The organism is Acinetobacter sp. ANC 4973 (assembly GCF_002135275.1).
Taxonomy (GTDB): Bacteria; Pseudomonadota; Gammaproteobacteria; order Pseudomonadales; family Moraxellaceae; genus Acinetobacter; species Acinetobacter kyonggiensis.
In genome coordinates this window covers 230,687-346,029 of the sequence record NZ_NEGM01000002.1, presented here as the reverse complement: position 1 = coordinate 346,029, position 115,343 = coordinate 230,687, and the positions used below count along the sequence as shown (strand labels likewise).

Annotated in this window: 99 protein-coding genes, 4 tRNA genes and 1 riboswitch (2 of these 104 running past the window's edge); of the genes, 50 read left to right on the top strand and 53 right to left on the bottom strand. The window is 41.2% G+C overall.

Annotated features, from left to right (window positions below; all coding sequences use genetic code 11):
- Together B9T30_RS04585 and B9T30_RS04580 are read right to left on the bottom strand one after the other, a co-directional pair.
- Positions 1 to 277: the 5' portion of a DNA polymerase III subunit chi gene (locus tag B9T30_RS04585; protein WP_086183966.1), read on the bottom strand. The gene continues 131 nt to the left of window position 1, outside the view; 277 of the gene's 408 nt are visible here — the first part of the coding sequence; its start codon is at positions 275 to 277; its stop codon lies off the left edge, out of view.
- Positions 270 to 1,718 carry a leucyl aminopeptidase gene (locus B9T30_RS04580; protein WP_086183965.1) on the bottom strand — a complete coding sequence of 483 codons (1,449 nt, stop codon included), beginning with the start codon at positions 1,716 to 1,718 and terminating at the stop codon, positions 270 to 272. Before B9T30_RS04580 ends, B9T30_RS04585 begins: the two co-directional genes overlap by 8 nt.
- 159 nt (positions 1,719 to 1,877) lie before the next feature.
- Between B9T30_RS04580 and lptF the strand changes: the two genes are divergently transcribed.
- The 4 genes from lptF (at position 1,878) to B9T30_RS04560 (ending at position 6,929) form a co-directional block, all read left to right on the top strand.
- The gene (gene lptF, locus B9T30_RS04575; RefSeq protein ID WP_086183964.1) at positions 1,878 to 2,978 is read left to right on the top strand and encodes an LPS export ABC transporter permease LptF; all 1,101 of its coding nucleotides are present in this window, start codon (positions 1,878 to 1,880) and stop codon (positions 2,976 to 2,978) included.
- A gap of 1 nt (position 2,979) precedes the next feature.
- Positions 2,980 to 4,050, top strand: a complete 1,071-nt coding sequence (gene lptG, locus B9T30_RS04570; protein ID WP_086183963.1) for an LPS export ABC transporter permease LptG — start codon at positions 2,980 to 2,982, stop codon at positions 4,048 to 4,050.
- A gap of 123 nt (positions 4,051 to 4,173) precedes the next feature.
- Positions 4,174 to 5,721 carry a 2,3-bisphosphoglycerate-independent phosphoglycerate mutase gene (gpmI, locus tag B9T30_RS04565; RefSeq protein WP_086183962.1) on the top strand — a complete coding sequence of 516 codons (1,548 nt, stop codon included), beginning with the start codon at positions 4,174 to 4,176 and terminating at the stop codon, positions 5,719 to 5,721.
- A gap of 32 nt (positions 5,722 to 5,753) precedes the next feature.
- Positions 5,754 to 6,929 (top strand): S41 family peptidase, encoded by a 1,176-nt coding sequence (locus B9T30_RS04560; RefSeq protein WP_086183961.1) that lies wholly within the window; start codon positions 5,754 to 5,756, stop codon positions 6,927 to 6,929.
- Positions 6,930 to 6,990: 61 nt separating this feature from the next.
- Here B9T30_RS04560 and B9T30_RS04555 read toward each other — a convergent pair whose 3' ends face one another.
- Genes B9T30_RS04555 through B9T30_RS04545 form a run of 3 tightly spaced genes read right to left on the bottom strand, consistent with a single transcriptional unit; the run spans position 6,991 to position 10,655 of the window.
- Complete coding sequence (locus B9T30_RS04555) at positions 6,991 to 8,403, bottom strand: sigma-54-dependent transcriptional regulator (RefSeq protein ID WP_171264124.1); 1,413 nt, start codon at positions 8,401 to 8,403, stop codon at positions 6,991 to 6,993.
- Positions 8,404 to 8,418: 15 nt separating this feature from the next.
- Positions 8,419 to 9,987 (bottom strand): sensor histidine kinase, encoded by a 1,569-nt coding sequence (locus tag B9T30_RS04550; RefSeq protein ID WP_086183959.1) that lies wholly within the window; start codon positions 9,985 to 9,987, stop codon positions 8,419 to 8,421.
- Between the two features lie 32 nt (positions 9,988 to 10,019).
- Positions 10,020 to 10,655: a response regulator gene (locus B9T30_RS04545; RefSeq protein ID WP_004650062.1), complete on the bottom strand. Its 636-nt coding sequence runs from the start codon at positions 10,653 to 10,655 to the stop codon at positions 10,020 to 10,022.
- A 219-nt stretch (positions 10,656 to 10,874) separates the two neighbouring features.
- Here B9T30_RS04545 and pbpG point away from each other — a divergent pair, with 219 nt between their 5' ends.
- The 3 genes from pbpG (at position 10,875) to B9T30_RS04530 (ending at position 13,821) form a co-directional block, all read left to right on the top strand.
- On the top strand, positions 10,875 to 11,927 hold the full coding sequence (gene pbpG, locus B9T30_RS04540; protein WP_086183958.1) for a D-alanyl-D-alanine endopeptidase PBP7/8: 1,053 nt from the start codon (positions 10,875 to 10,877) through the stop codon (positions 11,925 to 11,927).
- 478 nt (positions 11,928 to 12,405) lie between these two features.
- Positions 12,406 to 13,032: a DUF6915 family protein gene (locus B9T30_RS04535; RefSeq protein ID WP_086183957.1), complete on the top strand. Its 627-nt coding sequence runs from the start codon at positions 12,406 to 12,408 to the stop codon at positions 13,030 to 13,032.
- 30 nt (positions 13,033 to 13,062) lie between these two features.
- The gene (locus B9T30_RS04530; protein ID WP_086183956.1) at positions 13,063 to 13,821 is read left to right on the top strand and encodes a hypothetical protein; all 759 of its coding nucleotides are present in this window, start codon (positions 13,063 to 13,065) and stop codon (positions 13,819 to 13,821) included.
- A gap of 73 nt (positions 13,822 to 13,894) precedes the next feature.
- Here B9T30_RS04530 and thrC read toward each other — a convergent pair whose 3' ends face one another.
- The 4 genes from thrC to xerD form a co-directional block, all read right to left on the bottom strand.
- Positions 13,895 to 15,034: a threonine synthase gene (gene thrC, locus B9T30_RS04525; protein WP_086183955.1), complete on the bottom strand. Its 1,140-nt coding sequence runs from the start codon at positions 15,032 to 15,034 to the stop codon at positions 13,895 to 13,897.
- 57 nt (positions 15,035 to 15,091) lie between these two features.
- Positions 15,092 to 16,396, bottom strand: a complete 1,305-nt coding sequence (locus B9T30_RS04520) for a homoserine dehydrogenase (RefSeq protein WP_086183954.1) — start codon at positions 16,394 to 16,396, stop codon at positions 15,092 to 15,094.
- Between the two features lie 123 nt (positions 16,397 to 16,519).
- A complete protein-coding gene (locus B9T30_RS04515; protein WP_086183953.1) occupies positions 16,520 to 17,335 on the bottom strand; it encodes a DsbC family protein in 816 nt (271 codons plus the stop codon).
- Positions 17,336 to 17,525: 190 nt separating this feature from the next.
- Positions 17,526 to 18,443 (bottom strand): site-specific tyrosine recombinase XerD, encoded by a 918-nt coding sequence (xerD, locus tag B9T30_RS04510; RefSeq protein WP_086183952.1) that lies wholly within the window; start codon positions 18,441 to 18,443, stop codon positions 17,526 to 17,528.
- Positions 18,444 to 18,615: 172 nt separating this feature from the next.
- Between xerD and B9T30_RS04505 the strand changes: the two genes are divergently transcribed.
- The 5 genes from B9T30_RS04505 to ftsW all read left to right on the top strand — a co-directional run bounded on the left by B9T30_RS04505 (position 18,616) and on the right by ftsW (position 23,759).
- Positions 18,616 to 18,879: a FeoA family protein gene (locus B9T30_RS04505; protein WP_092687142.1), complete on the top strand. Its 264-nt coding sequence runs from the start codon at positions 18,616 to 18,618 to the stop codon at positions 18,877 to 18,879.
- The gene (gene feoB / locus B9T30_RS04500; protein ID WP_086183951.1) at positions 18,876 to 20,732 is read left to right on the top strand and encodes a ferrous iron transporter B; all 1,857 of its coding nucleotides are present in this window, start codon (positions 18,876 to 18,878) and stop codon (positions 20,730 to 20,732) included. The genes B9T30_RS04505 and feoB overlap by 4 nt, the downstream gene beginning before the upstream one ends.
- A 47-nt stretch (positions 20,733 to 20,779) precedes the next feature.
- Complete coding sequence (locus B9T30_RS04495; protein WP_086183950.1) at positions 20,780 to 21,031, top strand: DUF6587 family protein; 252 nt, start codon at positions 20,780 to 20,782, stop codon at positions 21,029 to 21,031.
- Positions 21,032 to 21,194: 163 nt separating this feature from the next.
- Complete coding sequence (gene murD / locus B9T30_RS04490) at positions 21,195 to 22,541, top strand: UDP-N-acetylmuramoyl-L-alanine--D-glutamate ligase (RefSeq protein ID WP_086183949.1); 1,347 nt, start codon at positions 21,195 to 21,197, stop codon at positions 22,539 to 22,541.
- Between the two features lie 21 nt (positions 22,542 to 22,562).
- Positions 22,563 to 23,759, top strand: coding sequence for a putative lipid II flippase FtsW (gene ftsW / locus B9T30_RS04485; RefSeq protein ID WP_086183948.1), 1,197 nt, complete (start codon positions 22,563 to 22,565; stop codon positions 23,757 to 23,759).
- A 205-nt stretch (positions 23,760 to 23,964) separates the two neighbouring features.
- Here the strand turns inward: ftsW and gluQRS are convergent, their stop codons facing one another.
- From gluQRS to B9T30_RS04455, 6 genes are all read right to left on the bottom strand, one after another.
- Positions 23,965 to 24,897, bottom strand: coding sequence for a tRNA glutamyl-Q(34) synthetase GluQRS (gene gluQRS / locus B9T30_RS04480; RefSeq protein ID WP_086183947.1), 933 nt, complete (start codon positions 24,895 to 24,897; stop codon positions 23,965 to 23,967).
- A 2-nt stretch (positions 24,898 to 24,899) separates the two neighbouring features.
- Positions 24,900 to 25,427 (bottom strand): RNA polymerase-binding protein DksA, encoded by a 528-nt coding sequence (dksA, locus tag B9T30_RS04475; RefSeq protein WP_067722416.1) that lies wholly within the window; start codon positions 25,425 to 25,427, stop codon positions 24,900 to 24,902.
- Between the two features lie 209 nt (positions 25,428 to 25,636).
- Positions 25,637 to 26,446: a 3',5'-cyclic-AMP phosphodiesterase gene (cpdA, locus tag B9T30_RS04470; protein WP_086183946.1), complete on the bottom strand. Its 810-nt coding sequence runs from the start codon at positions 26,444 to 26,446 to the stop codon at positions 25,637 to 25,639.
- Positions 26,447 to 26,456: 10 nt separating this feature from the next.
- Complete coding sequence (locus B9T30_RS04465; protein ID WP_086183945.1) at positions 26,457 to 27,077, bottom strand: NUDIX domain-containing protein; 621 nt, start codon at positions 27,075 to 27,077, stop codon at positions 26,457 to 26,459.
- A gap of 75 nt (positions 27,078 to 27,152) precedes the next feature.
- Positions 27,153 to 29,048 carry a phosphomethylpyrimidine synthase ThiC gene (gene thiC / locus B9T30_RS04460; RefSeq protein WP_086183944.1) on the bottom strand — a complete coding sequence of 632 codons (1,896 nt, stop codon included), beginning with the start codon at positions 29,046 to 29,048 and terminating at the stop codon, positions 27,153 to 27,155.
- Positions 29,049 to 29,161: 113 nt separating this feature from the next.
- Positions 29,162 to 29,287, bottom strand: a riboswitch (TPP riboswitch).
- Positions 29,288 to 29,377: 90 nt separating this feature from the next.
- Positions 29,378 to 30,445 carry a hypothetical protein gene (locus B9T30_RS04455; RefSeq protein ID WP_171264119.1) on the bottom strand — a complete coding sequence of 356 codons (1,068 nt, stop codon included), beginning with the start codon at positions 30,443 to 30,445 and terminating at the stop codon, positions 29,378 to 29,380.
- A gap of 317 nt (positions 30,446 to 30,762) precedes the next feature.
- On the opposite strand from B9T30_RS04455, the gene phoU reads away from it, so the two are divergent.
- Entirely contained in the window at positions 30,763 to 31,482 is a 720-nt protein-coding gene (gene phoU, locus B9T30_RS04450) for a phosphate signaling complex protein PhoU (protein ID WP_086165174.1), read from the top strand.
- A gap of 441 nt (positions 31,483 to 31,923) precedes the next feature.
- Here the strand turns inward: phoU and B9T30_RS04445 are convergent, their stop codons facing one another.
- Positions 31,924 to 32,697, bottom strand: a complete 774-nt coding sequence (locus B9T30_RS04445) for an IclR family transcriptional regulator (protein ID WP_086183943.1) — start codon at positions 32,695 to 32,697, stop codon at positions 31,924 to 31,926.
- A gap of 482 nt (positions 32,698 to 33,179) precedes the next feature.
- Here B9T30_RS04445 and B9T30_RS04440 point away from each other — a divergent pair, with 482 nt between their 5' ends.
- The 3 genes from B9T30_RS04440 to B9T30_RS04430 are packed head-to-tail and all read left to right on the top strand — an operon-like array spanning position 33,180 to position 36,529.
- Entirely contained in the window at positions 33,180 to 35,264 is a 2,085-nt protein-coding gene (locus B9T30_RS04440; RefSeq protein WP_086183942.1) for an FUSC family protein, read from the top strand.
- Between the two features lie 2 nt (positions 35,265 to 35,266).
- Entirely contained in the window at positions 35,267 to 35,473 is a 207-nt protein-coding gene (locus tag B9T30_RS04435) for a DUF1656 domain-containing protein (protein WP_086183941.1), read from the top strand.
- A gap of 48 nt (positions 35,474 to 35,521) precedes the next feature.
- Positions 35,522 to 36,529 (top strand): HlyD family secretion protein, encoded by a 1,008-nt coding sequence (locus B9T30_RS04430; protein WP_086183940.1) that lies wholly within the window; start codon positions 35,522 to 35,524, stop codon positions 36,527 to 36,529.
- A gap of 97 nt (positions 36,530 to 36,626) precedes the next feature.
- Here the strand turns inward: B9T30_RS04430 and ruvX are convergent, their stop codons facing one another.
- The 3 genes from ruvX to recN form a co-directional block, all read right to left on the bottom strand.
- Complete coding sequence (gene ruvX / locus B9T30_RS04425) at positions 36,627 to 37,070, bottom strand: Holliday junction resolvase RuvX (protein ID WP_086183939.1); 444 nt, start codon at positions 37,068 to 37,070, stop codon at positions 36,627 to 36,629.
- Complete coding sequence (locus B9T30_RS04420) at positions 37,063 to 37,617, bottom strand: YqgE/AlgH family protein (RefSeq protein WP_086165168.1); 555 nt, start codon at positions 37,615 to 37,617, stop codon at positions 37,063 to 37,065. The genes ruvX and B9T30_RS04420 overlap by 8 nt, the downstream gene beginning before the upstream one ends.
- A gap of 114 nt (positions 37,618 to 37,731) precedes the next feature.
- Entirely contained in the window at positions 37,732 to 39,393 is a 1,662-nt protein-coding gene (gene recN / locus B9T30_RS04415; RefSeq protein ID WP_086183938.1) for a DNA repair protein RecN, read from the bottom strand.
- Positions 39,394 to 40,010: 617 nt separating this feature from the next.
- Here recN and B9T30_RS04410 point away from each other — a divergent pair.
- From B9T30_RS04410 to B9T30_RS04400, 3 genes are all read left to right on the top strand, one after another.
- The gene (locus B9T30_RS04410) at positions 40,011 to 40,334 is read left to right on the top strand and encodes a pyrimidine/purine nucleoside phosphorylase (RefSeq protein ID WP_004650032.1); all 324 of its coding nucleotides are present in this window, start codon (positions 40,011 to 40,013) and stop codon (positions 40,332 to 40,334) included.
- Between the two features lie 131 nt (positions 40,335 to 40,465).
- Positions 40,466 to 41,215 carry a 23S rRNA (guanosine(2251)-2'-O)-methyltransferase RlmB gene (gene rlmB / locus B9T30_RS04405; protein ID WP_086183937.1) on the top strand — a complete coding sequence of 250 codons (750 nt, stop codon included), beginning with the start codon at positions 40,466 to 40,468 and terminating at the stop codon, positions 41,213 to 41,215.
- 34 nt (positions 41,216 to 41,249) lie between these two features.
- Positions 41,250 to 42,167, top strand: a complete 918-nt coding sequence (locus B9T30_RS04400; protein ID WP_086183936.1) for a DMT family transporter — start codon at positions 41,250 to 41,252, stop codon at positions 42,165 to 42,167.
- Between the two features lie 15 nt (positions 42,168 to 42,182).
- On the opposite strand, the gene coaE is transcribed toward B9T30_RS04400, so the two are convergent.
- From coaE to pilB, 4 genes are read right to left on the bottom strand one after another with little or no spacing between them, the layout of a single operon-like run.
- Positions 42,183 to 42,773 (bottom strand): dephospho-CoA kinase, encoded by a 591-nt coding sequence (coaE, locus tag B9T30_RS04395; RefSeq protein ID WP_086183935.1) that lies wholly within the window; start codon positions 42,771 to 42,773, stop codon positions 42,183 to 42,185.
- A 14-nt stretch (positions 42,774 to 42,787) separates the two neighbouring features.
- Positions 42,788 to 43,648 carry a prepilin peptidase gene (locus tag B9T30_RS04390; RefSeq protein WP_086183934.1) on the bottom strand — a complete coding sequence of 287 codons (861 nt, stop codon included), beginning with the start codon at positions 43,646 to 43,648 and terminating at the stop codon, positions 42,788 to 42,790.
- Positions 43,648 to 44,874, bottom strand: coding sequence for a type II secretion system F family protein (locus tag B9T30_RS04385; protein WP_086183933.1), 1,227 nt, complete (start codon positions 44,872 to 44,874; stop codon positions 43,648 to 43,650). Before B9T30_RS04385 ends, B9T30_RS04390 begins: the two co-directional genes overlap by 1 nt.
- Before the next feature lie 29 nt (positions 44,875 to 44,903).
- Positions 44,904 to 46,616, bottom strand: coding sequence for a type IV-A pilus assembly ATPase PilB (gene pilB / locus B9T30_RS04380; protein WP_086183932.1), 1,713 nt, complete (start codon positions 46,614 to 46,616; stop codon positions 44,904 to 44,906).
- A 280-nt stretch (positions 46,617 to 46,896) separates the two neighbouring features.
- Here pilB and tpiA point away from each other — a divergent pair, with 280 nt between their 5' ends.
- From tpiA to B9T30_RS04330, 10 genes are all read left to right on the top strand, one after another.
- Positions 46,897 to 47,688, top strand: a complete 792-nt coding sequence (gene tpiA, locus B9T30_RS04375; RefSeq protein WP_086183931.1) for a triose-phosphate isomerase — start codon at positions 46,897 to 46,899, stop codon at positions 47,686 to 47,688.
- Positions 47,689 to 47,701: 13 nt separating this feature from the next.
- Entirely contained in the window at positions 47,702 to 48,031 is a 330-nt protein-coding gene (gene secG / locus B9T30_RS04370; RefSeq protein ID WP_004650022.1) for a preprotein translocase subunit SecG, read from the top strand.
- A 53-nt stretch (positions 48,032 to 48,084) separates the two neighbouring features.
- A tRNA-Leu gene (locus B9T30_RS04365) sits at positions 48,085 to 48,169 on the top strand.
- A gap of 46 nt (positions 48,170 to 48,215) precedes the next feature.
- Positions 48,216 to 48,292: transfer RNA gene (locus B9T30_RS04360), tRNA-Met, on the top strand.
- A 72-nt stretch (positions 48,293 to 48,364) separates the two neighbouring features.
- A tRNA-Met gene (locus B9T30_RS04355) sits at positions 48,365 to 48,441 on the top strand.
- 91 nt (positions 48,442 to 48,532) lie between these two features.
- Positions 48,533 to 48,609: transfer RNA gene (locus B9T30_RS04350), tRNA-Met, on the top strand.
- 211 nt (positions 48,610 to 48,820) lie between these two features.
- A complete protein-coding gene (gene rimP, locus B9T30_RS04345) occupies positions 48,821 to 49,345 on the top strand; it encodes a ribosome maturation factor RimP (RefSeq protein WP_086183930.1) in 525 nt (174 codons plus the stop codon).
- Positions 49,346 to 49,384: 39 nt separating this feature from the next.
- A complete protein-coding gene (gene nusA / locus B9T30_RS04340) occupies positions 49,385 to 50,869 on the top strand; it encodes a transcription termination factor NusA (RefSeq protein WP_004650020.1) in 1,485 nt (494 codons plus the stop codon).
- A gap of 10 nt (positions 50,870 to 50,879) precedes the next feature.
- The gene (infB, locus tag B9T30_RS04335) at positions 50,880 to 53,582 is read left to right on the top strand and encodes a translation initiation factor IF-2 (RefSeq protein WP_086183929.1); all 2,703 of its coding nucleotides are present in this window, start codon (positions 50,880 to 50,882) and stop codon (positions 53,580 to 53,582) included.
- The gene (locus tag B9T30_RS04330) at positions 53,582 to 53,986 is read left to right on the top strand and encodes a ribosome-binding factor A (protein WP_004650018.1); all 405 of its coding nucleotides are present in this window, start codon (positions 53,582 to 53,584) and stop codon (positions 53,984 to 53,986) included. Before infB ends, B9T30_RS04330 begins: the two co-directional genes overlap by 1 nt.
- Before the next feature lie 341 nt (positions 53,987 to 54,327).
- Here the strand turns inward: B9T30_RS04330 and B9T30_RS04325 are convergent, their stop codons facing one another.
- The 14 genes from B9T30_RS04325 to B9T30_RS04260 all read right to left on the bottom strand — a co-directional run bounded on the left by B9T30_RS04325 (position 54,328) and on the right by B9T30_RS04260 (position 70,228).
- A complete protein-coding gene (locus B9T30_RS04325) occupies positions 54,328 to 54,705 on the bottom strand; it encodes a Na+/H+ antiporter subunit G (RefSeq protein WP_086183928.1) in 378 nt (125 codons plus the stop codon).
- Between the two features lie 11 nt (positions 54,706 to 54,716).
- The gene (locus B9T30_RS04320; RefSeq protein WP_074943837.1) at positions 54,717 to 54,992 is read right to left on the bottom strand and encodes a monovalent cation/H+ antiporter subunit F; all 276 of its coding nucleotides are present in this window, start codon (positions 54,990 to 54,992) and stop codon (positions 54,717 to 54,719) included.
- Positions 54,989 to 55,510, bottom strand: coding sequence for a Na+/H+ antiporter subunit E (locus B9T30_RS04315; RefSeq protein ID WP_086183927.1), 522 nt, complete (start codon positions 55,508 to 55,510; stop codon positions 54,989 to 54,991). Before B9T30_RS04315 ends, B9T30_RS04320 begins: the two co-directional genes overlap by 4 nt.
- 2 nt (positions 55,511 to 55,512) lie before the next feature.
- Positions 55,513 to 57,321, bottom strand: coding sequence for a monovalent cation/H+ antiporter subunit D (locus tag B9T30_RS04310; protein ID WP_086183926.1), 1,809 nt, complete (start codon positions 57,319 to 57,321; stop codon positions 55,513 to 55,515).
- Positions 57,321 to 57,686, bottom strand: a complete 366-nt coding sequence (locus B9T30_RS04305) for a Na+/H+ antiporter subunit C (RefSeq protein WP_074943831.1) — start codon at positions 57,684 to 57,686, stop codon at positions 57,321 to 57,323. The genes B9T30_RS04310 and B9T30_RS04305 overlap by 1 nt, the downstream gene beginning before the upstream one ends.
- 1 nt (position 57,687) lies before the next feature.
- A complete protein-coding gene (locus tag B9T30_RS04300) occupies positions 57,688 to 60,531 on the bottom strand; it encodes a monovalent cation/H+ antiporter subunit A (RefSeq protein WP_086183925.1) in 2,844 nt (947 codons plus the stop codon).
- A 364-nt stretch (positions 60,532 to 60,895) separates the two neighbouring features.
- Entirely contained in the window at positions 60,896 to 62,263 is a 1,368-nt protein-coding gene (locus B9T30_RS04295) for an AAA family ATPase (RefSeq protein WP_086183924.1), read from the bottom strand.
- A gap of 30 nt (positions 62,264 to 62,293) precedes the next feature.
- Positions 62,294 to 63,799: a UvrD-helicase domain-containing protein gene (locus B9T30_RS04290; RefSeq protein ID WP_086184000.1), complete on the bottom strand. Its 1,506-nt coding sequence runs from the start codon at positions 63,797 to 63,799 to the stop codon at positions 62,294 to 62,296.
- A 10-nt stretch (positions 63,800 to 63,809) separates the two neighbouring features.
- A complete protein-coding gene (gene hisIE / locus B9T30_RS04285) occupies positions 63,810 to 64,592 on the bottom strand; it encodes a bifunctional phosphoribosyl-AMP cyclohydrolase/phosphoribosyl-ATP diphosphatase HisIE (protein ID WP_086183923.1) in 783 nt (260 codons plus the stop codon).
- Positions 64,593 to 64,846: 254 nt separating this feature from the next.
- Entirely contained in the window at positions 64,847 to 65,926 is a 1,080-nt protein-coding gene (locus tag B9T30_RS04280) for a patatin-like phospholipase family protein (protein ID WP_086183922.1), read from the bottom strand.
- Between the two features lie 160 nt (positions 65,927 to 66,086).
- Positions 66,087 to 67,706, bottom strand: a complete 1,620-nt coding sequence (locus B9T30_RS04275) for an ABC1 kinase family protein (RefSeq protein WP_086183921.1) — start codon at positions 67,704 to 67,706, stop codon at positions 66,087 to 66,089.
- 12 nt (positions 67,707 to 67,718) lie between these two features.
- Positions 67,719 to 68,399 carry an SCP2 domain-containing protein gene (locus B9T30_RS04270; RefSeq protein WP_086183920.1) on the bottom strand — a complete coding sequence of 227 codons (681 nt, stop codon included), beginning with the start codon at positions 68,397 to 68,399 and terminating at the stop codon, positions 67,719 to 67,721.
- A gap of 11 nt (positions 68,400 to 68,410) precedes the next feature.
- A complete protein-coding gene (gene ubiE, locus B9T30_RS04265; RefSeq protein WP_004650003.1) occupies positions 68,411 to 69,355 on the bottom strand; it encodes a bifunctional demethylmenaquinone methyltransferase/2-methoxy-6-polyprenyl-1,4-benzoquinol methylase UbiE in 945 nt (314 codons plus the stop codon).
- 162 nt (positions 69,356 to 69,517) lie between these two features.
- Positions 69,518 to 70,228 (bottom strand): FFLEELY motif protein, encoded by a 711-nt coding sequence (locus B9T30_RS04260; RefSeq protein ID WP_086183919.1) that lies wholly within the window; start codon positions 70,226 to 70,228, stop codon positions 69,518 to 69,520.
- Between the two features lie 205 nt (positions 70,229 to 70,433).
- Here B9T30_RS04260 and B9T30_RS04255 point away from each other — a divergent pair, with 205 nt between their 5' ends.
- Positions 70,434 to 71,852 (top strand): phosphate--AMP phosphotransferase, encoded by a 1,419-nt coding sequence (locus B9T30_RS04255; RefSeq protein WP_086183918.1) that lies wholly within the window; start codon positions 70,434 to 70,436, stop codon positions 71,850 to 71,852.
- A 55-nt stretch (positions 71,853 to 71,907) separates the two neighbouring features.
- Here B9T30_RS04255 and B9T30_RS04250 read toward each other — a convergent pair whose 3' ends face one another.
- The gene (locus B9T30_RS04250; RefSeq protein WP_086183917.1) at positions 71,908 to 72,414 is read right to left on the bottom strand and encodes a hypothetical protein; all 507 of its coding nucleotides are present in this window, start codon (positions 72,412 to 72,414) and stop codon (positions 71,908 to 71,910) included.
- A 207-nt stretch (positions 72,415 to 72,621) separates the two neighbouring features.
- On the opposite strand from B9T30_RS04250, the gene B9T30_RS04245 reads away from it, so the two are divergent.
- The 3 genes from B9T30_RS04245 to recD all read left to right on the top strand — a co-directional run bounded on the left by B9T30_RS04245 (position 72,622) and on the right by recD (position 81,849).
- Positions 72,622 to 76,314: an exodeoxyribonuclease V subunit gamma gene (locus tag B9T30_RS04245; RefSeq protein ID WP_086183916.1), complete on the top strand. Its 3,693-nt coding sequence runs from the start codon at positions 72,622 to 72,624 to the stop codon at positions 76,312 to 76,314.
- A gap of 6 nt (positions 76,315 to 76,320) precedes the next feature.
- A complete protein-coding gene (locus B9T30_RS04240) occupies positions 76,321 to 80,022 on the top strand; it encodes a UvrD-helicase domain-containing protein (RefSeq protein WP_086183915.1) in 3,702 nt (1,233 codons plus the stop codon).
- A gap of 63 nt (positions 80,023 to 80,085) precedes the next feature.
- Complete coding sequence (recD, locus tag B9T30_RS04235) at positions 80,086 to 81,849, top strand: exodeoxyribonuclease V subunit alpha (RefSeq protein WP_086183914.1); 1,764 nt, start codon at positions 80,086 to 80,088, stop codon at positions 81,847 to 81,849.
- Between the two features lie 678 nt (positions 81,850 to 82,527).
- On the opposite strand, the gene B9T30_RS04230 is transcribed toward recD, so the two are convergent.
- Positions 82,528 to 83,826, bottom strand: a complete 1,299-nt coding sequence (locus B9T30_RS04230) for a serine hydrolase domain-containing protein (protein WP_086183913.1) — start codon at positions 83,824 to 83,826, stop codon at positions 82,528 to 82,530.
- 243 nt (positions 83,827 to 84,069) lie between these two features.
- On the opposite strand from B9T30_RS04230, the gene rpsO reads away from it, so the two are divergent.
- From rpsO to B9T30_RS04215, 3 genes are all read left to right on the top strand, one after another.
- Positions 84,070 to 84,339, top strand: a complete 270-nt coding sequence (gene rpsO / locus B9T30_RS04225; RefSeq protein WP_086183912.1) for a 30S ribosomal protein S15 — start codon at positions 84,070 to 84,072, stop codon at positions 84,337 to 84,339.
- A 253-nt stretch (positions 84,340 to 84,592) separates the two neighbouring features.
- A complete protein-coding gene (pnp, locus tag B9T30_RS04220; protein WP_171264123.1) occupies positions 84,593 to 86,680 on the top strand; it encodes a polyribonucleotide nucleotidyltransferase in 2,088 nt (695 codons plus the stop codon).
- A gap of 194 nt (positions 86,681 to 86,874) precedes the next feature.
- Complete coding sequence (locus tag B9T30_RS04215) at positions 86,875 to 88,110, top strand: magnesium transporter CorA family protein (RefSeq protein ID WP_086183910.1); 1,236 nt, start codon at positions 86,875 to 86,877, stop codon at positions 88,108 to 88,110.
- A 96-nt stretch (positions 88,111 to 88,206) separates the two neighbouring features.
- Here B9T30_RS04215 and B9T30_RS04210 read toward each other — a convergent pair whose 3' ends face one another.
- From B9T30_RS04210 to B9T30_RS04180, 7 genes are all read right to left on the bottom strand, one after another.
- Positions 88,207 to 88,473: a YdcH family protein gene (locus B9T30_RS04210; RefSeq protein ID WP_086183909.1), complete on the bottom strand. Its 267-nt coding sequence runs from the start codon at positions 88,471 to 88,473 to the stop codon at positions 88,207 to 88,209.
- Positions 88,474 to 88,569: 96 nt separating this feature from the next.
- Positions 88,570 to 88,908, bottom strand: coding sequence for a chaperone modulator CbpM (locus tag B9T30_RS04205; RefSeq protein WP_086183908.1), 339 nt, complete (start codon positions 88,906 to 88,908; stop codon positions 88,570 to 88,572).
- A gap of 10 nt (positions 88,909 to 88,918) precedes the next feature.
- Positions 88,919 to 89,887, bottom strand: coding sequence for a DnaJ C-terminal domain-containing protein (locus B9T30_RS04200; RefSeq protein ID WP_086183907.1), 969 nt, complete (start codon positions 89,885 to 89,887; stop codon positions 88,919 to 88,921).
- Between the two features lie 145 nt (positions 89,888 to 90,032).
- Entirely contained in the window at positions 90,033 to 90,500 is a 468-nt protein-coding gene (locus tag B9T30_RS04195; RefSeq protein WP_086183906.1) for a DUF2147 domain-containing protein, read from the bottom strand.
- A gap of 337 nt (positions 90,501 to 90,837) precedes the next feature.
- Complete coding sequence (locus tag B9T30_RS04190; protein WP_086183905.1) at positions 90,838 to 91,713, bottom strand: Hsp33 family molecular chaperone HslO; 876 nt, start codon at positions 91,711 to 91,713, stop codon at positions 90,838 to 90,840.
- Positions 91,714 to 91,763: 50 nt separating this feature from the next.
- Positions 91,764 to 93,605, bottom strand: a complete 1,842-nt coding sequence (locus tag B9T30_RS04185; protein WP_086183904.1) for a monovalent cation:proton antiporter-2 (CPA2) family protein — start codon at positions 93,603 to 93,605, stop codon at positions 91,764 to 91,766.
- Between the two features lie 59 nt (positions 93,606 to 93,664).
- Positions 93,665 to 95,887: a primosomal protein N' gene (locus B9T30_RS04180; RefSeq protein ID WP_086183903.1), complete on the bottom strand. Its 2,223-nt coding sequence runs from the start codon at positions 95,885 to 95,887 to the stop codon at positions 93,665 to 93,667.
- Positions 95,888 to 96,039: 152 nt separating this feature from the next.
- Here B9T30_RS04180 and gspF point away from each other — a divergent pair, with 152 nt between their 5' ends.
- The 3 genes from gspF (at position 96,040) to B9T30_RS04165 (ending at position 98,340) form a co-directional block, all read left to right on the top strand.
- Positions 96,040 to 97,245, top strand: a complete 1,206-nt coding sequence (gene gspF, locus B9T30_RS04175) for a type II secretion system inner membrane protein GspF (RefSeq protein ID WP_086183902.1) — start codon at positions 96,040 to 96,042, stop codon at positions 97,243 to 97,245.
- Positions 97,246 to 97,284: 39 nt separating this feature from the next.
- Positions 97,285 to 97,722: a type II secretion system major pseudopilin GspG gene (gspG, locus tag B9T30_RS04170; protein ID WP_004649983.1), complete on the top strand. Its 438-nt coding sequence runs from the start codon at positions 97,285 to 97,287 to the stop codon at positions 97,720 to 97,722.
- Between the two features lie 282 nt (positions 97,723 to 98,004).
- On the top strand, positions 98,005 to 98,340 hold the full coding sequence (locus tag B9T30_RS04165; protein ID WP_086183901.1) for a hypothetical protein: 336 nt from the start codon (positions 98,005 to 98,007) through the stop codon (positions 98,338 to 98,340).
- 261 nt (positions 98,341 to 98,601) lie between these two features.
- On the opposite strand, the gene lnt is transcribed toward B9T30_RS04165, so the two are convergent.
- Positions 98,602 to 100,161, bottom strand: a complete 1,560-nt coding sequence (gene lnt / locus B9T30_RS04160) for an apolipoprotein N-acyltransferase (protein ID WP_086183900.1) — start codon at positions 100,159 to 100,161, stop codon at positions 98,602 to 98,604.
- Positions 100,158 to 100,997 (bottom strand): HlyC/CorC family transporter, encoded by an 840-nt coding sequence (locus tag B9T30_RS04155; RefSeq protein WP_086183899.1) that lies wholly within the window; start codon positions 100,995 to 100,997, stop codon positions 100,158 to 100,160. The genes lnt and B9T30_RS04155 overlap by 4 nt, the downstream gene beginning before the upstream one ends.
- 201 nt (positions 100,998 to 101,198) lie before the next feature.
- On the opposite strand from B9T30_RS04155, the gene tusA reads away from it, so the two are divergent.
- Positions 101,199 to 101,456, top strand: coding sequence for a sulfurtransferase TusA (gene tusA, locus B9T30_RS04150; protein ID WP_086165123.1), 258 nt, complete (start codon positions 101,199 to 101,201; stop codon positions 101,454 to 101,456).
- A gap of 149 nt (positions 101,457 to 101,605) precedes the next feature.
- Here the strand turns inward: tusA and B9T30_RS04145 are convergent, their stop codons facing one another.
- Positions 101,606 to 103,318, bottom strand: coding sequence for an electron transfer flavoprotein-ubiquinone oxidoreductase (locus B9T30_RS04145; RefSeq protein ID WP_086183898.1), 1,713 nt, complete (start codon positions 103,316 to 103,318; stop codon positions 101,606 to 101,608).
- Positions 103,319 to 103,506: 188 nt separating this feature from the next.
- Between B9T30_RS04145 and B9T30_RS04140 the strand changes: the two genes are divergently transcribed.
- The 5 genes from B9T30_RS04140 (at position 103,507) to B9T30_RS04120 (ending at position 107,967) form a co-directional block, all read left to right on the top strand.
- Positions 103,507 to 104,133, top strand: coding sequence for a DUF1285 domain-containing protein (locus tag B9T30_RS04140; RefSeq protein WP_086183897.1), 627 nt, complete (start codon positions 103,507 to 103,509; stop codon positions 104,131 to 104,133).
- A 48-nt stretch (positions 104,134 to 104,181) separates the two neighbouring features.
- Entirely contained in the window at positions 104,182 to 105,054 is an 873-nt protein-coding gene (murI, locus tag B9T30_RS04135; protein WP_086183896.1) for a glutamate racemase, read from the top strand.
- Between the two features lie 137 nt (positions 105,055 to 105,191).
- On the top strand, positions 105,192 to 106,220 hold the full coding sequence (locus tag B9T30_RS04130; protein ID WP_086183895.1) for a DUF4062 domain-containing protein: 1,029 nt from the start codon (positions 105,192 to 105,194) through the stop codon (positions 106,218 to 106,220).
- A gap of 67 nt (positions 106,221 to 106,287) precedes the next feature.
- Positions 106,288 to 107,301, top strand: coding sequence for a ferrochelatase (gene hemH / locus B9T30_RS04125; RefSeq protein WP_086183894.1), 1,014 nt, complete (start codon positions 106,288 to 106,290; stop codon positions 107,299 to 107,301).
- Between the two features lie 21 nt (positions 107,302 to 107,322).
- Positions 107,323 to 107,967, top strand: coding sequence for an MBL fold metallo-hydrolase (locus tag B9T30_RS04120; RefSeq protein ID WP_086183893.1), 645 nt, complete (start codon positions 107,323 to 107,325; stop codon positions 107,965 to 107,967).
- 35 nt (positions 107,968 to 108,002) lie between these two features.
- On the opposite strand, the gene B9T30_RS04115 is transcribed toward B9T30_RS04120, so the two are convergent.
- Complete coding sequence (locus B9T30_RS04115) at positions 108,003 to 108,188, bottom strand: hypothetical protein (RefSeq protein WP_086183892.1); 186 nt, start codon at positions 108,186 to 108,188, stop codon at positions 108,003 to 108,005.
- Positions 108,189 to 108,493: 305 nt separating this feature from the next.
- Positions 108,494 to 108,679: a DNA gyrase inhibitor YacG gene (locus tag B9T30_RS04110; RefSeq protein ID WP_086183891.1), complete on the bottom strand. Its 186-nt coding sequence runs from the start codon at positions 108,677 to 108,679 to the stop codon at positions 108,494 to 108,496.
- An 84-nt stretch (positions 108,680 to 108,763) separates the two neighbouring features.
- Here B9T30_RS04110 and B9T30_RS04105 point away from each other — a divergent pair, with 84 nt between their 5' ends.
- The 3 genes from B9T30_RS04105 to B9T30_RS04095 all read left to right on the top strand — a co-directional run bounded on the left by B9T30_RS04105 (position 108,764) and on the right by B9T30_RS04095 (position 111,132).
- The gene (locus B9T30_RS04105) at positions 108,764 to 109,438 is read left to right on the top strand and encodes an SAM-dependent methyltransferase (RefSeq protein ID WP_171264121.1); all 675 of its coding nucleotides are present in this window, start codon (positions 108,764 to 108,766) and stop codon (positions 109,436 to 109,438) included.
- A 7-nt stretch (positions 109,439 to 109,445) separates the two neighbouring features.
- Entirely contained in the window at positions 109,446 to 110,648 is a 1,203-nt protein-coding gene (locus B9T30_RS04100) for a TIGR03862 family flavoprotein (protein WP_086183889.1), read from the top strand.
- A 73-nt stretch (positions 110,649 to 110,721) separates the two neighbouring features.
- Complete coding sequence (locus B9T30_RS04095; protein ID WP_086183888.1) at positions 110,722 to 111,132, top strand: GFA family protein; 411 nt, start codon at positions 110,722 to 110,724, stop codon at positions 111,130 to 111,132.
- Positions 111,133 to 111,490: 358 nt separating this feature from the next.
- Here B9T30_RS04095 and B9T30_RS04090 read toward each other — a convergent pair whose 3' ends face one another.
- Together B9T30_RS04090 and B9T30_RS04085 are read right to left on the bottom strand one after the other, a co-directional pair.
- The gene (locus B9T30_RS04090; protein ID WP_086183999.1) at positions 111,491 to 112,075 is read right to left on the bottom strand and encodes a hypothetical protein; all 585 of its coding nucleotides are present in this window, start codon (positions 112,073 to 112,075) and stop codon (positions 111,491 to 111,493) included.
- A 10-nt stretch (positions 112,076 to 112,085) separates the two neighbouring features.
- A complete protein-coding gene (locus tag B9T30_RS04085; RefSeq protein ID WP_086183887.1) occupies positions 112,086 to 112,868 on the bottom strand; it encodes a class I SAM-dependent methyltransferase in 783 nt (260 codons plus the stop codon).
- Positions 112,869 to 112,990: 122 nt separating this feature from the next.
- Here B9T30_RS04085 and B9T30_RS04080 point away from each other — a divergent pair, with 122 nt between their 5' ends.
- Both B9T30_RS04080 and B9T30_RS04070 read left to right on the top strand, forming a co-directional pair.
- Entirely contained in the window at positions 112,991 to 114,262 is a 1,272-nt protein-coding gene (locus B9T30_RS04080) for a hypothetical protein (RefSeq protein WP_086183886.1), read from the top strand.
- Positions 114,263 to 114,725: 463 nt separating this feature from the next.
- Positions 114,726 to 115,343, top strand: partial view of a 2-hydroxyacid dehydrogenase gene (locus tag B9T30_RS04070; protein WP_086183885.1) — the 5' portion only. Its footprint extends 336 nt past the window's final position; the window shows 618 of its 954 coding nt (coding positions 1–618); its start codon is at positions 114,726 to 114,728; the stop codon falls past the right edge of the window.

Genomic DNA, 115,343 nt, shown 5'->3' with positions numbered 1-115,343 from the left:
GCGCTTGATTGTTAAAATTAAACACGATCCAGTCCGATTGTTCGGGCAGATGAGATGAAATACAAATTGTAGCCGATTCTTGATCAATGCCATGCGGAATGAAACTGCTGGGATCAAAACTCCACAATCGTTCATCGAGCTGCTGTTGTAATTCTGAGTCTGCACAATATAACCAAATACGTTCAGGCTGTTTCAGAATCTTACGGCACAAACGGCAAGTGCTTTCTACTTGCCGTTCAGGACTTTTTTCAAATAAGTAAAAGCTTACTTTAGCCATTTGACTGTGCACGATTGGCTAAAAATTGGAGCAATAATGGCACAGGACGACCCGTTGCCCCTTTCGCTGAACCCGAATTCCATGCAGTACCAGCAATATCTAAATGCGCCCAACGGTATTCACGCGTGAAGCGTTGTAAGAAGCAAGCTGCGGTGACTGAACCCGCTTTAGGGCCACCAATATTGGCAATATCAGCAAAGGGAGAATCGAGCTGTTCTTGGTAATCGTCAATAACGGGCATGCGCCATACACGGTCAAATGAGGTTTGTCCCGCAGCATGAATTTCAGCAGCCAGTTCATCATCTGGGGTAAATAGACCAGTCAGTACTGAACCTAAGGCAACCACACATGCACCAGTTAAAGTGGCAATATCAATCACCAAAACAGGATTAAAGCGTTTGATGTACGTCAGGGTGTCGCATAAAACCAAACGACCTTCCGCATCGGTATTTAAAATTTCGACTGTTTGACCACTCATGGTTTTTACGATATCTCCCGGACGCGTTGCATGACCTGAAGGCATATTTTCAGCGGCAGCAATTGCACCGACCACATGAATGGGTAATTTTGCTTCACACAGCGCACGCATTGTTCCTAACACAGATGCCGCACCACACATATCGTATTTCATTTCATCCATACCAGCACCAGGTTTGAGTGAAATACCGCCAGTATCAAAAGTGACCCCTTTACCAACTAAGACCACAGGCGCTTGTTCGGTATGAGCTTTATATTCAAGGGTAATCACGCGACCCGGACGATCTGAACCTTTGCTGACTGCAAGGAAGGCATTCATGCCTAAATCGGCCATTTGTTGTTCATTAATCACGGTCACTTTAAGCAAGTCAGGATATTGCGCAGCGAGGGCTTGTGCTTGCTCTGCTAAATATTCAGGGAAGCAAATATTCCCCGGACGATTGCCTAAATCACGTGCCCAGTTTTGACCCGATTGCACAGCATGAATCAGGGTTAATTGTTGTGGGTTCAAAGTACTATTGTGAGAAATAAGATGAATTGTTTCGAGTATGAATTCATTTTTTTTCGATTTATATTCATCAAAAGCATATGCGGCTTGGGTTAAAGCCAAGGTAAATAAATAATGGTGCTCTGCTGCTAATGCAGAAATATCAATACTGATCTGTTTGAATTTTTTTTGTGACGTTTTGATAATGCTTTGCGCAATTTTTGCTAATTTATTGGGTTGTAGATCAGCGGCTTTATCGATGCCGATAAGTACAGTATTACTACATACCGCCACTTTCCCGATGAGTGGTAGGCTTTCAGTTAAGCTGGCTTTAAACTGTGCTGCTTTTGCTAAAGAACTTAAATTATTGATTTCATAAGAAGTAGCTGCCTTTTGTAGCTGCTCAGAATCAACTAATATCAACAAATATGGGCTAGACGCATTCTCTTGGAAGGACGTATTAATTGTTAGTTTCATGTTCTGTATTCATGCCTTTGAATGTTTGCAAACCATTAAACCATTGAAACATTTCTATGAATAGAGTTTCAATGCGCAACGACAGTATAGGTTTTATATTTTCACCATTCGGGTAAACTAAGCCTAGTTTTTATTTGCCTCTTTTTGGGAAGAATTAATTTGATTATTCGGCGTTATTTGGTCAAGCAAGTGGTGTCTACATCCTTGGTTGTAATTGCCTTATTGACTTTAATCATGATGGGTGGTCGACTGATCAAGTACTTTGGTGTTGCGGCACAAGGTCGTTTAGATGTCAGTATTCTATTTAGTATTATTGGTTATCGACTGCCAGAATTTCTAACTTTAATTCTTCCACTGGGCTTTTTTATTGGCTTGGTCTTGGTCTTTGGCCGTTTGTATGTTGACCATGAAATGGCGGTACTCAATGGAAGTGGTGTCAGTCGGCATCGGTTGGGACGCTTACTGATTCCACTGACCGTGGTTTTTCTGGCCGTGCAATTTGTTTTAATGATTTGGATGTCTCCTTGGGGGCTGCGTCAGTTTGAAGAGTTGACGACCAACCAAGCGGTTAGAACGGGCTTCGATTTAGTCCGCCCGAAGGAGTTTATTTCATCTGGCCCCTATACCATTTATGCAGGGGACTTGTCTGAAGATCGTCGTAATTTAAAAGATGTATTTTTCTATCAACGTGCTGCAAAGCCAGATAAACCTGATGTGATGATTTTGGCGAAAGAGGCAACCCGTGTAGAAGTTGCCAATGAAACCGCCAGTATTGTCGATTTGGTCGAAGGTCGTCGTTACGAGTTTTTCCCAGGTAAACCTAAATATACCCAAGCAGAATTTCAATCCTATCGTTTACGTTTAGAAAGTGACACAGAAGCTAAGTTTGAAAGTGCCGAAGTGGAAGCATTACCCATTTCTAAGCTCTGGAGTAATCGTGCTGATCCGGTTGTTGCCAGTGAATTGGGTTGGCGCATCTTCGTTCCATTCTCTATTGTGGTCGCTTTAGCCTTAGCGGTTGCACTTTCAGAAGTCAGCCCACGGCAAGGACGTTATTTAAAACTCTTCCCTGCTTTACTTATTTTTGCCAGTTTGATTGTGGCACTGATGGCGGTGAAGACGCGGGTCAGTAAAGATGAAATGGGGATCGGGGCATATCCGTTGGTCTTGGTGGTATATGGTGTGGCTGCGGCATTATTTTCACGCAAACAAAAACTTGCTCCTAAAATTAAGAAGCGAATTCAGCAGGTGAGGTCTTAAAATGTTAGCACGTCGAATAATTGCCAAACATGTGACCAAAACCACAGCATTAGCGATGCTGGGTGCAACTGTTGTGTTATCGGTTCTACAAGTTTTATTTACCTATTTAGGTGAATTAGGTGAATTAAGTGACACCTATACTGCTTGGAATGCATTAATTTATGTACTTTGGAGTGCACCTCGGTATTTATATGAAATCTTACCGATTGCGGCACTCATTGGTGCTGTGCTGGGTTTGGGTGCTTTAGCATCCAATGCAGAATTGGTGGTGATGCGTTCAGTTGGGATTAGTTTGTGGCGTATCGTCGGTTGGGTGATTCGCTCGGCATTAATTTTGGTGCTGTTGTCCTTTGTGTTAAGTGAATGGGTGATTCCATATACCAATGAGCAAGCCAAAAGCGTCAAAGATCACCGCAGTGTAAATTCATTGGGTGAAGTGAGCGGTTATTGGACACGCGAAGGTCAGCGTTTTATTTATATTGATTATGCCAATGCACAAGGACAGCTCAAACATGTTCAAGTGGTTGACTTTGATGAGCGTTATCACTTGAAAGGGGTGTTAAATGCAGAGCAAGGCCAGTTCATCAAAGATGGCGATTGGAGTCTAAAAACGGCTTCGCAAATTGATATTTTACCGCAGGGCAATGCAACGGTGATTAAGGCAGATCAATTGCCTTTGGCTTTGGCACTACAACCTAAATATGTGCATATGGTGACCATTGATCCTGAGGATTTATCGCCAAGTCAATTGGTCAGCTTTATGAGTTATATGCATGAATATAGCCAAGTACCGAAAACCTATAAACTGGCATTTTGGCAGAAAGTGGCTTCACCCTTTGCTTTAATTGCGTTGGTACTGATTGCCTGTTCCTTTATTTTTGGTCCTTTACGTCAACAGTCGATGGGTTTTCGTTTGGTGATTGCCTTGTTCATTGGCTTAGGATTCTTCTATCTACAAGATTTCTTGGGCTATGCAAGTTTAGTGTATTCACCTTCACCGGCATGGTTTGTCTTTGTGCCGATTATTTTCATGATGCTGGCGGGCGGTTATTTGCTGCGACGTGCTCGTTAATCATTGAATAGCGCCTGATAAAACAATGTGCATGATCCGCTTTAGTCATGATCTGCACATAGAGTCTTGACCGAAAATTCGGTAAGATATAACGATGAAATTGTAAACAAAAGAGTGTTCATTATGACGGGTGCAACTGCTGGCAAAATCCCTCACGTATTGGTAATTATGGATGGTGTAGGGCATCGCGAAGCGGTCGAAGACAATGCTTTCTTAGCAGCCAAACGACCTAATTTAACGGCTATGCAAGAAAAGCATCCACATGGTTTGATTTCCGGTTCAGGCGAAGATGTCGGTCTACCTGATGGTCAAATGGGCAATTCTGAAGTGGGTCACATGAACCTTGGTGCAGGTCGTGTGTTGTATCAAGACTTTACCCGTATTACCAAAGATATTCGTACGGGTGCTTTTTTTGAGCATGACGTTTTGATTGATGCGGTGGAAAAAGCCAAAGCGGCACAAGGTGCTGTACATATTCTGGGCTTGTTGTCGCAAGGAGGTGTACATTCGCATGAAGACCATATTGTGGCGATGTGTGAGTTAGCCTTAAAACGTGGTGCGAAAGTGTATTTACATGCGTTCTTGGATGGTCGTGATACACCACCGAAAAGTGCCCAACCATCACTCGAAAAATTAGATGCACTCTTTGCTCAATATCCGGGGCAGGGGCGTATTGCGACCATGATTGGTCGTTATTTTGCTATGGATCGTGACAATCGTTGGGATCGTGTTGAACAAGCCTATCGTTTGTTAACTGAAGGTGAAGCAGTACGTACCGCGACAACAGCCGTTGCAGGCTTAGAACAGGCTTATGCTGCTGAAGAAAAAGATGAATTTGTCAAAGCAACGCGTATTGGCGATGTGGCTAAAATTCAAGATGGTGACAGTGTCGTCTTTATGAATTTCCGTGCTGACCGTGCCCGTGAAATCACCAAAGCATTTGTCGAAAAAGATTTTGCTGGTTTTGAACGTAAAGTAGTGCCAAATCTGTCTAAATTTGTAATGTTGACGCGTTATCAAGCCACGATTGATGCACCTGTTGCCTATATGCCTCAAGCATTGCATAACTCGATTGGTGAATATTTATCGAATTTAGGTAAAACTCAACTGCGTATTGCTGAAACCGAAAAATATGCTCATGTGACCTTCTTCTTTAGTGGTGGTCGTGAAGATGAATATCCGGGTGAAAAACGTATCCTGATTCCATCACCCAATGTTGCAACCTATGACCTTAAGCCTGAAATGAGTGCTTATGAAGTGACCGATGAGTTGGTGGCTGCAATTAACTCGGGTGAATTTGACTTGTTGGTGGTCAATTTTGCCAATGGTGATATGGTCGGACACACAGGGGTATTTGATGCTGCTGTGCAAGCAGTGGAAGCGGTAGACACCTGTTTAGGTCGTGTCTATGCAGCGGTAATGGCACAAAAAGGCCACATGCTGATCACGGCTGACCATGGTAATGTTGAACAAATGCAAGACTACAAAAGTGGTCAAGTCCATACGCAACATACCACTGAACTTGTGCCCTTCATTTACGTAGGGCCAACTTCTGCAACAATTGCCGAAGGTGGTGTACTTGCCGATGTCGCACCGACATTATTAAGCTTAATGCAAATTCCTGTACCTCAAGAAATGCAAGGTCGTAATTTGATTACTTTGGCATCATAAAATAAATCGTATAAGTATAAACAGGTGAATGAATGGCTTTACAACGCTGGAAGATGGTTGTCACTTTAACCACGTTATTCATGTGTGTGAGCCATTCAGCTCTTGGGGCGGTGAAAACCCCGCCTGTTTTAGATTTTGATGATGAAATTGAACAAAATTATGCTGAAGTTCCCGTGGAATCAATTCAGCAATTTGTGCAAATTTATAGCATTGTCAAAGACAATTATGTCGATGAAAAAAATGATGATGCTTTATTTCAACAAGCAATTAAAGGTTTGGTCGGTGGACTAGACCGTTATTCTCGTTATTTAAGTCCAGAAGATTATAAGCTGTTGTTACAATATACCGAAGGTGATATGGCCTCGGTTGACTTTGAATTGATTTATGATCCACAGCTACATCAGTGGGTGATTCAAGGCTTAAAAAGTAATGCCGATTCGACCAAACAAGGTCTGCGTAATGGTGTTGCTGTATTTAAGATTGATGATCAAGAGCTGAAAAAACTCAATCATGATCAAGTACATAGTTTACTTAATGGTGCTATTGGTTCGACTTTAAGTTTACAACTGGCTCAAAATAGTGCGCCACTGACTTTAGTTCGCAATAAGAAAATAGAAACCGATATACAAGCCAATGTCTTACATAATCAAGTTTTAGTGATAAAAATAAAAGTTTTTCAGCAAGATACAGCCAATGAAATTAAGCGCTTAATTGAAGAGCACTCTTCTTCACGCTTAAAAGCAGTTTTGCTTGATTTAAGAAATAATCCTGGTGGGCTGTTATCTGCTGCGGTGGAATCCGCGGATTTGTTTTTGAATCAAGGGTTGATTGTCTCGACCAAAAGTCGTTCTGAAGGTGATCAACAATTTCAAGCTTTACCCAGTTTCGAATTTCAAAATTTAAAGCTCGGTATTTTAATGAATAGCCGTTCTGCTTCAGCTGCTGAAGTCTTTACCGCAGCACTTAAAGAGCATGGTCGTGCATGGGTTGTAGGTGAAAAAAGTTATGGAAAAGGGGTGGTGCAAAAACTATTCCCTTTGTCCAATGGTGCGGCTTTGCAGATGACGGTATCGCATTATTACACCCCTAAAGGCAACATGATTGAAGGGGTTGGAATTCAACCCAATCAACAATATCTGCTGCAACATGACATGAAAGAGGAAAACTATCTTGAACATGTTGCAGACATTATTCTCAACCATAAATAAATGCTTGAGGACCTGTTGATATTTTAGCCATGCGTTGCATTATTCGCTAAAACAACAGACCTTATTCATCATCGGTATCTAAGCCAAATTTCTTTAAACGATAGCGTAAAGAGCGAAACGACATGCCGAGTTTTTTTGCTGCCAGCGTTCTGTTCCAATGGGTCAGATTCAGTGCATTGAGTAAAATATCTTTTTCAATATTTTCCAAATAAAGCTCTAGACCTTCATCGGGTAACTTTTTCGAAGAAAGTAGAATTTCAGTACGAGGAGCAATCGTTGAGTCCTGATCTACTAGGGTGCTGACGACTGGATAACGTAATGGCGCACTTTGTAAATTCGGCAAGTCAATTTTTTCGTCATCACTTAAAGTCATTGCGCGTTCAATAATATTACGCAGTTCTCGGACATTACCAGGATAATATTGACTCAGCAAAAAGTTTCTCGAACGCTCGGTCAATTGCTTGCTTGGAATACCCCATTCTTGACTGATTTTTTGAATAAAATGATGCGCTAATAAAATAATGTCATCGCCTCGTTCACGTAGTGGCGGAAGCACGAGATCCATCACATGAATACGGAAAAACAAGTCTTGGCGAAATTTACCTTGTTGTACCAAGGCTTCCAAGTCTTGATGACTGGCGCTAATGACCCGAAAATCGACATCAATTTCAGCATCCGAACCGACAGGGCGAATACGTTTTTCTTGCACCGCACGAAGCAGCTTGACCTGCATACTTAAAGGCAGTTCAGCCACTTCATCTAAAAATAAACTCCCGCCATGTGCAGACTGAATCAGACCTTGTTTATCTTGTGTTGCACCGGTAAAGCTGCCTTTTTTGTGTCCAAATAGCTCACTTTCCATCAGTTCAGTTGGAATCGCACCGCAGTTAATCGCGATAAAAGGGCCTTCATTACGATTACTTAAACGATGGACCAGATTGGCAATGACTTCTTTACCTGTGCCTGATTCACCTGTAATAAAGACCGGTGCTTGAGAGCGAGCGATTTTATTTAAGGTAATGCGTAATTGTTGAATTGGCAGCGATTGTCCAATCAATAATTTTTGTTCCAGACTGTCTTCTTTGCTGTTGAAATGCTCGATAGGTTTGTTTAAGGCTTTTTGTAAAAGCTGTTGCAAGTGTTTTTGATTAATCGGTTTACTGACAAAATCAAAAGCACCTGCTTTTAATGCCGCAATTGCAATTTCCATATTGCCATAGGCAGTCAATACAGCCACGGGTAAGGATGGAAAGCGTTGAGTCAACCATTCTACCAACTGTAGTCCATTACCATCAGGTAAATTTAAATCTGTTAAACAAGCATCATAACTATTTTCAGATAAGAGTTTTTTGGCTTGTTCTAGACGATGTGCAATATGAGTTTTTATGCCTATACGCGATAAAGACATTTGCATTAAGGTACATAAATCTTCCTCATCATCCACTAACAAAACAAGTGGTTGTCGTTCCACAATTACACCCCAGTAATATTAATTTAAAGCAACACGTGGGCATTCTATTCGAAAGCATGCCCCTTGTTTTTGTTCTACGTAGCTGAGTTCTGCTTGGTTTGCTTCGCAAAAGCTACGTGATAAGTATAATCCTAAACCAGTTCCTGTAATTTCGGTACTAAAAAAAGGTTGAAATAAATAAGCAAGGTCTTGTGATGCGACACCTGAACCAAAATCACGCACATCAATGCGAACATTGGACTCATGGGAATACACATTTAATTCGATCTTTGCATCTGCTGGAACATTATGCCGAATTGCATTACGCAGCAAGTTAATGAGAATTTGCCGCAGTTGAGCTTCATCAAACGTGATCGCCATTTTATCTTGTATGTTGTATTTAATTTGCTGTGTGACGTCAGCTAAATCTTCTTGTAGGAATTGTGGGATAAACTGATTCAGTTGTAATTGTGTGGGATAGGTTTCTTTATTTCGCACCATATTCAGCGTATCTTGGATGATGCAATCAATCCGTAGCGCTTGTTTAGCAATCATCTGGCTTAAGTGTTGTTGCTGATCTGGATCACTGTCTGCCAAAAGTTCATTGGCTTGGACAATCGCTGCGAGAGGGTTGCGAATTTCATGTGCAATACTGGCGGAAAGTTGTCCTAATGCTGCAAGCTTGAGTTGTTGTACTCTTTGATTGAGCTTACGGGCATCTTGTATGACCAACAAGGTTAGCGTTTGATGGGGCACAATTAATTTTTGCACTTCAATGTGCATATGATACTGACTCAGTTGTGACTCGAATTGAAATTTTTCACCATTTTTGAGCTGATCAAATTTGAGCAATTCAAATAAGTCAGGCTGAACTTTGTATAAAGGGGATTTATCATAAGCATAAAGCGGAGGAATACCCAACAGCATACATGCCGCAGGATTGCTGAGTACAATGTGACAGTTATCATCTAAGACCAAATAACCCAGTTCAATCTGCTCTAAAATATAACGGTTCAAATTTTGCAGTCGATTAAGTTCCAGAGATTGCGAAAAATTTAAATTTTCCAACAATTGGAAGCGTCGAACCGCTAATTGACCACTGCCATATACGACAAAAAACAAAAAAGCCAACAGGGCACTATTGCCGATATTATTGAGTGATGAAAAATCAAATAAGCGACCTAAAAAAAGCTGGTAAACAACACTAATCACCGCAATTAGGGTAATGACCAATGCCTTTTGTGCATCGAGTAATAAAGATGCGGCAAAAATGGTGATCACAAAAAGCAGGCTTAAATGCAGATTAGGGCCATCCATGGCCAAAGTCAGTAGACTTAAAGCAATGACATCGGCTGTAAACAGCAAAATGAATTGTTGTGGGATTTTAGATTTTATTTTTCTAATTAAAATCAATTGGATGAAATTGATGGTGACGTAGCCAATCAATACATAAAGATAGAGTTTTGGATATTGATAATCTGTATTTAAGCGATGATAAGTAAGTACAAAAATCAGTAGAAGACACGTCGCAATAATCAATCTATAGGTAGCATACCACATGCCTAAATGATATTGATTAAACTCAAAAGTATGGTTTTTTTGCGTCATGCATGTCTTCTAGAAAGCGAAATCAAAAAGTATTAAGGTTTAATTAGCCCATAACGAATGGCTAAATGGGTCAGTTTTACATCACTGTCTAAATTCAGTTTTTCGAAGATACGATAACGGTAAGTATTGACGGTTTTCACACTGACAAACAGTTTGTCGGCAATTTCTTGTGCACTAATACAATTCACCACCATCATTGCCACTTGCATTTCACGTTCTGATAATGCATTAAATGGGGACTGTTGGGTATCTGAAAGATATGAACTGGCCAGTTGCTCCGCAATATCGGCACTAAAGTATTTGCCACCTTGCATGACTTTGTTGATGGCACGAACCATCTCTGTGACTGGAGCACCTTTGGTAATATAGCCTTTTGCACCAGCTTTTAATAATAATGAAGGGTAAGGTTCTTCCGCTAAACCACTGACAGCGAGGACTTTGGTCTCGGGTGCAGTTTGCAATAGGCGTCGGGTGGTTTCTACCCCACCAATGCCCGGCATGTTCACATCGAGTAAGACCACATTGGGGTGATGTTGACGGACTAAGGTAATTGCTTCTTCTCCAGATTCAGCTTGACCAATGACTTGAACATCCGCATGGTCTTCGAGCATTCGGCAAATCCCGGTACGTACCAACTCATGGTCATCTACTACTAAAACTGTGATCACCTAGTTCTCCCTCAAATAAAAAAAAGCATGTTTTTTGTTACATAAAGCAAAATAAGCTTGCAATGAAATGACAAAATTAGCAATCCTATTCTTAATCTTTAAATGAAATGTTATGCACAATGTGATGAGCGAGAAACTGTTCACCTTTGTGTCTAAATGTAAGACATATTTGAGGTAATACACAAATGTATCTTACCTCTCAGAGTTGAGTAAACTATCGTGAAAAATTCAAATAAATCTTTAATGCATGTGCTAGGGATGTCTATCTTACTTAGCATGAGTTCAAGCAGCTTTGCAGAACTCATCATGGATGCATCTGGGGGGACAGGTCAAGCCGCTTTAAATTGGTCCTCTGAAGATGCTAAACAACTCCTTAATGGTGATGTTTCATCATTAAACGATGAAGTAACGCCACAAGGTTCAACTAAAATCACCACCTCTGTGCGCAGTTCGAATGCTGTCGTATCGCATGCTGCGCCTAAAACTGTACAAATTTTAAATAATTCGCGTTATAGCAATCAACCAGCGGTCAATGCACGTGCAGCATTGGTCATGGATTCTCAAACAGGTGAAGTGCTATACAGTAAAAATACCAATGCCGCATTGCCAATTGCATCCATCACGAAATTGATGACTGCGGTGGTCATTGCGGATGCCAGACTGAATATGTCTGAAGACATTACTTTGCAAGCAATTGATTTTGCAGGAGCAGGTGGTAAAAACTCAAGCTCGACTTTACGTGCTGGCGACTCAATGAATCGTGCGGAAGTTTTATTATTGGCTTTAATGAAGTCTGAAAACCCGGCTGCCGCTGCTTTAGCTCGTACTTACCCCGGTGGTCGAGCTGCTTTTGTTTCAGCAATGAATAGCAAAGCAAAATCTTTAGGCATGACGTCCGCTCATTATTATGAATCGACTGGGCTTGATCCACGTAATATCGCTTCTGCACGTGATTTAGGTATTTTGGTCAGTGCTGCTTATCAATATGGGTTAATTCGTCAGTTCTCAACCACGGCAAGCTATGATTTTAATTTGGGTCATCGTGTATTGAAATCGAATAATACCAATGCTTTGGTGCGTAATGGGGGCTGGAATATCAATATTTCAAAAACAGGTTATATCAATGAAGCAGGGCGCTGTGTGGTGATGCACACGACTTTGAATAATCGTCCAGCAGTTGTGGTGCTATTGGGTGCGGACAGCTCTCAAGCGCGTACTGAAGATGCTATGCGTTTAATGAATTGGACAAGCCAGTTACCAAAACGTATTTAACACAGTTTTAATTCTTACAAAAACTCTTCTTCGGAATAATGCTCATTAGTTAAGGGGGTTTACAATTAACCCCTTAACTTTTTAGTTATTCACAACGGAGTCTTATATTTATTAAATCCAACGCTTGTAGCTCATCTATTACTTTGGATAAGCCCAAAGTAACCAAAGGCATTTGTCATCCGCAAAACTCGTCAAACACCTTTTATTGATTAATAAATCGCAGAACCCTTACTTTTTCAAAGTAGTCTTGCCTCGAACAATTGCGGATGACGTTTCCGCGTATCAAATAACATTATGAATTTAAAATAAAAAATAATAAATTCTTAACTGATCAGTATTACTTCTTCGGAAGAGTTTTTTATTTCCTTAGCTTTTTATTTACAACGACAGAATGTGTCTCATCTGTCCGTTTTTTCATCGATTTTTATCAAAAAAAGATTAAGATATAAAGCTATAAAAAAATAGATGATTACAGATTATGAATGCCATGCAGCATGCGCGCATTTCGGCTAAGCGTTGGGGCGGGGAAGCTGAAGATTATTATGAAGTTCATCACTTTATTGATAGTACCAAAAGCCTGTGTAGCGATGCTCGCCATCGTATTTTACATACGCTTTGGGGAGTGAATAGCATTGTGGTTCCGATCTATGGACATAGTCTGCTCAACAGTGCGGGAAAGTCGGTTGATCTGAAAGATTTATGTGAACGTGATCATTTATTGGTGGATTATCAGCAACGTTTTATTCCCACTTTGGCTGATTTTGTTCGCGCCATCGATCCAGCACGTTTGCCTGTGGGGTTCGAACAAAAAATTGAAAAAATACATCAATATTATTCAGATCAACCACAACTTTCACAAATATTGCTATCGCCCTTAGCTTTGACGGGAAAATTACACTCGCTGTTGCTGACCCATAACAGTTGGTTTATCTACGAAATATTACCGCGTATGGGCTATCCCATCAGCAGTTTAGTGGATCTGGGTTGTGCCCCAGAGGACTTTTTTAATGCCATGCAATTTGAATTGTGGATGGATAATGGTATGGCAGTGCCTGCCAGTGCTCAGGCACTTAATCAAATAAAACATAATTATCAATACACTTAATCATCAACACAGTTAATAAAGGAAATGAACATGCCGACTTTTGTCATCCGTGAAAAATTCTTCGGTTATAACGATGAGGTTTTTTATGTAGCAGGAAACCGAATTGCCAATATTTTTCAGGATCAAGCCCTAGCGGAACAGCAGTATAAACAATTAGAAATTGCAGCAGCCCGTAACTTTGCCTTATACGAAGTGGCTTCTTTTTTCGATGCGACAGAAGATGAACTGCAAAAGTATGATGATTTTGTGTTTTCACGTTGTGGAGAACATATTGTCGAGGCGGGGGATATTTCTGAAGATGTTTTGCCCGCAAGTTTGAATGATGCAGATACTTTTGAATTTGTGCAGTTGGCTCAGATGCAGAGTTATCAATTGGTCAGTTTTGCCGATGAAGTCAAATTTTATGCACTCTGGTCTTTGAAACAGCAAGACTGGATCAAACAATACGATGAATGTTTTGCAGGTCTCATTTATGCAGCCAGTCCCGAATATTTAAAACCGTATATGGAACATGTGTTTTCTGAATTTGATGAGCCTAATATTGTCCTTCAGGGAACACTCGATAGCTTAACGGAAAACCCAATATTGATGCAGTCGCTGATTACAACCCATGCTGGACTTAGTTACAGTCAAGATCAGCTACGCATTCAGGCTTGGGATGATGACGCTTTATTTGCGATCAACAGCATGTTAAAGCAGCCACTGTTTGAGATACGTGAAATTGCACTGGATGAAATACAGGGCATTGAAAAAGCGTTGGAAAAAGAATATGGCTATGATTATGAATAAGAAAATTGATAGATAATAGCCCAATAAAAAACCAGTTGCATGCAACTGGTTTTTTATTGCCGAAATTCGATGCTTACATATTAGAAAGAATCGAGGTTTTGACATCATTCATAGTGGCATCAATGGTCAGCATCACTGCATCTGAACATTGTTTGATTGCTGTGTCTGGGTCTTTTAAGCCATTTCCAGTCACGGTACACACAATCACTGAACCTTCAGCAATTTTACCTGCTTTGATGTCACGAATTGCACCGCCAATTGAAGCTGCTGATGCAGGCTCAACAAAGACACCTTCGTACATAGAAAGCAGACGTTGTGCTTCTAAAATTTCGCTATCTTGAAGTTCATCAAACCAACCGTTTGAATCACGTACTACAGCTTTCGCATGGTTAAAGCTTTGTGGATTACCAATACGAATCGCTGTTGCAACGGTTTCAGGGTTTTCAACTGGGCCACCACGTAGGAACGGTGCAGCACCAGAAGCTTGATAACCGACCATAATTGGTAAGCCTTCAGGTTTTGGCCCTGTGAATTGATCGGTTTCAGCATCGTAAATTACTGCTTCGAATTGCTCTTTCGGCTGATTGGCAACAGCTTCGGTATAACCCATCCAGTGTGCAGTGATGTTCCCTGCATTACCCACAGGTAAGCAGTGATAATCAGGCGCACGACCTAAAGCTTCAACAATTTCATAAGCAATGGTTTTTTGACCTTGCAGACGGTATGGGTTGATTGAGTTAACAATTGTGACTGGTGCTTGATCAGCCACTTCTTTGACGAGACGCATACCGTCATCGAAGTTACCACGGATTTGCATGGTGATTGCACCGTACATCATCGCTTGTGCCATTTTACCCATGGCAATTTTGCCTTCTGGGATTAAAACGAATGCTTTGATGCCTGCACGAGCTGCATAGGCAGCCGCAGCCGCAGAAGTATTACCCGTAGAGGCACAAATAATGGCTTTAGAGCCTTCTTCAACCGCTTTGGTAACCGCCATGGTCATACCACGGTCTTTAAATGAACCCGTCGGGTTTAAGCCTTCGTACTTCACATAGATTTCAACATCTTTACCAATAATGCGGGGAATGTTCTCAAGCTTAATCAGGGGTGTATTACCTTCACCTAAAGAGATTGCACGAGTGGTTGCAGATACTGGTAAACGGTCACGATAACGGTCAACTAAACCAGTATAACGATTGGCATTAGACATGATGATGTTCCAATTGTGTGTAGAGCTTGGCAAGGGGAAATACTCCCCTTAACCCGATTAATTATCAAGCGATTCTAAACGAATTCGCACAATTTCGCCATGAATGAAGGGGAATGCTTGAATTTGTTGTAAGGCTTCATCCATCTTTGATTCAACCACAGGATCGGTCAAAATCACGATCGGAATCAAATCTTTTAAGCGTGGCTGCTGTAAGATGGCATCAATACTGATTCCAGCACGACTTAAAATTGTGGTTACTTCGGCAAGCACACCCGTTTGATCTTCGGCATTAATGCGGATGTAGTATCCAGTGGTCATTTCTTCGCGTGAAAGAATAGGCAAGTCGCTTAAAGCTTCAAATGCCAATTGCGGGATTGTCCCTGCACCATCTTCGGTATAGGCAATATCACGTACAATATCGACCACATCGGCAACCACAGCAGACGCTGTTGGACCTGCACCTGCACCTGCGCCGTAATACAATGTTGGACCGACTGCATTGGCTTGAACCAAGATGGCATTTTTCACGCCGTTGACATTGGCAAGCAATTCTTCAGCAGGAATTAAGGTGGGATGGACACGAAGCTCAATACCTGTTGCGGCACGGCGTGCAATCCCCAAATGCTTGATACGGAAGCCCAGTTCTTCAGCATATTTGACATCTTGTGCCGTAATTTTGCTGATGCCTTCGGTGAAGACTTTATCGAACTGTAAAGGAATACCAAAGGCAATGGATGCCAACAGCGTTAATTTGTGCGCTGCATCAATACCTTCCACGTCAAAAGTTGGGTCTGCTTCGGCATAGCCCAATTCTTGCGCTTCTGTTAGTACATCGGCAAAGGTACGACCTTTTTCACGCATTTCAGACAAAATGAAGTTGCCTGTACCGTTGATAATGCCAGCTAGCCAATCAATTTTATTCGCAGCTAAACCTTCACGAATGACTTTAATAATTGGAATGCCACCAGCAACAGCCGCTTCATAAGCAATTTGTACTTTATGATCATCAGCCGCTTTAAAGAGCGCAGTGCCGTGTTCAGCCAACAATGCTTTATTGGCAGTGACAATATGTTTGCCATGTTTCATGGCTTCCATAATCACTTCATAAGCAGGATGGATGCCACCCATCACCTCAACCACAACATCGACATCAGGCTGACGTACAATGTCGAGCAAATCAGCACTTTGTTTAATTGATTCTGGAAGATCCAAGTCGAGACGCGGACGACGAGTACCGACATGGGTAATTTCAATTTCTCGACCGGTGCGACGTCTGATCTCAGCAGCATTTTCTTTTAGTAGTTTAAGGGCACCACCACCCACAGTACCAAGACCGAGGATTGCCAGACGAACTGGTTTCACGTCACACTCCAATATCTAATCAATTTTAAGCGAGTTTAGATCATAGCTAAAAAAAGCATCAGACTCTAGGAAAGAAATCACTTTATCTTCAACTATAAAAATTAGTAAATTAACGAATAAAAATTAGTTATTTAAACGCTGTACTAATTCATCTGGAGAGAGGTAGCCACCGAGGTAAATACCTTCTTCATTATAGATCGCTGGTGTGCCATTGACCCCCATATTCAGGCCGAGTTGATATTGTGCACGAACGGGGTTTTTGCAGGTTGCTGGTGGAAGTGGGGCACCTGCAATGGCTTGATTGAAAGCTGCTTGACGATCTGCGCTACACCAAACACTTTCCATGGCTGGCATGAACTGTTCACCACGTGGCCATGCGATATAACGCACTTCAATACCTTTGGCATTAATCTCGCTCATATGTTCATGCAATTTATGACAATACGGGCAGCTGGCATCGGTAAAGACATACACAATATGCTGAGTTTTACCTTGGGCTTTATAGACCAATAGATCTTCAGTTTTTAAATCAGCAAGCAGTTTTTTATTGGCTGCCGATTGCAGGTTTTCACTGACATTGTGGATTTTACTGTCGCCTAAACGTAGTACATCACCTTGGATAATGTATTTACCGTCTGCTGTGGCATAGACCGATGACATCCCTTCAAGGTTGACCCAATACAGATTGGGCACTTCAGTGACTTTAATATCGAGCACTTTGGCATTGATATTGGCTTTTTTGAAGTGCTGTTGCAGGGTGTTAATGAGACGCTGCTGTGTATTACGTTCAGAGAGATTAGATGCTTCTCCCGTTGCTGGCGCACTTGCGGTTAAGGTATTTTGCTTTTTTTCATCGTTATTTGAGTTGGAACAAGCACTGATTGCCAAGCTGCTTGCCAAAGTACATGCAATAAAAATTTTTGAGCGGGTAGATGACATAAATAACCCTTTCTTTTAACTATAGATAAAATAGGTGGCTTAGCATAACAAAAAACCGTCATGCTGGTTAGGGTGTCGTGATATTTGATCAATGGATTGCATTGTTGCTGAACAACCTCGTGCAGTCGCAACCATTTTGCAAGATCAAGGTTCTTTACTGAATTGTTGAATATGTGTTCTAGGCATCTCTTTAAGCGCGAGGGTGATGAGCCGCATGTAGTTGCTGCATGCGAATTTGGGCAACGTGAGTATAAATTTGTGTAGTGGATAAATCACTATGCCCCAATAACATTTGAACCACACGTAAATCAGCACCATGATTGAGTAAATGGGTGGCAAAAGCATGGCGTAAAGTATGTGGTGATAATTCGGCTTGAACCCCAGCTTGTAGTGCATACCGCTTAATGGCATACCAAAAATTTTGCCGACTCATGATGCCGCCATGTTGAGTTAAAAAGACATAATCTGTGGCGGATTTATACAACTGAGAACGCGCTTCATTTAAGTATTTTTCAATCCATTCACAGGCCATTTGTCCTAAAGGCACCAAGCGTTCTTTATTGCCTTTACCGACAATGCGCAAATAGCCTTGTTTTAAATTAATTAATTCAAGGCGTAAATTGAGTAATTCAGTCACGCGTAAGCCACAGGCATAAAGCACTTCGAGCATGGCACGATCGCGTAAACCCAATGCCGTTTCAATATTGGGTGCATGAATAAGGGCTTCAACTTCTTGTTCGGAAATATCTTTGGGCAGTGAGCGGCCAATTTTAGGGGTTTTATGGGTTGCTACGGGGTTATCTGAACGTAATTTCTGTTCACGTAGAAATTTATAAAAAGAACGCAGTGCAGAAAGTGAGCGCGCAATGGAACGAGGACTTTTACCTTGTTTGGTTAATGTTAATAAAACATCCGCAACGTTATCGCTAGACCAATCTGGCATTGCAACAGAGTTACATTCACTACATTGAATTAAATCAGATAGATAGGCGTTTCTAGTGTGCGGACTTACGGTCTGTGCAATTAAATAATCTCGGAAACCTTGTAAAAAACTTAAATGTTCAGGAATGCCCACAGGCGCAGGAATACGAGGTTTTTTATTCAGCATGTCAGTTCTACATTAAATGGAAAATCCAAGTTTTCCTTGGCTTTCATCAATTTAGAATAATTTTTTTACAATGTCGATGTGCAAGTGCAAGATGAGAATTAGAATCAAACCTTATTTGGTAATTATTCTCATTTGTTTGTATACTGGGGAAAATATTTTAGGATTAGATGCGGTGCGTTTATCTGATTTAAAAGTGAAACAAACAGCCATTATTCACAAAGTCAACCGAACTTTAGATGGCAATCTTGCTCAAAACGATGTAGTCGCCAGTCGTTTAGAGACGCTAGGTTTTGTTCCAGGTACAAAAGTACAGGTCATTACCAAAGGTATTTTTGGTGGAGATCCAATTTTAATTCAAGTTGGATTTACCCGATTCGCACTGCGTAAAGTTGAAGCTGAAAAAATTGAAATTAATCTTGAGGGAGCACCTGCATGAGTGATGCGCTGCGTATTGCCCTAGTAGGTAACCCAAACTGCGGTAAAACATCTTTATTTAACCACCTGACTGGTACGCGTCAGAAAGTTGCAAACTATGCAGGTGTCACTGTTGAACGTAAAGTGGGGCAGTTTACCCTGCCATCGGGTAAGCCAGTCCGTGTTTTGGATTTGCCTGGAACCTATAGTTTAGAGGCCACCAGTCCAGACGAAGAAATCACCCGTGATGTGGTCCAAGGCAAAATTGCCGAAGAAGGACAGCAAGATGCGTTCTTGTGTGTGGTGGATGCGACCAATCTAAATCTACATTTAGGTCTGGTACTAGAAATGATCGCGCTGGGTCGCCCGATTCTCCTTGTGCTGAATATGATGGATGAAGCACGTCGCCGTGGTATGCAAATCAACACGCAAAAACTTTCAGAACGTTTAGGGATTCCTGTGGTGGAAACCGTGGCAGTGCGGAATTCAGGGATTGAAAACCTGATGAATGCGCTGGATCAAGGTAAATATTCCATCCCACGTACAGAACTCAGCGGCTTGAATGGCGATAATCATCATAAGATCAGCACCATTTTGCATGATGTTGTCCATTCGGTGGATCAAGAAGACAAGCGCTCTGATTTTCTCGATAAAATATTTTTACATCCCGTGTTGGGCTTAGTTAGCCTTGCCTTAATGATGTTTGTGGTCTTTCAAGCTGTATTTGCTTGGGCTGCACCTTTCATGGATGGCATTGAAAGCCTGTTTGGTTGGTTCGGTGAGTTTGTTGGACAGCATATTTCACATCCATTGCTGAATAGCTTGGTGGTGGATGGGGTTATTGCAGGAGCAGGCGGAGTTTTGGTGTTTTTGCCCCAAATTTTGATTTTGTTCTTCTTTATTTTGGTACTTGAAGAATCGGGTTATTTACCCCGTGCTGCATTTTTACTGGATAAGTTGATGTTTAAAGCTGGCTTAAGTGGTCGAGCTTTTATTCCGCTATTGTCGAGTTTTGCCTGTGCTGTGCCGGGAATTATGGCGACACGAAGTATCAGTGATCCACGAGATCGTTTAACCACGATTTTGGTTGCTCCACTGATGACTTGTTCAGCGCGTTTACCTGTTTATGCGCTCCTCATTGCCGCTTTTATTCCAGAACAATTGGTTTGGGGTGTGTTAAATCTGCAAGGTTTAGTGTTGTTTGGTTTGTATATGGCTGGGATTGTCAGTGCATTATTGGTCTCATTTGTACTGAAATTCTTCCAAACGGATAAATCACAACATATGTTGTTGATGGAGCTGCCAAGTTATCGCTTTCCCGACCCTAAAAGTATTTGGATTGGTTTACTTGACCGCGCCAAGATTTTCTTAAAACGCGTCGGTGGCATTATTTTCGCGCTTTCTATTTTGTTGTGGTTCTTATGTACTTTCCCTCAACCACCTGAAGGTGCGACTTTACCTGCGATTGATTATTCTCTGGCGGGGATGCTTGGTCATGTGATGCAACCGATTTTTGCCCCACTGGGTTTTAACTGGCAGATTTGTATTGCTTTAATTCCAGCAATGGCAGCACGTGAAGTTGTGGTGGCGGCTTTAGGTACAGTGTATGCCTTGTCTGCTGCGGATGATGATGCCGTTGCCCAAGGTTTAGCCTCGATTATTAGCAGTGATGGTAGCTTGGGGTGGTCATTGGCGACCGCTTTATCGCTTTTGGTTTGGTTTGTTTATGCCCCGCATTGCTTAGCAACATTGGCAACCGTAAAACGTGAAACGGGATCGTGGAAAACAGTCAGCTTTATGACCGCTTATTTATTTGGTTTGGCATATTTAATGTCTTTCCTGACCTATCAAATTGCATCGCATTATTTTGGTTAACTGGATTGGTTTTATTTACCTCAAAATAATGTACAGAGGAGATTGAGATGATTGAAGTTCTTATTATTGCAGCATTGGTGATTTGGAGTGCGGTTGTGGTCTTCAAAAAAGTCTTGCCTAAGACGGCAAACTCAGTCTTTATGGCATTGTCCAATGTCTGTCGTCAACAAGGCTGGTCAACACTGGCAAAATGGTTAAAACCTGCGATGGCTTCTGGTTGTGGCGGCAGCTGTGGCTGTGCCGCAACTGAGGACAGTACACAGAAGAAAGCAGAAGTCCAAGCGGTAAAATGGAAATAAATCGCCAGTTCTAAGCTGATTTAAAAAAACCGTCATTTTATGACGGTTTTTTTACGCACTGACACAAAAAAAGACGCATAAAGTCAAAACAGAAAAAGCATTCAAAACAGCAAAGTGCTAACATTTTGTCAGTTTTAAAAACCGACCAGAAAATGGGGCAAAAATGTTAATACAACGTGGTGGATTAAAAGTCGTTGCAGGGCTCGGAATTTCAGGTGTTGCAGCAGTAAATTTCTTACATGAACATGGCTACCGCGTTGCAGTAACAGATTCTCGAAAGACTCCACCAGGACATGATCAGATTCCAAGTGACGTGCAAACCAGCTTTGGTCAACTCGATCAAGAGCTGTTATTACAAGCCGAAGAAATTGTGATTAGTCCGGGGCTGGATCCAAAATTGCCAGAAATTCAAGCCGCCATTGCTCAAGGCATTGCCGTGGTCAGTGAAATTCAAATTTTACGCCGCTTTACTGACAAGCCGATTGTGGCGATTACCGGTTCAAATGCCAAAAGTACTGTAACCACCTTGATTGGTCTTATGGCGAAAGATGCCGGGATTAAGGTCGCTGTAGGAGGCAACTTGGGGCGCCCTGCACTGGATTTAACCAAAGATGATCCAGAACTGTATATTTTGGAGTTGTCTAGTTTTCAATTGGAAACCACTTCGAATTTACATGCTGAAGTGGCTGTTATACTCAATATGAGTGAAGATCATTTAGACCGTCATGGTGACATGATGGGCTATCACACCGCGAAACATCGCATCTTTCAAGGGGTGAAAAAAGTCGTTCATAACCGCGATGATTCCCTGACGCGTCCATTGGTTCCAGATGCAACCCCGATGCAAAGCTTTGGTTTAAATGCCCCAGATATGAACCAATATGGCATCTTAAAAGAAAATGATGGCACCATGTGGTTAGCACGCGGTCGTGAACGTCTATTGAAAAGTTCAGAAATGTACATTCAAGGCACACATAATATTGCCAATGCTTTGGCGTGTTTGGCTTTGGGTGAGGCGATTGGTTTGCCATTGGCATCAATGCTGGACACTTTAAAAACCTTTAAAGGTCTAGAGCACCGCTGTGAATTTGTTAAAGAAGTTCAGGGTGTACGTTATTACAATGATTCTAAAGGCACCAATATTGGGGCGACATTGGCCGCAATTGATGGTCTAGGTGCTGCGATTGAGCCGCAACAGGGCAAAGTCGCCATTATTCTTGGGGGGCAGGGTAAAGGTCAGGATTTCACTGCTTTACGCGATGCCTTAACAAAATATGCCAAGCTAGCGGTGCTGATTGGTGAAGATCGTGCAGTGATTGAAAAAGCGATTGCCAATACCACGACGCTGATGCATGCGGCATCTTTACAAGAAGCGGTAGAATTATGTCAACAGCATACACAAGCCCATGATGTGGTGTTATTGTCTCCTGCATGTGCAAGTTTTGACATGTTTAAAGGTTACAGTGAACGTGGGCACCAGTTTGTTGAATGTGTGAACACACTTGCTTAGAAGAACGATAAGGAAAGCTGTATGGCTGGGTTAGCTCAGACGACCATAAATAAAATTAATCAGGTCTATAATGCGTGGGGAACGAAAATTCCTGCTGAATTTACACCACGTAATGTACTCATTTTTTGTGTGATTGCCTTGCTGTGTATAGGCTCTGTCATGGTGGCATCGGCTTCGATGCCCTATGCAGACCGTTTACATGAAAATGCATTTCACTATGTAATTCGACACGGGATTTCAATTCTGGTTGCAGCAACAGCCGCATTTTTAACCTATAAAGTGTCGCTTAATATTTGGTTTAATAACACATTTCCATTGTGGTTAATGACCATTTTACTGCTTGCGGTGGTGTTAGTCGTCGGTACTGAGGTGAACGGTTCGACGCGATGGATTCGTATTGCAGGATTTACTTTACAAGCCTCTGAAGTGGCGAAAGTCATGATGGCTATTTTTACTGCCGATTATGTGGTGCGAAGGGCAGAAGAGGTTCGCAATAACTTATCAGGACTCTTTCGTTTAGGGGGTGTCATGGTGATTACCGTCGGCTTAATTCTGGCTGAACCAGATTTAGGTGCCACAGCGGTGATTGTCTTGATGATTTTAGGCGTGTTCTTTTTGGCGGGTGCACCACCAATTCAGTTCATTGGTTTCATGCTGGCGATTATTCTAGGCTTAGCAGCCGCGATTATCTTCGAGCCTTATCGTCTACAGCGTGCTTTATCTTTCACAGATCCTTGGGCTGATCCATTGGGTACAGGTTATCAGCTCTCTAACGCGCTGATGGCTTTTGGGCGTGGTGAGTGGGCAGGCGTAGGCTTAGGACACAGTATTCAGAAAATGGCCTATCTTCCTGAAGCACATACTGACTTTATGTTGGCCATTTTAGGTGAAGAGTTTGGTTTCTTTGGTATCACGACTGTTTTAGCATTGTCCTTTACCATGTTGGTCTGCTGTATCAAAATTGGTCATCGTGCCTTGCAACATCAGTATTTACGTGCAGGCTATTTGGCTTATGGCATCAGTATTATTTTCTTGCTGCAAATTTTGGTGAATGCAGGTATGAATATGGGTATGCTGCCGACCAAAGGTTTGACCTTGCCATTCATTAGTTATGGTGGCTCATCTTTAATTATGTGTGCAGTCATGATCAGCCTAATTTTAAAAATTGATGCAACCACACAAAAAGCCAACCCAAGTAAAGAAGAGTCTAGCTTCTAAGTGGATTTAATTTCTTGGACTTAATGCAATCATTCAGACACTTCCCCATTGTTCTTTTGCTTTTGAAAGGAGAAATGGGGGAGACCAATAATAAAAAATATTCCGTTTATTGTTTTCAACAGCATATCTTGCCGTAGAAATCCCAACAAAAAAATATCAAGATATTGCTTTAAAGTGAGTCTTTGAACTGGTGATGGTGGTGACTTTATAAATAAATCCCGTCGAGTTGGAGACTATGCGGAATAGATTGGATATCCCACTGTGCAATCGCTTGTATTAACATGTTTTTCGGGGTGTCTAAATCGACTTCAGGCTGATGTAAAGCACGAATCGCATGTTGTAATAGCTCAGATGCGCGATTTAAATCGAGAGCTTGCGCCAAGTTTTGTTTAGACAGCTTTTGCCCTTGATCATTCATGGCTAAAGGTAGGTGCATATACTCAAGCTGAGGATAGCCGAGTAAGGAACCCAGCCAGATCTGACGTTCAGTGTTATCCAGCAAGTCTGCACCACGAACCACATGCGTCATGCCTTGTAGATAATCATCGATGACCACAGCCAATTGGTAGTTGATAATGCCATCACGACGCTTGAGCACAAAATCACCTAAGTCCCGTTGCAGATTGGAACAGTGTGTTCCTTGCAGACGATCGTCGAAACAAATCTCTTGATCCGAAACTTTCAGACGAATAGCGTGTTGGTCAAAGGGTAAATTTAACTCGCGGCAAGTGCCTGTATAAATATGATTGGAGCCCAACATTTTTCGGGTGCATTGGCAGGCATAAATCAGATGATCTTGCTGGAGCTGATGCAGAACGGATTCGTAGAGATCTAAGCGGTCTTTCTGGAAAATGATGGTGTCATCAGCTTCGAACTGAAAGGCATCGATAGCGCGTAGGATATGCGCTTCGCTGTCAGGATAAATACGCGGGATGTCGGTGTCTTCAATACGAACCAACCATGAGCCCTGATGTGCTTTGGCATCGCAATAACTCGCCAAAGCTGTGATGAGTGAGCCAAAATGCAAAGGGCCGGTTGGCGATGGCGCAAACCGACCTGAGTAGCGAGTTAGCGAAACATCGTTCCGCTGCTGCGCAAGAGCAAAGCTGTGCTTTGCTGAGGAATTCTCAACAGTCACAATTAACCGTTATTTTGCTTCTCTTTGATTTCTGCTAAAGTTTTGCAGTCAATACAAAGGGTTGCAGTTGGACGTGCTTCCAAACGACGCAGACCAATTTCAATACCACACGTTTCACAGAAACCATAGTCATCATTTTTAATCGCTTCAATTGATTGCTCAATTTTACGAATTAACTTACGTTCACGATCACGTGTACGCAGTTCAATGGCAAACTCTTCTTCTTGTGTCGCACGGTCATTGACATCAGGCAATGCAGTATTTTCATCTTGCATTGTGTTTAAAGTACGATCGACTTCAGACATCAGCTCTTCTTTCCATGCCAACAGAATTTGGCGGAAATGTTCGAGCTGTCCTTCGGACATATATTCTTCATTTTTTTTCGGCTGATAAGGTGCAATACCAAATAAGCTGGCAGTAGAACCACTTTCTGACGCTTTTGGCTTGGTTTTTCGCACGCGTTTTGTAGATTTTTCATCTACAACATCAGTTTGTTCATCCAAGACTTGATTTTGGTTGTCATTCGCCATATAGGGCATTCCTCATCATATACGCATTATCTATACGCAAAAAATATGGTGATATGCAAGTGTTTTTATCCAACCCTTAGGAGATTCTCCTTCGAGGGGCATCATCATATAGGCTTTTTCGGCTTTTTGATAGTCTTTGATGCTTGGATTCCATCTATCACGTTTTCTTTTGAAGCCATAAAGTAATAGAAAAAAAGCAAAATGAAAAGTTAATAACCTGAAATTTCATTATTAATTTTTTGTTGTACGTTTTCTGCACGATAAATTTTAGTTTTTAATTCGCCATTTGCTTGCAAATGTAGAACACGAAAACCCGGTGCTTCTTCATCAAGTGCAAAATCATCACTTAAAGGTTTGAACTGAACGCAGGTTGAAGGGGTGGAAAAAAACTGAATATTACGCCATTCATTTAGGGAGTCTTGATGGACATGACCACAGATAACGGCTTTCACATTGTGATATTTGGCTAAAAGGTCAGTTAAGTTTTCAGTATTTTTTAGCTTATGTTGATCGATCCATTTTGATTTCATGTCGAAAGGATGATGATGACATGCAACAATCACAAATTGCTGTTGGAATTTAGATAAAATTTGATCCAGTTGTTGGAGTTGCTCTTGTTCAATCCAGCCATCTACTTTGCCACGCACAGCACTATTGAGCAGTACAATGCTCCATTTGCCAAAATGAATGGCATGAACTTGATTTTGATTCTGATAAAACGGGAAATGATCAATATTGTCATGATTACCCGGAATTTGATAAAACGGGGTGCCAAAGTGTTGCATAAAGGCCAAATAGCGCGCATAGGTTTCTTGCACCGGCACTTGTGCTAAATCACCGGTATGCACAATTGCATCAATATGAGGATATTGCTGCTGAATTTGCTGCATGACGGCATGAAAGCTCTGTTCAGGATTCATATGCACAAATTCTAAATCATCCTGATCCATGAGATGTGTATCTGAAATTTGAACGATGGTCCAGTCGCGCTGGTCGTTATAGTTCGGTGATAAAGTCATGTCTGACTCCTTAGACATTCCTTGTAGTTTTAATATGTTGTTGCAACCATTGCAATGCCATAATGACCGGTGCATTTTTTAAGCGACCATTGGTCAGTAAATTTTTAATGTCATCATAGTCAATCAGATGTAACTGAATATTTTCCCCTTCATCGGGCATGCCAAATATGCCACCTTCTTGAGGAAGTTCGGCTTGTGCGCTATATAAATGGAACAGTTCGGAGCAAGCACCAGCAGAGGGATAAAAGCTAAATAAATGCTGTAATTGATTAATTTCACAACCCGATTCTTCTAAACTTTCACGGCGGATACAGCTTTCAGGTGATTCATCACCATCTAACACACCAGCAATAATTTCCAGTTGCCACGGTGAATCGACATCATCCATGGCACCGACACGGAATTGTTCAATTAAGGCAAATTTCTGTTGGCGATCATTATAAATAAGGACACCCGCAGCTTCAGGTCGATGAACCAGTTCACGTTGAACCACTGAGCTAAATTCAGTTTGAGCAAATAAACGATGTTTGAGATTGACTTTTTCAACCTGAATGAAGCCACGAAAAAGAAACTCGCGTGACTGAATTTTGACTTGGTCGCTGTTATATGTTGCTTGTTGAATAATATTCATATAGCTCAGTCAGGATGAAAAGCGTACATTCATCCTAACTGAGAATCTCATCAAAATAAAAGATTTTTTGTCAAATTACAGTTTGTGGTACAATTTTTGACCATGTTCTTGGTAGGTGGTTTTCATGGCATTGAATCCAGCTTCAATCTCGGCACTTGTTTCGGATGTAGCTTCTGTATTACTTTGATTTTTCGCATAATCTCGCACATTTTGCGTGATTTTCATTGAACAAAATTTAGGCCCACACATGGAACAAAAATGTGCCGATTTATGAGCTTCTTTGGGCATGGTTTCATCATGCATGCTGCGTGCTGTATCAGGATCAAGACTTAAGTTGAATTGGTCTTCCCAACGGAACTCAAAGCGTGCTTTAGAGAGGGCATTGTCACGGACTTGTGAACCCGGATGACCTTTGGCCAAATCTGCTGCATGCGCGGCAATTTTATAGGTGATGATGCCATCTTTCACATCTTTCTTATTCGGTAAGCCCAAATGTTCTTTTGGCGTCACGTAGCACAGCATAGCAGTACCATACCAACCAATCATGGCAGCACCAATCGCTGAGGTAATATGGTCATAACCTGGAGCAATGTCGGTGGTTAACGGGCCAAGGGTATAGAACGGTGCTTCTTGGCAAACTTCAAGCTGTAGATCCATGTTTTCTTTAATCATATGCATTGGCACATGCCCCGGACCTTCAATCATCACTTGCACATCATGTTCCCATGCGCGATGGGTGAGTTCCCCTAAAGTTTTGAGTTCACTGAATTGTGCTTCATCGTTGGCATCTTGGATACACCCCGGACGTAAACCATCGCCTAAACTGAAAGACACGTCATAGGCTTTCATAATTTCGCAGATTTCATCGAAATGGGTATAGAGGAAGTTTTCTTCATGATGCGCGAGGCACCACTGTGCCATGATCGATCCACCACGCGAAACAATGCCCGTTAAACGGTTTGCCGTCAGTGGCACATATCTTAAAAGCACACCTGCATGAATGGTGAAGTAATCTACACCTTGTTCGGCTTGTTCAATCAGTGTGTCTTTAAAAATTTCCCAAGTCAGATCTTCAGCGACACCATCGACTTTTTCCAAAGCTTGATAGATGGGAACCGTACCAATCGGAACAGGCGAGTTACGAATAATCCATTCACGAGTTTCATGGATATTTTTACCTGTTGATAAATCCATGATGGTGTCTGCGCCCCAACGGGTCGCCCACGTCATTTTCGCAACTTCTTCGTCAATGCTAGAACCCAATGCAGAGTTACCAATATTGGCATTGATTTTGACCAAGAAATTACGCCCAATAATCATCGGTTCAATTTCAGGATGATTAATATTGGCTGGAATAATTGCACGACCTTCAGCAATTTCCTGACGCACAAATTCAGGCGTGATTTCGGTGAGGTTTTTCGCACCAAAGTTTTGCCCCGCATGTTGGCGTGCATCGACACCATCCAATTGACGTTGGTTTTCACGAATTGCAATATATTCCATTTCAGGGGTAATGATGCCCTGACGTGCATAGTGCATTTGGCTGACGTTTTTGCCTGCTTTGGCACGACGCGGTTTTTGAATATGCGCAAAGCGAATTTCGGCGGTGCGAATATCTTTTAAACGTTCTTGTCCAAAGGCAGAGGTCAAGGTATTTAAACGTTCAGTATCGTCACGTTCGGCAATCCAGCTTTCACGAACATTGGGCAAACCTTTGTTGAGGTCAATGGCAACTTTAGTGTCGGTATACACGCCTGAAGTGTCATAGACCAGAATATCAGGATTCTGTTCACCGCCTAAACCCGTTGGTGTATCTGTGAGTTCAATGGCACGCATCGGCACTTGAATATCGGCACGAGAACCTTGGATATAGACTTTTTTTGAAGCCGGTAAAATACGGGTGAGATCTTTGGAGTCTTGCTCATGTTGAGCAGAAATATCTGTTGCAGATAGATTCGTTAATTGGTTCATTGCAATGATCCTTATGAATGACATCAACGAATCAAGCACGACCAAAAACGTGGCAGACTTATCTTAGGTTTTCATTCAAGCTGAATTGAAAAATAGATAAATTGAGGGCTTAAGTTTTTAGATGGCTTGATTCCTACGCAGGTCTTAACCTGATCAGGTTCAACGGTACTCAGCATTAAATTGAACGTATCAACTTTGCTGATCTCAGCGAGCAATTACTCGCGCTCCGTCAAGCGATGGACAAATATTAACACGCCTACCCACTAAAAAACATTCACATTAAATATCGCTTTTACTGTGTATTCGAAATATTCAGATGAAAGATTGCTTTAGAGGCAGACTGCATCACTAAAGCAATCACGTATTTTTGAGTAATTGGTATTTTTTAAACCCAAATATTGTGCTAATTGTTTTTCGGTAAGTAAATTTTTAGACTGAGATGATTGTTCTTGTGTATTGAGCTGAACAGGTATTTGCTTTAAACGCTGCTGTTCAGATAATTGTAGAAATTGCAGGAACTTTTTCGCTTGAAGCGCTAAATACGAATTTTTAATCTGCGCTAATTTTTCAATTTCATCCATCGAACTACTTTGGATTGCATATTTATCAATATAAGTGTCAGAGACAGGTGAATTTTTTGTTCCTATAAATAAAAACTGGCTATACATCTGCAAAAGATACTCTGCATCTTTACGATAGCTACTTTTGGGGTATTGATTTAAATATTCTTCCCAAAATAAAGCGCGTGTTGCAATCTCATGCGGCTCAATCATTAAGGTCTTTTCGACAAACACAGGCATCATATTTTGCGTCGCCAAATTTTCGATAAAGACCTGTTCTGCCTGTGGCATATAGGGCGCAAAGATTTTGGCTAAATATTCAGGACTACGACGATAATTCAACATTCCCTTACCTGCATCAAACAGCTCAATATATGCTTGCCCTTTATGCTTGAGTAAGTATTGATCACGTAAAGAGAGTTGTTCAAAATGGTTTTGTTGAACAGTCGGATGTTGGGCTAAATCAAAAGCATATGCTTCGAAAGCAGATTGTTGTGGCGGTGTTCTATTGACCGTTAAAAAGTTTTTATACATTTGATTTGATAGGGTTAAAAAATGCTTTTGTTCATCGGAGGTTGACAGCGGCAAGCATAATTTTAAATCTTGATTAATTTGTTCTAAAGCAAAAGTGGTTCGTTCTGAGTTAATGTTGAGTATTTCATTTTCAATATTTTTACATAATAAAGATAAATCAACAGGTTCGTCTTGTTGCGATTGTTTTTCGGCTTGTTCCGGAATAGGCTGTGGTTCAGGTTTTTGACACCCGAGCAAAAGTATAAAAATGACAAAAGCAAAGTAAGGTTTTACAGAGCAAAATTTATTAAAAGGTACAGTCATTCTATATCAGGATACATGCGAAAATGATTTTGGAAAATAGGAGCTTATTTTATCGCTGAAAAGTATTTTTTCTGTGTAGTCTTGTGAAGGAGTTTGGTTACGCGTTGTGATCAGTAATCGATATTTTGTCAATTAACCCCTATCACAGGGATGGGTTGTAAAAAGCCAGAACAACAAATGAAGAAATGGTTGGTCGAGCATTCGTTCCAATAAGCCCGCTAAATATTCAGGCTATTGTCATAAAAGTTTCATATTAGATATGATTTAATATTAAACAAAATTTCTCATCCTAAAAGTGCTGTTGTGGAGTGCGCCCCTTGCCAAATAATCCGGTGTTGAATCACCATATTTCATCGCAATTTAATGAAGATTTGCAGGATGTAAATACCAAGTTTATGACCATGGGAGGCTTAGTTGAACAGCAAGTTGCCAATGGGATTCATGCTTTATTGGATACCGATGCCAGTTTAGCGATTGATGTACAATTTCAAGACAATATCGTTAATCGCTTAGAGACTGAAATTGATGAAGCCTTAACCCTGATTTTGGCACGTCGTCATCCGGCAGCGATTGATTTACGGATGGTCATTGCCATGTCGAAAGCCAATACCGACTTAGAACGGATTGGCGATGAAGCGGCAAAAATTGCGCGTATTGCACAAAATTTATGTGAAGAGGGCAGTTCACCGCGTGGCTATATGGAAACTCGCCATATTGGTAATCAAGTGCGAGTTATGATTCATGATGCCTTAGATGCCTTTGCCCGTTTAGATGTCGATCAGGCTTTACGTGTGCTTCTTGCAGATGCCGATATTGACCGTGAATATCAATCAGCAACACGCACATTAATGACCTATATGATTGAAGATCCACGTCATATTTCACGAGTGATTAATGTGTTATGGGTGCTACGTTCTTTAGAACGGATTGGTGACCATGCACGGAATATTTCTGAACAAGTGATTTATATGGTGAAAGGTTTAGATGTGCGTCATACCAGTGTGAAAGAAATTGAAGAGAAAGTTCAAGAGCGTTAATGGATATATATTCTTTGCTCAAAAAGCCTCAAGATGAATTGAGGCTTTTTTATGCATTTGGAATGCCAAGAAAATCTAGAGAGAGGGGTGTCTGATCTCTACAAAATGAACATTTCACGTGTTTGTTTTAGTGCTATAAATTTCTGAGGGGAATGAATTTTAAACTATCCTTTTTGCTGTTGAATAGATAACAGGTTCCCAAGTGAAGTTCAGCAAGGAGCAATTTTATTGAAAATAGAACAAAAGATTAAAAATAAAGGCAAAAAAAAGCCCATGCATCGGCACGAGCTTTTCCTCTGAGGATGTCACTCAAATGGTCATGGAATCCAATCGGTGACATAAAGAATGATAATCATATTATGAGAAAGTGATTGGCAATACAATATGCAATTAGGTTTATTTTCGCATTGTTTAATACGGATTTAAATATTTTTGAGTTGCTTAAAAATCTTCGTTTTTAGACAATTCCATAAAATTTTTCTCAATCAATGCGGCATTTTCTTTCAAAATTTCAATTAATTTTTGTAAGTTTACAAATTCAAAGCGATTTTTTGATGCCAATAGGGTTAATGCTAATGGCGGTTCTTTGCTTGAGAATTTAATGGGAATCGATAAGCCTGCAATATTTGGATCTAATTCACCATTTGAAAAATAAAAACCCTGTTTTTTAATTTGCTTCATTTTGAGTAAAAATTCAGCTTCATTCTCAGCAAAGTTAACTTCAGCAAGTTCAACCGAGAAGCGTTGGTAATAGTCCAAAATCCCTTGTTTGGGTAAGTGTGAAATAATTACTTTTGGCGATGAACCGACAAATACAGGACGCGGGCAACCTCGACCATAAGAAAGCAAAGTGACATCTTTAAACAATTCATGATGAAGATCGATACATGAATCATGGTTTAAATGCGTGAGCAGGCAACAAAGTTCAGTACGTTCCACAATTTGCTGCATAAAAGGGATACTAATTTGTACCAAAGGATCTGTGGTTCGAGAGATGTAATCCAACACTGCAATTTTAGAACCCAGTGTATAGTCCCCTGAAGTGCCACTTAAGCGTTGCAGTAATTCTGCTGAAACCAGTTCTTTTAAATATCGGTAGCTGGTGGGTTTAGACAGTCCTAATTCCTCACTAATGATATCGACATTAATGATAGGGCGAGGCACTGAAAACAGATCCAAAACAGTGAGAATCTTACCAAAACTAGAAAGTGCCATAAGTACCTGCTTGGTCAAAGCATAAAAAAGAAAATAACAATTAGGATTACTTTATAACAAAAAAGTAAGCAAAAGAGCGCTTTTGTTGTGACCATACTGTATTTGTCAGCCTTTAATTTACTTTTTATTCAATATGAGAAATTTAATGCTGAGAAATTGAAAAGTTTGATATTATTTTAATTGTATTATCACAATAAGATATTATATTTGACTTATTCTGGTTTTTTTGAAAAAATAACCAGAATAAATATCTAATGTTGAATTTTTAGCCTGATTCTGATTGGCGGTTTGTTCTCGCTTATTTCGTATAAAGAATGCGCTGCAAAAGTTCCTCTATTTATTTTGAATGACGATTATTTCTGATGCTGTGCTCCAGCATGCCCGTTTTTTACACGATTTATCCGCAGGGTAGATCGTGTCTTTTGGTTGTCATTTAAAAATGAGTGGGTGTGAAGTGTTAAACCTGAATTTGAGATAAGCCCATGTTGCTAACCAAACCATTACTCGCATTTCGTCCAAACAAAATGGATTGGATTTTTGCGACTAAAACTTTTGTGGCTGGCATGTTGGCGCTTTATATCGCATTTTCTTTAAATTTGGCTTATCCGATTTGGGCGATTGGTACAGTATTTGTGATCGCTAATCCATATTCGGGTATGACGTCATCTAAAAGTATTTATCGGCTATTCGGGACATTATTAGGTGCAATCGTGTCGATTGCGGTGACACCATTTTTAATCAATACACCTGTGTTATTGACTTTATTCTTGGCAAGTTGGGTCGGTTTCTGTCTGTATATTTCCATGTTAGACAGAACACCGCGCAGCTATGTTTCGATGTTGGCGGGTTATACCACGGTCATTATCTGCTACAACATTGTTTATTATGCTGACACGGTATCTATCTTTGATATGGCACTTGGGCGCTTTTTGGAGATTGCTCTCGGGGTGGTGTGCAGTGCAATTGTCACCACCACCATTTTTCCAATGCATATTGGACCTGCGGTGCAAAGCCGTGTTGTAAAAACATTTCAGGATGTTCATGCATTATTTGATCAGATTTTACTGGATCAGAAACAGTTGGAGAATTACAACCAATTGTTGGGCAATATTACCCGAGATGCTTCAGATATCCATGTGTTGGCCGTGCATTTGTCCTATGAGAAATCGAACCTTCAGGGCATGACTAAACCCCTTCAGGAAATGTTGCACCAATTGACGATGCTGGTGGCAAATTTGGTTGCCATGTCCGAACGAATGAAGCAGTTAGATCAAATTGAGATGACATACCGTGAAAAGCTAAAAACTGTACATGCGCATATTGCAGAATATCTGCAAGATCATCATGAAATTAAAGCACAAGAATTAAATCTTTTACCCAGTCAGTTTGAATCCGACTTTGCTGCTTTAGTGCTATCGGCACCTTCTGAACAACAGCTCATTTTAAATGCCTTAAAGATGGATATTCGGCATTTTATTCAAAATGTGCGTGCGGTGAAATTGATTTGGCAACGCATTCAGCAAGGGGATGATAGCTTGCCAGAAAGTATGACGCCGTTAACCACATCTTATCCGAGTTTGCACCGTGATCATGGGGTGGCCGTGCGCGGTGGAATTTCAGCGTTTATGATCATTCTGATTGCGACTGCATTTTGGATTTTAAGTGGTTGGAAAGCCGGATTTATGTTGGCTGAAATGGCCGCGATCAGTGCCTGCATTTTGACAGCAATGGATAATCCTGTCCCTGCATTGAAACTGTTTATCCGAGCGAATATTTATTCTGCTGTTGTGGTGTTTATTTATGCTTACGGTATTTTTCCGCATGTGACAACTTTTTGGGAGTTGGCCTTAGTGCTGGCACCATTTAGCATATTTTGCCTGATGTTGTTTCCACATCCGCCATTAGCAGGATTGGGTTTGCCTCTATTGATGGGGGTCATTATGGGGCTGAACTTGCAGAACCATTATATGTTGGATCAAATTGCATTTTTTGATGCTTCTATTGGTGCAGTCATTGGTCTGATGATTTCTGCTTATATCATTCACATTGTTCGCGCCATGTCCCCAGATATGGCTGTACAACGTATTTTGGCCTTACATTATAAAGCCGTCAGACAAGTCTTGTATTTATCTTATGGAAGCGATTTTAAAAAGCATTTGCGCAGTATGTTAGATCGGATTGGGGTGTTAAACAGTAAAGTAGTCCAGTCTGAACATCTCAAAAATGACATCAATTGGGCATTAATTGAAACCAGTGCAGTGATTGATTTAACCCGTTTACAAGAGTTAATTCACAAATTGCCAGAGCAAGACTCGATTGTCTCTGATATTGAAGATTTACAGCAGTCGTTAGATGACTATTTTCAAGCCAAAGAAATGCAGCGAGCCCATGCCGATATTTTACAAAACTTGTTGCACCATCTTGCTGTGGTTTGCTCTGCAACGGATGACGTGGAAAATCGGGATGTTGCACAGCGTTTGAAGATTTCACTGAACAATATCCGCAGCAGTTTATGTCATCAAACTGGTTCACAGATGGCTGAACACGAAAAATGGATAGGGATATAAGGATGGGTGAACTTAACCTTTATGGGGTCTATGTCCCGATACTGTTAATTCAAAGCATACTTGCTTATTTCTTGCTGCAAATCGTGATGATGGCAACAGATCGACTGGTTGATCAGGAATGGATTGCATGGCCGAGCATCTTTAATTTATGCCTTTATGTGGTGCTGATTTTTCTGCTGCATGGGTTGTTTATTTTATGCGGCATCTAAGATGAAGATCAATATGATTCAAATTGAAATGAATGAGGTAAAGCAGATATGAGATCTTTTGATTTACGTAAAATAATCCGCCCGATTGTTTTGTTAGTCATGGTTTTAATGGCAGTTTTTGCTGTGATCCATATCTGGAATTATTATAATTCTGAACCGTGGACCCGTGATGGTCGTGTACGTGGAGATGTGATTCAGGTGTCTTCCGATGTTTCGGGGTTGGTGACGGATGTTTTAGTACAAGACAACCAAAGCGTTAAAAAAGGACAGGTGCTGTTTAAAATAGATGTGGCACGTCAAGCATTGGATGTGGAACAAGCGAAATCTGATTTGAGCAAAGCCAAAGCAAGCTTAGCCGCAGCTGAGGCGAGCTTAGTGCAAGCCAAAGCCAATGTGATTGAATCCCAAGCGAGTAGTACACTGGCTGAAAAAAATGCCAATCGTTATGCCAATTTAATGGAGGGGGCAATCTCTAAACAAGAACAAGATCAAATGTTTGCAGCACGAGATCAATCGCATGCTGAACATGAACAAATGCAAGCTGCAACAGAGCAGGCGCAAGCCAATATCAAGCAACAACAAGCCTTGATTGACGTTGCAAGCAGTCAGTTGCATATGGCGCAGTTAAATTTGCACCGTTCTGAAGTGATTGCTCCAGCAGATGGAACCTTATCCAATTTTGAACTTCGGGTTGGCAATTATGTCAAAGTTGGGCAAGCGGTAGCGGCATTATTAGACCGTAAGCAATTGTACGTAGTGGGTTATTTTGAAGAAACTAAACTCGATAAAATTTATGTTGGCGCACCTGCCACCATTCAGATGATGGGCGATGCTGAAAAATTAAAAGGCCATGTGCAAGGTATTGCTTCAGGTATTGAGGATCGGGAGCGGACTACGACTTCAGGACTTTTAGCCAATGTAAATCCAACTTTTAGTTGGGTGCGTTTGGCACAACGTGTACCGGTCAAAATTGTGTTAGATGAAATACCGCACAATCAATTGGCATTTGTGGCAGGACGCACGGCAACCATCCATATTGAAAAACTGATCCAATAATCGACTTGTTTTTAATAGATCTAAATAAAAAGCCATTCAATTTTGAATGGCTTTTTTCGATGCAATATGACTTGAAATGATTTAATTTTTTGAACAGTTAAGGTGTTACACCTTTAGGGGTTCGATACCAACTCTCAATAAAAAGTGCAGCGGCAATACTATCCGCAGCTAACTTTTTACCTCGACCTTGCGCTTGATAATGATCCAACTCATCACGTGCTTCACGTGTGGTTAAACGCTCATCTACCATTAATGTTTCAATATTGGTTTGATGGCGTAAACGACGTGCAAACTTGCGCGAGCGCGCAGAAAGTTCGGATTCCGTATCATCCATATTTAACGGTAAACCCACTAAAAATAAAGTCGGTTGATACTGTTTCACAATCTTCAGTAATTCATCCCAGTTCGGAATGCCATCTTTCATAGGAAACAGGGCAAGCGGATTGGCACTTTCAATCATGGATTGACCCACTGCCATGCCCATTTTTTGTGTACCAAAATCAAAGGCCATAATCATGTAGGGTTGTGATAAATCAGGCATGTCCAATCTCTGATGAAAGCCAAGTTCGGTCTACGCCCATTTTTTTATAGGCAGCATCCAAACGGTCACCATAAGGTAAATTAAAAATTAAATCCATATCGGAATCGCAGATCAGCCAAGCACCACGTGCCATTTCTTGTTCCAGTTGGTTTTTGCTCCAACTGGCATAACCTAAGGCAATTTGGTAACGTCCAACGCCTTCATTGTGTGCAATGGCATCTAAAATATCTTTAGATGTGGTAATACACACATTTTCACCCACAGCAATTGATGAATGCCATGTTGGCTGACCCGTATGCAGGACAAATCCAGCTTCAGGGCGTAAAGGCCCGCCTTGCAATACATCATGAGGATGAACATGATCCGCTTCGATTTCAAGGTCATTCAAGAGTTCTTTGATTGAAAGACCAGATGGGCGGTTAATAATGATACCTTGAGCGCCTTCTTCATCATGTCGTGCCAAATAAATAACGGTATTGGCAAAAAAATCATCGGCTAAATCAGGAGGCGCAATTAGACAGCGATGTGTCAGATATTGTTTAGTCATCTAAGCCATTCCCCCTTAAAATTAAAAAGCTGATTAAAATAATAATATTCTTCTGTTTAACTTACTAAACTAATTGAGTTTCGCCAATCATTTTTTGTGATTTAATCGACAAAATTAGACCTGCTGAAACTTAAGCTGACGTAATTGCTTGGCATGTTGTAGCGTCGTGTCATTAATTTCGACACCGCCCGTCATACGTGCCAGCTCATCAATCCGTTGTTCTTCCGTGAGGTTGATAATGGTACTGCTGGCAGGGTCGGTTTGACGTTTTTTAGCCAATAAATGCTGATCAGATTGAGCAGCAACTTGTGCTTGATGGGTGATACATAAAATTTGCACATGTTGAGCTAAATCTGCCAATAAACGCCCGACCATTTCCGCAGTTCCACCACTGATTCCGACATCAATTTCATCAAAAACTAAAACTTCAGATTCGGTTTTTTCTGCATTCATCACTTGCATGACCAATGCAATACGGGAAAGTTCACCACCTGATGCAACACGTGCCAACGGTTGCGCGGGAATGCCTTTATTTGCGGTGAACAGCAGTTGAATAAAGCTAAACCCTTCGGCTGTTGCTTGTTCTAAGGGTTCAAATTTGAATTCGAAATAGGCTTCAGGCAAGGCCAATTGTTTGACTTGTTCAGTCAGTTTTTTCGCCAAAGGTAGTGCTGCTGCACGGCGAATTTCATCTAAGTGTCGTGCTTTGGCCAAAAAGTCTTGCTGAGATAAGGCAACCTGTTCAGCTAAAGTTTCAGGATCTTCCAGTTGATGCAGTTGTTCAAGCTCCGTTTGCCAAGTTTGATAATCCTGTTTTAGCTGTTCAGGCTGGGTTCGATATTTACGTGCTAAACGATGAAAGATTTCGAGTTGTGCATTTAGCTCTTCGACCCGTTCAGGATTGAAGCTTTGACGATCAATAAATTGGCGTAAATTCGCTGTCGCATCCTCAATTTCACTTTGGGCGTTGAGTAGTGAATTATAAATTTCGGACAGTTGTTCGCTACGACCCGCATGCGATTCTAAACGACGAATAATCGTCGAGATATCTTGAGTGATGTTTTGCTCAGCTTGATCCAAGACATCTAAACTATAGCTACAATCTTGCATGATATGTTCATGATGGCTTAAACGGTCGAACTCTTGTTCAATCTCTTTATAGTCAATTTGGGTAATTTCTTCGAGTTCTTCAAGCTGTAATGCTAAAGTTTCGATTCGTTGTTGTCGTGTCGCTTGTGCATCTAAGGCAGCTTGATGCTGACGAATGTCTTTTTGCCATGTGCTATAGGCCTCTCGGACAGCCTGCGCAGGTTGGTAAAAATTACTGTAACGATCCAGCCAATGTTTCGGATAAGGTGGTTCGAGCAATTGTTGCTGGCTGTGCTGACTATACAGTTGCACCAGTAAACGTCCAATTTCTTTTAGTTCAGAAAGACTACTTGGACGACCATTAATCCATGCTTTGCTACGACCTGTAGCAAAAATGACCCGTCTTAAATGAATTTCACCCGATTCATCATCTAATTCATGGTTTTTTAACCATTCGGCTTCTGGACTTTGTGTTTGATAACTGAAAATGGCGGTGACATCCGCTTTATCATGACCAAAACGGACGTAATGGGTGTCCGTACGTTCGCCTAAACATGCCGAAAGGGCATCTAATAATAAAGATTTACCCGCACCTGTTTCACCCGTCAGTACATTGAAACCTTGTTCAATATCAATGGCTAAATGATCGGCTAAAGCAAAATTGATCAGAGTTAAATGTGTCAGCATAAACGCATCCGAGCTGCGAAAAGTTTTAATCTAAGATAGTGAAAATTTGTTTTGGTCACAAGATAACTTTTATTTTAAGATGACGTAAAACATCATTATTTTACCTGATTTTCATTATAAAAATGAAATTACCTTTGCTTGAAGATACGTTATAACGCTTGCACAAGCATAAAGTTAATTCAATTTTTGTAAAATATTCGATGTTTTATGGTGAATATTCAAGGTAAAGCGCAGAAAAAATGGTGTGGTGATGAATCTTGAATGGGTATTTCTTGTCTCATATTTAAACCATGAAAAATAGGGCAGAACTATTGGTCATGAGCGAGATTGTATTGGGCGAGATTGCTCGGTTTTTCACTCTCCTTTGCGGATTAAAATCGTGACTGGAGGCAGCAGTTAAGCCTTTAGTCGGTGATGCACAAAAACATATTTGTGCTTCTGCTGCGCTTGTTTTAGACTCTCGCTAACAAATGGAAAAGCTTCTAAATATGGATATAGAAAAGTATCTATTTGGAAAATATTAATTTAGCTTTATGAACATCGATTGATTAGTTTAATGCTCAGCTTTAAACTACATCGGTCAAAAATTATAAATGCGCATTATCTGGAGAATACGCATGTCAAATCAGTTTGATCACGTGTCTGTTATCAAAAAATCGAATGTTTATTTCGGTGGGCTATGTATTAGTCATACTGTGCAATTTGAAGATGGTACAAAAAAGACTTTAGGGGTCATTTTACCAACGGAACAAGCACTGACTTTTGAAACCCATGTCCCTGAACGTATGGAAATTATTTCAGGTGAATGTCGTGTACACATCGCAGATCGCACTGAAAGTGAATTATTTCGTGCTGGACAGTCTTTTTATGTACCAGGCAATAGCCGTTTTAAAATTGAGACAGACGAAGTACTCGATTATGTCTGCCATTTAGAAGGCTAAGTACAAGTCGCATTAAGGCAAAGAAATTTTGGCCTGAATCAGTTAAACTAGATTTGAGCATCAATCCTGTAAAGCCAGCTTTGCAGGATTTTTCTTTTTTGTATTGTATACATCTATTTTAGAGGCCGTTCATGGCAAAAACCGAATATTTTTATGGCGTTCACTCAGTGGAGTCATTACTTGAGCTTGAGCCAGAGCGTGTACTGACATTATTTACACTCAAAGGTCGTGACGATCAACGGTTGAAAAACGTTTTGGCTTTGGCAGATCCTTTTGGGATTAGTGTACAACAAGCCAGTCGTGACAAATTGGAGAAATTGGCGGGTCAGCCTTTTCATCAGGGGGTGGTTGCCGCAGTTCGTCCGCATCCCACACTGAATGAACAAGATTTGGATGAGTTACTAAAGCAGAATCCTCAAGCTTTATTGCTTGCTTTAGACCAAGTGACTGATCCACATAACTTAGGTGCATGTATTCGTACAGCAGCGGCTATGGGTGTCGAAGCAGTGATTGTTGCACGGGATCGTTCGGCAAGCTTAACCCCAACAGCACGTAAAATTGCTGCGGGTGGTGCAGAAAAAGTGAAGTTTATTCAAGTGACGAATCTGGCACGTACTTTAGGTAACATTAAAGAAGAATTTAATGTTCGCGTGGTGGGTACGATGCTGGATGAAAAAGCCTTACCTGTACAAGAGTTTGATTTCACTGGAACAGGGATTTGTGTGGTAATGGGCGCTGAAGATACAGGCTTGCGTCCAATTACGCAGTCACAGTGTGACCAAACGGTTTATATCCCAATGGCGGGTAATTTACAGAGTTTGAATGTCAGTGTCGCAACAGGTATGGCTTTGTATGAAGCGTGCCGTCAACGTAATGTGTAATCCTTGTTGATTTAAAATTTAAAAGTTGTTGGCAATGTCTCCCCGTTCTCAAGGTTATGTTTTTGTCCTCATTACCATGTGTATTTGGGGAGGATTCACCATTAGCTCTCGCTTAAGTGCACAGTGGGGGATTAGTGCGTGGGATATTACCGCATTACGTTTTGCTTTGGCCTTTTGTATTTTAATGCCGATTCTAATCTATAAAAAAGACACTGCTTTTCTATGGAAAAAACAACCTTTTCTTTTGGCAATGATTGGTGGTGTGGGGTATTGCCTGACGTCCTATAGTGCCTTTCATTATGTACCCGCAGCACATGCAGCCATTTTTTTAAATGGTTGTATTCCGCTGTGTACAGCAGTGGCTGCATTTTTGTTGTTTAAAGAGCCCTTCGATAAGCATACATGGCTCAGTTTAGTCATTATGCTGAGCGCCATTAGTGCAATGAGCTTTTTAATGTATCAAGAAACAGGTGTAGCCTTTGGTTTTGGCGATCTGCTGTTTTTCTTAAGTGCCATTTGGTGGGGTGTTTTCACCGTTTTATTAAGACAATGGAAACTTTCCGCATGGCATTCTATGGCCGGTGTTGCGATTTGGTCTGCGGTTATTTATGTTCCGATCTATTTGATTTTTCTTCCAAAAAACTTGAGTGAACCAGAGCCTATCCATTTGTTGATGCAAACGATTTTTCACGGTGTGTTTGTGGTGATTGTGGCAACAATAAGCTATGTAGAAGCGATTAAACGACTCGGTGCATTTAAGACGGGAAGTATTGTTACGCTGGCACCGTTTATGGCAGCAATTCTCGCTGTTCCCCTTTTGGGTGAGCCTTTAAGTCGGGCAGTGATGTGCGGTTTGATCGGTATGGCAATAGGTGCTTTACAGCCGTGGCGTTGGATCATGCATAAAGACAGTTTGCAGCAGCAACTGGATCAACAAAAAAAACAGTCTTAATCGACTGTTTTTCTTTTAGCGTTTTAAATAGCGTTGATGCAGTACTTTTAAATGACGGTATAGATGCTCAAGATGACCATCATTGAGCACAATATCATCGGCCAAATGTTGTTTTTGTTGGCGTGGCATTTGTGCCTGAATAATCTTATGAATTTGCTCAATGGATTGACCATCACGTTGACTGGCACGCTGAATTTGTAATTCCTCGGTCGCATCAATCAATAAGGTGTGATGAGTTAATTTATGTTGATTGGTTTCAAAAAGTAGGGGTGAAACCAAAATGACATAGGGTGTTGTCGCACTTTGTAGTTGATGAATAATGGACTGACGGATTGAAGGGTGAGTAATGTGCTCTAGCGTTTGACGTGCATTTGGGTCTTTAAATATATGCTCGCGTAAAGCTCGGCGATTCAGTTCACCATTTTCAAGTAAAACCCAATCACCAAAAGCGGCATGAATTTTTTGCAAAGCGGCTTGGCCTTTTTCAACCACTTCACGTGCCACGATATCTGCATCAACAACGGTGATACCTTGGGTTTCAAACCATGTACTTGCAGCAGATTTTCCACTGCCAATGCCGCCTGTTAAACCCAAGATAAATGTCATAGAGCTACCTAAAATTATTGTCCTAAATATGCTTTCATAATTTGTTCACCCCAAATAAATGCAATCCAACCAGCAATAGCAATATAAGGGCCGAAGGCAAAAGGTTGATTTTCTTTACGTATTTTAAGCAAAATCAGACCAATAATTGCACCGACGAAGGATGAAAGCAGTACGATCAATGGGAGCATTAAAGGTCCCATCCAAGCGCCTAAAGCAGCCAGTAGCTTGAAATCGCCATAGCCCATGCCTTCTTTACCTGTGATGATTTTAAACAGGTAATACACGATCCAAAGGCATAAAAAACCAATAATATAGCCCCAGATTGCAGAAGTAGGCGAGGTGTAAATAGCATAGCTATTAACGCCTAAACCCAATGCGGCTAAAGTTAAGGTATAACGGTCAGGCAGGAGCTGGGTATCAAAATCGATAAAGGTTAGCGCGATCAGTATCCATGTCAAAAGCAGCCCGAAGAGCATTTGTAGCGTTGGCCCAAATACACTGACGATCACCAATGAAGCAAGAGCTGTCAGTAATTCAATCAGTGGGTAACGTATGCTGATTGGGTTTTGACAAGAACCACATTTGCCACGTAATACTAACCAACTGATGACGGGAATATTTTGATACCAGCGAATTTCACTACGGCATTTGGGGCAGGTGGATGCAGGTTTGCTTAAGGTGAGTTTAGATTCATCAATGATTGCTTGTTCAGGATGCAAGAACAATTGGCAATCTGTACGCCATTCTTGTTCCATCATCTTTGGTGTGCGGTAGATGACAACATTGAGAAAACTACCGATGCATAGACTAAAAAGCCCAACTGCACAGTAAAGTGCGGTTGGGTTATTCATAAAATAAGAGATAAATTCTTGCATTACACCACAGAACCCATTTGGAAGATTGGAAGATACATTGCAATCACCAGACCACCGACCAGTACGCCAAGGACAGCCATAATCAGTGGTTCCATCATCGAGGTTAAGCCGTCAACAGCATTATCCACTTCATTTTCAAAATGGGTGGCAACCTTGTCGAGCATTGAGTCGAGTGCACCTGACTCTTCACCAATGGCCACCATTTGTACTGCCATTGATGGAAATTTATTGGTGACGCGCATGGCAAATTGCAGTTGTTGACCCGTTGCCACATCATCCCGAATTTTAAGCACCGCTTCTTCATAAACGCAATTGTTGGTCGCGCCGGCAGTCGATTCTAAGGCATCAATTAGTGGCACACCGGCAGCAAAAGTGGTGGCCAAGGTGCGACTATAACGGGCAATAATCGCCTTATAGACTAAGTCACCAAAAATAGGCGCTTTAAGCGCTGCTTTATCGAGAAAATCACGGAATTTTTTACTACGTTTTTTGGCTTCCATAAAGCCTGCGATAATGGCGCCAATCGCAATAATTAAAATAAACCAGTATTTTTGCATCCATTCCGACATATTCACCACCATTTTGGTAAAGGCAGGTAAATCTGCACCAAATGAACTAAATAAGTCTTGGAACACAGGAACGACTTTGACCATGAGAATAATGGTCACCACCAGTGCAACCACAATAACAGCCATAGGATATTTCATGGCTTTTTTAATTTTTTGCTTTAAAAGTTCACTTTTTTCTTTATAAATCGCGACCCGATCCAGCATGGTTTCTAATGCACCAGACTGTTCGCCCGATTCAACCAGAGAGCAAAATAAATTATCAAAATATTGTGGATATTTGCGCAACGCACCAGCAAAAGTATTACCGCCTTCAACCTCCCCTTTAATACCTAATACCACTTCACGCATAGAGGGGTTTTCAAGACCTTCCGCCACAATTTCAAAACTTTGGACTAAAGGTACACCTGCTTTCATCATTGTTGCGAGCTGACGAGTAAAGATGGTGATGTCGAGTGTGGAGACCTTTTTTTTCATTAAACCTTCGAGAATATTTTTTCGTTTTTCTCGAATGGTTTTAATGGTAATGCCTTGCTTACGTAAAGTCACTTTCGCCAGTGCCATATTACGTGCCGGTAATTCGCCCTTAAGTTTAGCCCCTTTACGGTCAATTCCTTCATAACTGAAGGTTGGCATCATCTGTGCTTTTTTGACAGCCATGAATTTATCCTTATTTTTAAATACTTTATCTATTCGCTAGTCACACGATTAACTTCTTGAAGAGAAGTTACCCCCTGCATGACTTTCATTAATCCTGAACGACGTAAATTATTAAACCCCGATTTTTCCGATGCTGCTGCAATTTCAAGTGCATTACCATCTTCCATAATAATTTTTGAAATTTCAGGTGTTACTTTCATTACTTCATAAATACCCACACGGCCTTTATAACCATCACGACATTCTGAACAGCCTACGGGTTGATAAACTTGAAAATCTGGATGTTTTAGATCGTCTTCTTTAAAACCCATTTCCAATAAACTTAGGTCTGGAATATCTGAAGGGATTTTACATTGTGGACATAAACGTCGAGCTAGACGTTGCGCAATAACTAAGTTTACAGAGGTTGCGATATTAAAGGAAGGTACGCCCATATTTCTTAAGCGCGTGAGTGTTTCAGGCGCACTGTTGGTATGTAGTGTGGACATCACCATATGTCCCGTCTGTGCGGCTTTAATGGCAATTTCTGCGGTTTCTAAATCTCGAATCTCACCGACCATCACAATATCTGGATCTTGGCGTAAAAATGATTTGAGGGCAGCAGAGAAGGTTAAGCCCACTTTAGCATTAACATTGACCTGATTAACTCCCTCTAGGTTAATTTCGACGGGATCTTCGGCTGTTGAAATATTGGTATCTTCACGGTTGAGAATATTTAAGCCGGTATATAAAGAAACCGTTTTACCCGAACCTGTGGGACCTGTAATCAGTAGCATGCCTTGAGGTTTGTCCAAAGCCTGCATAAACAATTCTTTTTGCGCAGGTTCATAACCAAGTGCATCAATCCCCAACATCGCACTCGATGGATCTAAAATACGCAGTACCAGTTTTTCACCAAAGAGGGTGGGCAATGAGTTGACACGGAAGTCGATGGCTTTACTTTTTGAAAGTTTAAGTTTAATTCGTCCATCTTGAGGTAAACGTTTTTCAGAAATGTCCATTTGGGACATGACTTTTAAACGCGACGCTAAACGTGTGGATAATTGCAAGGGTGGGGTTGCAATTTGACGTAGGACACCATCGACACGATAACGCACGCGATACATTTTTTCATACGGTTCAAAATGTAAGTCGGAAGCACCCATACGAATCGCATCAATCAGCAGCTTGTTGATGTATTTAACAATTGGGGCTTCATCTTGTTGTTGTTCGTTGTCATCATCATCTTTATTGCTGAGATCTTCTTGTTCTAGATTTAAATCGATATCATCATCAGAAAATTGAAAACTATCCGCTTCGGCAAAATTTTGTTCAATCAGTTTTTCTAGTTTTGGATGTTCAACAATAATTGCTTCAATATTCATTTTACTATTGAAGCGTATTGCATCCATGGCATCGATATTGGTTGGATTGCTGGTAGCGACGTAGAGTAAGTTACCACGTTTAAAAATCGGTAAAATACGATGTTTGGTAATCAGTTTTTCGTCAATGCCTTCACGGATAATCTGTGCAGAATCATAGGTGCTGAGATCAAAAAGCGGTTCGCCAAATTCTTGAGCGATTTTTTCAGCAATATCTAAGGACGAAATTTTTAATTGATCAATTAAAAAAGGAACAATATCTTGATTGGCTTTTTTGGCATTTAAGATTGCATTCTGCATATTTTCAGCAGAAATGAAGTCTTCTTCAACTAAACGTCGATTGAAACCGGTAAATCTAGGTGAACCTTTTAATGCTGTCATGCTTTAATATGCCTACTAAATCAATTTGTTTATAATTGGTATTTTTAAATTATACTTTTGTTATATAAAAATACCATATCTTAAAATGCTGTCATCTACTTAATATCACATAAAACTTTGAACCAGTCGTATTTACAAGATGAAGTTTTTTTTGAGAATGTTGTGATGTATGTTGAAAAATAAGTTTGGCATAAAAAAGCCATGCGAAAATTATCTAAAAAAGATTGAATTCCGTGTAGAATGTGCGCGGTTTAATGAATTGTTTTTAATAGGTTACTGTATGTCGGGTTCGGCTATTACTCCTTGGGTTGTCGGCAATTGGAAAATGAACCCAATGCAAGCAGATGCCAAAGAGCTGTTAAGTGGTTTTAAAAAATTATTGCAAAATAATGAAATTAAAGAAGAAAATTGTCATATCGGTATTGCACCTAGCATGCTAGCTTTGACCAGTGTTCAAGCGGAATTGGCAAGTTCAGTGCGTTCCATTTATACCGTTGCTCAGAATGTTTCTCGTATAGCGGGATTGGGTGCTTACACGGGTGAAGTGAGCGCAGAATTACTGAAAGATCATCATATTGATTTTGTACTGATTGGTCATTCTGAACGCCGTGAAATTTTTAATGAAACGTCGCAAATCCTGAATGAAAAAGTTAAAAATGCTTTAACTGCTGGATTAACCATTATTTATTGTGTGGGTGAAAGCCTAGAACAGCGTGAAAATGGTCAAGCAGAGCAGGTGGTATTGCAGCAAATCTGTGATATTGCTGCGGTGGTTCAAGCCGAACAATGGCAAAAGATTGTGATTGCATATGAACCGATTTGGGCAATCGGTACGGGCAAAACAGCTTCACCTGAAGATGCTCAAACGATGCATGCTAAAATTCGTGAAGGTTTAACTCAAATCACAGCGTTTGGTGCAAGCATGGCTATTCTGTATGGCGGTAGTGTTAAAGCCGAAAATGCAGTAGAGTTGGCGACCTGTCCAGATATTAATGGTGCGCTGGTGGGTGGTGCATCTCTAAATGCAGCGTCTTTTTATGAAATTGCTCAAGCTTTTGCAAATACAAAATAATTAGGAGTTCAGCATGCAAACTTTTGTGCTGGTGGTACATATTATCTTAGCCATTTTAATGATTGTATTGATTCTGGTACAACATGGTAAAGGTGCAGATGCTGGCGCATCATTTGGTGGCGGCGGTGCTGCCACTGTATTTGGTGCATCCGGTTCAGGTAACTTTTTAACGCGTTTGACTGCAGTTTTAACCGCGCTATTTTTTGTCACCAGTTTAACGCTAGCTGTATTTGCCAAAAAACAAACCACCGATGCTTATAGTTTAAAATCGGTACAAACAACCACGACTGCACCTGTGAATTCGAATGAAACTTCGCCAGTTGCACCGAAAACAGGCGAATAACCTGATTTAGTTCTTTCTTTTTGGACATGATCCGACTAGAATGCGACACAGCTGCGGTGGTGGTGGAATTGGTAGACACGCTACCTTGAGGTGGTAGTGCTTTCGGGCGTGGGGGTTCAAGTCCCCCCTTCCGCACCAACTTGTAATCCAGAACATAAGTTGGTGTGTGCAGCAAATCTGTTGATGCGGGATGGAGCAGTCTGGTAGCTCGTCGGGCTCATAACCCGAAGGTCGTTGGTTCAAATCCAGCTCCCGCTACCAATACTATTTAGATGCAAACTAAATAGGCGATTTAAAATAAATTTTAATCGTGATTGAATTTTTGCAGGTTGATGCGGGATGGAGCAGTCTGGTAGCTCGTCGGGCTCATAACCCGAAGGTCGTTGGTTCAAATCCAGCTCCCGCTACCATTTTTGATTAAGGTGCAACTTAATCAAGCAACCATTGAAGATTTTTTGATTGAAAATGTTCAGTGAATTGTATATAATTTTTGCACGTTGTTGCGGGATGGAGCAGTCTGGTAGCTCGTCGGGCTCATAACCCGAAGGTCGTTGGTTCAAATCCAGCTCCCGCTACCAAGTTTCTAAAAGGCTCACAAAAATGGTGGGCCTTTTTGCACAGTGGACTTTGGTTTTTCTGTGTACACAGGGGCGATTACGCCCTTTTTTATTGGCTATCGTGTAGTGTCGACATCCATTGGTCAAATTGTCATGTTTCACTACTAATATAGTTGAGTTAGTCTGAACCGGTCACAGCGACTATTGAATCGCACAACAATGACGAGAGTAAATGAAGCTATCAAATAAAACTCAAGCACTTCAAGACCTAATAACTCCTGCAGTGCAAGCTTGTAATGTAGATCTTTGGGGAATCGAATTTATTCCTCAAGGTAAACGTTCTTTATTGCGTATCTATATTGATAAAGCGAACGAAAATAACACGCAACCTGTCATGAATGAAGATGGTGAGCTTGAACAAGGTCAGGGTATTGGTGTACAAGACTGTGTTCGTGTAACCCAGCAAGTAGGTGCAACGCTTGACGTACATGATCCAATTTCTGGCGAATACTCACTTGAAGTATCTTCACCGGGTTGGGATCGTCCATTCTTCCAACTTCACCAGATGCCAGCTTATATTGGAAAGCAAATTGCTTTACGTCTGATTAGTGCCGTAGAAAACCGTCGTAAATTTCAAGCAAAACTGATTGCTGTTGATCTTGAGAATGAGATCATTCAAGTTGAAGTTGAAAATCAACACGTACTTGAAATAGACAGTCATAATATCGACAAATCAAATTTGATCTACCAAGATTAATTCATTCAATAAATAAGAATCTGAACGAATAGGTGACTTATGGCTCGTGAAATTCTTACCGTAGTAGAAACGGTTAGTAACGAAAAAGGTGTAAGTCGTGATGCAATTTTTGAAGCACTTGAACAAGCTTTAGTTGCTGCGACTAAAAAGAAATTTTACGAAGGCACACACGCAGAAGAAGCACGTTTACGTGTAGAAATTGATCGTAAAACTGGTGATTATCGTACTTTCCGTCAATGGGAAGTTGTTGCTGACGAAGATCATGAAATGCCTGCATGTCAGGATGCAATCTCTGATTTAGATCCTGAACAATGGTCTATTGGTGATATTCGTGAACTTGAAGTTGAATCGATTGATTTTGGTCGAATTGCTGCACAAATTGCGAAACAAGTCATTGTGCAAAAAATTCGTGAAGCTGAGCGTGCTTTAGTTGCGGATGCATACGAATCTAAAGTGGGCGAACTCATCTACGGTGAAGTGAAAAAACAAACCAAAGATGGCTTTATCATTGACTTGGGTGATAATGCTGAAGCATATCTTTCACGTGAAGAAATGATCCCGAAAGAAATTCTTCGTCCTAAACAACGTATGAACGCTATTCTATATAGCGTGAACCGTGAAGGTCGTGGTGCACAATTATTGTTGTCACGTGCGCGTCCTGAAATGCTAATGGCATTGATGAAGAAAGAGATTCCTGAAATTTCTGAAGAAATCATTGAAATTAAAGCCGCTGCCCGTCAACCGGGTGTTCGTGCTAAAATTGCTGTGAAAACCAACGATCATCGTATTGATCCTGTCGGTGCTTGTATTGGTATGCGTGGTACACGTATCCAAGCGGTACAATCAGAGTTAAATGGTGAGCGTATTGATGTTGTGGTGTGGTCTGACGATCCAGCACAGTACATTGCCAGTGCTCTAGAGCCTGCTGATGTATCGAGTATTGTGATTGATGAAGATGCACATACTGCTGATATCATTTTTGCAGCCACTGATCAATTGGCTCGTGCTATTGGCTCACAAGGTCAAAATGTCCGTTTAGCATCTGAATTAACAGGCTATAAACTGGATATGATGCTCGAAGAAGAGTTTTATGCGCGTCAACAAAATGAAGCTCAACAATATTTAGACATGTTTGTAAGTCGTTTAGATATTGAAGAAGATTTGGCAATGGCTTTGGTTGAAATGGGCTTTACTTCTTTGGAAGAGATTGCTTATGTTCCAGCTGAAACATTTGATGAAATTGAGTTAGATGCTGAAATTGTTGAATTATTGCAAAGCCGTGCAAAAGAAATTACATTGGCTGATGCATTAAAACAACAAGAAAACATCCAAGATCCAAGTGCAGAACTTGTTGCAATGGATGGGATGACGCAGGAAATCGCGTACGCACTTGCGGCTCGCGGTGTGGTAACAGTAGATGATTTGGCAGATCAAGCGACTGACGATATTGAAGATATTGAAGGTTTAGGTGCTGAAAAAGCAGGTCAACTCATCATGAAAGCGCGCGAATCATGGTTTAACTAGGAGGAAATATATGACGGACAAGTCGATTAAAGAGTTAGCTCTCAGCGTAGCACGTCCAGTTGAGAAGCTCCTAGAGCAGGTTCGTGACGCAGGTTTACCGCAACGTAAAGCTGAAGATATTATTTCCACTGAACAACAAAATACCCTCGTTAACCATTTGAAAAAAATTCATGGTCAAGACGATGGGCATGCAGGAAAAATCACGTTGAAACGTAAAACAACCAGTACGGCTAAAGTGGCAAGTACCTCAGGTAAGGCGAAAACAATTAACGTTGAAGTGCGTAAAAAGCATACGTTTGTTAAGCCAAATCCAGAACAAATTAAAGCAGAAGCTTTAGCGAAAGCAGAAGCGGAACAAAAATCACAGACTGAGCCTAAAGGTCGTGATCAAGCGCAACAAAATACAGCTCCGAATGTAGGTGGCGCTTCTAAAGCTTTAGAAGCAATGCGTGCTGCAGCTAAGCAAGAAACAGCGAAGCAAGAAGTACCTAAAGCGGCTGTTGTGGTGAAGCGTAAATCGACGAACAAACCAATTGTTAAGCAAGTGGTTAAAGTGACCGAAACCGCAGAGCAGAAGAAAGCGCGTGAAGCTCAGGCTGCACAATTAAAAGCAGTAGAAGAGGCGGCACGTCGTAAATCGGCTGAAGAAGGGCAACAGCGTACGCTTGAGCAGATGCGTCAAATGGCGTCTAAATACTCTGCTGAAGATACCACTGCAACGATTCGTGTGATTGATGATTCTCCACTTGCTGCTGGCCTTGTGGGTCAAGCATATGAAGATTCATTTGCGAAAGAAGACCGTGAAATTAAACGTGGTGGTAATACCACCAGTACACGTGCACCGAAGAAAGGTGGACGTCGTGGTCAGGAAGAGCAAAGCTTCAGTAAACAGCCTAAACGTGGTTTGAAAACCAGCCAAGCGAATAAGCATGGCTTCGAAAAACCAGTTAAAAAGCAAGTTTACGATGTTGAAATTGGCTCTACGATTGTTGTTGCTGATCTTGCAGCGAAAATGGCGATTAAAGTTCGTGAAGTTATCAAATCACTCATGAAAATGGGTGAGCTTGTGACACAGAACCAAGCGATTGAGCAAGAAATTGCAGCGCTCGTGGTTGAAGAAATGGGTCATAATCCAGTTCTAGTATCGGATACACAAGCTGAAGATAACTTACTTGAAGCTGCTGAAGAAGCGCGTGGCGTTCAAACCACTCGTGCTCCTGTTGTTACGATCATGGGCCACGTTGACCATGGTAAGACATCACTTCTAGACCGTATCCGTCGTACTAAAGTAGCAGCGGGTGAGGCTGGTGGTATTACACAGCATATCGGTGCTTATCACGTTGAAACTGAGAAAGGGATTATTACCTTCCTTGATACACCGGGACATGCGGCGTTTACTTCAATGCGTTCACGTGGTGCGAAAGCGACTGATATCGTGGTACTTGTTGTTGCAGCTGATGATGGTGTAATGCCACAAACAGCTGAAGCAATTGATCATGCACGTGCTGCGGGTACGCCAATCATTGTTGCCATCAACAAAATGGACAAAGAATCTGCTGATCCAGATCGTGTATTAAATGAATTGACGGTTAAAGAAATTGTGCCTGAACAGTGGGGCGGTGATGTTCCTGTTGCCATGGTTTCTGCACATTCGGGTCAAGGTATTGATGATCTTCTCGACCTTATTTTAATTCAATCTGAACTTCTTGAATTGAAAGCGTCTGAAGAAGGTGCTGCACAAGGTGTTGTAATTGAAGCGCGTGTTGATAAAGACCGTGGTGCTGTTGCTTCTATTCTTGTACAAAACGGTACATTGAAAGTCGGTGATCTTGTTCTTGCTGGTGGTTCTTACGGTCGTGTTCGTGCGATGGTGGATGAAAACGGTAAACGTATTCAATCAGCAGGTCCTTCAATCCCAGTTGAGATTTTAGGTCTTCCTGAAGCACCAATGGCGGGTGATGAAGTTCTTGTTGTAAATGATGAGAAGAAAGCGCGTGAAGTTGCTGATGCTCGTCTTTCACGTGAACGTGAACAACGTCTTGAGCGTCAAAGTGCAATGCGTCTTGAAAACATCATGGCATCTATGGGCAAGAAAGATGTGCCTTATGTCAATGTGGTGCTGAAAACTGATGTACGTGGTACGTTAGAAGCATTGACTGTTGCTTTGCAAGCATTGGCAACGGATGAAGTTCGTGTTCGTGTCATTGGTTCAGGTGTGGGTGCAATTACCGAGTCTGACGTTACCCTTGCTGAATCGTCTGAAGCTGTACTTCTAGGCTTTAACGTCCGTGCTGATAATACTGCGCGTCAAAAAGCCGATGCAGATGGTATCGACATTCGTTACTACAGCATCATTTATGAATTGATTGATGATGTGAAAGCAGCAATGAGCGGTAAGCTTGCGCCTGAGCATCGTGAAACGATTCTGGGTGTAGCTCAAGTACGTGAAGTGTTCCACTCAAGTAAATTTGGTGCGGCTGCGGGCTGTATGGTACTTGAAGGCATGTTACACCGTAATAAACCGATTCGCGTATTACGCGATGACGTGGTGGTATTCCAAGGTGAGCTTGAATCTCTTCGTCGCTATAAAGAAGTGGTTGAAGAAGTTCGTGCTGGTATGGAATGTGGTCTTGCCGTGAAAGGTTATAAAGACATCAAAGTACTCGATAAAATCGAAGTTTATGATGTTCAATTGATTAAACGGAGTCTTTAATGGCGGGTAGTCAACGTCTTAAGCGAATGGCGGATACGGTACAACGTGAGTTGTCAGAATTGATCCGTCAAGAACTGAAAGATCCACGCTTAGGTGGTCTAGTGACCATCTCTGCGGTGAAAGTCAGCGCAGATTTAGGCTATGCAGAAGTTTACGTCACCGTAATGGGACGTGAACTGGGCGATGATCAAAGTGAAGCGGCAAATAAAGAAACTTTAGCAGTATTAAATGGTGCTTCTGGTTTCTTGCGTCACGAATTAGGTCGTCGTATCAAGACACGTATTACGCCAAGATTGCGTTTTCATTATGATAAAACCAATGCATATGGTAACTATATGTTTGGTTTGATTGCTGAAGCAGTGAAGGATTTACCTCCTGAAGAAGCAAAAAAAGATGATGAATAATTAATATAACGTAAGTTATATGCAAAAAAGCCACCTTCGGGTGGCTTTTTTTATGGATGTGTTCTGTCCTGAAATAAGTTGCAATATAGGAGACCTATTTTATGCAACACAAACAAGCTTAAAGCATGGAGCGTATACAACGAAATTATTCAATAATGATTTTGGGTAAAGTTGAGAAAGGTGCAGTACTTGACCGAGAAGCTCAGAATCTTGTTGATATTAAATCATTAAATTTGTTTAAAGATGATCAAGTTTACACTGCTTTAATGCATGTGCTGTAGATGCTGAGCGATGGATTGATTTGAATGATAAAAGGAGCCGAAGCTCCTAAAGGATGAAGACTATTTTTTCTGATATTGGCGGCGAACTCGAGAACGTTGCCAAGGGAGTGGGCGGTCTAAACTTTCAGGTACTTCACCACTGGTTGAGCGTAAACGTAAATGCAGAGCTGCTTGTGCCATCAGATTGGCCGATACTGGTGCTGTGATAAAGGCGAATAAGGTAATGAGTATTTCAGCAAAACCAAAACGGCCATTAAAGGCAGCAAAAATAATGGCAGCAATTAAAAAACTACCCAGACCTAAAGTACTTGATTTGGTTGGTGCATGTAGACGCATAAATAAATCGGGGAGGCGTACCATGCCAATTCCACCCACCAGCGTAAAGAAAGCACCAATCAATAAAAAAATTGAAACCAGAATTTCCATAACAAGTTGCATTATTTTTACTCCTAATCCACGACATGACCAGTGGTAAAGTAGCGGGCGAGGGCTGCTGTTGAGACAAAACCAAGCATGGCAACCAAGAGTGCCCCCTCAAAAAATGAGGTGCTTGCCCAATAAATACCCAAAATGACAATTAAACAGGTGGCATTGAGAAAAAGAGTATCCAGAGCCAAAAGTCGATCAACAATAGAGGGACCGATGACTAAACGAATTAGGCAAAGGAACATTGAAATGGTGATGGCAACCATACATATGCCCAGCGTATAAGGCAAAATGCTCATGCGTTGTCTCCTGATTCCACATTAAAAATCATCATCAGTGCTTTTTCATAACGAGTTTTAATATCTTGAATGTCAATTTCTATATTATCACTGCTTAATGCATGAACTAAAATATCACCACGGTCTTGGTCAATCCCAGCCGTGACCGTACCGGGGGTTGTGGTAATAATCAGGGCAAGTAAAACATTGACTTGTTCATGTTGGGAGTCTAATGGTACTCGAAACCATTTCGGATGCAGTTTATGCGTAGGCCCAAGAACCAATTTAGCCACTTTAATATTGCAAATAATGATGTCCCAGAGCACCACAAAAAACAATTTGAATGCCAATAGCCAGTTGATATTCGGTGTACGGGTAGTAAAGGGGTTGACTAAGCGCGGAATAAAAATTCCGAGCATGAAAGCCATCAGTAATGTTGCTGGGTCAATACTATGCGCAAGCATGATCCAGCTTAAAGCCACAATGACAGAAACAAATGGATGGGGTAGCCAGTTTTCCAAAAACGATGTTTTTTGCATGGTTAAGGCTCCATAGGTTTCAGTTTGGCATCATCTGGATGGGCCGGTTCTTGTACGATTTGTTGATTGATTTGGCGTTGTTTATATTCTGAAATATGCTCACCGTTTAAAGTATTTTCAGAAATAACATAAGGAATGAGATGCGCATTTGGATCAACCGTTTCACCGCCATATTTGGTTTCAGGTAAATTTTCTGGATCATACGGTTGTACGCTGATGACCTGATTTAGATGATCCCTTTTCAAAATTCTGCTTTCGTATAAGGCATTATTTTGTATTTGTTCAGCCGTTTTAAACATATATTGCTGAATTGGGCTGGCATAAACCATATACAGAATTAAAGCTGAAAGCAGTAAATAGATGGTTTTGTCATTTCGAGCAGGTGCTTGATCTGGCAAGGCTTGATAGGCCTTATATTCTGCCGAATTTGGATTGTCTTCGGGTTGTGTGGCACGCCAGAACAGTACAAAACCGATGCGGGTAAAGGCAATAATACTGAGTAAGCTGACAATTAACACTACAATAATAATCAGTAATTGATATGGTGAATGTGAGGTGGCTTGTAAGATAAAGACTTTACCTAAGAAGCCACTAAATGGAGGCAAGCCTGCCATCATTAAAGCAATTAAAAAGAAGGTTAATGAAACGACTTTTTGTTGTTTCATGTGTGGCGCAACTTTGAAATGGTCTTTAAATGCACCACGTTGCGAGGTAATCCAGCCAGAGAGCAAATAAAATGCAGCAGCAATCAGGGTACTATGCACTAAATAATACAGTGCTGCTGCCCATGCCAAGGTATTAAACAGCGAAATGGCGATTAAGATCGTGCCAATAGATGACAGAATCATAAATCCGACGAAGCGGCGCAGTCGTTCTGCGCCAATTGCGCCAATCACGCCATAGACTGAAGTAATGAGGCCAATTGGCAATAACCAAGACACCAAAATGCTTTGACTTAAATGATCGTCAAATACTGTGCCATTAATCCGTAAAATGGCATAGATCCCCACTTTGGTCATAATGGTAAAAATCGCAGCAACAGGTGTTGTGGCAACGGCATAGGTTTTAGGCAGCCAGAAACCAACAGGCAGCATCGCGGCTTTAATACCAAAAACCACAAAGAGTAATAAGCCACCAGCCACAGCAAGTTTATGTTGGTCAGGTTCTAAAAGTGGGATTAGGCGTGCGACATCGGCCATATTTAGGCTGCCGACACTGCCATAAATGATGCCGAGGCCAATCAGAAAGAGCGCAGAAGCCAATAAGTTAATGGTGACGTAATGAATGCCCAGTTGAAAACGTGCTTTGCCTTGTCCGTGTAAAAGTAATACATAGGATGCCATCAACAGGATTTCAAAGAACACAAATAAGTTGAATAAGTCACCTGTCAGAAATGCACCGCATAGACCCATCAATAAGAAATGGAACATGGCATGGAAATAACGGCCACGGGTATCCCACTCATGGCTTGCATACCATAAAACAGCGGTTGCTAGGGCATACGTGAGGACGACCATCAGTGCAGAAAGTTGGTCTAGCACCAAAACAATTCCGAATGGCGCAGCCCATTCACCTAAATTGTAAACACTGATTTGCCCACTACTGGCAGAGATTAAATAAAGAATAGCCGTGGCTAAACCTAAAATTGAAGAAATGTAACTAATGCCACGACGCCAAGGTTGGCGCCAATCGTGTGCTAATGAGCCAGCGCCTGGATTACCAAGTAACACCAATAAAAAAGCAGTAAAAGCTGGAATTAAAATGCTAAAAATTGGGGTATGTTCAGTCCAGAATTGGATGACAGCATTCATTAAGGCTCATCCTCACGTGGGTCAATAGGAATAATATCTTCTTTCGAGTCGACGTGATCGGTTCCTGTTTCATAACGACTGCGTAGCGCAAGTTGCACAATAAAAGCAGTGGTTGCAAAACCAATCACAATCGCAGTGAGCACTAAAGCTTGGGGCAGGGGATCGGTTACCTTGCTGGTTTCGGTGAGTACCGCGGGTGCATTAATTTGCAGACGACCCATCGCAAAAAGAAATAAGTTGACGGCATAGCCAATCATTGCCAAACCGAGTACCACAGGAAAAGTACGTGCCCGTAGAATTAAATAAATTCCCGTTGCTGTAAGTAGCCCAATGGCAGAGGCAAGTAAAAATTCTAAGCTGATCATTTTATTCCCCCTTCGGTACAATTGGACCAGTCATGCTGGAGTGACGCGAGTCACCTAATACTGAAATCAACAGCATGGTTGCACCAACGACCGTGATATAAACCCCAAGATCAAAGAGCGCAGCGGAGGGAAGGTGCATTTCACCTAAAAGAGGTGGAGAGACATAAATATGCGCACTGGTCAGGAACGGACGTTCCCAGAACCAAGCACCTAAGCCTGTGAGTCCTGCAATGACTAAGCCTGAACCAATCCAAATTTCATATAAACGTCCTGATTTGGCTTTTAACATTTGCTCAGCTTGATCTTGACCCAGTGCAATGTATTGAATGACCAAAGCCAATGAAGTAATTAAACCCGCAATAAATCCACCGCCTGGTAAGTTATGCCCACGTAGGAAGATATACAAACTTACCACCAATGCTAAAGGTAAAATCCATGAAGCAGTAATACGGAACATCAATGGTGATGGATTAAAACGGTAGGTTAAACCTTGGGTAATGGTGGTGCCATGCGCACGCATGCCATCCATTAAACAAAGGGCACCAATCGCAGCAATACCCAGTACGGTAATCTCTCCAAAGGTATCGAAACCACGGAAGTCGACTAAAATGACATTGACCACATTGCTTCCACCCCCCAAAGGAATGGATTGCTGGATGAAGAACCATGAAATTGAATTATGGTCACGGGTTAAAATCAACCAAGCAATCCAACCAATGCCGAGTCCACCGCCAATCGCAATGAGGGCATCGCGCCAACGACGTGATCCACTCGACTCATAAGGGGTGAGTTGTGGCAATAAAGACAAGCTCATCAACAGCAAAACGGTGGTGACGACATCGACCGTAATTTGCGTTAAAGCAAGGTCAGGTGCAGACAATGTTACGAATACCATTGTGACCACTAAGCCTATTGCACCACTAATCAGCACGGCTTTAATGCGTTCATGGTGGAACCACAACATCATCCAGCAGGCAGAGAACAAGAGTAACCACAGTACAATTGCAACGGCAGGGGCATGGGTAAGTTCACGGCTACCAGTAGTTAAACCTTGATTGATTAATGGCATGGCAACCAATGCAATAGTAAAAGCCACGATCCAGATTAAATAACTTTGTAGTGAACCATTTTCAGTTTTACGTTTGAACTGGCGTGATTTCAGCAAGAGATGTTTTAAAAATAAATCAAATAAGATGCGACCTTGAAATTTACCCAGCATTGGATCAAGGTTAATCTCACGAATGGTTCCACCTTTGGCCAGAGCAAAGTAAAAGCACAGTCCACCTAACAGTGCGATTGTACTCATCAGTAAGGGCAGGTTAAAACCATGCCAAAGGGCAAGATGAGTACCTGCAAAATTCGGTAATTGTGTGCTGGCACGTGTGGTTGAATTAACAATATTTTCAACCAAGAGGGCAGGGAGAAGCCCAACTAAAATACATAAAATCGCCAGAAAAGTTGCAGGTGCTCGCATGCCAAAAGCAGGCTCATGTGCGTCTTTATTGGGAACAGCTTTGCCTAAAGGGCCATCAAAGAATACGCCATGAACCAGTCGCACTGAATAAGTAACCGCAAAGATACCTGCTAAGGTTGCCACAATCGCCGAGCCAATCAGTACTGGACCAGAGAGGTTGGCGAGTAGTTCAGTAAAGAACATTTCTTTGGATAAAAAACCATTGGTCAGTGGTACACCCGCCATTGAGGCAGCAGTGATCATGGTTAAGGTGGCAGTGAACGGAAGTAATTGCCAAATCCCACTGAGTTTACGCAAATCACGTGTCCCTGTTTCATGATCAATAATACCGGCAATCATGAATAGGGCAGCTTTAAACGTCGCATGGTTAATAATATGGAAGATGGCTGCGGCAACAGCAAGAGGAGAGCCAATCCCCAATAAGCAGACAATTAAACCTAAATGACTAATGGTGGAATACGCCAGTAAACCTTTTAAATCTTCTTTGAAAATGGCAAAAAAGGCAGCCATACACAGCGTAAATAGGCCTACGAAAGTCACAATGTTGTGATATAGCGCAGCACCGACAAAAATAGGGGAGAGTCTTGCTAACAGGAAAATACCTGCTTTGACCATGGTTGCAGAGTGTAGATAGGCCGATACAGGCGTAGGTGCTGCCATGGCATTCGGCAGCCAAAAATGGAACGGAAACTGTGCACTTTTGGTAAATGCACCCATTAAAATGAGCAGTAAAGTGGGTACAAATAGCGAATGACTTTGAATTTTCTCAGTCATGGTAAGAATTTGGTCTATTTGATAAGTGCCCGTTATTTGACCTAACAAAATGAAACCACCCAACATGGCTAAACCGCCCATGCCTGTAATGGTCAGTGCCATACGTGAGCCGCGCTGTGCGGCTTCATAATTACTCCAATAACCCACCAGCAGAAAAGAAGAAATACTGGTCAGCTCCCAAAAAACGAGCAGCAAAATTAAATTATTGGATAAAGAGATACCCAGCATGGCGGCCATGAATAACATGAGCAATACATACAGCTTACTCAGGGAATTCTTAGGACTTAAATAATAATAAGCGTAGATATAAATGAGTGTGCCGATACCACTAATCAGCAAACAAAATAACAAACCTAAAGCATCCAAACGGAAACTTAAGTTGATGCCTAGCTGAGGTAACCATGACCAACTTTGCGTGATTGTTGCACCATTGAAAACATCTTTTGCTTGAGTCAGTAATAAGATGAGGCTGCTTAGACTGACCCCAATCGCCCCTAAGGCCGTTACCCCGCGCGAAAATTTTTTCAGCCACGAGACAAGTGTAGTGCCCAATACTAAGGGTAACAATATAATAATCGGTAGCACACTCATATCCATTGTCGTGAATTAGGTTGATAAAAACCTAAGGGTGAATGTTATCTTTCAAGGACTACAGGATCACAAAGAGCAATCCAAACGTTTAAATCTTGAAAGCCAATCGGAGTTAAAAATATTGAAAACAAGCTGTGTTGCGCAACTTGTAAAAAGTAATAGTAAAATCGGATTTTACTATAAAACTTTACATATCCCTGATCTTATTACATGAATAAAACAACATCAATTAGTTTTGCGCATACGTAACATATTATCTACCCGTCTATGCAATCTGGGCGTAGCATGTTTCAAACTGATGAAAAACTGAGTACTCAATATTTTTACCGATTAAACTTTTTTGCATGCAATTTAAGCGGTTAAGTTTGTATTATGGCAAGGGCTGATGTGAAGAGGTGCCATCTTGTGCATTCATTAAACCCAGTAACTCATTTTGCTGTTCTAAGTTTAAATGCTGTTGAATGTGTTGCCATAGGCTTTGTGGCGTAATGCTGTCTAATACGGGTTCAAGCAAACAATCAGTTTCCATCACTTCATCATTAAACACCAAGTTTTCATAAATACGATCAAATTTGTCCTGTAATGGTTGTAGCTGTATCTCAAAAATTTTTTTATTTTCAATTTTCAAGCATTGATACTCGGTTGCATGTTCGAGTAATTCACTACGATTACCTGTGGCAATAATTTGTAGTCGCGGAAAAGCTTGATGCAAGCGTGGTAAAATCACTTGAGCAGTATTTTGATCCAGTTGATGATCAATCGCATCAATAAGTAAAATACCGTCGCCTTCAAGGCAGGGATATAAACTATTCGGATTGAGTACGCATAAACGCCGCACAATATCACCCACCAATGCAATCCAATTTTTCACGCTATTCGAAAGTTGTTGATAGAGCATATTTTTGCCTTGATAACGAACCATCAATTGTAATTTCGGTTGGTACTGCACAAAAATATCGTCTAAAGCAGGAATGACCGTCGTTAAAGCTTGTTTTAACGCATCTAAATGAGGGCTATGCATCTGCTTTTGTGCATGAAATAATTGCTGTAGAAAGTCAGTTTCTTTGTTTTTCTGAACAGATGGATCGGAGAGCAGTTGTTGAAACAGTTGTGCGATCTGTGCATTTTCAATATCACTCACTTCACGCAACCACTCAAAAAAACGGCTAAAAGTGGTAAAAGGAATCGCTGAAACTTCATAAGCATGTGCGCTTTGAAAAATGAGTGGATTGTTCTTACTTAGAATATTCATTTCATTGACAAAGCGTTCTGCCGGGTAATAGGCAATTAAGGGCAAGCCTTGGAGTTGATCATGCTGGATGGCATTTTGATACAGTTCGATTAAGTTTTCTAATTGTTGAGTTTCTGCTTTACTGCTGCCAATACCCTGACTATTTAAGGTTTTATACAGTTGCCAATCGCAATAACCAAGTGCTTTATCTGGTACTTCACTGGATTCATTCAAAGTACCAATATCATTGGGGATCTGCACCCGAATATCAATTTTGGATTGTAAACGGTTCAGCATAATGTCTTGATCAAGCATCACCACACCCGCAGCACGTAAGTCTTTATAACGCGCTGCAAACCACGTTAAGGCTTGATAAGTGAATCTTAAAATGGTGGTTTTGCCAGTACCTTGATCACCCATAATCAAGGTGATGGGTTTCTCATTAAATTTCAGCTTGAGATCGGCAAAATGAAGGGTATGTTTGAGTTGAATAGCATCGATTTTCATAGAATACCTACATTGCACAATAAGCTGAAATTATTCTCCCACAGCTTTACGCAACGATAAGGGCATTTGTTTTTTGAGCTGTTGCACCAAATCGTAAATATGGTGAATATTTAAACTTACTTTAGCACGTGTGCAAGCCACGTAAAGCAATCTTAACTCTTCATCACTAATTTTATGGTCTTTTTCGTTGACCTTAAATTGATAGTCATCTTCGATATGCACCCGATCCCATTCCAAGCCTTTGGCTTTATGGGCGGTTGAAATAATATAATCGGCATGCTCAATCGGGCTGATTTTGGCTAAGGCACGTTTCAATGGATCTGTACCGTGATCATCCACCAATTTCACCAAAGGTTTAATGTCGCTGCCGTCATTGGTTTCGCAATATTCATGCACATCATGCCATGAATTAAACCAAGCCAGTTCAGGCACATCCGTGACGCGTTTACCTTGCTTGAGCATGCTTGCAGCATCGACAAAACGGTTCAGTTTGACATGATCGGCTTGTAAGCTGACTTTGTCGCCATGCACTAAACCGGCCAGCAATAACTCCATCGCCCGTGCATTGGTGCGGCATAAAATGGCATCACGTTGTTTGGTATGTGGTTTATTGACCACTTTGGAATGCAGATGTGGATTACCCAATAAAGGAACCGTTTCACTTAACGCGCCCAAAATGGCATTGGCATTTAACGCAATCTCTTCACCAAAACGAAATGAGGTGGTTAAGCGAGATTCAGGCAAAGGGAGCTGTTGCATGGCATTGACTGCACCGCGCCATGCATAAATTTGTTGATGCGCATCACCGACATAAATTACTTGGGTATTTCTTTGACGCAGCAAAATACCGAGCATCAATGGGTCAGCATCTTGTGCTTCATCAAACAACACATAATCGGTTGGAATGTTGGGTTCAGACAATGCCCACAGTTTTAGATAAATATCGTGACCAATACCCGCTTGATGGTTTGGATCAATTGATTCTAACCAACGTCGTTCAATGGCGGGATAAAGATGCGTCTGTAGTTCAGCAATATCATCGGGATGTAACCAACTGGGTGCTTGAAGATGGCGTGGTGCTGGATATTGCGAACTGGTGGAACAAAAATAACTCACCGCATTGGCAACCAGACTGGCCAAACGACTGGGCATCATGACATATTTTTCGTAACGTCCACCCATCATTCGGCGTAAGGTAATTGGCTGGAGTCGATATTCTTTGGCGATGAAACTCGGGCTTAAACGTGGTAGACGTAGTTTATCGGTCACGCCACGTGGCACACTACGAAACGCCAGCGAGTGAAAGGTACGACAGTCGACATTGCGATGAAATTTACTTTGTGCTTCTGATGCAATGGCTTTGTTAAACGCCAGATACATACCCCGCCGTTCAGGCATGGCGTCACTGATCATTTGTAAGGTGGTGGTTTTACCTGTGCCTGCATAGGCAATCACTTTAAAGGATTTGCCTAAACGCGCGTTGTCGATGGCAATCGCTTGCTCATAGGTGGCGCTTGGTTTTTTGGGATCAGACACAGGCATCGGCTTAGTGTTGACGATTGGCTTTTTCAACCAAACCCGATAAGCCTTGGCGACGCGCGAGTTCGTTTAAAATTACTTGTGGTTCAATGTCGAAATAACCCAGCATCACAATGGTGTGAAACCACAGGTCTGCCACTTCATAAATTAAATCGTTTTTATTGTCTTCTTTCGGCTCAGATTTAAAATCTTTTGCGGCAATAATGCTTTCAATACTTTCTTCGCCGACTTTTTCTAAGATTTTATTTAGGCCTTTATGATACAGCTTGGCCACATAAGATGAGTCTGGATTGGCTTTTTTGCGTTCCGCCATCATCTGGCCTAAATAATCCAAAATTTCAATTTGTTCAGATTGAGCCGTTGAGGCATTCATCGCAAGGGTATGTGGATTCGCCGATTTTTCCGCATAAATTTGGCTTGGATCTTTCAATTGTGCATCGACTATTTCCCAACCATTTGCGGTTAGTTTACGGTAGAAACACGATTCACGACCGGTATGACAAGCAATGCCACCGTGTTGTTCAATTTGCAACACAATCACATCGGCATCGCAGTCTAAACGGATTTCATGTACGGTTTGGAAATGACCCGATTCTTCGCCTTTATGCCATAATTTTTGGCGTGAACGGGAAAAGTAAACCGCTTGATTTTTTTCAGCAGTTAAAGCCAAAGCCTCACGGTTCATCCATGCAACCATCAGTACACGGCCAGTTTGATGATGCTGTGCAATGGCAGGAATAAGACCTTGTTCGTTAAATTTTACTTCATCGAGCCATTGCAAATTGTTCATGATAATTTCACCAAAAATATGTTCAAAATTTAAAAGAGCGAATTAAAATCGCAACGACATAGTGTACGTGATTCGCACTGCTTTGAGAAAAAAATATACGCTGCATCAGCATAATTGCACTTTATCTCTCATTAATATTAAAGCTTTTAAAAATAGCGTGCTTTATTTTTTATGCATCAAAATAATTGAAATAGTCGCGGATTTAAATACAAGATGCAGCTCACGCGATCAGCAAAGCTGCGCTTAAACCAGCATTATAAATCTTGCATAAACTGAGGAAAATTTTGTTTTTCGACCATTTCTAAAAATTCATCCCCCAAACGCTGACTTTCAGCCACACACTGGTTCCACATTTGAATGCGTTGTTTTTGCTCTAAACCTTTTAAGGTGAAATCTTTACGATCGGGTAAACGTCCAAGGGGTAAGGATTGCAAATAGTCTTGCGAAGGTGAAAGCAATAATGTTCGCGCCTGATTTTCAGGGTTGGCTTTACGATTTTTTAACATTTTGTCGAACCAACCCGGTGTAATGCTGTCACTAAAATGCGGATACAGCACAATGCCTTGGCTTTCAAAGGGCAGGTCAATATGATAGTCAATTAAACCCCCATCACGGTAACTGCCTTTGGGTGCATCTGGAATATTACGAATAGCTGACATGACACCCGGAATAGAGGCGGATGCCATTAACCAAGGAATGGCATTGTCGCTATTTAAAGTTTGATAATGGGTGACAAAGTCATCAATGACTTTAAATTGCTGACCTGATGCCGGTTGGCTAATCACCCGTTGCATAAACAGGCGATTGTGCTTACGACCGAGTGCATTACTGCCAATAATACCTGCCACAGAGGCCAGTAAAGGAAGAGCCAAATCACTTTGGAAAATGTGCTGGGCTTTAATTGAAATCACTGCGAGATGATAGTCAGGATGATCAATCAGTTGTTGTTCTTGACCTTGAATCAGGTCAATCAACATGCATTGGCAAATATGCGCGACTTCCTGACGTGACATTTTTTTATGAAAAGATAGATTAGTATATAAATTAGATAAGCGTTCAGTGCCTTCTTTTGCACCCCAAGCCAAAATACTGGCAAAACGCCAACTGCCAATCGATGAACCAATCAGGGTTCTGCGCTGTGGCGCTTGGGCAAAAAAATCACCAAAAATGGCTTGGTCTAAACCTTGAATACCAATCCCTTTTGGGCCACCTGCCGCACCGGGAACAATATCAACTTTCTGTGCGTGTAAACCTTCTTTTTCAATCAGTTGGCGTGCAAGGTGACCTGCACGAATCGTCAGAGAAGGGCGGTGTTTTTGCAGAATTTGCGTCATGGTCTAGGATTAAATATACAAGTGTGTTGTTATTTTAAGTTGCTATGCCTTAGCGACAATGGCGATATCCATCACTTGTTGACTGGTGAGTCATTACACAAAACAGCCTGATCATTTTCATCATCAGGCTGCTAGAGGTTCTAAATGCGTATAAACTGAGTTATTTTGCGATGCGCCAAAGGGCAAGGATGCTCGAGAATACAATCAGCAAGATTGAGACATACCACGGTGCAATAATGGCAATAGATAACAAAATTGCCATAATGCTACCGAATATCCAACTGCGTTTTTGCTGATGTTCCATTTGCAAACGCATGCTTTGGAGTTCATTCAGTTGTTTGGAGTGCCAAGCGGACTGATTTTTTAAACCATTAAGGCTGTCAATCATCAGGCTAGGCAGGTCTTGCGCACCGAGGAGTAAATCTGGAATTTGCTGACCCAGTTCTTTCATATTTTTGACTGGACTCATATTGGCTTTAATCCAATCGGTCAAAATCGGTTTCGCCAGTTTCCAAATATCCAGTTCTGGATACAGGTCTGTGCCTAAACCTTCCACATGCACCAAGGTTTTTAAGAGCAGCATCAATTGTGGTGGAATTTCCAAATGGAAACGACGTGCAATATCCATCACTTGAATCAGAATGCCGGCAAAATCTAGTTCATGCATCGGTTTCGAGACCATTGGCCCAACCGTACGACGCATTTCACGTGCTAAAGCATCTTGATCAGTGCCCGGTGGAATCCAACCCGCTTGATGCACCACCAGAATCAGTTGCATGAAGTTGCTGTTCATGACCGCAAGTAACATGCGTGCCACGGTCATCTGGTCGTGTTTAGACAACTCACCCATAATGGCGCAATCCAGTGCAATAAAGCGTGGATTGCTAGGGTTAATCGTTTCGACAAAGACGTTGCCTGGATGCATGTCGGCATGGAAAAAGTTGTCACGGAAGACTTGGGTAAAAAAGATGGTTAAACCTTTTTCTGCCAATTCCGCACGATTCATGCCCATTTTATCAAAGGTTGCGATATCGGAAATCGGCACACCGGTGATGCGTTCCGCCACCATGACATCTTTGCTGTCCATATAGACTTCAGGCACATACATCATGCTTGAGCCAGTGAAGTAATGGCGCATACGACGGGTGTTGTCGGCTTCTAAAGTCAAATCCAATTCATTGAGAATGATTTGACGATAGTTCTGAATAATTTCCGAAAGATGTAGCGCCCGTGCTGCTTCTAGGCGTTTTTCTAAGGCTGCACCGAGCCAATCCAGAATTTCAAAATCATGTAAAATTTGTTGACGAATATTGGGGCGCGTGACTTTCACCACCACTTCACGGCCATCATGCAAAGCAGCGGTATGCACTTGTGCAATTGAGGCAGCGGCAAGTGGTTGCTCATCAAAACGAGCAAACAGGGTGTTTACATCGGCTTTTAAGGATTCCTGAATCCGCATTTTGGCAACATGATTGTCAAATGGTTTGACGCGATCTTGTAATAACACCAATTGCTGTAAAACTTCAGGTGCAATCAAATCACGGCGGGTAGAGAGCAACTGGCCAAGCTTAATTGCAAGTGGTCCCATTTCCTCTAAAGCGAGTTTCAGCTTGAGTGGATTTTTACGCTCACGACTCGACCATGCCGCAGGGTGCATGCGAATCAGGCTTAACGCATGACGAGCTTTTTCTGGTAGTTCTTCCGCAGGAAACAACGTGTCGAGTCTATAGTGCGCGGCAATGCGCCAAAGTTCGAGTAAACGTGAAACGTGCGGAATCATATATGTTATTACCTAATCTTGAGGTGAAGCAGAAGTTGCAGCTGCATCAATGTGTGCTTGAAGTTGTTGAATTTTGGCTTCAGCACGATCTAAATTTTGATTGAGAATGCGCGTATCTTGATTTAAGTCATCCATTTGCCAGCGTGGGGCAAATACAGCTAAATCTTCTTTTAAGGCATCTTCAGCAAAGAACAAATGGCTTTGCAGTGAGCGTTTTAAATGTTGCGGGACGTGTTGAATTTTACCCAGTTCATGTGCAAGGCTCGGGCCAATCCAAGGACTTAAATGTGCTGCTAAATCAGGTTCGGCTTGTTGCATGATCCGTTGAATATCTTGCAACAAGTGATAGTCACCTTGCAGTGGGATATTACCGACATCCTCGGCAAACAGTAACTTTAAAAGCTCAACTACATTTTTAACGTGTAAGGTGGCCGTTGCTTCAGAAAGCTGTTGATTTTGATCAAATGGACGTTGTTCAAAAATAGATATTTTTTCACTTTGCCCTGTGACGGTAGGTTCAAGGCGAACTTTGTCTTGGTCAAAAAATACATCGACAGACAGTTGCGGGGTATCAATGACCACACGCAACATTTTGCCTTGCAGCGCATTCAGTTGGATACGAGTAAGCGCATCCAAATCAATGACATGATGAATGAATCGTTCAACTGCACCTAGTGCCAGAATCGACCACATAGCGTAAACCCTTACAGTTTAAAGCCGCGGTGAACCGCAACAATACCACCGGTTAAGTTGTGGTAATCACAGTTTTGGAAGCCTGCCTGTTCCATCATGCCTTTTAGGGTACGTTGGTCGGGGTGCATACGAATCGATTCTGCTAAGTATTTGTAGCTTTCTGAGTCATTTGCAATGATTTTTCCCATGATTGGCAATGCCGTAAATGAATACAAATCATAAAGCTTAGAGAACGGTTCAAAGACTGGTTTAGAAAATTCTAAAATCAGTAAACGACCGCCGGGCTTAAGCACACGGTACATGGCCGCAAGCGCAGCATCTTTATCGGTCACGTTACGTAAACCAAAGCTGATGGTCAGCAAGTCAAAGCTGTTGTCTGCAAATGGCTCTAAAGTTTCAGCATTGGCTAAAACGAAATCGACATTGGTACAACCAGCATCGATTAAACGGTCACGACCCACATTGAGCATGGATTCGTTGATGTCTGAAAGAACGACATGACCTGTAGGGCCGACTTCACGGCTAAAGACTTTGGCTAAATCGCCTGTACCGCCTGCAATATCCAGTACATGCTGACCACGACGTACGCCAGACATATTAATGGCAAAGCGTTTCCATAGACGGTGAATACCGAATGACATCAAGTCATTCATGATGTCGTATTTGCTGGCAACAGAATGGAACACTTCAGCGACTTTCTGTGCTTTATCATCACTACTCACGGTTTGATAACCGAAGTGTGTGGTTGCACCGACGTTGCCTGTATTGGCACCACGTGGCAGATTATATTTAGGTACTGAACCTGTAACAGGGGTATTTGTCAGCTGTTGTTGTAAGGATTGTTGCTGACCTTGAGCAGTACCTTGTGGAAGCGGTTCGGTTAAGAAAGGACTTACTTTGTCTGTATTTGGTGCCGACTCAGGGGTAGAGGTAGGCGTTTGATTTTCATTAGACATAGAGTCACTCCTAACATAAAAATAGGGTTAATGTTGCAGTGCATGCATGATGACAGATTCTAAGACGTTGTACAGCAATCAGCATGCAATTGTTATGAATAATATACAGAAATCTATTCTTTATTTTAATTCACAGTTCGATTTGTTATTTCCACAACAGCATCATTGATACTGAAATGGATTTGGATCGGCTGCATGAACTTGATGGATAATTTGGCGTTCAACCGCAGTGAAATCTTTGACGAATTTCTCTGCCGACTTTAACGGTTTCATCGCTAAAAAGCCATCCTGCATAAATTCATACATCACTTGAAAGTTGTATTTACTGGCTGCACCTTTACACATTTTAAATGCGGTATAGACCATAAATGAGCGCATATATTGATCTAAACTCAAGCCCAATTGGTCAAGTAAATCCAGCTGTTGAAGGCGTTGTTGCCCTTGATCCAGTTTAAGGTAGGTCAAACGCATCATTTCATCGGTTAACTTTTCATGTGGATGGTAGTCTTTGAGCAATTGTATCGCGACTTGCTCATCCAGTTGTACGGCTAAAATAGCCAAAGAAACGCCTGATGTGCCTGTTCTGATGGCATTTTCAGGAATTAATTTTTCTGCTTTATGCGCATATTTCATTAAACGCGCAATTTGCCCCGCCAAAGCGTCAAAATCTGAACCGCCATATAAGCGATTGAGAAAATACTCAGACATTAAAATATTGTGCTTTTCAGCAAATTGTCGTAAATGCGTGCTTTGCATGCGCACTTTTTGCCAAGCTTGCACGTCTTGTAAACGCTGAAAAATGTCAGGATTTTGATGGTAATTCAGTTGATAATATAACTCTAATAAGTCATCCAATGCAGCCAGTTTTGACATCAAGCATCTCTATTATTTTTTAGATGGTTAAATCTTAGAACGAGATTGGCAAACTCGCTATGACAATCTGTGATAAAAATGACTAAAAAGAAGTCAGTGTGATGTAGAAAGAAGCAATTTTACGCAACATAAAATGTATATTTTATGATTCAGCGTTGTTCTATGCTTGGATATACTGAAATAAATACAAGGATTTGGAAGCCATATGTCTATAGAAAAAACTGAAAATCAGCTGTTGGATGAAGCTCAGCTGTCCTTGAATTTGATTGAAGCACAATATTTTTTAAAAAATACCCGCGACCAAAAAAATGCCAAAAGTTTGGTGATTTTAGTCAATGGCATTGAATTGGCGGGTAAGGGCGAGTCTGTTAAGCAGCTACGTGAATGGGTCGATCCACGTTATTTGCGGGTCAAGGCAGATGCACCCAATATATTTAAGCAAAATCAAACTTTTTGGCAACCGTATGCACCCTTTATTCCCGCGGAAGGGCAAATTATGGTGATGTTTGGCAATTGGTATAGCGATCTGTTAATCACGGCTTTGCATGTTTCCAAACCATTAGATGAAACGCTGTTTGATGCCTATGTCGAGGACATGCGCAGCTTTGAGCAAGATCTAAAAAATAACCATGTTGATGTGGTGAAAGTCTGGTTTGATTTGTCATGGAAATCTTTGCAAAAACGATTAGATAATATGAAGCCGAGTGAAGTACATTGGCATAAACTGCATGGTTTAGATTGGCGTAATAAAAAGCAATATGACAATGTACAAAAACTGCGTCAGCGTTTTACCGATGATTGGACCGTGATTGATTGTGAAGATGAAAAATTACGTGATCAACAATTTGCCCAACATATTTTACGTGCTTTAGAGCATTGCCCAGAACATTTAAGCCAAAACAAAACCAAGTGGAAACAGGCAGCCGTTCCAGAGCCTTTATTAGCGCCAGCAAATAAGTCGGTCAATCAGGAAAACTATAAAGCGGAATTTAAAAAACTGTCGCTTAAAGTGGCTGAAGCACTGCGCTTTGATGATCGCAAAGCGATTATTGTCTTTGAAGGGATGGATGCTGCGGGGAAAGGTGGTGCAATCAAACGCATTGTAAAAAATCTTGATCCACGTGAATATGACATTCATACCATCGCGGCACCTGAGAAATATGAATTACGTCATCCCTATTTATGGCGTTTTTGGACCAAATTGCAGACCGATGAAGATATTACCATTTTTGACCGTTCTTGGTATGGTCGGGTCTTGGTCGAGCGGGTTGAGGGTTTTGCCAATGAGGTCGAGTGGCAACGTGCTTATGAAGAAATTAACCGTTTTGAAAATGATTTGGTCAACAGTCAAACCGTGGTGATTAAATTTTGGCTTGCCATTAGTAAAGATGAGCAGGAAGTACGCTTTAAAGCGCGAGAAGAAACACCACATAAACGCTTTAAAATTACTGCAGATGACTGGCGTAATCGTGAAAAATGGGACGCTTACTTAGACGCTGCCGCAGATATGTTTGAGCAAACCAGCACCGTGCATGCACCGTGGCATATTATTGCCACCAACGATAAATATATGGCGCGTTTAGAGGTATTGCGAACCATTTTAAAACAGCTGAGCGCAGATTAAGCGCTCAGCAGAAAGATCAGTCTACTTTGAGGGTCAACGACTGATAACGCTGTGCTTAACCGACAAGCTGAGCATTTTGTTTTTTTTGAATGTCTTTGGCAAGGCTGTAACATTCTTCTACATGCGCTGCTGCGACTTTTTTCATGACAATATAACCTAAACTTGCGGCAATAATTTGTCCCCCTAAAGGAATGAATTTAGTCACTTGTTTGGTGATAACTTTAGCGGCAACATTATTGATGGATTTTTTAACCGCAGTACGTGCAATCACCAGTCCTGAGAACTCGACCCCTCGTTTGCGCAGTTCTTGCCAATGTACTTGTTTGGTCTCGGGATCGTAGACACTAATTTGTTCGGGTGCTAAACCAAAGCGCGCATTCACTTCTGGAATGAGTTGTGACAAAATTCCGACATCGATAACAACATCTAGAAATGGGACAGGTACGACAGCAGCACCAGCAGAAATGTAAGCTCTTTTTTGCACCAGTTCTAAGCATTCTGCACGAATGATTTCTAAATCTAATGCTGGGTCTATTGAGTCTGGAATTTTATCTATTTTCATAATCTAAATACCTTAAACTTCGTGTTGGTTTTTCTATTTAATGACTAAGGGGTAAAATGTCAAAAGACCCTATTAAGGTACGAATTTCAAAGCATTTTTGAATCGAACCGAAATCTCAAAGTGACATAGACAGATGCAGATGTATAGTAAATAATTTTTATGCTTTTGTAGGCATTGTATTTAAAAAAAGAGTGGAGTAGGTAATTCATGGCAATTCATGTGATTCAAAGTCAGCGTATTGATGTGCTTGTCCATGCCATGTTGACGACCGTGAATAAGCCTGCTGCAACGCCTTTTCAGGTACTTAAAACTCAACATTTTATTGTGCCTTCGCATGCGGTTGAAGCATGGTTAACGCAAAAATTAGCAGAACAAAAAGGCATTAGTGCCAATACCCAATTTCATCATCGTATTCGCGGCTTTCAATGGTCAGCTTATCAATGGGTGTTGGTCGAGCAAAAAGAACAGGTTCGTAAAGCCAATATTCCACGCATTATTATTAAGTGGCGCATCTTTCAAGCCTTAAAAACTTTTATTCAAGCGCAGCAAAATCCTTTAACCCCAGATCATCCTTTATATTCGATTGTACAGCGCATTTATGACAGTGCTGATCGTTTAGAACAAGGGGTGGAAAAGCAGCTGAAAAAGCAAGGCATGCTGTATTGGGTGGCGGAACAAGTATCACGCTTGTTTAGTCATTACATGGAATATCGTGGGCATTGTCAGAAAAACTGCCCAGCCAATTTATGTAACTGTCCAAGCAATTGGTTGCAGGCATGGGGACAAAATAAACAACTGCCGATTGAACAGATGTTTTTTAAAACCAATACTGAAATTTCTGCATTTACTTTAAATCAAGCGCATGAATTGGAAGCATGGCAGCGTTGGTTATGGCAGGAAGTTTTTCATCAAGACTTTGAGCAGATGCAAAGTATTGATGCCATGTTTTGGGAAATTCTGGATCATCCTGAAACACGGCAAGCTGCCTTAAAAAAATTACCGTCCCAGTTGGTGATTTTTACTTTGCTGGATTTGCCACCCATGCAACTGGCATTTTTACGCCGTTTGGGGCAGTACATTGATATTTATATTTTGCACTACAATCCTTCGCAAGAGTATTGGGCGGACAGTGTCGATCCAAATTGGAAAGCCCGTTATGACGTTGGGGTAAAAGAACGTTTTATTGCTAAAAACCCGCAAGCCAGTGATGCGGACATTACAAAATTCTTTCAGGAATTTACCTTAAATTTTAATGCGGAACAGCGTGAATCACGCCATCTGTTATTGACGCGTTTTGGTAAACAAGCACGAGATCATTTTTCCTTATTATCCAACTTGTCTTCAGGCGAAGATGGCATTTGGGCAGATGCCTTTGTCGATGATTATGCAAACCATTTATTGGCTAAAGTGCAGTCTGATGTGTTGTATTTGGTTGAACCCGAACAGCAGCAATATGTATTAGATGAGCAGGATGATTCGATTCAGATTCATGTCTGTCATTCCAGTTTACGTCAGCTGGAAGTTTTAAAAGAGCAGCTGATTCACTGGTTGGCACAAGGCAGTAAAGACGAGCCGCGCAGACCCAGCGATATTTTGGTATTGAGTCCAAGTTTAAGTGAACTAGAACCTTTAATTCGTAGTGTGTTTGCGCCACCACCCAGTGAACGCGATCTGATTCAGCAAAAAACAGGCAGTAGTCATCAACTGTCCAGAGACAGTGTGTATCTGCCGATTAAAATTGCAGGGGTCACTCAGCTGGATGCGCTGAATGCTTGGACAGCAGTTTTGGGGCGAATTGAACTGATTCAAAGACGTTTTAGCATTGAAGATTTTGCCGATTGGCTGAGTCTGAGTGCAACCCAGCAGCTTTACGGTTTAGAAGTCAATGCAATTGAACGCATCACGGAATTGTTAATTGATGCTGGCTTTAAACGCGGCTTAGATGCACAGCATTTGCAGCGCAGTTTATCTGCAGGTGATGACGACTATCGTTTTAGTTTTAAATTTGCGCTCGATCGTCTGGCTTTGGGTATCGCCATTCCTGAACATACTTTATTTCAAGGCACGCTCAGTTTTGCCAAAGTACTGCCGAGTGATTTTGAATTAATTGCCAAGCTGATCCAGATTTATCAAGATTTTGATGCACGCCGTGACTGGATGACAGCACATGAACAAGGCGAAAGTGTGCCTGTTGAAACATGGCTGAAACGGCTGATGCAGGACATTACTGAATTTGAAGATGCTGGGGTCGAATCTTTAAGCAGTGTCTATAAAATTATTAAAAAACAAGAACGCATGCTGACGCTTGCCAGTTTTTATGATGAGCACGATCATCATGCCTTACGTGCGTTGAGTTTGCCATTGCCGTATTTATTGGCTGAAATTAACAGTACTTTAGAAACACAACTGGAACATGCTGAACCGACGGGGCAAATTACCTTTAGTCAAATTGGTCAGATTCGACCTGTACCTTATAAACTGATTGTGATGCTTGGACTCGACAGTGGTAAATTTCCAAATCGCAGCCAGCATTTACCCTTTGATTTAATGGATTTGTTGAAACCGCAATTGGGCGATCGTTCACGTTTGGAAGATGATCAAGGCGCATTTTTAGATAACCTGTTGTTGGCACAAGAAAGCTTATGGTTATTTTATAATGGCTTCGATATTAACGATGGTGAGGTGCGTGATCCATCAACCGTGTTGCAGGAACTGATTCAACATCTGGCTTTTATTGTGCAGTCGAAACAACCCGATGCTGCGGTGAATGAAACCGTGAATATTCATGGGGTTGACGTAGCAGAACAACTACAATCCCTTTATCACGTGCATCCTTTATTACCGTTTGATCCCGTTGGTTTTGAATCCGTAAAGCCTGTGCGTTATCAGGATCAATGGTTCAGTGTGGCTGGGCAAATTCGTCACGCCACGGGACAACGTGCGGCTTGGGTGAATACCCCATATCAACATCTACAACAAGATGTACAAGTGTTGGATAGCCATCAGTGGATTCAGGATGTGACTTTTCCAGCACGCTTATATTTAAAAACCTTGGGCGTAGACAATTTACGCCCTGAAGATTTACCCGCAGTGCAGGAACCGTTATTACTGGATGGGTTAGGGCGTTATGCTGTACGGCATTTTTTACAGCAACATGAAGGTGAAGCAAAACCTGAATTATTAATGGATCAGCTGCCGATTGGAAAATTGCAACACAGCAGTTGGCACATGAGTGTATTGGAACAACAGCGCTTACAAGATCGCTTGTTGAACTATGCATCTGAAACGACCCCGACGACACAGCAGGTCTGGAAGATCAATGATCAGATTTATATGAACATTCGCCTGCCTAAAAACAGTGCAGAACAATGGGTCAGTCTGGAGGATTCCAGTGCACGTGCCAAGCGTCGCGCCAAAGTGTGGTTAGAATATTTACTTTGGCTGGCGTATTTAAATATGGGCGAGGGTGGTGAAAAACTGACGCGGATTGTGGTGTTTAGTGACCGAACTATTTTATGTCAGGGGGTGAGTTCTAATCAGGCGCGGGAATGGATTTCACACTGGTTAGCGGCGTGGAAATATGGACAAACTCAGCCTTTGGTGTTACCTGCTGCTTTGCTGCTGAAAATTGCTGAAAAAGATAAAGTGCATGACTGGCAAGCCAATGAGCAAAATCAGATGTGTATTGAAGATATGGAAGTGATCTATAAAGATTGGCATGAAGATGGCAAATTTACAGGTTTTTCGGTTGCCGATAATGAAGCGACCAAAATGCACCGTGACTGGCAATTTATTTTACAGGAACAAGATGCCACCGCTTTGCTTGAACAGGCTTGCAAACAATTTTCCTATCAGCTCTATCAGCCGGTCTTTTGGCATCAATCTGTGATTGAGGAATAAAACAGCATGAATCATCCTCAAACATTAACAAAAATATCATTCAACCCGATTGTCGATATGCAATTCAAAGGGTTGCACTGGATTGAAGCGTCGGCAGGGACAGGCAAAACCTTTACTTTATCCAGTTTGATGGTACGGATTTTTCTCGGCGCTTATCTGCCGAATCAGGTGATTGCGACCACGTTTACCCGTAAAGCTGCCGCAGAGCTCAAAAATCGTATTCGGCTACGCTTGCTTGAAACCTTACGTTATTTTGAAGGCTGTCAATCACTCACTGAAGCTGAAATTCAAGCCAAAATTACAGGCGAAACGGATCCTTTATTGCAAAAGGTTTTACAGGACTATGCTACGCGCGTGGATTATGCGCGTGAGCGTTTAAAATTAGTGCTTGATCAGCTGGATGAGTTATTTGTCGGCACACTGGACAGTTTTAGTCAAAAGTTATTGCGTGAGTTTTCCTTTGAAAGTGGCAAAATTGAACGTGCTGATATTACCGATGATGCTAAGCGTTATACCCAGCAATTAATTCACGATGTCCTACGTGAATGGATTCAACTGCAACCGCAAAATGTTGTCGATTATTTGCTGCTTAATCAAAAACTAAAATCACAAGATGCCTATATCCCTGTGGTGGAAAATACGCTGAACTTTGCTTCGGCACAGTTTCAGGAAGTCACACCTCCTACATTGGATTTAATGCAGTTTGAACAATTGGTTAATGATTTTGTGCAGTTGGATTTAACTCTGATTGCAACTTTAAGTGAATATTATCAGCCAGAAGGGCAACATCATGCGGTGATTGGTAAAAAATGGCGGACTGATGGCTTAATGCAACGAACGCTATGTCAGGATTTACCTGCTTTTATTCAGGCTTTGGCTGAGCAAGGCAGCTATGCTTTATTTGCGCCGCATTTCGAAAAAACACTGAAAAATCTAACCGATCTTGCGACTAAAAAAGTCTTAAATAAATGTGCTGAAGATGTGCTCAATCAGTTTGATCAGCATGTGCTGATACAAAGCTTACGTCGCTTTTGTGAAGCGTTGTCCAAACTCAGTGTAGATTTGGATGTATTGGATGCGTATTTAAAATTTTATTTAAGCCGCGAAGTGAAAAAACGCTTACCGCAAGTGCTGCAACAAAAAAGTGAAACCACGTTTGCACAGCAAATTCGTACCTTGTCGGAAGCTTTGCAAGGTGAACAAGGTTTGCGTTTCGCCAAGTTTGTACAAGCACATTATCCACTGATTCTGGTGGATGAATTTCAAGATACCAACCAAGATCAAGACGATATATTGGCGCGAATCTGGCGCGATGCCAAGCGCTATAGCCAAAGTTGCATGATTATGGTCGGTGATCCCAAACAAGCGATTTATGGCTTTCGCGGTGGCGACATGCTGACCTATAACAAAGCGCGTGCCGATGTACTGAGTAAGCAAGGTCAAGAATACAGCCTCAGGCATAATCATCGTTCTGTGAAAGTCTTGGTAGAAGCGGTTGATGCACTGTTTCAACGGCAAATGGATTTTGGTGAAGAGGTGATTTACAGTCCCGTTGCAGCCGGTGTTCGTCCACATCCACCGCTTATTGATGCGCACGGTGAAAATCATCAACCACTACGTTGGCTGTTATTAAATGATAAAAAAGATGAACCCATTCAAGTGGCATGGAAAATCCGTGATTTATTGAATCAGGGGATTGAAGAAACGCTTTATCTGGCAGAACAGAGCAACCCACGATATTTAATTGAAAATGACATCGCCATTTTATCGAAAAACCACGATGGTTTAGACAAAGCTCAATATGAATTGGAACGTTTAGGTATTCGGGTCAATCGCCCTTCAAAACGCAGTGTATTTGATCATCAAGTCGCCAAAGATGTCGGCGCTTTGCTCAGCGCAATTATGCATCCTTACGATGAGGCTAAAATTAAACGGGCTTTATTAAGTCGATTGTTGGGTTTTAATTTACAACAATTAATGCAGCTTGAAGCGCAGGCCGATGGCTTAAGTCAGTTTATTTATGACTTTGACTGCATCCGTGAAATGTGGCTAGAAAAAGGCTTTTTAACGGCTTGGCAATATGCTTTGAATTTATTCCACGTTTGGAAAAATGTGGTGGCAACACAAAGCCGAGATAATGAACGTACTGTGGTGAATTTACGCCATTTGACCGAATTGCTCAGTCAGCACAGCGAACAATATCAAGGTGCGCAAAAGCTCTATCATTGGTATTTAAAACAACTGCAATCGCCAGCAGAACGTGAGTGGGAACTGGAACGTAAACTGTCCAATGAGGCAGGCATTCAGTTAATGACCATCCATCAGTCTAAGGGATTGGAATTTAAAATTGTTTTTCTACTTGGGGCCGATAAAGATTTCAGGGAAATGAATAAGACGCTGAATTTTTCCACCGTAGAGTATGTTCATCCCGTGACGGGGAAAGTGGAACTGCAACGTGTGGTGGCGGTGAATGATAAAAATTTATTGGATCAAAATGCGATTGATCAGCACAATGCACGTGCTGTCGCAGAGCAGCATCGACTTTGGTATGTGGCACTGACCCGAGCAAGCCACCGTGTCTATGCACTATTACAAGATCAAGAAGGTAAATCAGTCAATGGCTTGGCGTTTTGGCGTGGACAAGCCTTTGTTCATGCTAGTAGTGCCGATGAAGCCTTGCTGACGGATAAGCCTATTCAGTTACAGATTAAACAAGCACAACCCTTACGACCTTTACAGGCATTGAAATTTCCAACGCAGCGTTTTTATCCACGCTCCAAAACCAGTTTTAGTGCCTTGGCACAACATTTAACGCGTAAACAAGTTATGGACATTTTTGCTGTTCAGACTGAAAAAATGCTCAGTGCGGCAGATGAAATTCATCGCATTGATGCCATTGCAACGACTTCAAGCCAACCGCTGTCATGGATTAAACGTCAGTTTCCCATGGGAACGGTTGCAGGAACCTTCCTGCATGAAATTTTTGAACATATTGATTTTAAAGATCCGCAAGATTGGGCTTTGGAGATTCGCCGCCGTTTTAAAAATGATTATCCAAGTTTATGGATAGAACTTTTGGCAAAATATGAGCAAGAATTTCAGCAAGCAGACGAAGAGCAGTTGATTGCTTGGATGAGTGAATGGTTGCAGCAGGTTTTAGCGACGCCCTTACATCAAACCTTTCAACTTAATCAGCTGACCGAACATGAACATTTAGCCGAATTTCCTTTTTATCTCTCATTGTCAGATCATGTGTTAGCGATTCAACGAATTCATCAGCTCTATGCAGAATATGGCATTGAAATGCTTGATTTTAATCCAGCAAATTCTGCGCGCTATTTAACAGGATCGATAGACTTGGTTTATTTTGATGGTCAGCAATATCACATTGCCGATTATAAAAGTAATTTTTTAGGTACAGATCAAATCCATTATTCTGCAACGGCAATTCAGCAAAGTATGTCGCAAGCCAGTTATTGGTTGCAGGCAGGCTTATATCTGGTGGCTTTACATCGTTATTTAACGCTACAAATGCAAGATTATGAGATTGAAAAGCATTTGGGCGGCGCGAGTTATTTGTATTTGCGCGGCATGAATGGACAAGCAGAGCAAGGCTACTATCACTGGAAACCAGATACCGAATTTGTGCTGCGACTTGATGCTATTTTGGGCTATTTTGCTGAAGATAAAAGCAGCAAAATTGTTTAGTTGATCGAAATTAACAGTGTTTAAACAATAAATTAAGCTGTGGGTAACTTTGAGGATAACTGTGTGGAAAATAAACAATACAAAGCGAGTCAAAGCACTGAATGGATCAGCACTTGGAGTCGGTTTATTCGCCAGAAGCCCTTGAGTCATGCACCACAGCACGAAAATAGCAGTGACATTATTGAGCAAGTTTTTGAGGCAATTCAACAGGGTGACAGTTGTATTTCTGCAAGTTCGGAACAAGCCGAGACTTTAAATGATCTGGTGGTTTCAGCTGCCCATATTGGGCAACAGATTGCACCGTTTGTTTTTGATGGTCAGCGCTTGTATCTGTATCGTTACTGGGCTTTGGAACAGTCTTTGGCACAGCAGGTGGCACGCTTAAAACAGCAAAAAATAGCAGCTGTTGATATCTCGGCTTATCCTCATTTATTGACTGATGAACATCAAATCCAAGCTTTAACCATGGTCGCCCAGCATGGATTAAATATTATTACCGGTGGGCCGGGGACGGGGAAAACTTATACTTTGGCACGGATTATTGCCGTGCTGAATCAAGCGATGCCCAATATTCGTATTGCGATGGCGGCGCCCACAGGAAAAGCTGCACAGCGGATGAAAGAAGCGCTGCAAAACTCTTTAAATGATGAAAAACTTCAGGATTTGGTGACAGATGAGTTAAAACAACTCAATCCGATTACCATTCATCGTTTATTGGGTTTAGGCAGCAATGCTCAGCCGCGTTTTCATGCCCAACAACCGTTGCCTTACGATGTGATTGTGATTGATGAAGCGTCGATGTTGGATTTGAGTTTGGCAACAATGCTGTTGTCTGCTGTACTTGAGCATGCCCGCTTGATTTTATTGGGCGACGCGGATCAATTGGCCGCGGTCGATGTCGGCTCAGTGCTTGCCGATTTACAACAAGTTCCAGCGTTGGCAGAAAATCGGGTGAATTTGCTTAACAGTCGTCGCTTTAAGCAAGGCGCGTTGATTGGGCAAATGGCTCAATTTATTCAGGCGCAACAGCCGAGCCAAAACACTGCTGCATTGCTCGAAAAATTTGCCGAGCAAGTGGTTCATCCAAGTGAAATAAAAGCCATCGTGCTCACTGCTGAAATGGAAGATCAGATTCAACTGGAATATTTGCCAAAAAATAGCGCGAAGCCAGTGGATTGGCTGCCGTATTACGACAAATTGATACTGGGTTATCAGCATTATATTGAGCTGTTAAAAAGCTATTTAACCGCCGATGAGCCAGAACTTTACATCGCAGAAGTGGTCAAAGTTTTTGATGATTATCGCATTTTGACCGCGATGCGACATGGTGCTTTAGGTTTGGCACAGCTCAATATCCAAATCGAACAACGCCTACTTGAAGCCTTAGCACGACAGATGACTAAGCAAGGGGATTGGTATGTCGGACGACCAGTGATGATGACTTATAATGATTACCAACTCGGTTTGTCGAATGGTGATATTGGGATTTGCTTTAAGCGTAGTCGAGATGGTCAGTCACAATTCGAAGTGTATTTTCCCAGTTTAGAAAAATGGGTGCCTGCGACTCGCTTACCGAAAAGTATTGAAACTGCATTTGTACTGACGATTCATAAATCACAAGGTTCCGAATTTACACATGTTGCTGTGGTGCTTGATGAGGCTGCGAAAAATTTATTGAGTAAAGAACTACTTTATACCGCCATTACACGCGCGAAAAAGGTGGTCAGCTTATTTGTAGACCCCGATGCTTTACTACAATCTTTGACTGTTCGGACCTCAAGAAAGAGTGGTCTATTAGATAAAATTAATAATTTACTAAACTGTTAATTAAAAATAAATAATACTTACTTTTGTACGAAATTGCTTACAGTAATTCGAGCGATTAGCGCATGGAGCTTTAGGAGCGTTTTTGAGATGATGGCTTCACATAAAAAGCTCAACACGGATAGTTGGGTATAATCGCCATAACATAATAATAATGTCTTCAGACAGCGAACTTACAGTGAAGTAAGATAAAGAGGAAACTTACAGCCGCTAAGCCTTGTAGTTTTGGGAGAGACTACAAGGCTTTTTTATATCTAAAAAATAGCTGTCATCCAAAGACTTGCTTAATCTGAGACACGCAATTCAAGCACTTTAGAACTTATCGGTAGCTTGGGAGAGCACTGTTTTTATAGTCAGTCGATATTGATGTCGAGCTTAACCCTGATGTTTAAATCACAGTAACAGATTGCTCGGTTTACATGATGAAAAAAAGATTAACCAATGTACGTAAATGCTTACACGGAGATACGAAAAAGTCGACTTCTTTACATAAGGCTTTATGGCAAAATATGTCACATAAGGACGTAATAAGTTAACACATGGATTGTTTATTATAAAAAACGCGGAATAGCGAATATGATGACTATAAATAAAACAACAAGAACTAAAATATAAGAAACTACAGCGCAAAAAAAGCCCAAGCCTAGCTTGGGCTTTTTTTTATATGCCAAGTTTAAGTATTTAAACTAAGTCTGCTTCATGACGATCTGTTGCAAATAATGAACGACGTTGGTTTTTCGAAATTTTTGGACAGTTGGTTGAAATTTGATAGAGCATTTTTGCGAGCATAGGTAAATGTGTACCCACCACAGATTTGCCTGTGGTTAATAGCGATACACTAATATCACGTTCTGGATCTGCCCAACATAAAATATTTGAAAAACCGATATGTCCAAAAGCTTGTCCCGTCATTGGTCCAAATAAACCGATAGGATTACTGCCGAGCATTGGACCTAAGGCATAACGCATGGGGGCTAATAATGTTCGATCTAAGCTGATACCTGACGTTGGTAAGGTTGAGCGAAATACTGTTTGGGCACTCATAATTTGTTTACCTTGGTATTCACCACCACTCAACAGCATTTCAAAGAAACGCCCCACTTGCTCAGCACTGGTATAAATATTTCCAGCAGGGCAAATGGTGTCCATAAAACGGGGATCATTGGTGACATCTACGGCAAGCTGTAAGCCACCACCCAAGACATGATTGAGATAATGGTCTGTACCTAAACTTGGATGCATGCCTGTCGCATAATTTAAAGCCACATCTGCACGATACTCAGCTTTTAAACCATAGTTGAAATAATCTAAGCCCATCGGTTTTTCAATCTGTTCATGCAAAAATTGTCGAACACTTTGTCCAGTTACGCGCTGAACAATTTCACCTAAAATATAGCCTGCGGTGACGGCATGATACGCAAGGTGATTACCCGATGGCGAAACAGGTTTGGCTGCATACAGAAGTTTTAAAACTCGTTCTTGGTCAAAAAGCAGCTCAGGGGTGACTTCGCTGTCAATGCGAGGAATACCACCGCGATGAGAGAGTAAGTGGAAAATGGTGGCACGACGTTTACCATTTACACCATATTCAGGAATATAGTAGCTAATCGGATCGAGTAAATTCAGATCACCCCGTTCATCCAGCATATGGATCAACATTGCAGTAATCATTTTAGATGCTGAAAATAAACAGATCGGTGTATCGGGTGTAGCAATCTTGGCATCAGGCGCTAAGCCATCTGGCGAGTTACCTTGCGCATAACCAATGCTGCGATTTAAAAGTATTTTCCCCTGACGACGTAAACATAAAGTGGCTAAAGGATAATTTCCTGTTTGATAAAGAGCCTCGACACTGTTCCAAATTTTTTGAATTTGTTCTTCAGTCATTCCCCCCAATTCAGCTGCAACCTCATCTTTAGATCGAATCACTTGATTCAGGTCTTTTGGCACATAACAGGTATTTGTTGATAAAATTTTCACATTTCCTCGCAATATTTTTATTTTCTTTGCTCTTTGTTATAGATTGATAACAGACCAATGTTAGTTTGCCTATTTTATTTAATGCTGTCAGTTGCCGAATTGCCGACGAACTTAAATCATTTTTGCAATATAGCGATAGATCACTTAAAATAGGCGACTTGCTGTAGTGATGCACGGCAGTCAATTGAGTAATCAATTGATTTTTATCATACGTAATTTTTTTAAGCATCTCGGAGAAATCGAATGGCTTTAACAAACGCAGATCGCGCAGAGATCGTTGCTAAATTTGCTCGCGCTGAAAACGACACTGGTTCACCTGAAGTTCAAGTGGCTTTATTGACTGCTCAAATCAATGATTTGCAAGGTCACTTTAAAGATCACAAACACGACCATCATAGCCGTCGCGGTTTGATCCGTATGGTTAACCAACGTCGTAAGCTTCTTGATTACCTTAAAGGTAAAGATGCTACTCGTTACAGCGCATTGATCGCTGCTTTAGGTTTACGTCGTTAATTCGATTAAACTTATTTTTCGGACGATTGCATTTTGAATGCTGTCAGACTGAAAAAGAAAGTCTACCTAGCTTCGGCTAGGTATTGGGAAGGGGCGAATGTTTCGCTCCTTCTTTGTGTCTTAAATTGGTGTTTTTTTAAATCTGGTGAGGTCGGCTTCTAAGCTTTGTCATTTATAGTTACATGCGGTAATGTGAATGCCAAACCTTAGGGGTCTCCACTAGAATAAAATCAGGAAACAAAAATACATGTCGATGTTTAATATTATTCGTAAAGAATTCCAATATGGTCAACACACCGTTGTTTTAGAAACAGGTCGTGTTGCGCGTCAAGCAAATACTGTTGTAATTACTATGGGCGGCGTAACTGTACTGGTTGCGATTGTTGCTCAACCAAAAGCAAAAGCAGGTCAAGACTTCTTCCCGCTAACTGTTAACTACCAAGAAAAACAATATGCTGCTGGTCGTATCCCAGGTGGTTATGGCAAACGTGAAGGCCGTCAGTCTGAAGCTGAAACTTTAATTTCACGTTTAATTGACCGTCCAATTCGTCCATTATTCCCAGAAGGTTTCTATAACGAAATCCAAGTCACAGCAACGGTTATTTCTTCTGATAAAACCATGGATGCTGACATTGCTGCAATGTTGGGTACTTCAGCTGCAATGTCAATTGCGGGTGTTCCATTCCGTGGTCCAATCGCTGGTGCACGTGTTGGTTTAATCAACGGTGAATACATTCTTAACCCGAACCAAGAACAATTAAAAGAATCTGATCTTGATCTTGTGGTTGCAGGTACTGAAGCTGCGGTATTGATGGTTGAATCTGAAGCGAAAGAGCTTTCAGAAGACCAAATGCTTGGCGCTGTACTTTTCGGTCATGACGAAATGCAAATCGCCATTCAAGCGATTAAAGAATTTGCTGCTGCTACGGGTGCGGTTGAATCAACTTGGGTTGCGCCAAGCAAAAACGAAGCGCTTCTTGGTCAATTGAAAGATGCATTCGAAGCAAAAATTTCTGAAGCTTATACCATTGCAGTGAAACAAGACCGTTATGCGGCACTTGATGCACTTTATGCAGAAGCGGTTGCTCAATTCGTTCCAGAAAATGACGAAGCGGGTATTGCGGAAGAAGTGAACGAACTCTTTGAAGACTTAAAATACCGTACAGTTCGTGACAATATCTTGTCTGGTAAACCACGTATTGATGGTCGTGACACCAAAACTGTTCGTGGTATTGACGTTCAAGTCGGTGTATTGGGTCGTGCACACGGTTCAGCATTGTTCACACGTGGTGAAACTCAAGCATTGGTTACAACGACTTTGGGTAACACACGTGATGCATTGATGGTGGATACATTGTCAGGTACAAAAACTGACAACTTCATGTTGCATTACAACTTCCCTGCATACTCTGTAGGTGAAACAGGTCGTGAGTCTGGTCCTAAACGTCGTGAAATTGGTCACGGTCGTTTGGCGCGTCGTGGTGTTCAAGCGGTACTTCCACCTGCTGATCGCTTCCCGTACGTAATTCGTATCGTATCGGATATTACTGAATCGAACGGTTCATCTTCAATGGCTTCTGTATGTGGTGCTTCATTATCCCTTATGGATGCAGGTGTTCCATTGAAAGCACCAGTTGCCGGTATTGCAATGGGTCTAGTGAAAGAAGGCGAGCGTTTCGCAGTTCTTTCTGACATCTTAGGTGACGAAGATCACTTAGGTGACATGGACTTTAAAGTAGCGGGTTCTGCAAACGGTATTACTGCGCTTCAAATGGATATCAAGATTGAAGGTATCACTGAAGAAATCATGGAAGCTGCATTGAACCAAGCGTATGCGGGTCGTATGCACATCCTCAATGAAATGAACCAAGTGATTTCACGTGCTCGTCCTGAAATTTCAATGCATGCGCCAACATTCCAAGTGATCAACATCAACCCTGATAAGATCCGTGATGTAATCGGTAAAGGCGGCGCAACGATTCGTGCCATTACTGAAGAAACTAAAGCGGCGATTGATATTGAAGATAACGGTACAGTTCGCGTGTTTGGTGAAACTAAAGCTGCTGCTGCTGCTGCGGTTGCAAAAATCCAAGCATTAACTGCTGAAATTGAACCAGGTACAATTTACGTAGGTAAAGTGATTCGTATCGTTGAATTTGGTGCGTTTGTGAATATCATGCCAGGTACTGACGGTTTACTTCACATTTCGCAAATTTCTAACGAACGTATTGCCAATGTTGCAGACGTATTGAAAGAAGGCCAAGAAGTGAGAGTACAAGTTGCTGACGTTGATAACCGTGGTCGTATCAAGTTAACAATGAAAGACATCGAACAAGTATAATTGTTCCTTGTTTAAAAAAAGCCCGCCTCATGCGGGCTTTTTTAAATTGAAATGAAGTCAGTATGAAGAAACAAAGCTTTATCTTATTGCTTAAGTTTTCTACTCAGCACATAATTTTACAACGGATAGATTGTAAGTTTTAGCTGAATATCTATCGAGTAAACAACAAAAAAGCACAATAGAGAATTGTTTTAATGCAAGTTTATTATTTTTATCAGCATCCAACAGAACATCATATTTTTGTACAAAAAGAGCCAAATAACGAAGCCGAGCTTGAGTTTTTATGGGTCGATTGCACACGAGATGATGTGGTGAATCGTGCAGATGCATGGCAAAAAGAAATTTATGCGCATACCGATATTGCACTTAATGAATTCCATGTTAAAGATATTCTGAATTTAGAACATCCTTGTGTCTTTGATACCATGGATGATTATGACTTACTTATTTTTCGTAAACTCATCACGCCAGATGATGAGATTAAAGCTGGTGAGCAAGCACTTGAGCAGCATGAAAAATTCTTTGGTTTAGCCACAACCCCCATTAGTTTCATGATTACCCCGCAAGTTTTGATTACGGTACGTGAGCAGGGTAATAGGGCAATTGAAAATTATATTTCAAGAATGGAAACAATACTTGCTCGTCCACTTTTAGAGCAGAATAAACCGCGAAAACTCGCGGTTACACCGTTAGATTTAGCGCTACGCTTATTGAATAGTATGGTCGATGGTTATTTAGATTTACGTGTGCCATTGACCCGTCGGGTTGAATTTTGGCAGCAAGAATTATTGCAAGGTCACCGTCGGTTTAGCAAATGGAATCAGCTGTTACAAGAGAATATGGCGTTTCAACAAGTCGAAAACCTTTGTGAAGAGCAAATTGATACTTTACAAGAATTGCGCGATGAAATTGTAGATAACTACCCACATTTAAAAGGTAAGAAAAAGCCTGAAAGACAGGATGTGATGTTGATTCGTATGGATGATTTGGTGAGTCATATTGAGCGAATTCAAAAACATACGGTTCGTCTTCGCGCTGCTGTTCAAGCAGCAATGGACTTACACTTTTCAGCAATTGCCAATCAAACCAATGAAAATATGCGGATTCTTGCCATTATTACCGCAGTATTTGCCCCCCTTACTTTACTAACAGGGATCTATGGGATGAACTTTGAATTTATTCCTGGATTAAAGTCTCCAATTGGTTTTTTGAGTATGTTGCTGGTCATGTTTATCACCACGCTATTGTTAGTCTATTATTTCTATCGTAGACACTTAGTTGGGCGTGGTGAAAAGAGCGTGATTGATATGTTGGCCCAACAGCATAAAGATCAGCATATTAATTTGTTGTGGTTTTTAGATTATGAACCGATTAAGCAATCCGTTAAAGAAACGATAAAGGAAGTCGAAAAGTTGACCAAGCTTAAATAGCAGTTCGCTTTTGATCAAAAGGAATCTTATTTTTAAGCACAACAATACAACGTTGACTTAAACTAAAAATTAAATGGACTGACCTAGGCTTAGAGCTTAAGAAAAATTACCTGCTTGAGCATTTTTCGTCAGTATTTTATAGATTTCATCTTTCATTTTTAGTTTTTTACGCTTCATTGACTCAATATCATCATTAATTAAATTAACTGGATTGAGTTCAAGCTGGATGATTTCTTTATCCAATTCTTGATGACTCTCAAATATTTTTGCAAAATGAGGGTCATCATGACGGAGTTTATGGATCAAATCCTGATGTTCAGGAAACATTCGTTTAATCTTTTTATTGCATTCTTTCGTTTTCATAAGCCTAGATTATTCTCTCAGAGTTCATTTATGATAGAAATATCAACCTCATATGGGGCGATATAGGGCAATACGATTCGGTTTTAAAGCATCAGGTTAAGAGTCTTTTACATTCATGTGTTTAACTTGCTGACGCAATTGTTGTACTTCATCAATTAAGTCAAGCATCATGGCGACTGCAGAAAAGCTGGCATCAAAGTCACGTTGTAAACGGTAAGCTCGACGTGCACGAGAAATATCATCACCAAAAAACTGATGAATTCGTTCTTCTGGACGTGTATCTAAAATATCGTATTCTAAAAGTTGTAAAACCCATTCAGGACTCTGTCCACAGGCATCAGCAAAATGCTTTAAATCAAAACTATGATGCTCATCGATGACTTCGGCATGATTGAATCCATCACAAATAATTTCACGATAATGAATAGTGGTCATGATTCTCTCCTTAAGCATTACGAGGCTTAAATGTTGAAAAGGCTTCCGCGAAAGCTTGATAAGCCTGCTGTTCATGTTCAGTTTGCGCAGTTGGATACACAATATTTAAAACCAAAAATAGATGACCGGGTGTTTTACTTGGTATTCCTTTGTCTTTTAACCGTAACTGTTGACCTGTTTTTGCATTTTTAGGTAAATTTACTTGAACTTTACTTCCTTCAGGGGTCATGATTTCAATGCTTTGACCTAATGCTGCCTCCCACGGTGCAACATTAATGGTGTAATAAATATCAGCACCTTCGACTCGAATTTGCTCGGTGTCTTTATAGTGAATTTCAATATAAAGGTCGCCATTTTTACCGCCATTGATCCCGCTTTGACCTTGTCCTGCCAGACGAATTTGTTGACCTTCCTTCATGCCTTTAGGGATTTTGACTTTTAATGTTTTACGTTGAACTTCTGCTTCTCCATAAGCATTCAACGTTGGAATTTGTAAGGTAATATTTTGGGTTGAGCCATGGAAAGCAATGTCAACATCGACCTCTATATTGGCATGTTGGTCTTCACCTTTATAGCTACGTTGTTGCTGCCTGTGTTGATTTTGATAGTGATGATTTCCTCCACCAAAGCCTGAACCGAAACGTCCAAAAAGATCTTCAAAACCACTAAAATTTGAATGCTGCTGTTGGTCAGAGCCTTGACGATAAAATTGTGTATGGTCAAAACCATCCGTGCCTGTATGTTGATCAGATTGATAAAAGGCTTCTGGATGATCTAACTGAAAATCGTATTCAGTTTTTTTCTGTTCATGACTTAAAGTGTCATAAGCCACATTAATGGCTTGCATGTTCTCCTCGGCATTCGCTTCTTTGCTTATATCGGGATGGTATTTTCGAGCTAATTTTCGATAAGCTTTCTTGATTTGGTCTGGGGTGGCATTACGCGTAATACCCAGAATTTCATAATAATTTTTAGTCATAAAATAGGAAGCTAAAACTGGTTATGTTTTAATCATTATTATGCTATTTCATAAAATTGAAATAGTGTAGATCTGTACCTTATTGTTTCAAATTATGACAAAAAAAAGACTCCTGAAAAGGGGTCTTTTAAAATCATAAATAAAATCAATATTTAATCCACGTTACACTACGCCCAATCACTGAAACACCGACATACCCCCGTAGATTTAAATGTTTGCCACTTGCGCTGAGACGTGCCTTACCTTTATAGATTTTGCCTCCAATCGGGTCAAGCACTCGACCATGATTAAATTCACGCGGATTATCTGGGTTTTGTTTAAAGCCCCAAATAAAAGGTAAACCTAAAAATGCTTTGTCTTTTAAATTACCAGGACAATTGGTACAAGTCAGCATTTTTTCTGTGCCAGGTACACTGCGCGTTGCCACAATGACACCTTCATAAGTGCCATCTGGTTTTTTACTAATTTCGACATCTGCACGAGAATAACCCGTACGGTCATCTACAGTTTTCCATTTGCCGACTAAAGGATCATTTATGTTAGCAGCAAAACTAAAGGAAGAAAGTGTTGCGAATATAACGCTTGCAAGAATACCTTGATATAAATTCTTCATTAATGTCCCCTTAAAATGAAATATTTTATAGTTTTAGAGTAAAGCGCCTAATTTATAGCGATAAACCTTGTGGAAATCAAATAAGAAAAAGCAAAATATTTGACAAAAACAATTAATTATGTTTGATTGGTGGGGTTTTGAAAGCTTGAATCTTAAAAAAAGCCTAAAAATGACTTTTGATTGAGTTGTTCAGGAGGCTGATCTTTTTATCTGCGGATTATTTCAGTTCATGTTGATGGTTTAAGTCCGTTGAACTTAAAACAAGATTGAGTTTAATTTTTTGTATAAAAAAAAGAGTAGCTGTATCGCCACTCTTTTTTAACCGACTGAGCTTACATTAGCTGAGATGTTTACCAAATAAGCCAAAAGCTTCTTCCGCAGTAAAGCTATAGCGGGTGCTACAGAATTGGCAGTCCATGGTAATTGGATTTTGAAATTCGAGGGTTTCACGTACCGCTTCAACGCCAATTTGAATTAGAGCATTGGCACAACGGTCTTTAGAACAAGTACACCCAAATTTTAATTCCTCAACGTCAGGTAAACGGACATCTTCTTCATTATACAAACGATAGAGAATTTCTGTGGCATCGAGCTTGGTCAGTTCTTCAGGTTTTAAGGTTTCAGTCAACATGGTCAGGCGAGGCCATAGGTCTTCATCGACACGTTGCTGCTCTTCTTCACTATTTCGTGGTAACAGTTGAATGAGTAAACCACCTGAACATTCTGCGGTACTGGCTAACATGATTTTGGTTGGAATTTGTACAGATAAATCGTAATACTGCATCAAACAACCCGCTAAGGTGTCGTATTCAAGTGCAATGATGCCTTGATAGCGTTCACCAAATTCAGGTTCAATGTTAATAAAAAGGACAGGATTGACCAGTGCTTTGAAAACGGTGCTGCTGTTTTCTGCCTGTAAGAAGCGAGAATCTTCTTCATAATCTGCTGATGCACGCAACTCACCTAAATGATTACATTCCGCCATCGCCCATTTGAATGTGCCAGCTGCTTGAATTTGAAGGCTAATACGACCTTTAATTTTAAGGGTACTGGCAAGTAATGCGGTGGCACTCAGCATTTCGCCCAACAGGACTTGAATGGCTTGAGGATAATCACGTTGGGCAAGAATTGTTTGTAATACTTTTTCCAAATGGACCACTTCACCGCGAATTGGGCAATTTTCAATATAAAAGCGTTGACGTAATTCAGACATAAATTTCTCCAATAGCCCGTGTTAATGGTGTCTACATTGTAAAACACAAGCTAGTTACTATCATCTCGTGTGACATCAATACGCGGATGCGCTAAGTCGCGTTGTAAATTGACGCCAGTAGGTTCTTGACGAATTTGAGCATCACTTTCAAATAAGTGTTCTAGCTCTGCTAAAGCATTACGATGGGTTTCATAGACCTTTTGTTCATCGGTATAAATACGTTGTTGCTGAATTAATAACTTTTCATCGTAATCACGGAACAATTCAATACTTTTATACGCATCTTCTTCACTAATATCCAATTCACGCAAGGCACGATAGGCCATACCAAGCGATGATAAGTAGGTTTCACGCCAAATCTGTTCGACACCTAAATCACGCAGTAAATGGACATGATGACGATCACGGGCACGTACCAACAGTTTCAGATTCGGATAATTTAAACGAATATGCCGTGCCACGTTCATGGAGTCTTCAATATCATCAATGGCTAACACAAAAACTTTAGCATGTTGAATACCCGCAGAGCGTAAAATATCGGGTTGTGTGGCATCTCCATAGTATAACGTACCACCATACTGACGCACGAAATCAACTTTTTCTAAATTGCTGTCAATGGCGGTAAAGGATTGATGTTGTAGGTGGGCAATACGCGCAATGATTTGTCCAAAACGTCCAAATCCAGCAATAATCATCGGGTTGTGAATATTTGGAATTTCGTCATAGACAGGGGCTTTTTCTTTATCAAGTACAGGAATAATCCATGTGCTGATCAGCCAATACAGCATGGGCGTGAGCACCATTGACAGTGTCACGATAAGGGTTATCGGTTCCAAAATGGCTTGGCTAATGACTTTTTCACTACTTGCGACTTTCAGAACCACAAAGGCAAACTCACCCCCCTGAGATAAGCAGGTCGCAAGCAGCAAACTGTTGCGCCATGAATATTTTAAATAACGGGCAATGGCAGTGAGGGTTATGCTTTTCACCAATATTAAAATAAATGCCCCACCAATAATCAACCACGGCATATCGACCAAGAGTGACAATTGTGTGGTCATCCCCACGGTCATAAAGAAGAGACCGAGTAAAAGTCCTTTAAAGGGCGCAATACTGGCTTCCAATTCATGTCGAAATTCTGAGTCTGCCAGTAACACGCCTGTTAAGAATGCACCCAAAGTAGTACTAATACCGAGTACATCCATCAGCACTACAACGCCCAAGACAATAAATAGACCTACAGCCGTAATTAATTCATGTGCACCGCTTTTAGCGACAAAGCGAAAAAAGGGCCGCATCATATAACGGCTAAATAAAAATAAACCGCTAAAAGTGGCAATAATTGCGGCGAAATAGGCAATACCGTGATGGGTCGATTCATTGCCTGCTAAGAGGGGAATAATTGCCAGCAGGGGAATGGCAGCAATATCCTGAAATAGGAGTACAGAAAAAGACTGTTGCCCAAAGGTGGTGTTGAGTTGTTGTTTTTCGGCCAGTAGTTGCAAAACAAAAGCCGTCGATGACAGCGCGAGTGCAGTACCAATGACAAAACTTGCAGCAATGTTTTGTTGTAAGGCAAAAAAGACAACGATAGCAAGAATAATGCCAGTCATGCCGACTTGTAAGCTACCCATCAAAAAGATGGATTTACGCATTTCCCAAAGCCGTTGTGGTCGCAGTTCTAGCCCAATAATGAACATTAACAGAATTACGCCAAATTCAGCCAACTCTTGGATGGATTCAGGGTCACTAGCAATATTGAATACACTGGGACCCAGCAAAATGCCTGTAAACAAATAACCGAGTACGGTGGCAATTCCGAAGCGTTTGGCCAACGGAACCAAGAGTAAGGACGCACCAAGGAAAATCGTAATTTGTAACAGTAGCGACATCAGCCTGTCCTAGAATTTATTTTAGTGCCAAAAAAATTAAGCCAAAGGTGAACTTTAACTTAGCTTAATTCCTGAGGGTCTATATCTAAGGTAAGTTTCATGGTTGAGGGCTTTTGATGCAACATATTTTGCCACCAAGCCCGAATATAAAAATGTAATCTCGCCCGATCTTGCGATAGCAGTACCATATGTGCTTGATAACGTCCCGCTTTGCGTTCCATTGGCGCTGGAATGGGTCCCCAAATATCAATCAGGTTTTCTGAAACCTGTCTTAAGGCTTGGGCATGTTGTTCTAAGAAGGCTTGGTTTTGTTCCTGATTTTTCGACTCACAACGAATCAGTGCTGCATACCGAAACGGGGGGAGTAAAGCTGCACGACGTTCTTTTAAGGTTTGTTTGGCAAAATGATAATAATTTTCTTGGATTAATGTCGTGAGTAAAGGGTGGTCAGGTCTGAGCGTTTGTAAATAGACCTCACCTTTGCGTTCCCCGCGACCTGCACGCCCTGCCACTTGAACAATCAGTTGCGCTGTGCGTTCTGTGGCGCGAAAATCGACACTAAATAAGCCTGAATCAATATCTAAAATGGCCACTAAAGTTACGTAAGGAAAGTGGTGTCCTTTTGCCAACATTTGTGTGCCAAGCAAAATAATCGGTTCACTTTTTTGAATTTTGTCATAAATTTTTTGCCAGCTCCCCACCCGACTGGTGGAATCGCGGTCAACTCGTATCACGTCAAATTTGGGAAATAACTGTTGTAAATGTTCTTCAACCTTGGCCGTTCCCAGACCAATCGATTTGAGTTCGGTATGCTGACACTGTGGACAATGATCTGGCATGCGATGAATCGTGCCGCAATGGTGACAATGTAAATGCTGATACGGTTGACGATGTACGGTGAAATTGGCATCACAATGTGGGCACTTTGCCTGCCATGCACAACTTTCACAAATCAACACGGGCGCATAACCCCGTCGGTTTAAAAACACCAAGACTTGTTCTTTTTTATCGAGGCGTTTTTGTATTTCATCAAGCAGGCTTTGGCTAATGCCATTTTGCTTTTGAGCAACTTTCAGATCAATCAGATGAATTTTCGGCATGAGTGCCACACCTGCACGCTGACTCAGTTCTAAACGGGTCATTTTGCCTGCATCCACCAGTGCATAACTGTCGATGCTTGGGGTGGCTGAACCTAAAATAATCGGACAACTTTCTAAATGCGCACGATACATTGCGACATCACGGGCGTGATAGCGAAAACCTTCTTGTTGTTTAAAGGACAGATCATGTTCTTCATCTAAAATGATTAAACCTAAATTGGGCAGCGGTGTATAAATGGCAGAACGGGTGCCCAAAATAATAGAGGCTTTGCCTGTTTGCGCGGCTTGCCATGCTTGTAAGCGTTTGGTGTCATTCAGCCCTGAATGGAGTAACACAATATTGCTATGAAAACGTGATTGAAAGCGGCTAATGGTTTGTGGCGTTAAACCAATTTCAGGCACCAACACCAACACTTGTTTGCCTTGTTTCAAAACATCTTGCATGATCTGCAAATACACTTCAGTTTTGCCACTACCCGTTAAGCCATCGAGTAAAAAGGCTTGATATTTTTTCTGTGCCTTGAGCACGTGTTGAATGGCTTTCTTTTGCTCTTCATTGGCGGTTAAGGGCATTTGCGCCAGTGTGACAGGCTGTGGGCTGAAATCTTGCTTTTCTAAAACACATTCCACAATGGCTTTTTTTTCTAAAGCTTTTAGTGTGGCTGTTTCAATACCAGCCAAATTTAAAATATTTTCTGTGGTTCCTGTTGGATGCAATTTGAGTATTTTATAAGCTTCTTGTTGTTTTTCCGAACGGGTCACTTTTGCTTCGGCATGCAAGTCTAAAACATTCCACATACGTGCCAATAAATTATACGGTTTACCTTGGCGTAAAAAAGTTGGTAAGGCACTTTGGAAGACTTCACCAATTGGAAATTGATAATATTGCGCTGACCATGTCAATAAACTTAAACTTTTCTGATCTAAAATAGCGTGCTCATCGAGCAGTTCGGTAATGGCTTTGAGTTTAAAACGGGGGTCAATCGGGGTGTCTGGTGTTAATTTTTCCACAATAATCCCGACCAGATTTTGTCGTCCAAACGACACAGCAACACGTGCACCGACTTGGGCCTGTTGGTACTGTTGGGCACTTAGGCTGTAATCAAAGCAGTCATAGACATGTACAGATACAGCAACACGAATGCGATAAATATTGGATGGAGTCGATGTTGTATTTGGCATAAATAAGGGTCAAATCGTCCTAATCAAATTTCGTCGTGCTCAAGATCGAGTTATGTTAGAGTGAGCAAATCATTTATGTCTCAGAATATGAATGATTTTGGTGGTCAGACGCAACAGCGCTGAAGCAAATTTTGGAAAATTAGAGCATTACAATGCCTGCATATCAATTTACTGCCATTGATGCTTCAGGGAAGCAGCAAAAAGGCGTGTTAGAAGGCGATTCCGCGCGTCAAATTCGTCAACAGCTCAGAGACAAATCCCTCATTCCTGTGACGGTTGATCCTGTTGAGCAAAAAGATAAGCATCGCTCAGAACGATGGTTGCAGAAAAAAGTCACCGCTTATGATTTGGCCTTATTTACCCGTCAACTTTCAGTTTTGGTTGCCGCTGCGATTCCTTTAGAAGAAGCACTGCGTGCCGTGGGTAAACAAAGTGAAAAAGTACATGTGCAAAACTTGTTGATGTCGGTACGCTCAAAAGTTATGGAAGGGCATTCACTTGCCAATGCTTTGCAGCAAGCAGGGCGGTTACCCGATTTATATATTGCCACCATTGCTGCGGGTGAGCGTTCAGGGCATCTTGATTTAATTCTAGATCAATTATCAGATTACACCGAAAACCGTTTTGCCATGCAAAAGAAAGTGCAGGGTGCGATGATTTATCCGATTATTCTGATGCTAATGTCTTTTGCGATTGTGATGGGGCTGATGACCTACGTGGTGCCAGACATTGTCAAAACTTTTGATCAAAGTAAAGATGCACTGCCTTGGATTACGATTGCTTTAATGAAAGCCAGCGATTTTATTCGGGTGGCATGGCCCTTTTTGCTTGTCGCAGGTGTGGCGGGTTTTATTACATTAGTTCGGTTTTTAAGAACTTCGGCTGGGCATTATGCTTTTGATCGTTTAACACTCAAATTGCCATTATTTGGTAAATTATCACGTGGTATAAATGCTGCACGTTTTGCCAGTACCTTATCGATTTTGACCAAGTCTGGTGTACCGTTGGTAGACGCGCTTAAAATTGGCGCAGCGGTCAGTAATAACTGGGTGATTCGTGATTCTGTCAATTTAGCGGCAGAGAAAGTGACAGAAGGCGGCAACCTTGCAACGCAACTGGAGCGTAGTGGTTATTTCCCCCCGATGATGGTACAAATGATCAAAAGTGGTGAAGCCTCGGGCGAACTGGATCGTATGCTCGAGCGAGCTTCAAGCATGCAAGATCGTGAAGTCACCACCTTAATTTCAACTTTACTGGCACTGCTTGAACCATTAATGTTGGTGGTGATGGCGAGTATTGTTTTGGTGATTGTAATCGCGGTGATGTTGCCGATTGTAAATATGAATAATATGATTTAACCCATTTTATAAAGATAAAGATTTTTGCGAGAGAGTTATATGCAAGCTAAAAAATATCAAGCGAAGCAATCAGGCTTTACCCTCATTGAAGTAATGGTGGTGATTGTGATTTTAGGGGTGTTGGCTGCACTGATTGTACCGAATGTCATGGGGCGTGGTGAGAAAGCCAAAGTGGATACCTCTGCCATTACTTTAAAAGGCGTTGCAGGTGCTTTAGATCAATATAAGCTTGATAATGGTAAGTATCCTTCGATGCAAGATGGTGGTTTAGATGCTTTAGTCAATCAACCTGCTTCTGCAAAAAACTGGATGCAAGGTGGTTATGTGAAAGGCGGCTATCCAAAAGACAGCTGGGATAATGATATTCAATATGTGATTCCAGGTGCCGAAGGTCGTGCCTTTGATTTGTATTCTTTTGGCGCAGATGGTAAAGAAGGCGGCGAAGGTACAGATACTGATATTTATTATCAGCCTTAACTGAGAATCATTATTTTATTGTATTTATGAAATAAATCACTTCACTTGATCTGATGGTTCAATACAAAGTGAAGTGATAATAAATCTTAATTAATGAGTATATATTAAGATGTTGAATTTTATACAGATAATATAATATTGCTATTTGGTAGTTATAATAAGAATTATTCCCATATTTAATAGTTACAATAATGATGAAGTGTGAAGAAAAATAGCCTTTTTATTTATAAAAAAACTTGCATAATGTTTGAAATGGCAACGATTTTGTCTATGGAGGATAGAATGAAAGCATTAATGATAGCGGATGAAATTGGTCAATTTCATTGGTCAATGCTCAAATCTGTTCTTTTGATTTTGAGTTTACTTCCCATGAGTCAAGGTATTTTAACTTTATGGCATGCGACAGAGGGAAGTAGCCAAATTATGGTGGGCTTTTTTGCCATCAGTGTATTTAGTACCTTACTGGTACTGTGCTTTTGGTCTGCATTGAAAGCGACTGTATTAAGCTTAAAACAAGAACAGATTTCAGCTTTAGAACACCGTGTGGTCAAAATTTATTGTTATATTCCAATGTTTTTTTTAGCAACCATGATGTCTTATTTAGTGACTCAATTATAAAATGATGTGTATAAAAAACCGAGGCATTGACCTCGGTTTTTTTGTTTTAGTTCTTTCTATTTTTCATTGATAAAGCAAGGAATTTTTCTGCCTGATTTGCTGCTTGAGAAACGACGAAAGAGTTTTTTTAAACTGAATCTTCAATATTTATTGAAAGTTCCTTCTCTTGCGCTATATATGGCTCAGGGAGAAGGTTAGGATGAGGGTAAGTTTTAAAAGACCTCTCCCTAACCCTCTCCTAAGAGGAGAGGGAACAAAAGCTTAACGCCGTGATTTAAATGAGACATCCACCTGACGTGGACGATAAATCCAACCTAAAATTAACAACAACAATGAAAAAGCTAGAATCGGCCAATCACTGAGGCGCATATATAAGGTTTCACCTTGCATGGCTGGCAGTTCACCGCGAAGGACAGCCGTTTGATCCGTAGGCGCTTGCTTTACAATATGCCCGTTATGATCGATAAATGCAGTCACACCAGTGTTGGTGGCGCGAATAAACCAACGGCCATTTTCTTTAGCGCGCATTTGCACCATTTGTAAATGCTGCCAAGGCCCTGCTGTACCAGTAAACCATGCATCATTAGATACAGTCACCAAGAAATCACTTTGACGGGCATTACGACGCGTCAGGCTTGGATACGCCACCTCATAACAAATCGCAGCACCTAAAGGATGGTTTTTTACGTCCAATGGCTTTTGCACACGTGCACCACGCGAAAAACCGCTCATCGATGGGTCATTTTGCAATGCAGGCAATACCCAACTGAGCCAACCTGAGAGTGGAATATATTCACCAAAGGGGACTAAACGCTGTTTTTTATACAAACCTGTAGATTCATCACCTAAAGCCATGATGCTGTTGTAATACATTGGATGTTGCTCAATTTGAGATTCCTTTAGATCCCAATAAGGAATACCCGTGACCCATGCTGTGCCTGATTTTTTTGCTTGAACTTTCATTGCATCAAGGAAGGGTTCAATATCGGTTTGGAACAGCGGAATTGAGGATTCAGGCCAAACAATGAGATCACGTCCCCATTCAGTTCGACTTAAATTGGCATAGATCATCAAGGTTTTCACTTGATATTCGGTCAGCCATTTTAGATCTTGAGGAATATTGCCTTGAATTAAAGAGACAGAAAGCGGTTTGGTATTTTTAGGCTGAACAAAGCTGAGGTAGGAAGCGCCCCAAGCACCCAAAAGTAAGAGCGCTGAAGGAATGACCCAAAATAGCCGTTTATTCAGGATTTCAACCAAGGCGCAGGCTAAAATAATCACCACAAACGAAACACCAAAGATCCCGAATAACGGTGCATAGCCATCTAGGAAGCGTTCAGTAAAGGCATAACCGGCAAATAACCATGGGAAACCAGTAAATACCCAAGTTTTTGCCCATTCAAAAAATACCCAAAGCGGTGCAAAGGTAAGGGGTGTTTCAGGAAAGAAGCGACGGTATAGCCATGTCTGTAAAGCAGTAAATAAGCCCATCAGCAAGGCCATGAAGGCAATCATCAGCACACTTAAAAAAGCACTGGTGTCGCCATAAACATGGATAGAGGTATACAGCCAAAATGCACCGACAAACCATAAACCAAAGCCATAAGCCCAACCCATACCAAAGGCTTGTCGAGCAGAGCGTTTACGCAGCGAAGCATAGAGTAAAGCGGGTGACAGCAGTGCCAGCCACCAGTAATAATAAGGTGCCAGCGCAAAGCTGAACATGGCACCTGAAAATAATGAAATTAAAAAGGGGTAAATAAACGGGAGCTGTTTTTGTTGTTGGGATGAATTGAACAGCTTATTAAAGTAAGTTCTCATTTACGGACAGCTCGAATCAGATGAATAGTGCGGGCATCTGCTTCTATAATGGTAAATTGCCAATTCTCAAGCTCAATGATTTGACCTTGTAAATCGCTGACTAAACCCATTTCTTGAAGCAATAAACCGCCAACAGTTTCTACTTCATCATCGGAAAAATCAGCATCTAAAACATTGTTAAAGTGTTCAATTGGTGTAAGTGCTTGAACTAACCACGTATTTGCCGTTTGAGGATCATTGTCAGGAATGATGAATTGTGCTTCTTCATCGACCATATCATGTTCATCTTCAATTTCACCGACAATTTCTTCTAAAATGTCTTCTAAGGTGACCAATCCAGACGTTGTGCCATATTCATCAATGACCACAGCAATATGGGTCTGGGTATTTTTTAACATACGCAGAACTTGGTCAGATCGCGCACTTTCAGGCACAAATATGGGTTGACGCATCAAGGCACGAATATCGACTTTATTGCTCGGTTCAGTCAAATAAGGCAATAAGTCCTTTGCCAATAAAATACCCACCACATTGTCGGGTTGGTCGGATGAAAATACTGGAAAACGAGAATGTGCCGACTCGATAAGGGTATGTAAGATGTCCAGTAACTGATCATCTTCTTGTAAGCTGATCATTGAAGTTCGTGGGGTCATGACCTCACGAATTTTTGTTGCAGGAAGGTCAAGTACGCCTTCAAGCATTGCAACAGTATCGGGTTCTAAAAAACGACGTGAATCTTGTACTAATTTTAGCAGTTCGTCGCGAGTTTCGGGTGCAGTGCTTAGCCATTTGCGTAAGCCACGCATGCCCCACGACGGGCCTGATTCCTCGTGCATGATCTTTCCTAAAGACTCTTAATATCTAAAAAAATGAATTTTATCATACCCGAGAAAATCTAGATGTCTATCTCTAAAATTGCTGTATTGCATGAATATATCAGTCATTCTGCCTGCTTATTTTAAACTATATTTTTAAGCAAATAATGGCATTTAAGTTTATGTTAAAATAGCGAGGATTTTTTAATACCGAGTTTACCGATGTCTGAACCGCTTGTTACGCCAACTCTTCAGCTAAATACACGAGGACTACGTTGTCCTGAACCTGTAATGATGTTGCATCAAGCGATTCGTAAATCCAAATCGGGTGATGTGGTTGAGGTGTTTGCGACCGATAATTCAACCTCATGGGATATTCCAAAATTTTGTATGCATTTAGGCCATGAATTATTATTACAAGAAGAAGTGCTAGATGACGCGGGCAATAAAGAGTTTCATTATTTGGTCAAGAAAGGCTAATTCAGAATATTGTGTTCTTTATTTTAAGATGACATAAAAAATCCCCTCGAAAGGGGATTTTTTATTGAATATTACATATTCGGGTATGAGAAGCACTGCTTCGCAAGATGAGACAGGGAAAAGAGAGTTTTACCCTGTCGCAAGGAATATTACATATTCGGGTAGTTTGGACCACCGCCACCCTCAGGCGTGACCCAAGTGATGTTCTGTGAAGGGTCTTTAATATCACAGGTCTTACAGTGCACACAGTTGGCTGCATTAATTTGGAAGCGTTTAGAACCGTCATTTTCTTCCATAATTTCATACACACCAGCAGGGCAGTAACGCTGAGCAGGCTCATCCCATTTTGGCAAGTTGACGTTGACTGGAATAGAGGCATCGGTCAGTTTCAAATGCGCAGGCTGATTTTCTTCATGTACAGTATTGGATACAAATACAGAAGACAAACGGTCAAAAGTTAGTTTGTTATCAGGTTTTGGGTAGTTCGGTTTGAATGTAGCCGTATCGACCGTTTTCAATGTGCTGAAATCAGGCACTAAGTCATGCAATGTAAATGGCACTTTAAAGATGTTTTGATCGATAAAGTTAAATGCACCACCAATCCATTGACCAAACTTGTGAAATGCAGGGCCGAAGTTACGAGAGTTGTATAACTCTTCTTTTAGCCAACTGTTATTGAACTTGTCGGTATAAGCGGTTAACTCTTTAGCAAAGAAGTCTTCACCCTCAGTCACGCGAGCAATCGCAAGATCACCGCCTTTTTCTACACCAGCAGCAATCGCTTCAAACACTGCTTCTGCGCAAAGCATGCCAGACTTCATCGCTGTGTGAGAACCTTTGATTTTAGCAAAGTTCAAGAAACCTGCATCATCACCAATGAGCGAGCCACCCGGGAAGGTGAACTTCGGTAAGGCATTAATACCGCCTTTGGTAATGGCACGTGCACCGTAAGAAATACGTTTCCCACCTTCAAGATATTGCTTGATTAGGGGATGGGTTTTCCAACGTTGCATTTCTGCAAATGGATACATGTTTGGATTGGTGTATGACAAATCAACAATCAAGCCTAAAGTGACTTGGTTATTTTCAGCGTGGTATAACCACCAACCGCCTGAAGAACCGGTTTCATTTAATGGCCAACCTGCACCGTGCATCACTAAACCGGGTTTATGTTTCGCAGGATCGATTTCCCACAATTCTTTAATCCCGATACCGTAGTGTTGCGGATCGGCATCTTTATCTAAATCAAACTTAGCGATCAGGCGCTTGCCTAGGTGACCACGGCAACCTTCAGCAAAAATCGTGTATTTGGCATGCAGTTCATAACCCGGCGTAAAGTTATGGGTTGGTTCACCATCTTTACCAATGCCCATGTCGCCCGTTTGAATCCCTTTGACTGTACCATCGGCATGGTAAAGGATTTCAGAAGCAGCAAAGCCTGGGAAAATTGAAACTTCAAGTTCTTCCGCTTTCGTACCTAACCAACGAACCACGTTACCTAAAGAGATGACATAGTTGCCATCATTATGCATGGTTTTAGGCACCATCCAATGCGGTGCTTCTTGTGATTTTTCATCAGACAACAAGAAATACGTTTTGTCTTCAGTCACTGGAACATTTAAAGGCGCACCTTCTTCCTTCCAGTTCGGGAACAACTCATTCATGGCACGAGGTTCAAGAACCGCGCCAGATAAAATGTGCGCACCAACTTCAGAGCCCTTTTCCACGACACAAACGGACAGATCGTTCAGGTTATTTTCAATTGCAAGTTGACGAATTTTAATCGCTGCAGAAAGACCAGCAGGGCCTGCGCCAACGATGACTACGTCAAACTCCATCGATTCACGTTCGATGTGCTCCATGTAGGACTCCTCATAGTATTTGAAGGTGGCAACCGTAGTTATTTCACTCGGTGCTGCCATGAGTGTTCTTAATGCCCAGACACAATTTTATTATCGTGTCTTTTATATTGTGGGCTAGTATAGTTTTAAACCTTGATCTAGCCAATTGGCTGAATCATATTATTTTTCCGTCAGTAGGGTCTTCATTTATGATTAATCAAAATAATTCACCAAATCCGACGAAAGAAGTAGCTATTGCTGATGATAAAAATTTAATGGGTATTGCACAATACTTAAAAGATGCACAGACCGGTCACAAAAGGTCAATTCCCCCATTGGAGCAATTTACCCCAAAGCATTGTGGCACAATGGATTTAAAGGTGAAAGCCAACGGAGAATGGTGGCACGAAGGTCAATTGATCAAACGTCAGGCCCTCATTGATCTGTTCTCCAGCGTACTTTGGAAAGAACAGGGGAAGTTCTATTTAAAAACCCCAGTCGAACAAATTGAAATTGAGGTGGAAGATGAACCTTTATGGGTGAATCAGGTTGGTCGAGTGGAAATTGATGGGAAAAATTACCTTCAGTTGACTACCACCACGCAAGATATAGTCATTGTGGATGCTGAACATGCTATTTTTATGCGCGACTATGTTGCTCATGATGGATCGGTTGAGTTACGTCCTTATGTCCATGTGCGTTTTGGTCTTAATGCTTTAATTCAACGTGCCGCTTTTTTTCATTTAATTGAAATGGGGCAACTGCTTGAAAATGAGCAAGGTGATACCATCTTAAGCCTACAAAGTGGTGATTTTTACTTGCAATTAGGCACCTGAGGTTTAAGCTTTGTTCTCTCCCTTTTTGAACTGCTGAAAAGTGAAGCTATGACAGCCATTCATCCTATTTATCCTTTAATAGATCCAATGCCTAAGGCACAATCTCATGCGCCGATCGGAATTTTTGACTCTGGAATAGGTGGGTTGTCGGTGGCACAGGATATTGCTCGATATTTACCCAAAGAGCGGATTCTTTATTATGCTGATACTGCACATGTGCCCTATGGGCCACGTGACGATCAGAATATTCGTGAATTGACGGCTCAAGCGATTGAATGGTTATATCGGCAAGGTTGTAAAATAGCGGTGGTGGCATGCAATACGGCATCTGCTTTTAGCCTTGATTATTTACGTGATTATTATGGTGAAGATTTTCCCATTATTGGCTTAGTACCCGCTTTAAAACCTGCGGTCTTACAAACAAAATCAAAAACGGTGGCTGTATTGGCAACGCCAGCGACTTTTCGCGGCAAACTGATTCAAGATGTCATGCAGCGTTTTGCACTTCCTGCCCACGTCAATGTGATTCCTGTGACTTGTCTGGATTTGGTGCCTTTTGTCGAAAGTGGCACACAAATGAGTACAGCATGTTTAGCCATGTTAAAAGAAATATTACAACCTGTGGTGGATCAAGGTGCTGATTATTTAGTTTTAGGTTGTACCCATTATCCCTTTCTAAAACCTGCAATTGAGTCTATTTTTAGTCAGAAACTGACATTAATTGACTCTGGTGTACCAGTTGCGCGACAAACAGCCCGAATTTTGATTAAAAATGAGTTATTATTTGAGCAAGATCAAAATGACGGTGTGCGGATTGAATGTCATGTGAGTGGCAATAACGCAGAAAACTTAAAAACTGTGTTGCAATACTTGATTCAAGATGATTTAACTTGGAATATTCGTAATATTGCTGTTGAATAAGCAATCAAACGCGAATAGTCTTTTGAAATATAGTACAAAAAATAAATTTTAGATTAGGTCATCGGATTACATCTCCATCTGCTCAGCATAACTACAGTTGGAGGGAGATGTAATGTGCAATTGGAAGAGGATAACCAATGCTCGATAAGCGTTATCAGGTTTTTATTTCTATGTCTGGCAGTGAAATGCAGCCAGAGCGTATCATTTTGGCTCAAACTTTGGTGGGCATGGGATTCTTTTCGTGGGGCTTGGAGCAAAGGACACCTTTAAGTACAGCATTTGCACGTCGTCAAATTGATGATTGTGACTATGTGGTGATTCTTTTGGGCAGTCAATACGGTGAGCAATCTGTGTCTGGTGTCGGCTATATGCATTTAGAATATATCTATGCAGTCACCAAACAGAAACCCATTATTGTATTTATGCATGAAGACCCATTATCTCGGGATTTATCTTTGCAGGATCAAAAGCCAGAACTACGCGAGAAGTTTTTAGAATTTCGTAAATTATTACAACAAGAAGCGGATCAAATTTTTACCTATCGCAGCATGCGTGATTTGGAAATGGCCGTACGTTTTAATATGCCGCAAATGTTAGAACGCTATCCTGTTTCAGGCTGGGTGAGGCCACAAAACACCCAGTTGTTGCATGATGAAATTGATCAGTTGAAAGTAAAAATTGAGCAACTTGAAACTGAAGTGGGTAAGCGCGAGGTCGATCCGTTCTTAACTTTGCCCAAAGTTTCTATGCATGAAGTCTTTGCTTTTGAATATCGCATGCATGCCTATCAGGACGGTAATTTTAAAGAACTGAAAATTCAAAAGAAACTGACGTGGGCACAGTTGCTGAGTATTTTAGGCACCATGTTTCTTCATCCAACCCCAGAAGAATATTTTTCTAAATGTATGAATGAATATTTAAATGATAATGGTTTGGCGGATGCACGACTCGAAATGCCTCGTGCACATGCGGTTGCCCGTTCACAAATCAATATTCGGGCATTGCACAGCATTAAAATGCAAATGCGTCAAAATGACTGGATTATTCAATCTGGACGAGATGACCGTCAACGCATGTTGTGGCATTTAACGCCGAAGGGACAGAAATTACTGGAAAGTAATTTGCTTGATAATAATCGTGTTTTTCAATTTAACTCATCTTATTAATGGATATGGCGAAGGTGTAGAAAACTGTTAAAGTAAACCCAGTTTATTCATATTGGAATAGGGTTTGATGTTTTCTGCACCTCAAGCAAAAGTCACCATTATTTTGGCCAATTTGGGTACGCCAGACGAACCCACTGCTGTTGCAGTTCGCCGTTTTCTGAAGCAGTTTTTATCCGATCAGCGTGTGATCGAAATTCCCAAGCCAATTTGGCAAATCATTTTAAGACTCTTTGTTTTACCCTTTCGCCCAAAACGTGTTGCACATGCGTATGCCATGGTCTGGGGGCAAGACTCACCGATGCGTGAAATTGTCTTGCAACAAGTGCAAGCGGTTCAGCAGCAATTGACTCAAGACTATCCGCAATTTGAATTAAATGTGGTGCCTGCCATGAGCTATGGCAACCCGGGAATTCAAGCTTTACTGCAAAATTTAAGTACAAATGTGCAAGATCACATTATTCTCTTGCCTTTGTTCCCTCAATATTCGGCTACTTCTACTGCGCCACTGTATGATGCGATTGCCAAGTGGATCTTGACTCAGCGTAATTTGCCGGGCTTGTCGATTATTCGTGATTATTATCAGCATCCTTTATATATTCAGGCTTTGGCGCAAAGTGTGCGTAACTATCGCGCTGAGCATGGCAGTGCCGAAAAATTATTGATGTCATTTCACGGTATTCCACAGCCTTATGCAGATAAGGGCGATCCCTATGCCGATCGTTGTCGTATTACAGCGCAATTATTAGCGCAGGCTTTGAATTTAGCAGAGGATCAGTGGGCGATCAGCTTCCAATCACGTTTTGGTAAGCAGGAATGGGTCAAACCTTATACTGATGTCATATTGCAGCAATGGGCAGAGCAAGGGGTAAAGTCGGTACAGATTATGAGTCCTGCTTTTTCAGCAGATTGTTTGGAAACGCTAGAAGAATTGGCGATTCAAAATGCAGACTTGTTTAAGTCGGCAGGAGGACAAGACTATGCTTATATTCCCGCCTTAAATGCCGATACAGATCATTTGGCATTGCTCACAACTTTGCTTCAAGCTAATCTTGATGCCTTAACGCAAACATTAGCTCACTAATTTCATCGAGGTTTCGCCATTATGTTGCAAGTCAAAATTGTCCCTGTTACGGCATTTCAACAAAACTGTTCAATTGTCTGGGATTCTGAAACCAAAGAAGCGATTTTGATTGATGCTGGTGGTGAACCTGAAAAACTGCAAGCTGAAGTCGACGCTTTGGGTTTAACGGTGAAAGCCTTATGGTTAACGCATGGACATTTAGACCATGCAGGAGCTGTGGGTGCATTAAGCAAAGTGTGGCATGTACCTGTGATTGGGCCGCATAAAGAAGATGCTTTTTGGCTCGATATGATCCAAGAAGTATCTGCAAAGTATGGTTTTCCTATTCCAGAAAAAGTTGAAGTAACGCAATGGCTAGAAGGCGGTGAAGTACTGACGTTGGGCGATGAAGCATTTGAAGTTCGTTTTGCACCGGGGCATACCCCAGGTCATGTGATGTTCTATAACCAGAATTATGGGTTGCTTTGGACGGGTGATGTATTGTTTAAAGGTTCAATTGGTCGTACAGATTTCCCCCGTGGTAATCATCAACAACTGATTGATTCGATTAAACGTGAATGTTTTAGTCTGCCAGACGCAACGCAATTTATTTCAGGACATGGGCCTTTAAGTACCATTGGTTTCGAAAAACAACATAATCCATTTGTTGCAGGTAAGGCAGGTTAATCTTTTTCTTTTCGTCGATTGATGAATCCATTTCATCAATCTCGACGAAATGGGTTGCTGTTGTGCTTCTTTAATTCTAAGGCGATGATAATGGTTGCTAAACAAAATAAGATGCCAATAGCCATAATAATGACATCATGGTGATAAATTCCAAAACCTAAACTCGCAAGACTGAGTAAGGCAAATAGAAAAAATAGAATTTTTAAGTATGATGGTTCCATTTTTATTTCCTTTTCTTATATTTATCAAATCATTATAGTTTAAAAAACGAGCCATGATTATTTTTTTATCAGCTATTCTTTTGATCAACAAACAAAAAAAAATTTGAATGGTTTTCAATAAGATCTTTTGTAGTCTTTTATCGATAGTTGCTACCGTTCAGCACTGTCGATGATTGCAATGGCTATGCTTCTTTTTAGCCTTAAAATAAAAAGCTGGATTCTAATTCATACGGTTGAGGTTGATGAGTATCATTCATCAACCACTGCATTGATTTTTCGGGAAAGGTAATTTTAAGCATAAAACCTTAAAACTGATCTTCTTCCCGACCGCCATCGGCTTGGGGTGCATCTTGAGTCGGGAGTTTATATTCATCATTGGCCCAAGCGCCTAAGTCAATCATTTTGCAGCGTTCAGAACAAAAAGGACGGAATTCATTGCCTTCCCAAGTTGAAAGATCACCACAGCGTGGACACGGGAAAGTATGAGGCATGTTGTGCTCCAGATAAAAATGATGATTCGATTAGGCAAATACAGTCGCTCTTGCTAGACTTGAGCCGATTTTTGTTAGTTTGATCTGATTATGCCAATTCGTCAATTTCAAGCACAGCGTATGCATGCGCCTCGTGATTTTCAAATGATCAGCCCAGATCCCATTTGTGTGGAAATTGGCGCAGGTAAGGGCAAACATGCCTTGTTGTTTTCGGGACAAAATCCTGAAAAAAAATTAGTGGCGATTGAACGCACCCGTGAAAAATGTCTGGCTATGCATAAGCAGCATGTCCTAGAAGGGCAGGCGAATTTACAGCCGATTCATGCCGATGCAATGCCGTGGATTGTACATGCATTGAATCCTGCTCAAGTGCAGCAATTTTTTATTTTATATCCTAATCCTGAGCCACATAATCCAGCGCAGCGCTGGTTAAATATGCCCTTTTTTGAATTTTTATTGTCACGTTTACAGGTCGGTGGAACAATCACATTGGCCAGTAATATTGCTGAATATATCGCTGAAGCAGAGCAGCAGTTGATTGAAGTGTGGAAACTCCCTTTTGTGAAAGAAGTGATTGCTGAAACCTCAGCCCGCACACATTTTGAAATTAAGTATTTGCAGCGCGGTGAATTGTGTCAGCAATTGATCATCACCAAGCCAGAAGGTTATCGTACCCGTTTTGACGATTTTATGCCTTTACAGGGGCAGAGTGCAGCTCAGCAAATAGCTTTAACTGCTGCACCTGAAAAAGCTGAATGAGTGAGTCATGAAAAAGCGTGTTGCAATTATTGGTGCTGGCCCTGCGGGTCTCATGGCTGCGGAAGTTTTAACTCAGTCCGATTATGAGGTGCATGTTTATGAACAGAAACCTTCGGCTGCGCGTAAGTTTTTAATGGCAGGTAAAACAGGGTTAAATATTTCCCATGCTGAACCTGTGGCCCAATTTATTGAGCGCTATGATCAAGCAGAGTGGCTTGAACCGTGGGTGAGACAGTGGGATGCTGTCTGGATTCAAAGCTGGATGAAAGATTTGGGCATTGAATCCTATATTGGTTCATCTGGGCGGGTTTTCCCGATTGAAATGAAAGCTGCCCCTTTATTGCGTGCATGGCTGAAACGCTTGCAGCAACAGGGTATTCAGTTTCATTATCGGCATCAGTGTTTAGACTTAAATGCAGCGGCACTGACGGTCAAAGACTTAGTGAGTGAACAGGTTACAGTACAGAGTTTTGATGCAATCGTGCTGGCTTGCGGTGCGGTGTCTTGGTCAAAATTAGGCAGTGATGGTGCATGGCAGCAATGGTTGGCACAGGGTGAAATTGAAGCTTTTCAAGCCAGCAATGCAGGCGTTGAGCATCAGTGGTCTAAGTTTATGCAACCTGTTTTCGGTCAGCCGTTAAAACGGGTTGAAGCATGGGTGGGTGATCAAACCAAAACCATGGGTGATATTGTGATTAGCCATTATGGTTTAGAAAGTGGTTTGATCTATAAGCAGGGCCGTGCATTGCGTGAGCAAGTGAAAAATGGTCAGACGATGCAGCTATATTTGGATTTACTGCCTGATCAAACCATTGCGCAATTAGCCCAAAAATTACAACCCAGTAAAAAACAGTCGCTCAGCAATGTCTGGCGTAAGGCTGGCTTGGATTCAGCCAAAGCCAGTTTAGTCCGTGAATTGGTTGCCAAAGTGCTGTGGAATGATCCTTTGGTGCTGGCGCAAAAGGTCAAACATCTGCGGATTGCCATCAGTGGTTTTCGCCCCATAGAAGAAGCTATTAGCTGTGCTGGCGGAATAAAGCGCGACGTACTGACTGAACAGTTACAATTACGTTCAAATCCGCAGGTCTTTTGTTGCGGGGAAATGTTGGATTGGGATGCACCGACGGGCGGTTATTTACTGACTGCTTGTTTTGCAACTGGTCGTGCCGCAGCTGAGGGTGTGCAAAACTATCTTTCTACGCAACAATAGTTGGCGATTTTTTGAAGCATGATCAGAAATATGCTAGCTTAAAAACTCCCTCATGATAAAAATGAAGTCGTTTATGGCTGAAGAAAATCGATATACAGGAAGTTGTTTGTGTGGCGGTCTGCGCTATGAAATTCAAGGTGAAATTGGTGACATTGTGCAATGTCATTGCCGAAAGTGCCGCAAAGCCAATGGCACTGCTTTTGCAACCAATGCGCCCATTCAAAAAGCAGATTTTAAAATTGTACAAGGTGAGCATTTATTGAAAAAGTTTCAATCGACAGCAACTACACAGCGTTGTTTCTGTGCCGATTGCGGCTCACCGATCATCAGTATTAAAGCGGAAACACCTGATGTCTACCGTTTACGTATCGGCACATTGGATACAGCACTGACACAAGCGCCAACACAGCATATTTTTGTGGCCTCTAAAGCAGAATGGGACACCATTTGCGATACTTTGCCGCAATATGCTGAACGCCCATAATGTTTCGCTATTAGCTACTCAAAGGGATCAAGTGATCTAATGCCAGTCAGTTAAGGGTTTTAGAAATAAAATCCTTAGTTTTTAGTTATTCATGACGGAGTCTTATATCTTTAAATCAAATATTTGGAGCTCATCTATTACTTTGGATAAGCCCAAAGTAATCAAAGGCATTTGTCATCCGCAAAACTCGCCAAATTCCTTTTATTGATTAATAAATCGCAGAAACCGTACTTTTTTAAAATAGTTTTGCCTCGAACAGTTGCGGATGACGTTTCCGCGTATCGAATAACATCATGAATTTAAAATAAAAAAGCAGTCAATTTCTTAACTGACTGGCATTAATCAAAAGATCCCTTTTTTATGGGGCTGATTTTGTTGCTTCAGATGGTGTCATTTCAGGATATTGCGATTGCCAATGTTCAAGCTGTTCTTGCGCATGTAAAAACTCACCTAAGCCTTTGTCTTGATCCTCTGATTTTTTCATCTCTGCTGCTTTGGGTTTTTTGTTCTCATTATAAAGCTTGGCTTGTATTTGCCAATATTCTGCAATCAAGCCTTGAATATAGCGACCTTGCGCCGTTTTTAAATCCAGTTCTTTCAACATGTTGAGTGCCGACTGAATATTGTCCCGTTTGCGCTGATGGGCAAATTCATTGGTCAGTGAACCTGCTTCTCGCATTTTGCTTAGTTCATCTTCCATGTCATCGCTCATTTGGGTAAAGCGCTGATCAAAGTCGGTCAGTAAGGCAATATCATGTTGATCATTTGGCGTTTTTTCAAAAGCTTTCACTGGTTCAGTAATCAACTCCTGCATGACTTTATCTTCAGGTTGAATTTTATCATTTTGGTCGGTGGCATTTTTACTGTTATCACAAGCACTGATTAGCAAGCTTGAACAGAGTAAAAGAGGAAAACCCAATTGTTTCATTTGAAATTTTTTCATGATCATTCCTTTATTGCGAATCAATTTTTTTAAAGTTATAAGCATAGGTTAAATAGGGAAAAGCAATTTCATCTTGCGGCTGTTTTCCAGTGTACTTGAAAACAATCTGTTCAAATTGGGCTTTTAACTGTTGCTGTTCGTGTTCTGGCATTGCGGCAATAAAACTGGTGGAAAGTAAGCGTTTAGCAACGACATTTTCCACAGTACCCTTATGCGCTTGTTGAAAGGTCTGTACATGATCCAGTTGAAACAATGTTTGCTGCTCAAAGACCTTTTTCCATTGACCACTATGATAACGAGGTGTGTTACCCTCCAAAGGTGCAATCATATCCGCGAGGGCTTTGACCCAATCGACCTGAATATCACGTTGATTCCAAATCAGAGCCAAATGTCCAGTAGGTTTGAGCACGTGATGAATTTGCTGTAATGTTTCAAGATTGGCAAACCAGTGAAATGATTGTGCGCAGATGACAGCATCAAGGCTATGTCTGCTTAAGGGCAGCTGCTCGCTCGATGCTTGCAGTGTTTGAACGTCTGGATAGGCGCTTTGTAATTGTGCCAACATTTCTTGAATTGGTTCAATTGCGGTAATGTGTTTTGTGATCTGTTGTAAGTAAGGTAAGAATTTGCCAGTACCCGAACCGAGATCAATCACCTGTGATTTTTCGTCAAGTTGGAGCTGATCTTGCAACCAATGTACGATGTCTTGTGGATAACTGGGGCGAACATGTTGATAGAGTTCTGCTGCTGAACTGAAGCCTTTTTGAGCGGCTGGATGTAGTGATTGTGTCATATTTTGCGCTTTTTAATCTTCTGAGCATCTATAAAATAACATATTGGCTTTTGGTAAATAGGCGCACTGTCTATTTGTTTTATTGACTCTAAAAACAAGGGCCGATTTGCTTCGGTGTGGAAATGGATAAACACATTATTTTTGAAGACGAACAAATTCGGGTCATTTTTTTAAGAGGCTCATCGGATGAATTGATTTTCTCTTTTGGTGACTTAATTACGCGTGCCAAAGGATTGTCGATTAATGCTGAAAAGTCACTTTCTAAATATGATTTTAATGTCATTGGCATTATGCCGAAGCAGAAATCGTGGTTTCCTGAAAGCTCAATGCGCCAGATGTTTGCCGAAATTCAAGAGCTGATTGCCCCATTTAAAACCCGTATTGGTTATGGCGGTTCAATGGGCGGTTATGCCGCGATTAAATATTCTAATTTGCTCGATTTAAAACGTGTGGTTGCCCTCGTGCCACAGTATTCAATTAATCCTGACGATGTTGAAGACCCGCGTTATAACATGTTCTTTCACGCAGAACTGAATGCCAACATGCAAATTCAGCCACAAGATGTTTCTGCTGAGCGTGAATACATTGTGGTTTATGATCCGTATTGTCCAGAAGATCGTGCGCAATATGTAAAGCTCGAACAAGTGTTACCGCAAATTCATACCTTGAATTTACCTTTTACTGGGCATGATGCCATTGCGGTACTGGCTAGTTCAGAATTATTACATGACTTTCTGTTGCATGATTTTGATGCCACTTATTTTTATAAAAAGATTCGTCAGGTCAAAAAGAACAGTAAGTTTTATTACCGTAAAGTGATTGAAAATTTATTGCCACGCCATAAAAATGCTTTGGGTTCAATTTTAATTAACAATGACTTACAGCTCGATAACCAGTTTTTTGACGCAAAGTTGAAACAACAGTTATTAAGAGAATTGTTGAGTAATAAGCAAGTCAGTCAGCAAGATTTAATGAAACTGGGTATACAGGTCAATTTACCGCAGGAAAACCGCAGCCAGTTACTCGACTCTTTTGGTCATGGCTTGGTGTTTAATGTGATTAGCCAAAAAATTGAAAGCTATGCCGCCAGTGCGATTGCTTTAAATCATAAATTTTTGATTCCAATTTTTGCCAAGGGCAGTGCTTTGGTACAAATTACTTTAAATGACGAACGCTACGTGGTGGCGATGAATGATCGCCACGTCATGAAATTATTTAAAGAACACGAGCCTTTAACAGCAGGCATGCACCCGATTGTCATGAAAAAATATAGTGATTTTTATGTGCTCAGTTATAAGCATTTAAACTTAAATAATAATGAATATGGCAGTCATGACTTTATTGAAGATACGCCTGAAACAGCTCAATTCGTGACTCAACCGCTCCATCCTTAAGCATGATTGAGTAGCTTGTTATTGTTTAAAATAAACTCGACTTTAGTCTGGTTTTTGACCACTTGCTTTATATTTTAATCGGTCTAAGATAGAAAATATAAGGCAAGTTCAATTTGCTAAATATCGAAGAATAAACAATAAAGGGTGCTTTAGGATGAAACATGATTTTATACCGACTGTGCTTTTAGCCATACTCGCTCTCTTGCTACCTTCCTATGCATTTGCCCAGATTCCTGATAGCACGTATATCATTATGGGCAGCGGATTGCTTTTGGTTTTCGCCTTAGCAATGTATGTGTTTAGCCAAATACGCAAGTCTATCCAAGTCCATATGAATAAACCCACTAAATAGTGGGTTTTTCATAACAAGTGTTTAAATTGAGTTGAAACATATGACAAAGTTGGCTTTGAATCTCTAAAATGGATTTGTAGATTTCTTTTAAAATTAGCCAAGGAATGCTTGATGAAAGCCGTATTTTTAGATTATGAATCACTGGATCAACATGATTTGGACTTGAGTGCATTAGAGGCCAGTTTTGACGCGTTAAGTTTATATCCAAGTACCAGCCAAGCACAGTTGTTAGAGCGTGTGCAACATGCAGATGTCATCATGAGCAATAAAGTGATAGTCGATGCAGCAACCATTCAACAATGTCCGAATTTGAAATTGATTTTAATTTCTGCAACAGGCACCAATAATATTGACCTAGTTCAAGCACGTGCGCAGGGTATTGTGGTGTGTAATTGTCAGGGCTATGGCACTTCTGCTGTGGCTCAGCATACCTTAACTTTAATGTTGGCTTTAGCAACCTCATTGCTTAAATATGATCGTGCGGTGCAGCAAGGGCAATGGAATAAATCACCCATTTTTTGTTTGTTAGATTTCCCCATTGTTGAACTGGAAGGTAAAACTTTAGGGATTTTGGGCTATGGTGAATTGGGGCAAGCGGTGGCTAAGTTAGCTGAAGCCTTTGGCATGAAAATTTTGGTTGGCTCTTTGCCAAACCGTCCGAGCGATAGCAGTCGTATTCCTTTTACAGCATTATTGCCACAAGTCGATTTCCTCAGTCTGCATTGTCCA

Coding starts and splice junctions, on each gene's coding strand:
- pilB (WP_086183932.1), bottom strand. CDS start 46,616: ATGACAGCATTAAAAGGTTCACCTAGATTTACCGGTTTCAATCGACGT.
- B9T30_RS04270 (WP_086183920.1), bottom strand. CDS start 68,399: ATGTGGTCGATTCTGGCACTAGGTGCAGTTGAACGATTCATTCATCAT.
- B9T30_RS04315 (WP_086183927.1), bottom strand. CDS start 55,510: ATGCAAAAAACATCGTTTTTGGAAAACTGGCTACCCCATCCATTTGTT.
- B9T30_RS04260 (WP_086183919.1), bottom strand. CDS start 70,228: ATGTCAAAACTGGCTGCATTGGATGACTTATTAGAGTTATATTATCAA.
- B9T30_RS04535 (WP_086183957.1), top strand. CDS start 12,406: ATGAATGCCATGCAGCATGCGCGCATTTCGGCTAAGCGTTGGGGCGGG.
- murD (WP_086183949.1), top strand. CDS start 21,195: ATGTTAATACAACGTGGTGGATTAAAAGTCGTTGCAGGGCTCGGAATT.
- B9T30_RS04530 (WP_086183956.1), top strand. CDS start 13,063: ATGCCGACTTTTGTCATCCGTGAAAAATTCTTCGGTTATAACGATGAG.
- B9T30_RS04130 (WP_086183895.1), top strand. CDS start 105,192: ATGCTCGATAAGCGTTATCAGGTTTTTATTTCTATGTCTGGCAGTGAA.
- B9T30_RS04205 (WP_086183908.1), bottom strand. CDS start 88,908: ATGACCACTATTCATTATCGTGAAATTATTTGTGATGGATTCAATCAT.
- hemH (WP_086183894.1), top strand. CDS start 106,288: ATGTTTTCTGCACCTCAAGCAAAAGTCACCATTATTTTGGCCAATTTG.
- B9T30_RS04085 (WP_086183887.1), bottom strand. CDS start 112,868: ATGACACAATCACTACATCCAGCCGCTCAAAAAGGCTTCAGTTCAGCA.
- B9T30_RS04180 (WP_086183903.1), bottom strand. CDS start 95,887: ATGCCAAATACAACATCGACTCCATCCAATATTTATCGCATTCGTGTT.
- B9T30_RS04245 (WP_086183916.1), top strand. CDS start 72,622: ATGGCAATTCATGTGATTCAAAGTCAGCGTATTGATGTGCTTGTCCAT.
- B9T30_RS04200 (WP_086183907.1), bottom strand. CDS start 89,887: ATGACTAAAAATTATTATGAAATTCTGGGTATTACGCGTAATGCCACC.
- B9T30_RS04400 (WP_086183936.1), top strand. CDS start 41,250: ATGTCTCCCCGTTCTCAAGGTTATGTTTTTGTCCTCATTACCATGTGT.
- B9T30_RS04310 (WP_086183926.1), bottom strand. CDS start 57,321: ATGAATGCTGTCATCCAATTCTGGACTGAACATACCCCAATTTTTAGC.
- cpdA (WP_086183946.1), bottom strand. CDS start 26,446: ATGACTTTATCACCGAACTATAACGACCAGCGCGACTGGACCATCGTT.
- rpsO (WP_086183912.1), top strand. CDS start 84,070: ATGGCTTTAACAAACGCAGATCGCGCAGAGATCGTTGCTAAATTTGCT.
- gpmI (WP_086183962.1), top strand. CDS start 4,174: ATGACGGGTGCAACTGCTGGCAAAATCCCTCACGTATTGGTAATTATG.
- B9T30_RS04455 (WP_171264119.1), bottom strand. CDS start 30,445: ATGACTGTACCTTTTAATAAATTTTGCTCTGTAAAACCTTACTTTGCT.
- nusA (WP_004650020.1), top strand. CDS start 49,385: ATGGCTCGTGAAATTCTTACCGTAGTAGAAACGGTTAGTAACGAAAAA.
- B9T30_RS04110 (WP_086183891.1), bottom strand. CDS start 108,679: ATGCCTCATACTTTCCCGTGTCCACGCTGTGGTGATCTTTCAACTTGG.
- ftsW (WP_086183948.1), top strand. CDS start 22,563: ATGGCTGGGTTAGCTCAGACGACCATAAATAAAATTAATCAGGTCTAT.
- ubiE (WP_004650003.1), bottom strand. CDS start 69,355: ATGTCTAATGAAAATCAAACGCCTACCTCTACCCCTGAGTCGGCACCA.
- B9T30_RS04305 (WP_074943831.1), bottom strand. CDS start 57,686: ATGATCAGCTTAGAATTTTTACTTGCCTCTGCCATTGGGCTACTTACA.
- B9T30_RS04465 (WP_086183945.1), bottom strand. CDS start 27,077: ATGAATATTATTCAACAAGCAACATATAACAGCGACCAAGTCAAAATT.
- B9T30_RS04255 (WP_086183918.1), top strand. CDS start 70,434: ATGTCTATAGAAAAAACTGAAAATCAGCTGTTGGATGAAGCTCAGCTG.
- recN (WP_086183938.1), bottom strand. CDS start 39,393: ATGCTGACACATTTAACTCTGATCAATTTTGCTTTAGCCGATCATTTA.
- B9T30_RS04385 (WP_086183933.1), bottom strand. CDS start 44,874: ATGGCTGTCAAAAAAGCACAGATGATGCCAACCTTCAGTTATGAAGGA.
- gspG (WP_004649983.1), top strand. CDS start 97,285: ATGCAAGCTAAAAAATATCAAGCGAAGCAATCAGGCTTTACCCTCATT.
- dksA (WP_067722416.1), bottom strand. CDS start 25,427: ATGGCGAATGACAACCAAAATCAAGTCTTGGATGAACAAACTGATGTT.
- B9T30_RS04195 (WP_086183906.1), bottom strand. CDS start 90,500: ATGAAGAATTTATATCAAGGTATTCTTGCAAGCGTTATATTCGCAACA.
- B9T30_RS04090 (WP_086183999.1), bottom strand. CDS start 112,075: ATGAAAAAATTTCAAATGAAACAATTGGGTTTTCCTCTTTTACTCTGT.
- B9T30_RS04410 (WP_004650032.1), top strand. CDS start 40,011: ATGTCAAATCAGTTTGATCACGTGTCTGTTATCAAAAAATCGAATGTT.
- B9T30_RS04100 (WP_086183889.1), top strand. CDS start 109,446: ATGAAAAAGCGTGTTGCAATTATTGGTGCTGGCCCTGCGGGTCTCATG.
- infB (WP_086183929.1), top strand. CDS start 50,880: ATGACGGACAAGTCGATTAAAGAGTTAGCTCTCAGCGTAGCACGTCCA.
- B9T30_RS04420 (WP_086165168.1), bottom strand. CDS start 37,617: ATGACTAAACAATATCTGACACATCGCTGTCTAATTGCGCCTCCTGAT.
- B9T30_RS04165 (WP_086183901.1), top strand. CDS start 98,005: ATGAAAGCATTAATGATAGCGGATGAAATTGGTCAATTTCATTGGTCA.
- B9T30_RS04275 (WP_086183921.1), bottom strand. CDS start 67,706: ATGATTCCGCACGTTTCACGTTTACTCGAACTTTGGCGCATTGCCGCG.
- B9T30_RS04580 (WP_086183965.1), bottom strand. CDS start 1,718: ATGAAACTAACAATTAATACGTCCTTCCAAGAGAATGCGTCTAGCCCA.
- lptG (WP_086183963.1), top strand. CDS start 2,980: ATGTTAGCACGTCGAATAATTGCCAAACATGTGACCAAAACCACAGCA.
- B9T30_RS04080 (WP_086183886.1), top strand. CDS start 112,991: ATGGATAAACACATTATTTTTGAAGACGAACAAATTCGGGTCATTTTT.
- rimP (WP_086183930.1), top strand. CDS start 48,821: ATGAAGCTATCAAATAAAACTCAAGCACTTCAAGACCTAATAACTCCT.
- murI (WP_086183896.1), top strand. CDS start 104,182: ATGACAGCCATTCATCCTATTTATCCTTTAATAGATCCAATGCCTAAG.
- gspF (WP_086183902.1), top strand. CDS start 96,040: ATGCCTGCATATCAATTTACTGCCATTGATGCTTCAGGGAAGCAGCAA.
- B9T30_RS04190 (WP_086183905.1), bottom strand. CDS start 91,713: ATGTCTGAATTACGTCAACGCTTTTATATTGAAAATTGCCCAATTCGC.
- tpiA (WP_086183931.1), top strand. CDS start 46,897: ATGTCGGGTTCGGCTATTACTCCTTGGGTTGTCGGCAATTGGAAAATG.
- B9T30_RS04185 (WP_086183904.1), bottom strand. CDS start 93,605: ATGTCGCTACTGTTACAAATTACGATTTTCCTTGGTGCGTCCTTACTC.
- B9T30_RS04325 (WP_086183928.1), bottom strand. CDS start 54,705: ATGCAACTTGTTATGGAAATTCTGGTTTCAATTTTTTTATTGATTGGT.
- lnt (WP_086183900.1), bottom strand. CDS start 100,161: ATGAGAACTTACTTTAATAAGCTGTTCAATTCATCCCAACAACAAAAA.
- B9T30_RS04320 (WP_074943837.1), bottom strand. CDS start 54,992: ATGAGCATTTTGCCTTATACGCTGGGCATATGTATGGTTGCCATCACC.
- pnp (WP_171264123.1), top strand. CDS start 84,593: ATGTTTAATATTATTCGTAAAGAATTCCAATATGGTCAACACACCGTT.
- B9T30_RS04095 (WP_086183888.1), top strand. CDS start 110,722: ATGGCTGAAGAAAATCGATATACAGGAAGTTGTTTGTGTGGCGGTCTG.
- ruvX (WP_086183939.1), bottom strand. CDS start 37,070: ATGCCTGATTTATCACAACCCTACATGATTATGGCCTTTGATTTTGGT.
- feoB (WP_086183951.1), top strand. CDS start 18,876: ATGAGTGATGCGCTGCGTATTGCCCTAGTAGGTAACCCAAACTGCGGT.
- B9T30_RS04495 (WP_086183950.1), top strand. CDS start 20,780: ATGATTGAAGTTCTTATTATTGCAGCATTGGTGATTTGGAGTGCGGTT.
- coaE (WP_086183935.1), bottom strand. CDS start 42,773: ATGACATTTATCTTGGGTTTAACAGGCGGCATTGGCAGTGGAAAATCT.
- xerD (WP_086183952.1), bottom strand. CDS start 18,443: ATGCTGAATAAAAAACCTCGTATTCCTGCGCCTGTGGGCATTCCTGAA.
- B9T30_RS04300 (WP_086183925.1), bottom strand. CDS start 60,531: ATGGATATGAGTGTGCTACCGATTATTATATTGTTACCCTTAGTATTG.
- B9T30_RS04250 (WP_086183917.1), bottom strand. CDS start 72,414: ATGAAAATAGATAAAATTCCAGACTCAATAGACCCAGCATTAGATTTA.
- thrC (WP_086183955.1), bottom strand. CDS start 15,034: ATGTCTAATGCCAATCGTTATACTGGTTTAGTTGACCGTTATCGTGAC.
- B9T30_RS04155 (WP_086183899.1), bottom strand. CDS start 100,997: ATGCACGAGGAATCAGGCCCGTCGTGGGGCATGCGTGGCTTACGCAAA.
- thiC (WP_086183944.1), bottom strand. CDS start 29,048: ATGAACCAATTAACGAATCTATCTGCAACAGATATTTCTGCTCAACAT.
- B9T30_RS04120 (WP_086183893.1), top strand. CDS start 107,323: ATGTTGCAAGTCAAAATTGTCCCTGTTACGGCATTTCAACAAAACTGT.
- B9T30_RS04330 (WP_004650018.1), top strand. CDS start 53,582: ATGGCGGGTAGTCAACGTCTTAAGCGAATGGCGGATACGGTACAACGT.
- B9T30_RS04295 (WP_086183924.1), bottom strand. CDS start 62,263: ATGAAAATCGATGCTATTCAACTCAAACATACCCTTCATTTTGCCGAT.
- B9T30_RS04115 (WP_086183892.1), bottom strand. CDS start 108,188: ATGGAACCATCATACTTAAAAATTCTATTTTTTCTATTTGCCTTACTC.
- tusA (WP_086165123.1), top strand. CDS start 101,199: ATGTCTGAACCGCTTGTTACGCCAACTCTTCAGCTAAATACACGAGGA.
- hisIE (WP_086183923.1), bottom strand. CDS start 64,592: ATGAACAATTTGCAATGGCTCGATGAAGTAAAATTTAACGAACAAGGT.
- B9T30_RS04515 (WP_086183953.1), bottom strand. CDS start 17,335: ATGTCATCTACCCGCTCAAAAATTTTTATTGCATGTACTTTGGCAAGC.
- B9T30_RS04560 (WP_086183961.1), top strand. CDS start 5,754: ATGGCTTTACAACGCTGGAAGATGGTTGTCACTTTAACCACGTTATTC.
- B9T30_RS04390 (WP_086183934.1), bottom strand. CDS start 43,648: ATGCAAGAATTTATCTCTTATTTTATGAATAACCCAACCGCACTTTAC.
- B9T30_RS04550 (WP_086183959.1), bottom strand. CDS start 9,987: ATGACGCAAAAAAACCATACTTTTGAGTTTAATCAATATCATTTAGGC.
- rlmB (WP_086183937.1), top strand. CDS start 40,466: ATGGCAAAAACCGAATATTTTTATGGCGTTCACTCAGTGGAGTCATTA.
- secG (WP_004650022.1), top strand. CDS start 47,702: ATGCAAACTTTTGTGCTGGTGGTACATATTATCTTAGCCATTTTAATG.
- B9T30_RS04430 (WP_086183940.1), top strand. CDS start 35,522: ATGAGATCTTTTGATTTACGTAAAATAATCCGCCCGATTGTTTTGTTA.
- B9T30_RS04280 (WP_086183922.1), bottom strand. CDS start 65,926: ATGACGCAAATTCTGCAAAAACACCGCCCTTCTCTGACGATTCGTGCA.
- B9T30_RS04140 (WP_086183897.1), top strand. CDS start 103,507: ATGATTAATCAAAATAATTCACCAAATCCGACGAAAGAAGTAGCTATT.
- B9T30_RS04145 (WP_086183898.1), bottom strand. CDS start 103,318: ATGGAGCACATCGAACGTGAATCGATGGAGTTTGACGTAGTCATCGTT.
- B9T30_RS04435 (WP_086183941.1), top strand. CDS start 35,267: ATGGGTGAACTTAACCTTTATGGGGTCTATGTCCCGATACTGTTAATT.
- B9T30_RS04440 (WP_086183942.1), top strand. CDS start 33,180: ATGTTGCTAACCAAACCATTACTCGCATTTCGTCCAAACAAAATGGAT.
- B9T30_RS04445 (WP_086183943.1), bottom strand. CDS start 32,697: ATGGCACTTTCTAGTTTTGGTAAGATTCTCACTGTTTTGGATCTGTTT.
- B9T30_RS04215 (WP_086183910.1), top strand. CDS start 86,875: ATGCAAGTTTATTATTTTTATCAGCATCCAACAGAACATCATATTTTT.
- B9T30_RS04210 (WP_086183909.1), bottom strand. CDS start 88,473: ATGAAAACGAAAGAATGCAATAAAAAGATTAAACGAATGTTTCCTGAA.
- B9T30_RS04240 (WP_086183915.1), top strand. CDS start 76,321: ATGAATCATCCTCAAACATTAACAAAAATATCATTCAACCCGATTGTC.